This is a genomic window from Alistipes intestinihominis, from assembly GCF_040095975.1.
GTDB classification, from domain to species: Bacteria; Bacteroidota; Bacteroidia; order Bacteroidales; family Rikenellaceae; genus Alistipes; species Alistipes senegalensis.
Genome location: NZ_JBBMFL010000002.1, coordinates 1 through 115343, shown reverse-complemented (window position 1 = coordinate 115343; position 115343 = coordinate 1). Strand labels below are relative to the sequence as shown.

The following is a 115343-nucleotide window of genomic DNA, read 5'->3' as shown; positions in this document are numbered from 1 at the left end:
AGTACGCCGATGCCTGGGCCGAGCGTTTTCCCGAAGCCTACGTCAAGTTCAAACAGCTCGACTACCAGAACGTTCCCTCGCTCGAATTCCGCTTCTACGGCAGCGACATCGACTCGTTGCGCCTCTCGGCCGACCGGCTGATGGCCCGCATGCGGCAGATGCCCGAGCTGGTGTGGGTGCACTCCGACTACGAAGATCCGCGTGCGGTCGTCGATGTGAGGCTCGATCCCGTCACGGCGCCCCAGCTGGGCATCACGCGGACGCTCGCGGCCGTCAATCTGGCGCTGGCCGCCGGGGACGTGCCCGTGGGGTCGGTCTGGGAGGGTGACTACAAACTGCCCGTCGTGTTGAAAAACGACGCGCGGCAGGGCGAACGGTCGCTGGCCGACATCGGTGACACCTACCTCTCCTCGTCGGTGCCGGGGGTGAGCGTCCCCCTGCGGCAGGTCGCCGACGTGGAGCCCGTGTGGAGCCAGTCGAAGATCGTACACCGCAACGGCATGCGCTGCATCACCGTCTCGGCCGACCTGAAACGCGGTGTCAACGCGATGCGGATGACCTCGCGGATCAATGAAGTGCTGAAAAACGAGATCGCACTCCCGGCGGGCGTGGAGACCGAGTTGGGCGGCGCCCGCGAGTTTGACGCCGAGACCATTCCGCCCATCGCGTCGGGACTGAGCATCTCGCTGGTCATCATCTTCTTCTTCATCCTCGTGAACTTCCGCAAGTTCGGCATCACGCTGGTCATCATGGCCGCCATGTCGCTGTGCCTGTTCGGGGCCATGATCGGACTGTGGATCGCCGACTTCACCATCGGGCTCACCTCGGTGCTGGGATTCATCACCCTGCTGGGCATGATCGTCCGCAACGTGATCCTGATGTACCAGCATGCCGAGGACAAGCGCAAGGTGTGCCGCTGGTCGGCGAAGCTGGCCGCCTACGACGCCGGCAAGCGCCGCATGGTCCCCATCTTCCTTACGACGGCCACCACGGCCGTGGGCGTCGTGCCGATGATGTTGGGCGGCAGTACGTTCTGGGCCCCCGTGGGCCTCACGATCTTCGCCGGGGGCATCGGTTCGCTGATCCTCGTGGTGACGATCCTTCCGGTTCTCTATTCGAAAATCTACAAGTGATGAAAAAGGCATTCATATATCTGCTCTTTGCGGCCTCCGCTCTTCCGGCGGGAGCCCAGACCCTTACGCTCGACGAATGCCGCGCCGCGGCCGCCGAGCACAACCGGACTTTGCAGAACAGCCGTTACGACCTCGAAGCGGCCCTCCAGACCCGCCGCGAGGCGTTCACCGGCTACTTCCCGCAGGTGTCCGCCACGGGCGGCGTTTTCCAGGCCCAGCACGGGCTGGTGCAGGCCGACTTCGGCATGACCGTCCCGCAGCTGGGGACGATGAACCTGCCGCTGTCGATGGTCAAGCGGGGGCTCGTGGGCGGCATCACCGCCGTGCAGCCCCTCTTCGCGGGGTTGCAGATCGTCAACGGCAACAAGCTCGCCCGGCTGGGCGAGGAGGTCGGGCAGTTGCAGCTGCGGAAGACCGAAGCCGAGGTCCGCGAACAGACCGACACCTACTATTGGCAGATCGTCTCGCTGCGCGACAACCTCTCGACCATCGGGGCCGTGGAACGGCAGCTGGAAGAGATTCACCGGCAGGTCGAACTTTCGGTCAAGGCGGGTCTCGTGACCACGAACGACCTGCTGCGCGTGGAGCTGCGTCAGCAGGAGATCGCCTCGAACCGGCTGAAAGTCGAGAACGGATTGAAGGTGTCGAAAATGTTGCTGGCCCAGCATATCGGCGTGGATTGGCACGGGTTCGACGTTGGGGATGCGGACTTCGGGGAGCCCGAGGCACCAGGGGCTTTCTATGTTTCGGTCGAGGAGGCGCTCGACCGCCGGGCCGAATACCAGCTGGCCGAAAAGAACGTCGAGGCGCAGAAATACCAGAAGCGCATGGAGCGCGGCAAACGCCTGCCTACGGTGGGCGTGGGGGCCGGGTATCTCTATTATAACGTCACGGACAAGGACGTGGACGACGGGCTGGTTTTCGCGCAGGTTTCGGTGCCGATTTCCGACTGGTGGGGCGGCGCCCATGCGCTGAAAAAGGCCCGCATCCGCGAACGGCAGGCCGAGAACGACCGGCAGCAGGCCCGCGAGATGCTCGCCGTGGAGATCGAACGGACCTGGAGCGAGGTGGTGGAAGCCTATGCGCAGATCGAGCTTACGCGGCGTTCCGTGGCTTCGGCCGCCGAGAACCTGCGGCAGAACCGGAATTTCTATCAGGCCGGAACGGCCCCGCTGACCGACCTGCTCGATGCCGAGACGCTCTACACCCGGAGCCGCAACGATTTCACTTCGGCCTGCGCCGCTTACCGCACTTCGCTGGCCCGATACATGCGTGTGACGGGCCGCTGAAAAAAGCCCTGCCGAACGCGGCAGGGCTTTTTCGTGTCGGTCACTCCACGAACCGCCGGGTCACGCGCCAGCGCTGCATGAGCCATACCGTGAGCCAGCTCGCGGCGAAGGCTCCGCAGGCGATCAGCGGGATGCGCACCAGCGCCGGAAGTCCCGGAATCCGCTGCACGAGGTCGTAGCCGGCCTGCACGAAGATGAAGTGGCAGAGGTAGATGCCGAACGTGGCGCCCGCCAGCCGCGAAAGCCATGCGCGGGGCCTTGTGGCGGCTTTCTGCACGAGGATAAAGACCGGGGCGGTCATCAGAAAGACGTTGATGCCGGCGAAATACCAGACGATCTCCAGATAGGCGTAGTTGCCCGGGAACGCTCGCTGCATCATCACGTAGCCCGCTCCCGTGACGAGGTAGCCGACGAGGAACGCCGGGATGCAGATGCCCAGCGTCTTGCGCCAGCTCCATGCGGGCGGGAATTTCACGAGGTAGAAAGCCAGCACGAGGTAGCCCGCGAAGCCCGAGACGTAGTAGAAGGTTCCGAATTCGTTCCAGTCGCAGACGCCGTAGAGGCCCATGTTGCCGTAATTGCCGGCGTAGCCCAGCGCCGGGGCGAGCATCTTCACGTAGGGCAGCAGCAGCGTCGCACCCCAGATGCCGAGCACGATCCGCAGGTCGCGCCGCGAGGCCCGTTCGAGCCATGCGCTCAGGATCGGCAGGATGAAATAGAGCCCGAGGAGCATGTAGAGATACCAGAGCGGGGTGGTGTCGTAAGTGAAGTTGAAGACGAAAGTCCACATCTTGCGGAGCGTGGCTTCGCCGGTGAACAGCGCGGGGTCGATCGACGGGCTGGCCGTGCCGACGCAGCGCATGTAGAGGAAATAGAGCACGGGCAGCGCCAGCGACCAGAAGACGAGCGCCGCGAGGATGCGGCCGATACGCTTGCGGTAGAAGGTTCCGGCGTCGGTCCGCACGGGCAGCAGCAGCACGCCCGACATCATCACGAAGAGCGGCACGCAGGCCCGCACGAAACTGCCGGCCAGCGCCCCTTGCAGGAAGGTCGCGCGGTCGCTGTCGAACACGGCGACGAAGGGGTCGCAACTGTGGGAGAAGACCACCAGAAAGCAGGCGATCACGCGCAGGAGGTCTATCCAGCCGATGCGTTCGCGTGCCGGGGCGCCGGGGTCGGGGAGTCGGTTCTTCATCGTCGGGCGCCTAAAAGGTGTTGCGGCGGATCATCTGGAAATCGCACTTGACCTTGGAGAGCGATTTTTCGAGGATCATCCGGGCCACCAGCACGCCCATCTGCCGGAAATCGGTCGAAATGGTCGTCAGTCCGTTGAGGATGATCTCGTTGATCGGCGACTCGTTGTAGGAGATGATGCTGATGTCGCGGCCCACGCGGTAGTTTCGCTCGCGGGCCCGGCGCACCAGTTCGATCAGCCCCAGGTCATACTGGCTGTTGAGAATCAGGTAGACTTCCTTTTCGCGGATGATCTCGGGGGTGATCTCCGTGTGGAACTCCACGGCGATCCCGTTGTCGCGGCAGAACCGCTCCACGGCTTTGCCCACCGAGGCGTAATAGAGGCTCGACGGAAGCGTCACGACGTTGAACCGGGAGCAGGTTTTGAGTTTCTTGAGCCCGTATCCCAGCCCTTCGTAGGCGTCGTTGGCGAAATCCTGATAGACGGCGCCGTAGTTGCCCGGCAGCTCCTTCATCCAGTGATCGACCAGAATGAGTTTTCGGTTGGGGATGCGCGTGAGTATCTTCAGCACCCGTTTCTGCGAGGCGGCGTCGAGCGGGAAGTGGGGCGTGATGACATAGTAGTCGAACAGGTCGAGATTCTCCTCGACGTAGTATTCCAGCAGATCGACGTTCTGGTTGTGGAGCCGGATGGTGATCTCGGCCGCGTCGCCGATCTCCCCGGCGAACGAGTTGAAAAGCACCTGCTTGTAGTTGCTCAGCTTGTCGAACAGCACGAGGACGCTCATTTTTTCCGAGACCCCTGCGGCCGAAACATAGAATCCCTTGCCCTGTCTGGCGTCGATGAATCCCTTGTTCCGAAGGATGGAGTAGGCTTTTTTGACGGTCTCCTTCGAGATGTCGAGCATGGCCGAGAGCTCGTTCATCGACGGCAGCAGGCATCCTTCGGCATACTCGCCGCTGCGCACCAGTGCCTCCACCTGCCCCACGATCTGTTTGTAAACCGGGACTTGGCTTTCATGATCTATTTTAATCGTTTCCGGCATGTTCTGTCATTAAAAAATGAAATAATAGTTGGTTTGTTCGTTTTTTTGCGTATATTTGCACCACACTACACAACACCAATCAAAGCAAGTACCACACCTCACAACTTTTATGTTGTCGTGTTACAAATATATGAAAAAAAACGCTAACCACTTTTTTTAATGAAAAAAACTTTCTTTCTCGGCCTTTCCGGTCTTTTGCTCGTCTCTGCCGCCCCGGCACAGCATTGGTCGCTGACCTGGAAAAAGATGCAGGCGGTTTCTCCCGGACTCGAACAGATCGGTTCGCTGTCGGCCGCTTCGTCGCGCGAGCTGGCCAACCCGCGCTGGTCGGTGGGATGCGAGTGCCTCGACCGCGAATATGCCGATTTTTCGGCTTACAAGCCGTATGTGGGCGAACTGGGCGTGGGCGCCGCGCGCATCCAGAGCGGCTGGGCCCGCTGTGAGCAGAAAAAGGGGAAATACGAATTCGGGTGGCTCGACGAGGCGGTTGACGGACTCTGCGAACAGGGCATCCGTCCGTGGATGTGCCTCGCCTACGGAAATCCGGTGTACGGGGCCCAGAAGAGCCTGGGATCGCGCATATTCACCGACGAGGAGACGCTGCGGGCCTGGGAACGCTATGTGACGGCCGTGGCGCGCCGTTACAAGGGCCGCGTCAGCGAGTGGGAGGTGTGGAACGAGCCGAACCTTCGGGGCGCCGACCAGTCCGCGGCCTATGCCGAACTGCTGATCCGCACGGCCGAAGCCGTCCGCAAGGTCGATCCCGAGGCGGTCATCATCGGCTTCGGCCTTTCGCGCATGCCGCTCGGATTCACGGGCCGGGTGCTGGACATCGTCCGCGAGCGCGGCAAACTGGACCTCATCGACTATGTGAGCTTCCATCCCTATTACGAAAATCCCGACGACGCCACGCCCGGCATCGAGGCGCTGGCCGAATTGGTCGCCTCCTACGATCCGCGCATCCGACTCTTCTCGGGCGAGAGCGGCTGCCCGGCAGTCCTCGAATGGGCCCACGCGCTGCGCTACCACGAGTGGAGCGAGTACAGCCAGGCCAAATGGGTCGCGCGGCGTCTGGCCAACGATTTCGCGCTGGGCATCCGGTCGTCGATCTTCGCCATCGCAGACAATCAGTATCCCAATATGTTGCAGTCGTTCGGGCTGCTGCGCACGAACCTGCTGAAACAGGTGGTCTACAAACGGCCGTCGTATCATGCCATGCAGCACATGGTCAACCTGCTGCACAGCGGGGTGAAGCCGGCGGGAAGGCTGGCATTCACGGCCAATACGGCCCGTGAGATCGCCCTCGTGGGACTGTCGGATGCCGACGGCAAGCCGATCGGCGCGATGTACTGGTACTCCGACCGCATTCCGGACGACGAACTGGCCTGGGACCGCGTCGAGATGAGCGTCGAGGGGCTTTCGCTGGAAGACCCCGTGCTCGTGGACGCCGTCACGGGCCGTGTCTACGACCTGCCGCTGCCCCACGGCAGCCGCGACGGAGGCCGCATGAAACTGACCGGATGCCCGGTGTGGGACGCCCCGATGCTGCTGATCGAGCGCAGCGCCGTGCCGTTCCGCGGCGAAGCCGTCGAACGCAAGGCCGCCGGAACCCGTCAGGATATGCTTTATTGACCCAGCTTTTTCGTTAAGCCGAGCGCAGAGCCGCATTCGACCGGGCGCTGCCGAGGCGAAAGTGCATAAATGAACCTATAACCAATGACAACCGCAACCGTCGGGAAGAAAAACCCGAAGTACAAATGGGAGGTGCTGGCCCTGCTGTGGGTCGCCTATCTCCTGAACCAGGCCGACCGTCAGGTCTTCAACGTGGTGCTTCCGCTCATCCGCGAGGACCTGGGCCTGAGCGATGTGGCCATCGGCTCCATCGCCACGGTCTTCAACCTTTTCTACGCCGTGCTGGTGCCCATCGGGGGACTGGTGGGCGACCGTTTCAGCCGGAAATGGATCGTCACGGGAAGTATCCTGTTCTGGAGCGTGGCCACGATGTTCACGGGCCTCTGCAACGGGTTCGTGATGCTCGTGCTGATGCGCAGCGTCGCCACGGGCGGCGGCGAGGCATTCTTCGGACCGGCCAACTATTCGCTGCTGGCGCAGTACCACGACAAGACCCGGGCCTTCGCCATGTCGATCCACCAGACCGCCTACTACATCGGCATCATCATCAGCGGCTACGCTGCGGGCTATGTCGGGCAGCTGTGGGGCTGGCGCAGCGCCTTCTACGTCTTCGGCGCCGTCGGCGTCGTGCACGGCGTCATCATGGCCGTGCGGCTGAAGGACAAGAAGGAGCCGGCCGCCGTCGCCGCCGCGTCGGCCGCGGAGCCCAAGCCCCGGTTGACGGAGGGCTTCCGCATGGTTTTCACCACGCCGACGGCCCTGATCCTCACCGTCTGCTTCTCCGGGCTGATCTTCGTGCTGACGGGCTATCTCACGTGGATGCCGACCTACCTCTACGAGAATTTCGGCATGGACCTCGCGGGCGCCGGCTTCCACTCGATGTTCTACACCCACCTGTTCGCCTTCGTCGGCGTGCTGCTGGCCGGACGCCTTTCGGACAAGCTCGGAAGCCTGCATCCCGCATGGCGTATGGCCATGCAGGGCTTCGGACTGCTGGCCGCCGTGCCGTTCATCGTCCTGATGGGCAACTCGGTCACGCTGTGGGCCATCTACGTCGGGTTCGCCGGCTTCGGATTCGCCCGCGCGTTCTTCGACGCCAACACCTATACGGTGCTCTACGACGTTATCCCGCCCCGGTATCACTCCTCGGCCTCGGGCGTGATGATCATGACCGGATTCGCCATCGGCGCGTTGGCTCCGCTGGTGCTGGGCATGGTGAAGCAGGCCGCGGGGCTGTCGTTCGGCATCTCGATGCTGGCCGTCGTGTGGCTCGTGTGCGGCGCGGTGATGCTCCTGGGAGCCAAATATTTCTATATGAAGGACTATAACAAGATCAGACATGAATAGTAACCTGAAAACCAGAAAAGCGAAAGCAGGTCTGCTGCTGATCGCGTCGCCCCGTTTCAAGACGCTGGGCGAAGGGCTCCGGCGGGGCACGTATGCCGAACGCAAGGACGCCGATGTGAAAAAGATACTTGCGACGATGGAATTCCTCGACGTTGTGTTCCCCGGGATCGTCTACGACAAGGAGGAGGCCGTGGAGGCTATGGACCGCTTCTACATGGAGAAGGTCGATTTCGTCATCGCCGAGTTCCTTTCGTGGTCCGAGGACTTCGCGTGGATACGCTTCCTGCGCGACATGCCCGAGGTGCCGATCCTCTTCGTCAACGTCGCCAAGGACCACGTTTCGTTCCGGGACACGCTGGACGAGGACGACTTCATCGACTACCTCTGCGCCGGAACGCTCGTCGGATCGCTCGAAGCCTCCGGGTCGGTGCCCCGCACGGGACGCCGGCACGTGAAGGTCGTGATGGGTTCGCGCGAGGAGGTCACCGGGCAGATCCGCCTCTTCGCTTCGGCGGCCCGCGCCCGCGCCATCCTCCGCCAGTCGAACCTGGGGCTGCTGGCCAACTACAACGAGGCCATGTGGTCCACCTACATCGACCCGTACGACTTGTTCACCAAGCTGGGCCCCGAAATCCGCTTCCTGCCCTATTCGACCTACGGCGAGATGATCGACGCCGTGAGCGACGAGGAGTTGCAGGCGTACTGCGGCGAACTGACCTCGCGCTACAAGATGATGGACGACGTGGCGCGCGACAAGTTCGAAGCCTCGGTGCGCGCCTCGATCGGCTTGCAGAAGATGGCCGAGCGGTCGGACATCGACGTGATGGTCTTCAACGACATCGACCGGGCCATGTTCGAGCTGGTGGGCCTGCGCGCCGGGTTCTACCATCCGTGGTTCAACGACAACTGTTCGGTGCTGGTTCCCGAGGCCGACATCGGCGCGGGTCTCATCACCTACCTGCTGAAGCTGATCTCGGGCAAAAACGTCAACTTCCTCGAACCCTTCCACATCGAGTCCGACTACGGCACCTTCGCCGGCGGCCATGCCGGTCCCAACGACCACAACGACCCCGCCTGGCAGCAGAATGTGGTCATCGCCCGCGACGTGCGCTTCGCCAAGACCTCCTACAAGTACGCCGGGGCTCCGTTCGCCTGGTACCGCATCTCGCCGGGGCGCAAGACAATGGCGCAGCTGGTGGAGTGCGACGGACGCTACAAGCTGGTCGCCACGCTGGTCGATTCGCTCGAAGGCGATCACATCCTGGCCACCTATTCGCACAGCATCTTCCGCCCGGTGGTTCCCGTCGAGCGGCTCTTCGAGGAGATCCTGAAAATCGGCACCACGCAGCATTTCGCCATCGTTGACGGCGACTACCTGCGCGAGCTGGGCATGTTGGCCGAGATCATGGACTTCGAATATCACGAAATTATGAATTAACCCTATAAAACCGTATTTCTATGAGTTTCATGTACAACCCCTTTCCGTATGACGACCCCCGCGCCGTCAACCGTCCGGCACTCCCGAAGAAGACCGTCGGGGCGGTCGTCGCCGGAACCTCCAAGGCTGCCGCCGCCCTGGCCGGGGAGATCGCTTCCCGCCTGAAAGCCGCGCCCGGCAAAAACGTCGTCGTCGGGTTCGACGGCTACGCCACGGCCGACTGGACGCGGATGGTCAACCTGCTCTCGCAGCAGCTGCTGGGCAAAGGGATCGGAGTGGACGTAGCGGCGTTTACCGAGGTGCTCAAATCCGAGCGGGAGATCGCCGACATGATCAACCCCAATCTGGAATGGGACACTTCGAAGGACCCGTCGCTGCTGTTCGGTCGCCTGATCGAGCGCGGTTACGAGGATCTGTTCGACGCGTCGAAATTCGCGGCGTTCAGGCAGCGCCTCGAAGCGCTCCGGGCCCCTGCCGCCGAAGGGCGCGTGCTGATCGTCTACGGCAGCGGATGCCTGGTCGAGGAGGTGCGCGGACTCTATGACATCAAATGTTATTTCGACGTGACGCCCAAGGAGGCGATCCTCCGCATCCGCCGCGGCCAGTTCGCCAACCTCGGCGACCGGGTGGCCGCTCCGGTCAACCGGGTGATCCGCCGCTGCTACTACGTCGATTTCGAGATGGGCGTGCGTCACCGCGGCAAGCTGCTGCGCGGCGAGCTGCTCGATTTCTACATGGCTTCGGACAGCCCCGACCATATCCACATGATCCCGATGGAGGCGTTGTCCGACATCTTCCGGGCGCTGGCTGGCTATCCGTTCCGCTGCAAGCCGGTCTATTTGGAGGGCGTGTGGGGCGGCACCTACGTCAAGAAGCTCCGCAACCTGCCCGACTCGATGCGCAACTGCGCGTGGGTCTTCGACCTGATCCCGATGGAGGTGTCGATCGTCGTCGAGGCCGGGGACGAAAAGATCGACTTCCCCTATTTCTCGTTCGTGCAGAAGGAGGGCGAGGCCATCATGGGCCGTCCGTGCGTCGAGAAGTTCGGCGGTTACTTCCCCATCCGTTTCAACTACGACGACACGTTCCACAGCAACGGAAACATGTCGATCCAGGTGCATTCGGGGGCCGAATACAATCAGAAGAATTTCGGCGAACTGGGCCGTCAGGACGAGAGCTACTACGTGGTGGTGGCCGGACAGGACGCCAAGACCTTCGTGGGCTTCCGCGACGATGCCGACACCGAGCAGTTCATCCGCGACATCAAGCTGGCCGACACCGAATACAAGCCCGTGGACTACCTGAAATACGTCAGCTACGAGGATTCGAAACCCGGCTTGCAGGTGATGCTTCCCGCCGGGACGATCCACTCGTCGGGCCGCAACCAGGTGGTGCTCGAAATCGGCAGTCTCACGATCGGCTCCTACACCTACAAGCTCTACGACTACCTGCGCGCCGACCTCGACGGCAAGCCGCGCCCCATCCACACGTGGCACGGCGAACGGACGCTGGCCTATGAGCGCACGACCAGCTGGGTGCGCAATAACATCGTCCAGCAGCCCCGCACGGTGCGCGAGGGCGACGGCTGGGCCGAGAAGATCGTCGGCGAGCACGATTTGCTCTACTTCACGCTGCGCCGCCTCGAATTCGAGAAACGCATCGAGGACGACACCTGCGGCAAGTTCCACGTGCTGACGCTCGTGGACGGCGAACGCATCCGCATCCGTTCCGTCGCACAGCCCGAACGCTATTTCGATGCCGAGTATATGGATATGGTCGTGGTTCCCGCGGACATGGGCCGTTACGTGATCGAGAACCTCCGCACGGAACCCATCTGCGTCCACAAAACGATGCTGAAAGATGGGTTCGACAAGGAATAGCTGCCGTCTGCTGCTCGATGTCGGGGGAACGTTCCTCAAATCGGCCGTGGCGGACGCCGCCGGGCAGCTTCTGTCCGGGTCGGAGTTCAGTTGTCCGATTCGTTCGGAGGGTTCCCGCGAGGAGATCGAAGGCTCCCTGGCCGCTGCGGTGGCCCGGGGCGCGGCCTTCGCCGCGGAGCGGGGCATGGAGCTCGCCGGCATCGGCATCGCCATTCCCGGACCGTTCGACTATGCGGCCGGCGTCTCCCGCATGACGCACAAGTTCCACAGCATCTGCGGTGTCGATCTGCGCGGCGTGCTGCACGCGATGCCCGGCGTTCCCGCTGATGCGGAGATCCGTTTCATGCAGGACGTGAACGCCGCGCTGGCCGGGGAGATCGCCCGGGGCAACGCCGCCGGATACGGCGCTTCGGCGCTCGTGTCGCTCGGCACGGGGCTGGGCTTCGCCCTGAGCCGTGACGGACGGGTGCTGTGCAACCCGGCGGGCGGTCCGAAGGTGGTGATCTTCAACCTTCCCTACCGCGACGGCATTTTGGAGGACTACGCTTCGAAACGGGGATTCCTGCGCATCTACGGCGAGCTTGCGGGCCATACGGACCCGGCGCTGACGGTGGCCGATCTGGGCCGCATGGCCGGAGAGGGGGATGCCCGGGCCCGCGAGACCTTCGCAACGGTCGGGGGCATCCTTGCCGCGGCGCTCCGCGACCTGCTCGTCGAACACGGCGTCGAATGTCTCCTGCTGGGCGGTCAGATTTCGCGTTCGTTCGCCCATATGGAGGCGGCCCTGCGCGACGGACTGCACGATGTCGCGGGGCTGACCCGCATCGCACCCGCGGAGCATATCGGCGAAGCGGCCTTCTACGGACTGCTGGCCCAGGCGGACGGCGTTTGCTGACATGCGGGCGTTGTGGAAAACCGTTCATTCGTGCGATTGTTCCCGAACCGGCGGGCATGTCGAAGTATCTAATTACTTTCATTTTTTTATCTTTGCAGGAGAGGCGGCTGCCTCTCCTGTTTTCGAATCGCAGAGACCATGACTGAGAAACACCGCAGATTCCTGCGCGCCGTGCGCGCTTTCATCCCCCGCGAGCGGGTTTACACCGACTACCTGCGCCGGTTGGCGTGGGGCACCGACGCGGGATTTTACCGGCTCGTCCCGCAGATCGTCGTGCGTGCCGCCCACGAGGAGGAGATCGTCCGCATCATGCGGGCGGCCGCCCGGCTGGGCGTGCCCCTGACTTTCCGGGCCGCGGGCACGAGCCTTTCGGGGCAGGCCGTCAGCGATTCGGTGCTCGTGGTGGCGGGCAAACATTGGGAGCGTTGCGAGGTGCTCGACGGCGGCCGTGCCGTGCGGCTCCAGCCCGGTGTCGTGGGTGCGCGGATCAACGAGGTGCTGAAACCTTTCGGATACCGCTTTCCGCCCGACCCGGCTTCGATCCGAAGCGCTATGGCGGGCGGCATCGTGATGAACAACGCCTCGGGCATGAACTGCGGCACGCATGCCAACAGCGACCGGATGCTGCTTTCGGCGCGGCTGGTGCTGGCTGACGGCACGCTGCTCGACACGGGCGACGAGGCGAGCCGCCGGGACTTTTCCCGGAGTCACGGGGAGTTTCTGCGCGCCGTCGAAGCGCTGCGCGACCGGGTTCGCGGCGACGAGGCCCTGACCCGGCGCATCCTGCACAAATACTCGATCAAGAACGTCATGGGGCTGAACCTGCTGCCGCTGGTGCGCTTCGACGATCCGTTCGAGATCATCGCCCACCTCATGGTCGGCTCCGAAGGGACGCTGGCGTTCCTGGCCGGGGTCACGATGCGCACCGAGCGCGAATACGAACACAAGGCCAGCGCGATGGTCTATTTCAGCGACATCGGCGAGGCGAGCCGCGCCGTCGTGGAGATGCGCAAGTTGCAGGACGCCGCCGGGGAGCGCATCGTGCACAGCGCCGAGATGCTCGACAGCAAGTCGCTGGCGTCGGTCGGCGATGCCACGGGCGAGGGCCTTACGGCCGTGCTGACCGAGACCAAGGCCCACACGCCGGAGGAGCTGGCCGCCAATGTCGCCCGCATCGGGGGACTGCTGGAGCGGTTCGCGCTCTACGTTCCCGCACGGTTTACGGACGATCCGGCCGAGCAGGCGAAATATTGGGCCGTCCGTTCGGGCATCTTCCCGGCGGTGGGCGGCAGCCGTCCCGCCGGGACCACCTGCCTGATCGAGGACGTTGCCTTCCACATCGAAGACCTGCCCCGCGCCACGGCCGAATTGCAGGCGCTGATCGCCCGCCACGGCTACGACGACGCCTGCATCTACGGGCATGCCCTCGAAGGCAACTACCATTTCATCATCAACCAGTCGTTTTCGACCCCGGCCGAGGTGGCGCGCTACGAGGCGCTGATGAACGACGTTGCGGAACTCGTCGTCGGCAGGTACGACGGCTCGCTCAAAGCCGAGCACGGCACGGGGCGCAACATGGCGCCCTTCCTCCGCCGCGAGTGGGGCGACGACGCCTTGGCCGTGATGCGGGCCGTCAAGGAGTTGTTCGACCCTGCGGGACTGTTGAACCCCGGGGTGATCTTCAACGACGATCCCCGCTGCTACCTCTCCCATTTCAAGCCCCTGCCGCTGACCGATCCCCTGATCGACCGCTGTATCGAATGCGGGTTCTGCGAGGTGAACTGCCTGACATGCGGGCTGACCCTCTCGTCGCGCCAGCGCATCGTCGTGCGCCGCGAGATCGCCCGGCTGAAAGCCTCCGGCGAGAATCCGCGCCTCGTACGGGAGCTCGAACGCGGCTACCGTTACCCCGGGGAGCAGACCTGCGCTGGGGACGGGCTCTGCTCGACGAGCTGTCCCGTAGGAATCAATACGGGGGAACTGACCCACGCCCTGCGCGCCCTGAGGGTGCCGCCCGGGAGTGCGGGACATGCCGCCGGGGAGTTTGTGGCCCGCCGTTTCGCCGGGCTGAAAAACACCCTGCGCCCCGTGCTGACGCTGGCCGACACGGCGCACCGGGTTCTCGGCACCCGGACGATGACCGCTGCCGCGAAGGGGCTGCATGCGCTGGGGCTTCCCCAATGGCTGCCCTCGATGCCGCGGGCCTACCGTCTACCCGAAACGCTGCGCACGGCGTCCGCGCCGGAACCGGACAAGGTGGTCTATTTCCCGAGCTGCATCAATCAGACGATGGGTCTCGCCCGTGAAACCCCGGTTGCGGAACCGCTGGCCGAAAAGATGGTCGCGCTGCTCCGCAAGGCGGGTTACGAGGTAGTCTTTCCCGAGAACATGGAACGTCTCTGCTGCGGCACGATCTGGGAGAGCAAAGGCATGGCCGACATCGCCGACCGCAAGACCGCCGAGCTGGAAGAGGCGTTGTGGCGCGCCAGCGGGGAGGGACGCTGGCCGGTGCTGTGCGACCAGAGCCCCTGCCTGCACCGCATGCGCGAGAAGATCGGCCGCATGAAACTCTACGAACCGGCGGAATTCATCTGGACCTTCCTGCGCGACCAGCTGGAGTTCCGGCCCCAGCCGGGACCCGTCGCCGTGCACGTCACCTGCTCGATGCGCCGCATGGGGCTGGCCGGAGTGATCGTCGCGCTGGCGCGGCTGTGCGCCGACGAGGTGGTGGTGCCCGAGGAGGTCGGATGCTGCGGATTCGCCGGCGACCGCGGATTTACGCATCCCGAGGTCAACGCCTGGGCCCTGCGCAAACTGCGTCCCGTCATCGAACGCTCGGGCGCGAAGGCGGGCTACTCGAACAGCCGCACGTGCGAGATCGGGCTTTCGGCCCGTTCGGGCGTGCCCTACGTCTCGATCGTCTATCTGGTCGATGCCTGCACGACACCCAAAGAAAACCCCGGAGCCTGAGCCCCGGGGGGTTTCTCATACCAGCAGTTCGTAGTCGATGTGCCATACGCCCGTCTCCCCGGGAAAGACCCGGAACGGGGTGTAGGGTTCGAGGCAGGCCGCCGTGGGGCAGGCCCAGAAGACCATGTGCGACAGCTTTCCGCTGCCCGAAACCCGGATGCCCGCACCCGTGCGGAGGTTGCGGAGACTGAATCCGTACTCCCGGGCCTCGGGGTCATGACCGTGGAGGTCGCCCATGAAGACCGATTCGCCGGGGTTCAGCGGACGGCTGAAAGCGATGCCGTCGGGCGTCAGCGCCACGCTGTCGTAAGCCTCGCGCCACGTTCCCCCGGGGCGGAACGGGAAATGGATCGAGGTGTCGGGGCCCGTGGCCATGCGGTCCGGCGTGAAGAAGTTGTGGTTGTAGACATGGCCCGTGAGCGGCGCGGGACCGAGGTTTTTGAGCGTGTACTCGATCCGCAGGCCCGGGGCGTCGGTCAGCCGCAGCGTCTTGCGGTAGTCGTAGCCGTATTCGTCGCTCAGCAGCCGGTGGCGGAACTCCACGCGGTCGCGCTCGGCGGTCGTCTCCCAAATGCCGGGATCGACGATCTCGTAGAGCCGGAAGCGGTCGTAGGGCTGGTCGGAGAATTTGCGCAGCGTGCCGACCCCGATTTTGAGGAACTCCTGCCCGGGACGCGCCTGTTCGTAACCGATCTGGGTGAATTCGTCCGCGGGGCCCGTCAGTCCGTCGTGCCGCAGGGGATCGTGCCGGGGCTGCCATTCCGAGACGTAGCGGTGTCCCCGGCTGCGCAGGTCGCGCACGACGCCGCTCCAGTCGAAGCGCGTGCCCCGGTAGTAGCCGCATTCGGCGTCGGGGAGGCACACCACGGCCGAGACGTGGCGGTTGGCGATGCGCAGGGCGGGAGCCTCCGACACCCGGGTGCCGGAAGCTCTCGTCGTTGCATTCGGTTGCAGCTCGCGCATGGTTATTTCGTCTTTTCGTAAACCAGCACGGCGAGGTCGTATTGCCCCAGCGTCACTTCGCGGCCGTCGGCCGAAACCCGTGCGCCGCCCAGCGTCGAAGCCTCCGTGAAACGGTAGCCCGGAACCTCGATCACGCCCTTCACGGCGGCCCCCTCCTGCGTGCGGGTGGCCACTACGGCCATGCCGTCGCCGTTGGTGTAGGCGCGCGCCTCGATGCCGGGGTTCGACAGCGTGAAGCCCTCCGTGTCGCGGTAGGTGCCGACCAGCAGCAGGTCTTCGTACTTGCCCTTGATGGCGTTGACCTGGGCCAGATAAGCCTGATAATGCGGTGTCTTGTCGATCAGGTCGCGGCAGCGGTAGATCTCGATGTCGTTGCGCAGCCCCTTCAGCAGCGTGTTGTTCACACGGCGTTCGATGTCCGTGTCGTCGCGGATCTCGCGGTCGGAGATGATGATCTCGGGGAACGTGTAGCGGAACCAGTCGATGAAGCTGTACTTGCCGGCGGTGACCTGATAGATGTGGATGTAGTCACAGTACTGCGCCGTGACATCGGTCAGCCACTCTGTGCCGAGCGCGAACTCGGGGTCGAAGCTGACGTTGCGGTCGCGGACCATTTTCAGCACCTCGGCCTTGTCGGCGATCACCCGCATGTTGGGCACCGGGAACTCCCGGCTCAGGTCCCAGTTGGTGGCGCGTTCGCCGTATCCGAGCTGGTCGTAGAAGACGCTGTTGGCACCGTACTCGCGGGCGCGGTCGGCCCATTCGAGCAGCATCTTGCGCCAGATCGGCGCGCGGGTGTCGGCCACGACGAACGTGCGGGCGTTGTAGTCGGCCAGGAACGTGCCCTGACCCGTGAAGCGGTACTGTTCGAAGAGCTCGGCGCCCGTGTTGTCGCGGTAGCAGATCTCCTTGCCCCGGCCGCTCTTGTAGAACTCGCTCTCGCGGTCGATCAGTTTGCCGTTGAAATAGAGCAGCACCTTGCCGCCGTCCTTCTTGTAGTCGGCGATGGCCTTTTTCCAGCCTGCGTCGCCGCCCTGCGCGGGATCGGCGTTGTAGTGGGGATTGCCGTGGTCCATGCCCGTCTCCCACCATCCGAAGGTGAAGACGGCGTCGGCCCCGACGCTCTCGCCGACATCCTTGATGCGGCCCGGCAGGTCGGTGTACTTGAACAGCAGTTCGCCGTACTGGTGGCGGAAGATGATCCGCTGCCAGCTGCGCATCTTCTTGACCCACATCGGCGCGTCGCGGTGGTCCCACCACGTGTCGGCCCAGCGGCGGTAGTGCTTCGAGGTCTCGTGCCACGAACCTGTGTAGGGGGCTATGACGTTGGCGTCGCACGTCCACGTTTCGCCGGCGAAGCAGTGCGGGAACTTGTAGAATCCCGATTCCAGCCGCGTGAATTCGCCTTCGGCGTCGGGGTAGAGGCGCAGTCCGTGCCCCGTGTCCTGGAACGTCGTGTCGTGGCTGCCGAAATAGATTCCCTCGCTGTCGCCCACGTAGGCGAAGCAGTTCGAGGCCATGCAGCCGCCCGTGCCGCCCGTGACGGTGCGCATGGGGTATTTGGCGTCCATCTGGCGGAACTTCTGCGCCGGGGTCTTGTAGGGCGAAGCGTTGCTGTGGCGGAAAATCATGCCTTTGGGATCGTCGTACAGCTGGCCTCCGGTGTGGGTGAGCAGCAGCTTGTGGTCTTCGGGAAGCGGCATGCCGCCCACCAGCGGGTAGTGCAGTTCGCGGACGATCGTGTGGGGCTGGCCGTTCTCGATCTTCGACGCGAAACGCACCTCGTCGCCTTCGAGCGTGATGTCGAGCGTGAGGCGCATGTCGAGCTTCACGGCTTCGCGGGTGGTGAAGTCGGTGGCGTTCAGGCGGTCGTAGGTCAGTGTCAGCGTGTCGCCCCGGCGCGAGATGCGGGGCGTCTGCTCCCCGGGCAGCACCTCGATTTCCTTGGCCTTCTGCGTGTCGTAGTAGAGGCGCCAGAGATAGTCGCCGCCGGCGTAGTCCCGGCCGGTTTCGAGGTTCCTGATGCTGGTCAGGCGGCCCCGGTCGTCGATCGAGACTTGCAGTTTGTCGTTTCGGAGCGTGTGCTCTTTCGGAGCTGCCCCGGCGGCCGGGAACAGCAGGATGCCCGTGCATGCGAGCAGCAATTTCACCATTTTGTTCATGTGTCTCTTCGCGTTGTCGCCGCACCGGCGCCGGACGCCCCGCGAAGGGCGCCCGGCGGGTCCGGCTTTGTGAGTTAGTAACCCGGGTTGTTTTCCTTGATGTTCTTCATGACCTGCATCGTGGTGGTCGGGAGAGGCCACAGATAGCTCTTCGGAGCCACGAACTTGCATTCGGCGAGAATCTGTGCGTAGGCGTTGCTGTTGAAGAAGTCGGCGGCGCCTTTGGCCACGGGGGCCATGAAATCGACGCATCCGTCCTCGTCCACCTGAGGCACGGCCCCGTGGAACCACATGTTGTTGTCGATGTAGGCGCGCTGGAGCTTTTGGTCTTTCTTCGGCAGTCCGATCCAGGGGCGGTTGAGCACCTTCTCGGCGATGCGCCAGCGCCAGATGTCGTACAGGCGCAGGTTTTCGAAAGCGAACTCCATGCGGCGCTCGGTGCGCAGGATCGTGCGGAGCTTGTCCTGCGACCGCTCGGTGATGGCCGGATAGTCGGAGGTGGCCGTGACGGACGCCTTGTAGGCGCGGGCGCGGACCTGGTTCATGGCGTCGAGCACCGTATCGTCGATCTCGTTCAGCTCGATCTTCGCCTCGGCGTACATCAGCAGGACATCGGCGTAGCGCAGGATGAGCTTGTCGTTCTCGGGCTCGAACGGAGCCAGCCAGTCCTCATCGACGTGCTTTTTCAGCACCAGACCGTTGTAGGAGGCGTATTGGTTCGAGGTGCCCTGAATCTTGTAGGAGCGCGAGTCGTTGTTGACCACTTCCGCCCCTTCGCGCGAGCTGTACACCTTGTCCCGGTCGAAATGCGGGTCGAAGATCACGCCCAGATGCTGCGTGCCGTGCTCCACGATGGTATAGGTGCAGCGCGGGTCGCGGTGCTCGAACGGTTTGTGGGGGTCGTAGACCGTCGATTCGTCGATGGGCTTGCCCTGATCGTCGAGGAACGCGCAGAGGAGGTACCACGAAGGCAGGCAGGTCGTGCAGGTCGGGGCTCCCGACAGACGGGGCAGTTTGGCCGTGCAGGCCTGACCGCCGAGATACTGGTATTTCGAGTCGTTCGACAGCGCTTTTGAGCGGGGAATGTTGAAGATGCCCTCGGGCGAGTGTTTCGTGGCGTTGCGGAACAGCTGTCCGAAATCCGAATGGAGGGTGTAGGCATTCAGCTGCATGCAGTTCCAGGCGGCGTCGCGGGCCTCCTTGAAGAGCTTCTCGGCCTCGGCCGGATCGTCGTCGCCGAAACCGCCCCGTTCGGTCGAGTCCCATTTGCGGATCGACGCGAAGTGGAGGGCGAAGCGGGCCTTCATGCCGTAGGCCGCGCCGCGCGTGGCGCGCTCGATCTCGCCTCCGTAGGATACGGGCAGGATCGGCGCTACGTCGTCGAACTCTTTGAGAATGTCGGGAAGAACGGTCCACATATCGCTGCGGGTCAGTTCATAGGCGCTTTCGCGGCCCTGCTCGGAGTCCATGTCCATATCTTCCGGAACGACGACGGGATCGCCGAAGTGGATCATGATGCGGGCGTAGAAGCAGGCGCGGTAGAAGCGGGCGTTGGCCATGATGCGGTCGTAGCGGGCCTGTTCGATCCGGCCTTCGTGCTTGCGGAGCTCGGTGATGATCTTGTTGCAGCGGTTGATGCCCGTGTAGGTGATGTCCCACATGCGGACCGAGAGCGGAAAGTCGGAGTTCACGCCGTCGATCAGGAAACGGCCCGGGGAGTTGCGGTTCTGCCCGTCGTCGGTCAGCATGTCCAGCTCGGTCTGGTTGCCGGAGGTCCATTCGTTGCGTTCCATGGGCCAGTAGGTGTGGTGGAGCAGGGCGTTGAGGTTCAGTTCGAACTGCTCGGCCGTCTGGAACCACGAGCCGCTGGCCGCCTTGTCCCTGGGCGAAAGGTCCAGGTCGCTGCACGAAACTGCCAGGCTGCCGGCCAGGGCGAATAATGCGATTTTAATGGTTTTCATATGCTTTTCTCTCTTTGATGCGACGTTAGAATTTGAGCTGTGCGGAGAAGAGTACCGATTTGGTGATGGGATAGCCGGTGGTGCCGACCTCGGGGTCCCAGCCCTCGGGGAAGTGGCTGTGGGTGAAGAAGTCGGTGAGCGTCACGGCGAAGCGCAGGCTCTTGACGTGGATTTTGCTCATCCACTTCTGGGGCAGGGTGTAGCCCAGCGAGATGTTTTTCACGCGGAAGTAGGAGCCGTCGAAGAGCCAGTAGTCGGAGATCGCATAGTTGTTGTTCGCGCTGGCCCACGAATAACGCGGGTATTTGGCGCGCTTGTTCTGTTCGATGGTGTTTTTACGGCTCCACGAATTCCCCCCCCCCGATGTAGGTGGCGAAGTTATACCACTGACCGCGGAGCGGCTGCACCATCTCGTCCGTCAGATAGGAGTTGCGCTGGCCGACGCCCTGGAACGTCAGGTTGAAGTCGATGCCGCGCCAGGCCAGATCGACCGAACCGCCGTAGTTGAAGTGCGGGAGCGAGGAGCCTAACACCCGGCGGTCGTAGTCCGTCGAGATGAGCGGATTGTTCGGGTCGCCGTCGCCGAAGTTCCGGTAGCGGATGTCGCCCGGGGAGACGTAGGAACCCATGGTCGCCGAATTCGCAACCTCTTCGGGGGTCTGGTAGAGGCCCTCGCTGACGTAGCCGTACCACGATTGGTATTCCTCGCCCTCGCGGATGATCTTGCCGTTCGAGATGACCTCCTTGTTGCCGATGTAACCCATCTTCGAAACGTCGTCCGAAAGGTTGAACGTGAGTCCGTAGCTGAAATCGCCGATGTTGTCGCGCCAGCCGAGGGTGATCTCCCAGCCTTTGGTGTTCATGTCGCCGATGTTGTCGTAGGGGTCCGAGAGTCCCATGATCGGGGCGATGGGGACTTGCAGGAGCATGTCGCGCGTCTTTTTGTAATACCAGTCGCCGGTCACCGACAGGCGGTTGCGGAACAGCGAGAGATCGACGCCCACGTCGAAGGTCGAGGTGGTCTCCCAGGTGATGTCCGTGACGATGGCGGCGGCCTGCGCATAGCCCGACAGGCCCGTCAGGGTCGAACCTACGTAGCCCATCGTGTGATTGTTGGCCAGCACGGCCTGATAGGGGTAGTAGCCCTTGATGCGCTCGTTGCCCAGCTCGCCGTAGGAGAGGCGCAGCTTGCCGTGGTCGAGGACCTTGCGGGCGCCCTCCATGAATTTCTCCTCGGTGAAGACCCAGCCCGCCGAGGCCGAGAGGAACGTGCCCCAGCGGCAGTCGGGCGCGAAGCGCGAGGAGCCGTCGCGGCGGATATTGCCCTGAACGTAGTATTTCGACTTGTAGTTGTACATCAGGCGGCCGAAATAGGAGCGGCGGGCCAGTTCGTTGATGTTCTTCGAGTTGGCCGTGACGCCGTCGGAGTTGCCGGCGTTCAGGTCGGGGATCAGCGAGTGGGCGTACGACGTGTTCTTGGCCACGATCGTACCCTCCTGATACCAGTAGTTCTCGTAACCGATCATGGCGCTGAAGTTGTGGTCCTCGCCGAAGGTGTGCCGGTAGTTGGCATAGACCTGCGTGGTGTGGGCGAAGGTGTCGCCGCGGTCCTCTTCGAGTTCCGTGGTCAGGGCGCTGCTGATGTATTTCGAACTGGTGAGGCTCTCCTCCTGATAGCTGAAATAGGAGGTCTGGCGCTGGAAGTCCTTGATCTTGGTGTAGGAGAACTGGGGCGAGAAGATGCCCGTGACGGTCAGTCCCTTGACGGGGGTGATGTCCAACTGGAACTTGGCGTTGGCCAGGTACTTGTCGGTCTCCTTCTCGCCGCCCGACATCAGGGCTGCATAGGGATTCACGCCGTCCTTGCCCGGGGCGTAGCGCCCGTCGCTCCACTTGGCCTGGTAGATGGGCGGGATGTAGCGCATGGTGCCTGAGGGCGATGAATGGGGGTTGAGCTGGTCGGTGTAGCGCAGCGAGATGTCGGCCGAAGCCTTCATCCATTTGAATACCTGTATGTCGTTGTTCAGGCGGGCCGTGTAACGCTTCCACGAGAGGTTCTTGCGGAACAGGCCGTCGACGTCGTCGAAGCCCAGGCTCAGCACCGAGCTGCGCTTGTCGCCGCCCGACTGGATCGTGAGGCTGTGCGAATGGCGCACGCCCACGTCTTTGAGTATCAGATCCATCCAGTCTACGTTCGGATAGAGGTCCGGATTCTCCCGGTTGAGCAGCGTGTAGTTCTCGACGTATTCGCGGGAGTAGTCCTGGTACCAGCCGCCCGAGGGCAGGTCGTTGTAACGCAGTTCGTTGACCGCCGCCATGTAGTCGGAGGCGTTCATGTACTTCGGCTCTTGGGACTGGAAGTCGAGTCCGAGCGTATAGTTATAGGTAACGCTCGCGCCCGACTTGCCGGCACGCTTGGTGGTGATCAGGATGACGCCCGCCGCTGCCTGCGATCCGTAGATCGAAGCCGATGCGGCGTCTTTCAGGACGGTGATGTTCTCGATGTCGTTGGGGTTTACGTCGTCGATCGAGCCGGCCACACCGTCGATCAGCACGTAGGGGTCGGACGCGCCGTCGGTCATCGAGGTGATGCCGCGGATGCGGATCGTGGCCGAGCCGCCCGGCGCCGAGTTGGTGCGGGTGACCGTCACGCCCGGCATGGCGCCCTGAAGGGCCTGCGAGATGGTCGGGGTCTGACGGTTGAGGATCGCTTCGCCTCCGATCGAGGAGAGCGACCCCGTCAGGTCCTTTTTCCGCATGGTGCCGTAGCCCACGACAACCACTTCGTCCATCGAGGTGCTCTCCTCCTGGAGCACGATGTCGAACGACGTGCGGCTGCCGATGGGCAGAGTCTGGGACTTGTAGCCCAGGTAGGAGACGAGGAGCGACGCATCCGCGGCGGGCTTTTTGGCCAGCCGCAGGGAGAAGTTGCCCTGAGCGTCGGTCGTTACGCCCTGCTGGGTTCCCGAGAGAATGATGGTAGCGCCGGGAACCGGCTCCCCTTTCTCGGTCTTTACGCTTCCCTGAATGGTGAAGTTCTGGGCCGAAGCGTACGATGGCGAAAATAGAATCGCTGCCAGAAGCGCACAGAAAGCCGCGATCATCCGAAAATCGCACTTTCTTTGAAATTCATCGTAACTTTTTTTCATCTTTTTAGAATTAGTAGTATATTTGCGCTGTACACCACACCACACAACAGATAAGACGGACGGATTTAGTGTGGTTTAGTGTGGTACAAAAATAAACGTAATATTTGATATTCCAAAGAAAAGACGATCTTTTTTGAATTTTTTCGCGGAATGTCACCAAAATGTAACGAGGACCGCCGGGCAGGAGAGGCTTATGCACTTCGTCCGGATTGTTGAAACCTTAAACGAACCTTTACTTACACTTATGAAAAAGTACTTGTTATGGATATGCACGGCGGCGGCTCTGCTGGCTGCCGGGGCTTCCTGTTCCGACGACCCGGAAGTCGATAGCGTCGGCCGGGTAGGCATTCAGCAGGAGAGCCTGACCGCCGACGGAGCGGGCGAGGATCTGACCCTCAACGTGACCAGCAACGCCTATTGGCGCATCAATTTCACCGATCCCGAGACCGGCGAGTCGGTTCGCTGGGTCACGGCCAGCGAGACCAGCGGCATGGGCAACACCGCGGTGACGCTCAAAGTCGCCCGCAACCGTTCGACCAGCGCGCGCAGCACCTATGTCAATGTAATCACCGAATCGGAGTCCTCCGCGGTTTCGGTCTTGCTGTCGCAGAGCGCCGGCACGATCGGCGGCGGCGACGGGTACGATTTCCCGATCTCCCAGACGTTCGCCATCGATGCCGCCCTCGCGCTGGACAATGCCTTTATCGAAGGGGCTGTCTGCTACTTCGACGACGGCATGATCCTGCGCCGGACGGGTTCTCCGACCGTGATGGAGTTCAGCACCAAGACCCACACCAATCCCACGACGAACTGGTATTTCCAGCGGGGCGTCGTCATCGGGGAGTGGGAGACCGGCGATGCCCTCCAGCTCGAAATTCCGGTGAAGGAGGAGCTCTCGGGCGACCTGCGCTACTCCTACGGCAGCCGCCGCGACGGCACCCAGAGTGCCGGGCATGCCTGGGTCTTCGAGTGGAGCGCCGACGGTGAGAGCTGGACGAAGTTCGACGGCACTTGCTCCGGCGGAGTTTCGGACGCCGTCTGGAAGACGATCGACTTCACCATTCCGGCCGACAAGAAGATTCCGGCCGGCGGCAAACTCTGGATTCGCCACCGCTGCACCGACGGCTCCAAGGCGAGCACCTCGGCCTCGAACCAGACCGTTGCTTATCAGAGTGCGTTCTGCATCACGAAGGCCCAGGCCGAGCCTACGACGGTTCCGGCGATGGACAACGACAAAGTGGTCTTCTCGACCGGTTTCGACGACGTGATCGACGCCAAAGCCGCCTATATCGACATCCCGCTCGACTTCATGTCGTCGTGGAACGACGGAGCCTATGCGCTGCCGCGCGAACAGTCCGGCATCGTGAATGTGGTCTCCTGCTGGAGCCGTCCGGGCTTCCTGCAAGTGGGCCGCGGCGACGAGGCTCTCATCACCCGCTACACGCAGGGGGCCTACACGATCAAACTGGCGTCGCGTTTTGAGGCGATGCGCATTTCGAAGTGCGATCTCAAACTCACCTTCCTCGCTTCGGCGATGATCGACGCCTACGGCAAGCCGACCGATCCGGGCGTGGTCGTGAAGGCTGACGCCGAGAGCGGTGCGACGGTCGAAGGCGGCACGCTCGAAGGGGTGGCCGACAACGAGTTCAAGCCCTTTACGGTCTATGTGCGCAACGCGAAGCCCGAAACGGAGATCACCATCACGTCGGCCGACATGGCCTCCAGCACGGACGACGTGCGCTTCTTCCTCGACGACATCGTGCTCGAAGTCGAGGGCGAGCCGCAGCGTCCGAGCGCCGACGATCCCGTGAAGTCCGATATTTCGGCCGTCCGCGCCATGAAGGGCTCCGAAGCGGTGACGATCAGCGACAACTATTATATACAGGGCCGCGTGGTGGCCGTGGACAACGTTCCGGCCGGCTGCTTCGCCGTGCAGGATGCCGACGCCGGCATCTTCGTCGAACTGGCGGATCACGGCCTCGCCGTGGGCGATCAGGTCGAGGTGGTCGTGAAGGATGCCCGGCTCGCTGCCGATGCCGACGGGCTGCTGGTGGTGACGCCGACGGCCGCCGACAAGGTGACCAAAACCGCGGCCGCTTCCGAAGTGCCCGCCGCACGGGCCGTCTCGGTGGCCGAACTGACGGCCGGGACCTACGAGGCGATGCTCGTCACGCTGCCCGAATCGCAGGTGATCGACGCCGATCTGTCGAAGACCCTGAGCGGGAACGTCACGCTCGAACTGGAAGACAAGAGCGCCTATACGATGAAGACCTATGCTTCGGCGTCGTTCGCCTCGACGGCGGTTCCGCAGAAGCGCGGCGTGGTGAAGGGACTCGCCGGGGCATCGTTCCTGCTGCCGACCTCCGCGGCCGATCTTGCGGCCATGACCGGAACCCGTTTCGGCGAAGCCGTCTACGCCATTACGCCGATCTGCGGTATGCTCAAAATGTTGCTGGGCGGGACGCCGTCGGTTTACAATGTCACATATGACGCTGCGGGCAAGACGCTGAACTATGACAACGGTTGTTCGATCTACAAGGTCGGGAATGAAGATCTGACCACTGCTGAACTGACCTGTAAGGATACTCCCTACGACGGTCGCTTCCAGACTACCGGCTGGGGCGGTGATAACTGGCAGGACAATGGTCTGGTGTTCAAGATCAAGGCAACGTCGCGTATCGTGGGCAACCTGCGCTTCGGTTTCGGTATGTTCTCGAATAAGAGCGTAAAAGGATATGTGCCCGCGAAGTACAAAATCAAGTGGAGTAATAACAATACCGATTGGTACGACGGAGTGCGTGTATTGGTTGGCCCCTATACGGGCGATGGCGCCGAGGTCTTCACCATCCCGACGACAGCCAACAGCGGCGGTTACAAGATGGCCTATTTCAATGTGCCGGAAAGCAAGGCTGTGGCAGAAGGAGACTTTATCTATGTCAAGATCGTGCAGGCGGACAATACGACTGCCCTTTATCCGGAAACCGGAATCAAGACCGATGCGCCGCTTCTGCTCCAGCATGCTTTCTATCTTGCCACCCATGAGAAACGCGCTTATCACACTTCTACGCTGCCGTCGGGTGAGAACGTGCTGCTGACCGAAGGTTTTGACGATGCGTTCCTGGGACATGATTATTTCATTCCGACCTGGCAGATGAGTGCCGACAAAAATGCGCCTAATGCGTATGCTGTTCCGGAGGGTTGGGCTGCTGCGTCTGCTTTCGAACTGCCGGGGTATATTCGTCTCGGGTCGAGTGCCACCAGTGCGGGAAGTATCACTACTCCGGCTCTGGAAGCATTGGGTGAAACGCCTGCCGATATTACGGTCTCTTTCAAGGCCGCATATCATATGGGCGGCAGCAAGTCTTACCTGCCCGATACGAATACGCTGACCGTAACGGCCGAGGGTGCGGGCATTGCCGCTGAACCCGTTCACGAACTGGCTTCGTTGCCGGCGGAATGTAAACCCGCTACCGAAGCGGAGGCCAAAGCGATGGAGGATGCCTATTATAAATGGTATCCTGTGACGGTGAAGGTTACGGGGGCTACGAAAGAGACCCGGATTACGATCGGAGGTACCGGCCGCCGTTACATCGACGACATCGTGATTACGAAGGACTAACCTGAATAACTATAAAAAAAGCTATGAAAACACTGAAGTATCTGCTTTGTGGAATTACAATGTGCGCCCTGGCGTGCTCGTCGAGTAAGGATGACGGACCCGGACCCGACAAAGGCGAATCGAACACGCTGAAAATAATGTCGTTCAATGTCCGCTACAACAGCGCCAACGATGAGGGCGACACGAACTGGGAGGTACGCAAGGCGGCCGTCGTGAAGATGATCAACACGGTTCAGCCCGATGTGGTCGGCTTGCAGGAGCCGCGCACGGAACAGCGGACCTATCTGAAAAACAACCTGCCGAACTACGGCTATCTGGAGGTTCCCGGAACAGGGGCCGGAACGGGCGGAAACACCTGCCTGATCTATCGTCAGGACCGCTTCACGAAGGTTAACGACGGCTATTTCTTCCTCAGCCCGACCCCCGACGAGCCCTCCCGCTGCTGGGACGTGGGCGATTCGCAGTGGCGGACTTCGGTTTGGGTTCACCTGAAAGAGAAGGAGACCGGCAAGGAGTTTTTCTTCCTCTCGACGCACATGCCCGTGCGCACCAATTCCAGCTATCCCAACGAGCCCTATATTCAGGCGCGCATCAACAGCGCCAACCTCAATGTCGAGCGGATGAAGAAAATCGCGGGCGAGTCGGCGATGTGCTTTATCGTGGGCGACATGAACTGTTCGGAGAAGGCCGCCGACGGTTCGGCCAACGCCGACGGCGTGCGTGCGCTGAAACCCTACCGGGACTGGATGAAATCGGGCCGCGACATCGCTCCTACGGGGGATGCTTACAGTTTCAACAACTTCGGCAAGGGAACGGCCGCGCCGAGCCGCAATCTCGACCATATCTTCTACCGTAACGTGACGATGGCCATGTCGTTCCGCACGCTGACCGACAATTACGGGGTGAAGTATGTTTCCGACCATTATCCGATCCTGCTGACGGTGCTGTTCTGACCCGAAGCTCGCTTTTCAGACGAAAACCGCCCCGGCTCTCAGGAGCCGGGGCGGTTCCGTGTTTTCGGAACGCGGTCAGTTGACGATGACCGTCGGGAAGTATTCCCGCAGCAGGGCCGCCGCGCGGTCGAGCTCTTCGGGGGTGTTCTCCCGCACGTGGCGGAGCTTGTATTCCAGCCCCATCGCCTCGTATTTGTGGACCCCGAGGGTGTGGTAGGGGAGCAGTTCGACCCGCTCCACGGATTTGTAACCTCCGAGACGCTCCCCCAGCGTGCGGATGTCGGCTTCGGCGTCGCTGTAACCCGGAACGAGCACATAGCGCAGCCAGAACGGTTTTCCGTGGGCTTCGAGCCATGCGGCCGTCCGCAATGTCTGCGTGTTCTCGCGTCCGGTGAGGGCGCGGTGGCGTTCGGGATCGGCCTGTTTCACATCCAGCAGCACCAGATCGACCAGCCCCAGCAGCTTTTCGACGGCCGGGTTCCACACCCCGCCGTTCGAGTCGATGCAGACATGGATGCCGGCCTCTTTCAGCGCGCGGACCAGCGGAACGAGTTCCGCGGCCTGGAACGTGGGTTCGCCGCCCGAGAAGGTCACGCCGCCGCGTTTGCCGTAGAACGGTTTCTGATCGACGGCCATGCGCAGAATCTCCGCAGGGTCGGTCGGTTTGCCCTCCCCGGCTTCGATCGTGTCGGGATTGGCGCAGTAGAGACAGCGGAAATTGCAGCCTTGCAGGAAAACGACGAGCCGGAGTCCCGGCCCGTCGAAAGTTCCCATCGATTCGTAAGAATGTACACGAAGCATGATTGTTCCTTGTTTTTGAATGAGGGGTTCGGGCGCAGACAGGGTTCCGGTATGCGAATCCGGCCTCCGCCCCTGAAAGCGGCTTCTTAAGCCGCTACATCCGTTCGTGGAAACTGCGGCTGATGACCTCCAGCTGGTGTTCGCGGCTCAGCTTCGTGAAGTTCACGGCATAGCCCGAAACGCGGATCGTCAGCTGCGGATACTTCTCGGGGTGCTTCATGGCGTCTTCCAGCATCTCGCGGTTCAGCACGTTGACGTTCAGGTGGTGGGCACCCTTCGTGAAGTAGCCGTCGAGCATCGTCACGAGGTTGTCGATGCGCTCCTCGGCCGTCGGGCCCAGCGATTTGGGGACGATCGAGAAGGTGTTCGAAATACCGTCCTGCGAGTCGCGGTAGCGCATCTTGGCCACCGAGGCGAGCGATGCGATGGCGCCGCTCTTGTCGCGGCCGTGCATCGGGTTGGCTCCCGGGGCGAAGGCCACGCCCTTGAGGCGTCCGTCGGGCGTCGCGCCGGTCTTCTTGCCGTACATCACGTTCGAGGTGATCGTGAGCAGCGACAGCGTCGGGCGGGCGTTCTTGTAGACGGGCAGTTTTTTGAGCTCCTCGCTGAAGTAGTAGACGAGGTCCACGCCCAGGTGATCGACACGGTCGTCGTTGTTGCCGTAGCAGGGGAATTCGCCTTCGATGTCGAAGCCTTCGGTGAGCCCCTCGGCGTTGCGGCGGGCCGTCACCTTGGCATATTTGATGGCCGAGAGCGAGTCGAGGGCGATCGAAAGACCCGCCACGCCATAGGCGAGGTTGATGCGGGGATCGGTATCGACGAACGCCATCTGGGCCTTCTCGTAGTAGTATTTGTCGTGCATGTAGTGGATGATGTTCATCGCCTCGTTGTAGACGCGGGCGATCTCCTTGAGCACCATCTTGTAGTTGCGCATCACCTCCTCGAAGCGCAGCGGACCCTCCGACAGGGCCGGGATGCCCTTGACCATCAGCGTGCCGGTGTTCTCGCAGCGGCCGCCGTTGATGGCCAGCAGCAGGGCTTTGGCCAGGTTGGTGCGGGCGCCGAAGAACTGGATCTGGCGGCCGATGTCCTGGAACGAGACGCAGCAGGCGATGCCGTAGTCGTCCGAGTGGCGGACCTCACGCATCAGGTCGTCGTTCTCGTATTGGATCGAGCTGGTGTCGGCCGAGACCTTGGCGCAGAAATCCTTGAATCCTTGGGGCAGTTCGGGGCTCCAGAGGATCGTGAGGTTGGGCTCGGGCGAAGGGCCGAGGTTGTAGAGCGTCTGCAAGAAACGGAACGAGGTCTTCGTGACCTTCGTGCGGCCGTCGTTGAAGCGTCCGCCAATGGCCTCGGTCACCCACGTCGGGTCGCCGGCGAAGATGTCGTTGTAGGACTGCATGCGCAGGTGGCGCACCATGCGCAGCTTGATGACGAACTGGTCGATCAGCTCCTGGGCGAACGACTCGTCGATCGTGCCGTGCGCCAGGTCGTATTCGATGAAGATGTCGAGGAACGACGAGACGTTGCCCAGCGACATGGCGGCTCCGTCCTGCTCCTTGACGGCGGCCAGATAGGCCATGTAGACCCACTGCACGGCCTCCTGCGCCGAGTGCGCCGGACGGCTGAGGTCCAGTCCGTAGTATTCGCCCATCGTGCGGATGTCCTTCAAGGCCTTGATCTGCTCGGCGACCTCTTCGCGCAGGCGGATGCGGGCGTCGGTCATCGGGCCGGTGAGGTTACGCAGGTCCTGCTGCTTGGCCTCGATCAGACGGTCGGTGCCGTAGAGGGCCAGACGGCGGTAGTCGCCGATGATGCGGCCGCGGGCGTAGTTGTCGGGCAGTCCCGTCAGGAAGCCCAGCGAGCGGAACGAGCGGATCTCTTCGGTGTAGACATCGAATACGCCGTCGTTGTGGGTTTTGCGGTAGTGGGTGAAGATGTCCCGGACCTTCTCATCGACCTCCACGCCGTTCTCCTTGCAGGCGCGCGACACGACGTTGATGCCGCCGAAGGGCTTGATGGCGCGTTTGAGAAGTTCGTCGGTTTGCAGGCCCACGATCAGCTCGTTTTCGCGGTCGATGTAGCCGGCCTTGTGCGAGGTGATGGTCGAGACGGTCTTGTTGTCCAGCGAACGGACACCGTTATGCTGACGTTCCTCTTCGAGAGCTTTGAGACAGAGATTCCAGATGTGTTTCGTACGCTCGGTCGGTCCCTGGAGGAACGAGGCGTCGCCCAGGTAGGGCGTGATGTTCGTCTGCACGAAGCTCGTCACGTTGATTTCCTTGCTCCAAAGCCCGTCGATAAAGGTTTTGTTCAGTTCCATAGTTGCGTTATTGTTCGATTTGAGATTGAAATTGTCGCTTTTCGGCTGCAAAGATATGTTATTTTTTTCACAAGAACGAAAGAGTGCTTACATTTTCTTAAAATTTTTGAAAAAATACCTACGATCAGGTATCCCGTGCGTCCGGATTCGGATGCGATCGTTATTTCGGACGTTCCGGCTCCGCTTTTGTCCCGGCTAAGAGCCGGGTTTTAGGGGGCGATGGCAGGTCGGAGAGCTTCGGAAGCGGATATTGCGCTTTTACGGCTTTCTTGTTCGGCAAAATTGCGTATCTTTACCGCATAAAATCCCGACGACGATGGAAGAATTGACTTTGACGACCCCCGCCCTGCTGTTTTCGGCCGTATCGCTGATCCTGCTGGCCTACACCAACCGCTTTCTCTCCTATGCGCAGCTGGTGCGCACGCTCAAAGAGCAGCATTTGCAGCACCCTTCGAAAGTCACGCGTGCGCAGATCGACAACCTCCGCCGGCGGCTCCACCTCACGCGCTCGATGCAGGCGCTGGGCGTTTCGAGCCTGTTCCTCTGCGTGGTGACGATGTTTCTGATCTATGTGGGGATGTTGCTTCTTTCGGCCTATGTCTTCGGGGCGGCGCTGCTGTTGCTGATCGCTTCGCTGGGCGTGTCGCTCTGGGAGATTCAGATCTCCGTCCGGGCACTCGATATTCACCTGAAAGATATGGAGTCCGTTTAAGAAGCGGGATTCAGGATAATTGTCCGGCCGTGTTTAAGTCTCCCTTTTCAAAGGGAGATTTAGAGGGATTGTCGATATTTTGCCAGCGGCATCTTCGTTTATCGGGAATACCCCCGATAAACGAAGATGCCGCGACATCGCGTCACTGCATCTCCCACTAACCTACTTATGTAACCTAAAACCAACTTGTGAATCCGGTTCTCCGGTTTTCACATTGCAAAGATACGGGGCCGTCGTTTCAGCGGAATGACGGCCCCGTTACATTCGTGTTACTTCTGCTGTTCCAGGAAATAATGTTGTGATTTCAGCAGGTTTCGCGACTGGAGTATCATCGTCTTGGTCTCGTTGAGGATCGTCAGGTAGAGCACGCTGGCGCGGGTGCTGCCCGAAGGGTTGCTGTGGATGCGCCGCAGCTGGCTCTTGATCGCCTCGACGATCGTGTCGAAGAGCTGGTCGCGCATTTCGAGCACCTTGTCGAGGTCCGAGAACTCCTTCGTCGAGAGCATGTCGTTGATTTTGTCGAAGATGGCCTCCACCTGGTCGTTCACGCGCATCAGATCGACGATCTGCTCCTTCGACAGCCCCTCGTGGTTGTTGTCGATGTGTTCGAACGCGGGCCGCGTGATGTGGATCAGCGCCTTGGTCACCTCCGAGAGATAGTCCGTGACCTGCACGTAGAAGTGCCCCGTATCGATGTCGCAGCGTTGCAGGCGGCGCAGCGTGGGCATGATGTCGTATTTGCGGGCGCGGGCCTCTTCGAAGAGTTTGTTCGAGTCGCGGACCATCTCTTTCAGCACCTTGCGGTTCTCCTTGAAGACGGCGACCAGCGTGCGGTTGTAGATGCGCGTGACCTCCTGCATCGTCGTGCAGACCTCGCCGATGCAGGCGCACAGCACCTCGTCGGGCGTCTCGGCCGTGTCGAGTGGCAGCAGTTCTTTTTCGGCCTCCTCTTTCAGCGCGGGGCTCTTGCGGTGGCTGCGGACGAGCAGCCAGAAGCAGAGCAGCGTGAGCGCCGCCACGGCGATCCAGCCGCCCCACAGCAGCAGGGCCGTCACGGCCAGCGCGATGAGGAATCCCCCGAGCGCCGTGATGAACCACCCCGAGATCACGGCCATCACGCCCGTGATGCGGTAGACGGCGCTTTCGCGTCCCCACGAACGGTCGGCGAGCGACGATCCCATCGCCACCATGAAGACCACGTAGGTCGTCGATAAGGGCAGTTTGTAGGAGGTGGCGATGGCGATCAGGATCGACGCGGCGGTGAGGTTCACCACGGCGCGGATCATGTCGTAGGGGGCCGACGAACGCTCCTCGGCGGGCAGCGGCTCGAAACGGCGGTCGATGGCTTTCTGCATCCGCGCCGGAATCAGACCTGTCCACATCGTGTTCAGTACCAGCGTGGCGCGCACGAGGCTGCGGGAGATGAGGGTCGAGCCGAAGCGTTCGTCGCCCTCGTGCTGCGAGGCGAGCGAGAGTTCGGTTTCGGTGACGTGCTGCGACTTCTTCGAGAAGAAGAGCGTCAGCACCATGATGATTCCCGAGGCGCCCAGCAGCAGGAAGTTTGCGCGGGCGGGACCTTCGAGCGCCCCCATCATCATCGTCTCGCTGCCCGCCTCTCCGGCGATCCGCCAGGCGTCGTAGCCGGCCAGCGGCACGCCGATGAAGTTCACCAGGTCGTTGCCCGCGAAGGCCAGCGCCAGCGAGAAGGTGCCCGAGAGGATGGTGATGCGCATGATATTGAGGCGCATGCGCTGGAAGATATAGAGGACGAGCGCTGCCGCGGCCCAGAAGGCCAGCAGCGTCAGCACGACGTGTTCGCCGACGTAGTCCGAGACGGCGGAGGGGATCAGCCCCGAGCTTTTCAGCCCCTTGAACAGCGCGAAATAGAGGATGCCGGCGAGCGAGATGCCGCACCACACGGCGCCCCAGCGCCTGAACGCGGGGGCGTAGCGGAACGAGAAGATCAGCCGCGAGATGTACATGAAGAGGGTTCCCGCGGCGAAGGCCAGGGCCACCGACAGGAGGATCGCCGCGATGATGACCATCGCCTTGCCCGTGTTGATGAACTGCGAGAGGTCGTGCAGCGAGGTTCCGGGGTCGCCGGCGATGCGGAACAGCGCGGCGGCCACGGCGGCGCCCAGCAGTCCGAAGACCATCGACACGGTGGTCGAGGTGGGCAGTCCCAGCGTGTTGTAGAGGTCCAGCAGCAGCACGTTGCCCAGCATCATGCCCAGAAAGAGCATCATAATCTCCCGGAAGGAGAACTGCCCGGGGTAGAAGACGCCGCTGCGGGCGACCTCCATCATGCCGCTCGATGTGAGCGTGCCGACGAGGATTCCGGCGGCCGCGACCCAGAGGATCACGCGGCGCGGGGCGACTTTCGACCCCAGGGCCGAATTGAGAAAATTGACGGCGTCGTTGGCGACGCCCACGACGATGCCCATCACGGCCAGCAGGGCCAGGACGACGACGATTGCGGTGAAAAGAGGGGACATGTGATTTATCCGATTTGGTTCCTTATCGTCGCAAAGGTCCGAAACGGATATTACAAAGGTGTTACGGGGGTGTTGCAGGTTTGTGAAATGAAACGGGTCAGCCCTGTTTTTTCAGCGTGAAGACGAATTCCAGTCCGCCGCGGTCGCGGTTGCGGGCCGTGATGGTGCCGCCGTGGATCGCAACGGCGTTCTTGACGATCGCCAGCCCCAGTCCCGTGCCGCCGAGTTTGCGCGAACGCCCCTTGTCGATGCGGTAGAAGCGTTCGAAGATGTGCGGCAGGTGCTCTTTGCCGATGCCGATGCCGTTGTCCGCGAAGAGGATCGTGCACTCCTCGGGGGTGTCGTCCACGAGGCGGATGAAGATGTCGCGGCCTCCGGAGTAGGCGGCGGCGTTGTCCGCGAGGTTGCGGAACACCGACGCCAGCAGCGAGGGGCTGCCCACGACCTCGACCCGCCGGGGGAAATCGACGTTCACCCGCAGCCGTTGTTCGGCGGGCTTCAGCTCCATGTCGGCGGCCGTTTCGGCGATCAGGTCGTTGAGCACCACGGGCTCCTTGCGGATCAGCTGGCTCGCTTCGTCCATGCGTGTTATGGTCGAGATGTCGGCCAGCAGGCTGCGCAGGCGTCCGGTCTGCGCGGCGCTCTTTTCCAGAAAGTCCGTGCGCTTTCCGGCGTCGAGGTCCGGGTTGGCCAGCAGGGTTTCCAGATACCCCTGGATCGCCGCCACGGGGGTTTTCAGTTCGTGGTTGATGTTGTTCGTCAGCTGTTTCTTGATGCGGATCTTCTCCTGCTCCTCGTGCAGCGCGAGGGCGTGCTCGCGGTCGCGGTCGGCGGTGGTCTTCTGCAACCGTGCGTAGAGGCGGATGATGTGCTGCGAAATGTCGCCCAGTTCGTCGTGGGGGAAATCCGTGCGTTCGTCGATCCGCTCGCCCCGCTCGGCGCGTTCGGCGAATTCGTTGAGCCGCGTGATGTTCTGCCCCAGGCGGCGCGTGGCGAAGTACCCCGCGACGCTCATCAGCAGCGTGACGCCCAGCATGAACCAGAGAAATTCGCGGTCGGCGGCCAGCACCTCGCTCAGCGGCACGGAGTAGGGCACGGCCGTGCGGACGATGCAGCTGTCGCCGAGCATCGCCGAGTAGAAATAATTGCGGTGGGTGCTCTCGGAGTGGCGGCGGATGGTGTAACCCGTTCCGCGGGCCGCGGCTTCGGCCACTTCGGGCCGGTCGAGGTGGTTGGCGGCGGGGAGCGTGTCGAGCGAGTTGTCGAACAGAACGCGGCCGTCGAGGCCGACGATCGTCACGCGCAGGTCGCCGAAGGCGTTTCCCTGACGGGCGACGAAAGTTTCGGGAGATGTTCCCCCGTCCACGGCGTCGAGCATCCGCAGGTTGAGGAGTTGCAGCCGCGCGTTGAGCTGCTCGGCCTTGAAATGCTTCTCGCGGCCGTACTGGAAGAGGACGAAGCACGCCACCAGCGTCCACGAAAAGAGCAGCAGCAGCAGAAACAGCCTCCGGTGGTAGGAGAGCCTACTCTTCAAATCCGTAACCATAGCCCAGCCGTGTTACGATGTGTCCGCCGTAGGGGCCTATCTTGCGGCGCAGGCGGGTGATGTTGACATCGACGGTGCGGTCCAGCACGATCACTTCGTCGCTCCAGATGCGGCGCAGAATCTCCTCGCGCGAGAAGATCACGCCCCGGTGGGCGAGCAGCAGGGCCAGTATCTCGAACTCCTTCTTGGTGAGCGCCAGCTCTTTGCCGTCCAGCGTGCAGACCTTGCGCCGGAGGTCCATGCCGAGCCCTTCGAAGGCGACCGTCTCCTGCTCCGCCGGAGCTTCGGCCGTGCGCCGCAGGACGCTCCGCACGCGGGCCAGCACCTCGCGCACCGAGAACGGCTTGGCGATGTAGTCGTCGGCCCCGAGGTTCAGTCCGGCGACCGTGTCGTCTTCGGAGTCCTTCGCCGTGCAGAAGATCACCGGGACCTTCGCCGTCGCGGGGTCGTCTTTCAGCAGCCGGGCCATCCGGAAGCCGCTCATTTCGCCCATCATGACATCGAGCAGGATCAGCGAATAACGCTCGGGGTGCATTCCGAGGGCCTGCTCGGCGCTGTACGCCACATCGACCTCGTAACCCTCGACTTCGAGGTTGAATTGCAGGATCTCGCACAGCGACTCTTCGTCATCGACCACCAGGATTTTGTGTTTTGCCATACATACGAGGTTTGAATCCGCCTCAAAATTACGCAACATTCACCGTTGTTACACGCCCTGCGGGGATATTTAACCGAAATGTAATAACGCTCCCTCCTGCGGCCCGCCGCGGAACGGGCCCTTACGCCCGTCCCAGCACCTCCATCTGCTGACGGATCGACTCTTCGTGGATGGCTTGCAGGACGGTGCGCATGAATTCGCGGTCCATGCCCATCTGCTCGGCCTGCCCGGCGCGGCGCGCCAGCAGTTCGTCGTAACGCTGGGCTTGCAGAACGGGCATGTTGTGCTCCTTCTTGTACTGCCCGATGTCGCGCGAGACGCGCATGCGGCGGGTCAGCAGTTCCAGCAGTTCGTCGTCGAGCTTGTCGATCTGCGAGCGCAGTTCGGTGAGGCTCTCGGTGGTGATCGTCTGGTCGCGGATCACGAGGTTGCGGATGATGTAGGCCAGCGCGTCGGGCGTCACCTGCTGGGCCTTGTCGCTCCATGCGCAGTCGGGCTTGCAGTGCGATTCGACGATCAGTCCGCCGAACCCGAGGTCCATGGCCTGCTGCGAGAGCGGGGCGATCAGTTCGCGCTTGCCGCCGATGTGGCTGGGGTCGCAGAAGATCGGCAGCGCCGGGATGCGGCGGTGCAGCTCGATGGGCACGGCCCACAGCGGATGGTTGCGGTAGAGGTTCTTGTCGATCGACGAGAAGCCGCGGTGGATGGCCCCGATGCGGCGGATGCCGGCGTTGTAGATGCGTTCGATGGCGCCGATCCACAGTTCGAGGTCGGGGCTCACGGGATTCTTCACCAGCACCGGCACGTCCACGCCGCGCAGGGCGTCGGCGATCTCCTGCATGGCGAAGGGGTTGGCCGCCGTGCGGGCGCCGATCCAGAGCAGGTCGATGCCGCCCTTCAGCGCTATGGCGACGTGCTCGCGGGTGGCCACCTCGGTGGCGGTGTACATCCCCGTCTCCCGTTTCACGCGCTGGAGCCAGGCGATGCCGGCCTCGCCGACGCCTTCGAAGCCTCCCGGTTTGGTGCGGGGTTTCCACAGTCCGGCGCGGTAGATGCGGAATCCCTCTGCGGCCAGCGAGCGGGCGGTCTCCATGACCTGTTCTTCGGTTTCGGCGCTGCAAGGGCCTGCGATGACCAAAGGTCGCCGGGGATCGACCCCGGGAAGCGTGATGGGTTGAATGTCGTTCATAGTGAGCTGATTTTATTGTTTTCGATTCGTATTAGATTGCGGGGTTGGGGCATTCGGCGTATTCGCCCAGAATGCGGAAGTCGCTGGTGAGGGGCCGGGCGGCGTCGATGGCCTGCCGATAGCGCACCGGGTCGTCGAACGTGACATCGACGTAGAAGCGGTACTCCCATTCGCGGCCGATGATCGGCAGCGACTGTATCTTGGTGAGGTTGATGTCGTAGAACGAGAGGACGGTGAGCACTTTCGAGAGGCTTCCCCGGGTGTGCGAAAGGGTGAAGAGCAGCGAGGCTTTGTTCGTGTTCGCGGGGTCGGCGAAGGCTGCGGCGCGGCTCTCGTCGGCCAGGAGCAGGAAGCGCGTGAAGTTGTGTTTGTTGGTCTCGATGCCGCGGCTGAGGATTTCGAGCCCGTAGAGTTCCGCCGCATCGGCGCCGCAGATAGCGGCCGTTCCCGCGAGCCGCTCCCGGGCGATCTCCCGGGCGCTGCCGGCCGTGTCGTCGCGTTCGACGATCTTCATCGCGGGGTGCGCCTTGAGAAAGTCGCCGCACTGCATCAGCGCGATCGGGTGGGAGTGGACCTCGCCGATCTCGCCGAGCGTCTGTCCGGGCAGCGCGGCCAGCACGTGCGAGATGCGGAGTTTCTGCTCGCCGATGATCCGTGCGCGGCTCTGCTGCAACAATTCGTGGTTGGGGAGCAGGCTGCCCGCGATGGTGTTCTCGATGGCCGCGATGCCCAGCAGCGAGGGGTTCGCCGCCATCCGGGCGAACAGTTCGTCGAAGCTCAGGCAGGGGAGGATGCCGATCTGCCGGTCGTTGAAGTAGCTGCGCGCTGCCGTTTCGTGATAGCATCCTGCGATGCCCTGTATTGCGATCTGTTCCATAGTTCGTTCGAAAAAGAAAATCCCGCTCGGCCGAGCGGGATTTTCGTATCATCATTAATCTATATCTCTAATTTCATACAGTTAATTGCACGCGATCCCGCTTTTTCCCTTGCCGTAAAAGAAAAAGTAATAAAAATAATATGCGAAACCGTATGCTCTCATGGTCGAGATGGACTTTATCATCGGCAAATGTAGCGAAATAATCCGGAAAACCAAACTCCGGAGCCGTTTTTTTGCGAAAATCAGCGTTTGCGGCGCCGGAACCGCTTGCGCAGTTCCTTGCGGCGTCCGAAGGCGAGGCGGAAGAAGGTGCCTTGCAGCAGCGTGTCGTCGATGTTCCAGCCGCGGGCTTCGGCGTAGCGGTCGAGGATGAAGAGGAACGCCACGGCGGGGCAGGAGAGCCTCCGCAGGTTGACCATGCAGGCGCGGGGCCGCAGCGGCCGGTCGGCGAACCGCATGCGGTTGATGTCGATCAGCTGGAAGCGGATGGCGCCCGTCGCCGTGTCGCGGCGCCAGAGGACGTTGCCGTGGTTGAAGTCCCGGTGCTCGATTCCCTGTTCGTGGAGCTGTCCGGCGAAGCGGGCGAAGGCTTCCAGCACGGGGACGGTTCCGGCCGAGGGGAAGTGTCCGGTGGTCTGCGACAGGGGCGTGTAGTCCGAACAGCGCGAGATGTAGTAGCTGTCGCTCAGCAGCCCGTGGCGGCGGTATTCGCTCCACGCGATCGGTTCGGGCGAGTCGATGCCCAGCGCCCGCAGCCGCACGGCGTGTTCGTAGGAGCGGCGGGCTTTGCTCCGGCGGAAGAAGGTGTAGACGAAAGCCTGGAACAGGTTCGGACGGCGGAAACGTTTGACCGCGACCCGATACCCCCCCCCAACGTCGAAGGCTTTGATCGTGTTGCGTCCGGTATGGAGTACCTCGCCGCCGTTTTCGAACAGTTCGGGGAGGTGTTCCGCGAAGCTCCGCAGGCGATCCGAAGCGGGATTGACGTGAATGCGCATGGTGGAAAAATTTTATGCTGCAAAGTTACGTTCCCGCGGCCTATGGCGTTAGTCCTATTTGATTGCGAAGTTGTCCTGAAACGGAAAAGAGCCCCTCCCCGCAAAAGAGAAAAGCGGCAGTTCATCGGAACTGCCGCTTTCGTTGCCTGAGCTGACACCGGGACTTGAACCCGGGACCTCTTCCTTACCAAGGAAGTGCTCTACCACTGAGCTATGTCAGCAACATTCCTCTTTCGAGTGGTGCAAAAGTACATAAGAAAAATGAAAAGACCAAAAAAATGTACACATTTCACAATTATTTTCTATCTTTACTTCCGAATTATAATAAAATACAAATGAAACGTATCCTGATAGTAGGCGCCGGAGGCCAGATAGGTTCCGAGCTGACAGTTTTTCTGCGCGGGATCTACGGCGGTGCGAACGTCGTGGCAACCGATATGCGCGAATGTCGTACTTTGGCCGAGGACGGGCCCTTCGAGGTGCTGAACGCCCTCGATGCGACGGCTATGGCTTCGGTCGTGGCCCGCTACCGCATCGATACGATCTTCAACCTCGTGGCGCTGCTGTCGGCCGTCGGCGAACGCAATCCCCAGATGGCCTGGAACGTCAACATGGGTGCGCTCAACAACTCGCTCGAAGTGGCCCGCCAGCACCATTGCGCGCTGTTCACCCCCTCGTCGATCGGCGCTTTCGGACCTTCGTCGCCCAAGGACGGAACCCCGCAGGATACGATCATGCAGCCCACGACCATCTACGGTATCTGCAAGGTCACGGGCGAGCTGCTCGGAAACTACTACCACCACAAATACGGCGTCGATACCCGTTCGGTGCGCTTTCCGGGCATTATTTCGAGCGTCACGCTGCCCGGCGGCGGCACGACGGACTATGCCGTGGAGATCTACTACGAGGCGATCCGCTCGGGGAAATTCACCTGCCCGGTGCCGTCGGACGTTTACATGGACATGATCTACATGCCCGACGCCCTGCGCGCCTGCGTCGAGCTGATGGAGGCCGATCCCGCGAAACTCCGCCACCGCAACAGCTTCAACCTCGCTTCGATGAGCTTCACGCCCGAGATCATCTGCGCCGAGATCAAAAAGCGGCTGCCCGCGTTCACGATGGACTACAACGTCGATCCCGTGAAGAAGGAGATCGCCGAGAGCTGGCCCAATTCGCTGGACGACACCTGTGCCCGCGAGGAGTGGGGCTGGAAACCCGAATGGGACCTTTCGCGCATGACCGACGACATGCTGGCGCACATCCGCACGAAACTTGCTGCGGAGTAAGCCATGAAACGCATTGTCCGAAGTTTACTCGTCCTTTTGCTGCTGTCGGCGGCCGTCGTCACGGGCGGCAGCCTCTATCTGCTCTCCTATTCGCTGACGCCTGACGCGACGATGGAGGCGAAAAATGCCTCCTCTTATAAATATATGTATGCCGAATACCCCTTCCTGCAACCGTGGATCGACAGCCTCGAACGCACCGGGGCGCTGCGCGATACGGTGATCCTCGGCGCAGAGGGCGAGCGGCTGCACGCGATCTATGCGGCGGCTCCCGAACCGACGGACCGGACGGCGGTGATCGTCCACGGCTACACGGACAACGCCGTGCGGATGCTGATGATCGGCTATCTCTACAACCACGATCTGGGGTGCAACATCCTGCTGCCGGACCTTTATTACCACGGGCAGAGCGAAGGACGGGCCATTCAGATGGGGTGGAAGGACCGTCTCGACGTGCTGCGGTGGATGGAGGTTGCCAACGACATCTTCGGCGGGGATACGCGGATGGTGGTTCACGGCATCTCGATGGGCGCCGCGACGACGATGATGGTTTCGGGCGAGGAACAACGCCCCTATGTGAAGTGTTTCGTCGAGGACTGCGGCTACACGAGCGTCCGGGACCAGTTCGCCAAGGAGCTCGAAGATCAGTTCGGGCTGCCGGCCTTCCCGCTGCTCGACGTGGCGAGCTGGCTGTGCCGGTTGAAATACGGATGGGATTTCCGCGAGGCTTCGGCCCTGAAGCAGGTGGCGAAATGCCGGCTGCCGATGCTGTTCATCCACGGCGACGCCGACGGCTACGTCCCTACGCGGATGGTTTATCCGCTTTACGAGGCCAAGCCGGGCGAAAAGGAGTTGTGGGTGGTGCCGGGCGCCGCGCACGCCGTCTCCTACCGGGACAACCGGGCTGAGTACACGCGCCGCGTCAGGGAGTTCGTGGAACCCCGCCTGAGAGGCGGGATTTAGGGGGCGGCGGTAAGTCCGGGCGTTTTTCATCCGGTTCTGCGCATCCGCTTTCGATAATATAAGGGAAACGGAATATGGAAAATGACTATAATTTGCGGCAGGCGCAGGCTTTTTACCGGATTTTGGAGGATGCCGTCGGGAGCCTTCCTGCCGACGTGCGCGGGAGACTTTACCGCCCGGCCGCCGAGAATTGCGTGAAAGGCGCCGTCCTGACGGAACTCCGCAGGCAGTTCGAGGAGTGCGGCTGCGACCTCGACCGGCAGTATGCGAAGTACGGCCGCTCGGAGTACTTTTTCGCCGATGTCATCGAGCCGGGGCGGGTCTATGAGATCGGGTATCCCCGCTGTCTCTGTCCGCAGGTCGAAGCCGGGTTCGTCGAGGCCCCGACCCACTGCGAGTGCTCCCGCCAGAGCATCCTTTGCGTCTACCGGGAGCTGATCCCCGGCAAGAGCGTCCGGGTGGAGACGCTCCGGACCGTCCTCGCGGGGGATTCGGAGTGCCGCTTCCGGGTGACGGTCGAATGACCCCGGTTTAAGAAACCGGTTTTAGGGCGGCCGCGGCTCAGGGCCTTTCAGAGCGCCTTTTGCGCGGGAAACCGTTTTCCGCCGACATAAAAAACAAGCCGGGCAAACGCCCGGCTTGTTTTCGTATGGCGGAGATCTCCGCTTATTCGGCTTTGCCGTCCGAACCGAGAACCTCCTTGATCTTGTGGATGTAGAGCTTCTTCATGTTGTCGCGGGCCGGACCCAGGTACTTGCGGGGGTCGAACTCGGCGGGCTTGGTGGCGAAGACCTCGCGGATGGCAGCGGTCATGGCCAGACGCGAGTCGGAGTCGATGTTGATCTTGCAGACGGCGCTCTTGGCGGCCTTGCGGAGCTCCTCCTCGGGGATGCCTACGGCAGCTTTCAGCGCACCGCCGTACTTGTTGATCGTCTCGACCTCCTCCTGGGGTACCGACGACGAGCCGTGCAGCACGATGGGGAAGCCCGGAAGCTCCTTCTCGATGGCGGCCAGCACGTCGAATGCCAGAGGGGGCGGAACCAGACGGCCCGTCTTGGGGTCTACGGTGCACTGCTCGGGGGTGAACTTGTAGGCTCCGTGCGAGGTGCCGATCGAGATGGCCAGCGAATCCACGCCCGTCTTGGTCACGAAATCCACGACCTCTTCGGGTTTGGTGTAGTGGCTGACTTCGGAGGCTACCTCGTCCTCGACGCCGGCCAGCACGCCCAGCTCGCCTTCGACCGTTACGTCGTACTTGTGGGCATACTCCACGACCTGCTTCGTCAGGGCGACGTTCTCGTCGTAGGGGAGCGCCGAACCGTCGATCATCACCGACGAGAAGCCCATGTCCACGCAGCTCTTGCACAGTTCGAACGAATCGCCGTGGTCGAGGTGCAGCACGATCTGGGGTTTGGCCCAGCCCAGCTCCTTGGCGTACTCTACGGCTCCTTCGGCCATGTAGCGCAGCAGCGTCTGGTTGGCGTAGTTGCGCGCGCCTTTCGACACCTGGAGGATGACGGGCGATTTGGTCTCGGCAGAGGCCATGATGATAGCCTGGAGCTGCTCCATGTTGTTGAAGTTGAATGCCGGAACGGCGTAACCTCCTTTGATGGCCTTGGCGAACATGTCGCGCGTGTTCACAAGACCGAGATCTTTGTACGATACCATAATATTAGATGTTTAGTGAATTTTGCTCTCAAAAAACCGTACAAATTTACTAAAAAATCTAAATAATAGCCTCTTTTTGTGAAAAAAATAACAGCCGGCGGGAAATAGTTGCGCAATCCGGATTGTTTTTTGTATTTTTGCATGAATTATCCACCGCAAGCAAACAACAAACAAATACGATCATGGCAGAATTCATCTATCAGGAGCCGTTTCCGATTCAGGACGACAAAACCAAGTACCGTCTTTTGACGAAGGAGTATGTGAAAGTCGTGGAGTGCGACGGCCGCAAGATCCTCAAAGTAGATCCCAAGGGGCTCGAACTGCTTTCGAAAGAGGCTTACGCCGACGTGTCGTTCTACCTGCGCGCCGCACACCTCCAGAAGCTGCGCAACATCCTCGAAGACCCCGAAGCCACCGACAACGACAAGTTCGTGGCCTACACGATGCTGCTGAACCAGGTCGTCGCGGCCGAGGGCGAGCTTCCGACCTGCCAGGATACCGGCACGGCCATCTGCATCGGCCACAAGGGCGAGGACGTTTGGACGGGCGCCGACGACGCTGAGTGCATCGCCCGGGGCGTTTACGAAACCTACAAGGACCGCAACCTGCGCTATTCGCAGGTCGTGCCCTTCACGATGACCGACGAGAAGAACTCCGGCACGAACCTCCCGGCGCAGATCGACATCTACGGCGGCAAGCCCGGCATGGAGTACGAATTCCTCTTCATCACCAAGGGCGGCGGCTCGGCCAACAAGACCTTCCTCTACCAGCAGACCAAGGCGCTGCTCAACGAGGAGTCGCTCACGAAATTCATCCAGCAGCATATCTACGACCTCGGCACGTCGGCTTGCCCGCCCTACCACCTCGCCATCTGCATCGGCGGCACGTCGGCCGAGATGTGCCTCTCGACAGTGAAGAAGGCTTCGGCCGGCTATCTCGACGAACTGCCCACCTCGGGCAACGAGGGCGGCCGCTGCTTCCGCGACCTCGAGTGGGAGGAGAAGGTGCTGAAAATCTGCCGGGAGAGCGGCGTCGGCGCCCAGTTCGGCGGCAAATACCTCGTGCACGACGTGCGCGTGATCCGCGCCCCGCGCCATGCGGCTTCGTGCCCCGTGGCCATCGGCGTCAGCTGCTCGGCCGACCGGAACGTCAAGGCCAAGATCACGCCCGAGGGCATCTTCCTCGAAGAGCTGGAGAAGAACCCCGCGCGCTTCCTGCCGAAGGAGGCTCCCGCCATGTCGCCGGCCGTGGACATCGACCTCGACGAGGGCATGGACAAGGTGCGCGAGATCCTCACCAAATACCCGATCAAGACGCGCCTGAACCTCCGGGGCACGCTGATCGTCGCCCGCGACATCGCGCACGCCCGCATCAAGCGGATGCTCGACGAGGGCAAGCCGATGCCCGAGTACTTCAAGAAACACCCGGTCTACTACGCCGGTCCGGCCAAGACGCCGCAGGGCATGGCTTCGGGTTCGTTCGGCCCCACGACGGCCGGGCGCATGGACCCTTATGTGGACCTGTTCCAGGAGCACGGCGGTTCGCTGGTGATGGTGGCCAAGGGCAACCGTTCGCAGCAGGTGACCGACGCCTGCAAGGCCCACGGAGGCTTCTACCTGGGTTCGATCGGCGGGCCCGCCGCGATCCTTGCGAAGAACTCCATCAAGTCGGTCGAGGTCGTCGATTTCCCCGAGCTGGGCATGGAGGCCGTGCGCAAGATCTACGTCGAGAACTTCCCCGCGTTCATCATCGTCGATGACAAGGGGAACGACTTCTTCGCCGATTTCAAGCACTGAAATCCGTCCCCGGAGATACTAAGGGGCAAAACTTTACGTTGTAAAACCGTACGAACGATTTTATGGCAAGTTCGATGAGAGGTTTTTTTGCAAAAATATTCCTGACGGCACTTCCCGTGCTGGCGATCTTCTCGGCATACGCTGCCGAGAAGGTCACTTTTGAGGCCAATTCGCCGTTGACGGTCGCCGTCGGCGAGGCGTTCCGTGTGGAATTCGCGCTGAACGCCAAACCCGACGAAGACAGTTTCAAGGCGCCTTCGTTCGAGGGGTTCGACGTGCTGGCCGGACCCGCCGTTTCGCAGGGTTCGTCGGTCCAGATCATCAACGGTTCGATGACCAAGAGCGTCAGCTACACCTACACCTTCGTGCTGCTGCCGCAGGCTGCGGGCAACGTGACCGTCGGCGCCGCGGAGGTCAAGGTCGATGGCACGACCTACCGGACCCGGCCGCTGCCCGTCGAGATCGTCAACGAGGGCGAAGGCTCCGGGGCGCGGCAGCAGAGCGGGTCGCACCGCCCGGACGACGCGCAGACCGATGCCCAGAGCCAGATCGGCAAGGACGACATCCTGCTGCGGGCCGTCGTGTCGCGCACGTCGGTCTACAAGAACGAGCCGCTGCACGTGGCTTTCAAGCTCTACACCCGCGTTCCATACGTGAACATCGTGCCCGAATCGGCCCCGTCGTTCAACGGCTTCTGGTCGCAGGACCTTACCGACCCCAGTGCGGGCCGCGTGGGGCGCGAGACCTACAACGGCAAGGTCTACGAGACGCGCGTGCTGTACGACTACCTGCTCTATCCGCAGCAGGTGGGGGCGCTGGCCATCGAACCCGTGGAGATGACCGTCGTGGCGCAGGTCGTGGTGCAGAGCCGCAACGCCGATCCCTTCTTCGGAAGCGGCCGCGAGGTATACAACGTGCCCCGCAAGGTGCAGAGCCAGCGGGCGGCGGTTACGGTCAAACCGCTTCCGACGGGCGCTCCGGCCAGCTTCAGCGGCGCCGTGGGCAACTTCACGATGGACGCCCAGTTCCCCTCGGAACGTATCGCGGCCAACTCGGGCGCGACCGTCACGGTGAAGATCTCCGGTACGGGCAACCTCACCTTCGTCCAGGCTCCGAAACTGCCGCTGCCGACTTCGTTCGAGCAGTATAACGTCAAGACCACCGAGTCGATCAACACCTCGTCGTCGGGCATCTCCGGCTACCGCCAGTTCGAATATCCCTTCATCGCGCGGGCCGAAGGCACCTACGACCTCGAACCCGTCGAGTTCACCTTCTTCGACCCCCAGCGGATGCAGTACGTGACGCTGAAATCGAAGCCGATGACGCTCGAGATCACCCCCGACGCCCGTGGCGGCGGAGGCGATGCGGTGGTGATGCAGGGCCGCGGCATGTCGAAGGAGGAGGTGAAGATGCTGGGGCAGGACATCCGCTACATCAAGCTGAAAGGGGCGCAGCTGCGTTCGGAGCGCGAGCCGTTCATTTTCAGCGCGGCATACTGGATTCTCCTGGGGGGCATCCTCGTGGTGTTCGCCATGATCTACGTCGCTCTGCGGAGGCAGATCCGCGAGTCGCAGAACGTCGCCCTCGTGCGCGGCAAGCGAGCCAACAAGGTCGCCGTGCAGCGTTTCCGCGCTGCACGGCGCTACATGGAGGAGCAGAACCGCCACGCCTTCTACGAAGAGATGCTGCGGGCGTTGTGGGGCTACATGAGCGACAAGTTCAACATCCCCGTCGCCAACCTCACGAAGGAGAACGTCCGCGAGGAGCTGCACAAACGGGGCGTTTCGTCCGAGGATTCGCAGCGGTTCACGGCCATCATCACCCAGTGCGACGAGGCGCAGTATTCGCCCGTGGAGTCGGCCCGCATGGGCGACGTTTATTCCGAGGGCGTGAACCTGATTTCGCGCATCGAGTCGGTGATAAAACGATAGTTGTTATGAAGCGATTGACCCTATTTCTGATCCTGTCATTCGGCGTTCCGTGCGCATGGGCGCAGGAGGCCGCCGACACCGCGGCGTACGCTGCGGCCGTCGGAGAGGAGCCCGCCGCGGAGGCGGCTTCGCCCGAACAGCTGTGGGACCGGGCCAATACGGCCTATGTCAACGGGGATTACCACGCTGCGGCGGAGATTTACGAAGGGATTCTCGCGCAGGGACTCTCCTCCGTGAAACTCTACTACAACCTGGCCAACGCCTACTTCAAGGAGGGGCAGCTGGGCAAATCCATCCTCTTCTACCGCCGGGCCCTGCGGCTGGCTCCGGGCAGCGACGACATCCGCTACAACCTGAGCGTCGCCGAGGCCCGCACGAAAGACAATATCGAGCAGATTCCCGAGTTTTTCCTCACGGAGTGGATGCGCGGTGTGCGCCACACGATGAGCTGTACGGCGTGGAGCATCCTGTCGCTCGCGGCGTTGGTTTGCGCGCTGGCGCTGTTTCTGGCCTACCTGCTGGCACAGCGTTTGCCGCTGCGCAAGACGGGGTTCTATGGAACGCTCGTCGCCGCGGCGGCGTTCATGTTCACGAACTGGTTCGCCGTGGGCGAGCGGCGCGAGATGCTGGACGACACGCAGGCCGTGGTGATGTCGCTCTCGACGGCCGTGAAGAGTTCGCCCGACAAGTCGGCCACGGACCTCTTCGTGCTGCACGAGGGAACGCTCGTCGAGATCACCGACCGTCTGGACAACTGGTGCGAGATCACCATTGCCGACGGCAAGAAAGGGTGGCTCGAATGTAAAACGATCGAAACGATTTAGATGTCGAAACTTTTACAGGATGTCGTCGGCGAGCTTTCGAAGCTCCCGGGCGTGGGACGCCGCACGGCGCTGCGCCTGGCCATCCACATCCTGCGCATGGAGCGGGATTCGGTGGCCGAGATGACCGCCAGCATCGACCGCTTCCGCAACGAGGTGAAGTACTGCTCGCTGTGCAACAACCTCTCCGACGAGGAGGTCTGCCCGATCTGCGCCGACCGGGAGCGGGACCATGCGACGATCTGCGTCGTGGAGCAGGTCGCCGACGTGCTTTCGATCGAGAACACGCGCCAGTACCGGGGCATGTATCACGTGCTGGGCGGGGTGATCTCGCCGATGCAGGGCATTTCGCCCTCGGATCTGAAGATCGACCTGCTGTGCGAACGCATCGCCCGCGGCGGGGTGAAGGAGGTGATCCTCGCCATCTCGACCTCGGTCGAGGGCGAAACGACGCTTTTCTACCTGATGAACCGCCTGAGGCAGTTCCCCGGACTGAAAATCACCTCCATCGCCCGGGGCATCGGCTTCGGCGACGAGCTGGAATACGTCGATGAACTGACGATCACCCACGCCCTGCTCAACCGCCGGGAGATAGACCCCGCCTAACGAGCGGGTTGCGGCTGGAGCCGAAATGCGGCCGCCGGCCGCGGCAACGAAGGTACCAAAACACAATATAACTATGGATTTTGTAACGAACGAAAAACTCACCATCGTGGGTGCGGCCGGCATGATCGGCTCGAACATGGCTCAGACGGCACTGATGATGCGCCTGACGCCCAACATTTGCCTGTACGATCCTTACGGACCGGCGCTTGAGGGCGTGGCCGAAGAACTTTTCCACTGCGCTTTCGAGGGTGCGAACATCACCTGGACGACCGACATCAAGGAGGCCCTGACCGGTGCGTCCTATGTCGTATCGTCGGGCGGCGCAGCCCGCAAGGCGGGCATGACGCGCGAGGACCTGCTGAAAGGCAACGCCGAGATCGCCGCCCAGTTCGGCAAAGACCTCAAAGCCTATTGCCCCGATGTGAAGCATGTCGTGGTGGTCTTCAATCCGGCCGACATCACGGGCCTCATCGCGCTGATCTACGCGGGGCTGAAACCCTCGCAGGTTTCGACCCTCGCGGCACTGGATTCGACGCGCCTGCGCTCGGAGCTGGCCAAATATTTCAAGATTTCGCCCGACGAAATCCGCAACTGCCGCACCTACGGCGGCCACGGCGAGCAGATGGCGGTCTTCGCCTCGACGACGCTCGTCGCCGGACGCCCCCTTTCGGAGCTGATCGGCAAGGAGATGCCCGAGGGCGACTGGGCCGACTTGCAGCAGCGGGTGATCCAGGGCGGCAAGCACATCATCGACCTGCGGGGCCGTTCGTCGTTCCAGAGCCCGGCCTACCTCTCGATCTGCATGATCGCGGCAGCCATGGGCGGCAAGCCGTTCGAATACCCCGCCGGCGTGTTCGTGCACAACGACGAGTTCAAGCATATCCTGATGGCGATGGAGACCACCATCACGAAAGAGGGCGTCGCCTATAAGAACGTGCAGGGCACGGCCGCGGAGCACAAGAAGCTCACGGAGAGCTACGAGCACCTGTGCAAACTGCGCGACGAGGTGATCTCGATGGGCATCCTGCCTCCCGTGGAGGAGTGGGGACGCCTGAATCCGCACTTGAAATAGACCGTTTCCGCTGAAACTGAACATCCCGGTCCTCTGTCGAAGAGAACCGGGATGTTTTTGCGGGACGGTTCCGTCAGGGCATCGCCTGGAAGACGGCGCGCAGTTCGCCGTCGCTCAGCAGCAGCAGCATCGGACCGTCCATGTCGTAGTGGGTCGTCGCTTCGAGCGCCTGGGCGAAGGCGTGTTCCCGCTCCATGCCGGGGCAGGCCATCATCGTCGAGGCGATAGGCCCCATTTTCAGGGTGCGTTTGTCGTCGGTCTTGTAGACCCCCGACAGACGGTTGCAGGCTCCGACGGCCGACAGGCGGTTGCTTTCGGCCAGCAGCGTGAGGGTGAACGTGCCCTTCTCGGGACGGACGGTCTCCCCGCCGAGCTGGATCAGCTGCCATTCGGTTCCCACCAGCGGGCGGCGGGCTTTTTTCTGGTAGGCGCGGCAGTTGCAGCATCCGGCGATAAGTGCCCCGGCGACAGCGACAACCGCGATTCTGAGCAAAATCTTCATCTGATTTTCGTTTGTTCGTTGCTGCAAATATAGGGAATTAATTGTACCTTTGGTGTCGCAAACGACATTATTGCCTATGAAAACCATCATCGCATCGCCCCGTGCGCCCAAAGCCGTGGGGCCCTATTCGCAGGCCGTGGAGGCCGGCGGCGCGCTCTATGTCTCGGGACAGCTCCCGATCGACGCCGCGGCGGGCCGGATGGCCGAGGGGATCGAAGCCCAGACGCGCCAGTCGCTCACGAATCTCGGTCACATCCTCCGCGAAGCCGGATACGATTATTCCGACGTGGTGAAAACCACCGTTCTGTTGCAGTCTATCGGCGATTTCGCCGCCATGAACGCCGTCTATGCCGAGTTCTTCACGGCGGAGATGCCCGCGCGCATGTGCTACGAGGTCGCGGCGCTGCCGATGGGGGCGCTGGTCGAAATAGACGCCGTGGCGGTGAAATAACTTCCGCGGACAATCCGCAAGGTGCGTCCCGGATGTCTGGGACGCTCCTTTTCGTTTTTTGTAGATAATTTGTGGATAAAATAGCTCCCCGCCGTTGGTTTTTTATCGGGAAAAGCCGCAATTTTGTAAACCCGGGATCTCCCTTCCCGGCGGAATGCAGAAATCTGAGAAAATAGATAAGTATAAAGTAGTTATGTCAAAAGCCACCAAAGCTGAAGCGCCGCAGAAAGTCAATTACAACGATGCGGTTGCCGAGTCGAAAGTCTATTTCGACGGAGACGATCTTGCCGCCACGGTGTGGGTGAGCAAGTACGCCCTCAAAGACTCTTTCGGAAACATTTACGAGAAGTCGCCGCGCGAGATGCACGAACGCATCGCCGGCGAGATCGCCCGGATCGAACGCAAATACCCCAATCCCCTTTCGGAGGGGGAGGCGTTCGAGCTGCTCGACCATTTCCGTTACGTCATTCCGCAGGGCGGACCGATGACCGGCATCGGCAATAATTTCCAGGTGGCGTCGCTGTCGAACTGCTTCGTGATCGGCCACAAGCATCCCGCCGACTCCTACGGCGGCATCTTCCGCATGGACGAAGAGCAGGTGCAGCTGATGAAGCGGCGCGGCGGCGTGGGGCACGACCTCTCGCACATCCGTCCCACGGGCAGCCCGGTGCTCAACTCGGCGCTGACCTCGACGGGTATCGTGCCCTTCATGGAGCGCTATTCGAACTCCACGCGCGAGGTGGCGCAGGACGGTCGGCGCGGCGCGCTGATGCTGTCGCTGTCGATCAAGCACCCTGACGCCGAGCGGTTCATCGACGCCAAGGTCGATACGGGCAAGGTGACGGGCGCCAACGTCTCGATCAAGATCGACGACGAGTTCATGCGTGCGGCGCTCGCCGGCAAGAAATACCACCAGCAGTTCCCGATCAAGTCGGACGCCCCCAAGTACGAACAGGACATCGACGCCAAGAAACTCTGGGAGAAGATCATCCACAATGCGTGGAAATCGGCCGAGCCGGGCGTGCTGTTCTGGGATACGATCATCCGCGAGAGCATCCCCGACTGCTATGCCGACGAAGGCTTCACGACGGTCTCGACCAACCCCTGCGGCGAGATTCCGCTCTGCCCCTACGACTCGTGCCGCCTGCTGGCCATGAATCTGCTGAGCTACGTGGAGAATCCCTTCAAGGCCGACGCGAAGTTCGATTTCGACAAGTTCCGCGACCATGTCGGCAAGGCGATGCACATGATGGACGACATCATCGACCTCGAATTGGAGAAGGTCGAGCTGATCATCAAGAAGATCGAGGACGACCCCGAAGACCTGGACGTGCGCCGCGTGGAACTGGAGCTGTGGAAGAAGATCCGCGAAATGGCGCAGAAGGGCCGCCGCACGGGGCTCGGCATTACGGCCGAGGGCGACATGCTCGCCGCCCTGGGGCTGCGCTACGGTACGCAGGAGGCGATGGATTTCGCCGTCGAGGTGCAGAAGACCCTCGCGCTGGCCGCTTACGGCGCGTCGGTGAAGCTGGCCGCCGAGCGCGGAGCCTTCCCGATCTACGATGCCGCCAAGGAGGCGAACAACCCGATGATCGCCCGCATCCGCGAGGCCGATCCGGCGCTCTACGAGGAGATGACGAAGGTCGGCCGCCGCAATATCGCCATGCTGACCATCGCTCCGACGGGCACCACGTCGCTCATGTCGCAGACCACGTCGGGCATCGAACCGGTGTTCCGCACGGTTTACAAGCGCCGCCGCAAGATCAACCCCTCGGACCACGACACGCATGTCGATTACGAGGACGAAACGGGCGAAAAGTTCCAGGAGTACAACGTCTACCACCACAATTTCGTGAAGTGGCTGGAGGCGAACGGATACGACACGTCGAAACTCTCGACGATCTCCGACGCCGAACTGGACCAGTGGGTCGCCGCGTCGCCCTACCACGGCGCCACGGCCAACGACATCGACTGGGTGGCCAAGGTGAAGATGCAGGGTGCTATCCAGAAGTGGGTCGATCACTCGATCTCGGTGACGGTGAACCTGCCGAACAACGTTTCGGAGGCGCTGGTGGCCGACGTTTACCGTACGGCGTGGGAGTGCGGCTGCAAGGGCGTCACGGTCTACCGCGACGGCTGCCGCGACGGCGTGCTGCTGGAGAAGAACTCCAAGAAAAAGAAGCGCTGCGAGGGGCATCCCGGCGAGGTGCAGAAGCGTCCGAAGTCCATTCCCGCCGACATCGTGCGCTTCAAGAACGGCACCGAAGACTGGATCGCCTTCGTGGGCTTGCAGGACGGACGCCCCTACGAGGTCTTCACCGGCAAGATCGAGGAGGATGCCATGTATATCCCGCCGAAGATCAAGAAGGGATTCATTATCAAAGTGCGCGAGGAGGACGGCACGAAACGCTACGACTTCCAATACACCGACCGTTACGGCTATACGAACACCATCGGCGGCATCTCGCGCCTGTTCAACGAGGAGTTCTGGAACTATGCGAAACTGATCTCGGGCGTACTGCGCCACGGCATGCCGATCGAGAAGACCGTGTCGCTGATCGAGTCCCTGCACCTGGACAGCGAGTCGATCAACACCTGGAAGACGGGCGTATGCCGCGCGCTGAAACAGTACATCGTCGATGGCACGAAGTCCAAGGGCAAGTGCCCGAGCTGCGGTCAGGAGAACATGGCCTATCAGAACGGATGCCTGACTTGTATGTCGTGCGGCTATTCCAAGTGCGGATGATCCTCCGCCGAATGGTCTGACCGGATATTCAGAAAAGGCCGGAAGGGTTCTCTCTTCCGGCCTTTTCTGATCGAAAACGCTCTTTGGCTGAACTTTTGAGGCGGAAGAGAATGGTTTTTGAGAGAAATGCTGTATTTTAGCGCAGTGACAATAACTTTTTAATTTAATTAGTTATGAAGAAAATTTATCTTACCTTCCTGATCGCGGCCTTCGCCTCGGCCGCATGGGCACAAGACACCCCCAAGAAGCCGAGTTTCGCGGGCTTCGTTTCCAACGGATTCTGGGACAACTGGGAAATTTCGGTCGGTGCGGGAGCCGGTACGGCGTTCAGCAACGGCAGCAACCTCAAGTCCTTCGGCGACCGCATCGGGTTCGAAGGCAATTTCTCGCTGACGAAATGGGTGCATCCCGTCGTCGGTCTCCGGGCGCAGCTGCAAGGCGGATGGTTCAATAACTACGATCCCGAAAAGGGCAAGATGGACTGGCCGTACATGTTCGTCCACACGGATGTGATGCTCAACGTCTCGAACTGGATCGGCGGTTACCGGGAGGATCGCGCGTGGTACGCCGTGCCGTTCGTCGGCTTCGGTTACATGGCCTCGAACTTCACGGACAAGAGCCAGCGCGACTTCGGCGCCTCCACCAATCAGGAGCTCGCCTTTACCTACGGTCTGCTCAGCAAGTTCCGCCTTTCGCCGGCCTTCGATTTCAACATCGAGCTCAAGGGTCTGCTCGCCAAGTCGGAGCTGTGCCCCGCCCAGATGAACGGACAGTATCTGCTCGGGTTCTCGGCTACGGCCGGTCTGACCTACCGCTTCAACAAGCGCAACTGGCAGCGCGGCGTGCCGGGCTATACGGCCGCCGACATCCAGGCTTTCCAGGATGCCGTGGCTGCGAGCATGGCCGCAGCGGCCGCCCTCGAAGCGCAGAACGCCCAGCTCGCTCAGCAGCTTGAGGACGCCGAGGCCAAGGCCGCCGCTGCGGATGCCGCCGCCAAAGCCGCAGCGGCCAAGGCTGCCGCCGACGCCGCAGCTGCTGCCCGGAACGCCAATACGCTGAGCCCCTATTCGATCGTGTTCTACGATTACGGCATGTCGAAGCTCACGTCCAAGGACAAGACCCGCCTCGAACTGATGGCCGACGTTATCAAGGACGGCCCGAAGGACCGCGTTTATACCATCGTGGGCCACGCCGACCAGCAGACGGGTACGGCAGCCGGCAACCGCCGCGTCGCCGACAACCGGGCCAAGAACGTCTACGATTATCTCGTGAAGTGCGGCGTGAACCCCAAGCAGCTGACTTACGAAGGCAAGGGCAACGAGCCGGACATCTACAAGAGCAACCAGAAAGCCAACCGCGCCGTGATCGTGAAGTAGGTCCGGACAGGTCTCATACGAAAAATGCCCCTCCGTGGTGAGGGGCATTTTTTTATCGGATAATCACGGCGTTGACCAGCCGGACTCCCGAACGGCGGTTGATCTCCTCCCGGAGCGCCTCGCGCTGGTAGAAGAGCTCCGAACGCAGCACGCTCGACTGGATGCGCACGTAGAGGATGCGGTTTTCGAGCCGCAGTTCGGTGGTGATCTCCGCGGCGCGGTCGCCGACGATCTCGCGCCACGTGTCGGGCAGTTTGCCTTCGGCGACCTTCGCGGCGACATAGGGGCGTTTGAAGAACTCCTCCAGCAGGTCGCCCATCAGCATCGTTTTGGTCCGTCTCATGATTCCGGGGTGTTGGATTCCGCGGCCGTCCGTTCCTGCGTCACGGTGCCGTCGGCCACCGAGAAGAGGGCGTAGTCGCCGCCGGCCTTGTCGAGGATCGTTTTCAGACGCGTGGGATTGCAGTCGGTGATGAGTATCTGCCCGAAGGCGTCGTCGGAGACCAGCCGGATCAGCTGCTCGACGCGCCCGGCGTCCAGCTTGTCGAAGAGGTCGTCCAGCAGCAGGATCGGCCGTTCGCCCTTGGCCTCGGCGACGATGGTGTACTGCGCCAGTTTGAGGGCGATGAGGAACGATTTCTGCTGTCCCTGCGAACCGTATTTGCGCAGGGGGTAGCCGCCGATCCGGAGCACCAAGTCGTCGCGGTGGATGCCGGCGGTGGTGAATTCGTTGACGAGGTCTTTCTGCCGGGCGGCCAGCAGCACCTCTTCGAAAGGGCGGTCGTTCAGCTCCGATTTGTAATGGAGCTCGACTTGCTCGCGGTCGCCCGAAAGAATGCGGTAATACTCCGCCGCGACGGGTTGCAGCCGCTCGGCGAACTCCTGCCGGCGGGCGTGGATGGCCTTGCCGTGCTCGCACAGCTGCATGTCGTAAATCTGAAGCATCGTCTCGTCGGGCCGCATCTTCAGCAGGCGGTTGCGCTCGGCCAGCACGGCGTTGTAGCGCATCACCGAGTTGAGGTAGGGGCGGTCCAGCTGCGAAATGAAGGCGTTGAGGTATCGGCGCCGTTCGTCCGCGGCGTCCGAGATCAGCGCGCTGTCCGCCGGCGACACGATCACCGCGGGAATCAGCCCCACGTGGTCCGACAGCCGGTCGTACTCCTTGCCGTTGCGTTTGAGGACCTTGCCGCCCTTGCGCGAGAAGGAGCACACCACGCCCTCGCTCTTGCCCGCGTCGGTGGCGTACTGCCCCTCCACGAGGAAGAAGTCGGCTCCGTGGCGGATGCTCTGCGCGTCGGTCATCTGCAACGACGATTTGCACATCGACAGGTAGTAGACCGCATCCACGACGTTGGTCTTGCCCGCGCCGTTGTCGCCCACCAGACAGTTGATGCCGGGGCAGAGCGTAAGCTCCTCCTGAGCCATGTTTTTGAAATTCAGCAGCGCTATTTTTTTCAGATGCATAGGACAAAAGTACAAAAAATCCCGACACGACATTGCACATTGTGAATAGTTTTGTATCTTTGCCATCTACTATACGCATTATAAACTAATAACACGAATAAGCAATATGGCAAAGCAGAACGTCGCCGAACAGGAAACCCTCGGCGAAGCAATGAACAAAACGGAGCTCTTTTTCGAGCAGAACGGCCGGACGATAGGGTATGTTTTCCTCGGCCTGCTCGTCCTCGCCGCGCTCGTTTTCGGCTATCGTGCGCTGATCGTTCAGCCGCGTGCCGAGAAAGCCGCCGAGATGATCTCCGAGGCACAGGTCCGTTTCGAGGGGGAGAACCCGGATTTCGAACTGGCGCTGCTGGGCGACGCCAACGGCGCGGGCTTCCTCGACGTGGTCGAGAAATACGGCTCCACGCCTTCGGGCAACCTCGCCAAGCACTACGCGGGCATCTGCTACCTGCGCACGGGCGATTTGGAGAACGCCGCGAAATACCTCGCCAAATTCTCCCATGTGAAAGGCATCCCCGGAGCGCTCATCAATGCGCAGAACTACGGTCTGCAAGGCGACATCGCCGTTGAACAGCAGGACTATGCCAAGGCCGTGAAGTTCTACGAGAAAGCCGTGAAGGCCGCCGACAACAACCTGACGGCCCCGATGTACCTGCGCAAAGCGGGTCTTGCCGAGCAGGCTATGGGCAATTCGCAGAAGGCTGCGGCCTATTTCAAACGGATTCTGAACACCTATCCCGCCTCGATGGAGGCCCGGGAGGCTGAGAAACTGCTCGGCAGCGTAAAATAAAAGCGGAGGAAGACGATGGCGACCAAGAATCACAACCTTTCCAAATTCGACTCACCCCTGCCTTCGGCCGCGGACATGCGGTTCGGCATTGTCGTGGCCGAGTGGAACCGCGAGGTCACCGAAGCGCTGCTGGAGGGAGCCGTGCGCACGCTGCGTGCCGCAGGGTGCCCCGACATGAACATCCAGATCAAATATGTCCCCGGCACCTTCGAACTGTCGCTCGGCGCCCAGTTCTTCGCGGAATACACCGATGTCGATGCCGTTATCGCGCTGGGATGCGTTATCCAGGGCGACACGCGCCATTTCGACTTCATCTGCCAGGGCGTGACGCAGGGCATCACGCAGCTGCAAATCCAATGGAACATGCCCATTGCTTTCGGCGTGCTGACGGTCAACGACATGCAACAGGCTCTCGACCGTTGCGGCGGCCGTCACGGCAACAAGGGCGACGAGGCGGCTGCCACGGCTATCAATATGGTCAAATTGCAGATCGACATGGAGGCGGCCTCTCCGGATCACGAACCGGACCGGCGCAACATCAACTGAAAAAAAAGAGAGTCCTTCGCGGCTCTCTCTTTTTTTAGAACAGTCCCAGATTGTCGAGGAAGATCAGCAGCAGCACCGCCGGGCAGATGTAGCGCAGCAGGAAGATGAATACGCCGTAGATGCGGAATTTCAGCTCTCCGTCGTTCGAAATCTGCCCTTTGAGCACCTTTTGGTCGAGCCGCCAGCCGACGAAGATGCAGGTGAAGAATCCGCCTGCGGGAAGCAGGATGTTGGCCGTGAGGAAGTCGAGCGAATCGAAGACGCTGAGCCCGAAGATCCGCCAGCCGTCCAGCAAGCCCAGCGACAGCGACGCCACGGCGGCCAGCGCCATGCAGGACCCGGTCGTGGCCCATGCCGCGGCGCGGCGGCTCATGTGCCACTCTTCGTGCATGTAGGCCGTGATCACCTCGTGCAGCGAGATGGTCGAGGTGAGGGCCGCGACGACCAGCAGCAGGAAGAACACCGATGACCAAACCATGCTCAGCGGCATCGAGTTGAAGATGCCCGGCAGGGTGATGAACACGAGCGACGGCCCCGACGAGGGCTCGATGCCCACGCTGAAGACCGCCGGAAAGATCACCACGCCGGCCAATATGGCTACCAGCGTGTCGAGGATCGTGACGTTGAGCGCCGTGTGGCGCAGGTTGGTGTCGGGTTTGAAATAGGAGGCGTAGGTGACCATCGTGCCGATGCCGATCGAGAGCGAGAAGAACGCCTGCCCCAGCGCCACGAGCACCGTCGAAGGAGTCACCTTCGAGAAGTCGGGCCGGAAGAGGAACCGGACGCCTTCGCCGCCGCCCGGCATCAGCAGCGAGTGGATCGACAGCGCGATCAGGATCACGAACAGCAGCGGCATCAGCACCTTGGCCGAGCGTTCGATGCCCTTCTGCACGCCCATCGTGATAACGAAATGCGTCGCCAGCACGAACAGCGAGGTGTAGACCACGGGCCGCCACGGGTTGCGGATAAAGGTCTCGAAAACGGTTTTGTACTCCTCGGCGGAGCTGTATTCCGCCAGACTGCCCGTCAGCGAATGCACCATGTATTCGGCGGTCCATCCCGACACCACGAAATAGAAGCCCAGGATCAGGAACGCCGCCACGACGCCGTTGTAGCCCAGGAAGCTCCATTTGGGATCGAGGGCCCGGTAGGCGCCCACGGCGTTGCGGTGCGAGGCGCGTCCGACCGAGAATTCGGCCACCATGATCGGCAGCCCCAGCAGCAGCACGCAGCCGATGTAAATCAGCAGAAAGGCTCCGCCGCCGTTGTCGCCGGCCACGTAGGGAAACCGCCAGATGTTTCCCAGCCCCACGGAACTACCTGCCGCGACGAGCACGGCGCTCAGTTTGCCACCCAGCGTGGCACGACCCTGTGAATGGTGCATGGCTAATCCTGTTTATATAAAGGTATGCGCGCACGCGGAGGCGTGCGCGCATACCCGTTATTTCTCCAATACGACGCTGACCCGTTCGAGCTTGCCGCCCAGCGGCGGGGCCAGTTTCGAGACCGTGCATTTTACGTGCCGGACCTGCCCGAAAGCGGCGTAGACCGCTTCGATGATGTTCATCGCCACACGTTCGATCGTGCGCTGCGTGATGCGCATTTGCAGGCTCACGACCTCGTAGACCGTGAGGTAGTTGACCGCCTTTTCGACATTGTCTTCCGCGGCCACGTCGCCCAGTTCGGCCGTGATCTCCAGATCGACCGTAAAGCGGTTGCCGACCTTGCGCTCCAGTTCGTAGCAGCCGTGCAGTGCCCGGAACTCCATGCGTCGGAGGACGATACGATATTCCATGCTATTCGGCGATCACGAGGTAGTAATTCTTCTTGCCGCGCTGTACGAGCAGGTATTTGCCCGCGATCAGATCTGCGTCGGTCACCGGGCGCATCGCGTCGGCGACCTTCTCCTTGTTGAGCGACACGCCGCCGCCCTGCACCATCTTGCGGCACTCGCCCTTCGAGGGGAAGATGGCGCATTTCTCGGCGCAGAGCTCCACGAACGGGATGCCGGCCGCGAGTTCCGTGCGGGCCGCGCGGAATTGCGGAACCCCTTCGAAGACCTGCAACAGGGTCTCTTCGTTCAGTTTGCGCAGGGCCTCCGACGTGGCGCCTCCGAAGAGGATCGCCGAAGCCTCCACGGCTTTCTCGTACTCCTCGCGCGAGTGGATCATGCAGGTGATCTCCTCGGCCAGCCGCTTCTGGAGCACCCGCAGATGGGGTGCGGCGTCGTGCTCGGCGATGAGGCCCTCGATGGTTTCGCGGTCGAGCAGCGTGAAGATTTTAATGTAGCGCTTGGCGTCCTCGTCGCTGACGTTGAGCCAGAACTGGTAGAACTTGTAGGGCGAGGTGTAGCGCGGGTCGAGCCATACGTTGCCGCTCTCGGTCTTGCCGAATTTCGTGCCGTCGGCCTTGGTGATCAGCGGGCAGGTGATGGCGAAAGCCTCGGCTTCGGGGCCCAGCTTGCGGCGGATCAGCTCCGTGCCGGTGGTGATGTTGCCCCACTGGTCGGCGCCTCCCAGCTGGATCTTGCAGTTTTTCGTCTGGTAGAGGTGCAGGAAGTCGTAGCCCTGGACCAGCTGGTAGGTGAATTCGGTGAACGACATGCCGTCGCCCTCGCCGTTGAAACGCTTCTTGACCGAATCCTTGGCCATCATGTAGTTGACGGTGATGCACTTGCCGATGTCGCGGATGAAATCGAGGAACGTGAATTCCTTCATCCAGTCGTAGTTGTTGACCATCTGTGCGGCGTTCGGGGCGTCCGACTCGAAGTCGAGCAGTTTGGCCAGCTGGCGCTTGATGGCCTCCTGATTGTGGCGGAGGGTCTTTTCGTCGAGCAGGTTGCGTTCCTGCGACTTGCCCGAAGGGTCGCCGATCATGCCCGTGGCGCCGCCGATGAGCGCCAGCGGACGGTGGCCGCACATCTGGAAATGTTTGAGGATCATCACACCCACGAGGTGTCCGATATGCAGCGAGTCGGCCGTGGGGTCGATGCCCAGATAGGCCGTCGTCATCTCTTTTTCGAGTTGTTCCTTTGCGCCGGGCATGATCGTGTGGACCATGCCGCGCCATTCGAGTTCTTCGATGAAATTCTTTGTTGCCATTATTGCATTACTTAATTTTCGTTTTGTATGGATGGAGGCGTAATCGGGTTTCTGTCCTGATAACTTTCCACCATCTATAAATCCCGCTTTTTAAGCGGGCGGGTTATTCCACTTCGAGGTCCAGCGCTTTGCGGAGCTCCGCGATGAGCGGGTTTTTCTCCGTCATGTGTTTCACTCTGTCCTCCAGTTTGATCGGGCGCGCGGCCCTGATCTCCTCGTTGACGATCACCTCCAGTTCGATGGCTCCCGAGATGCCCGCCAGCTCGGCGATGCGCATCAGCATCCCGGTCTTGTTGCGGAGGATCTCCTCGCGCAGCTCCGTCGTCGGGACGCTGACCGAAATGGTGTTGCCCCGGACGGTCATCAGCTCGAAGGCGGGGACGAACCGCGGACGCTTCGTCCTGAGCAGGTTCAGAATCCCTTCCCGGGCCCGCACCAACTTCTGTTCGCAGGCCGGATCGACCTCCACGGCTGCGGGTTCGGCCTGCGTTTCGGCCTTGGCCTCCTCCGTGTCCGGAGTGTTGCCTCCCGAGGCGAGCAGCTCCGAGAGCGACGTTCCCGAGATCATCGGCCTCCGGATCGGCTTCGCAGGCTGCGGGGTTGCCGCCCCTGCCTGTGCCGCGGAGGGCTGCGGAACCTCCGGGGCGGGTTGCGCTGCCGCTGCGCTCTTCGGCTCGGGTTGGACCGCGGGCCGGGGTTCGGGCTGCGTTTCCGGTTGCTGCCGGGCCGCAGACACCGCAGCTGCCGTCGGGGTTTCCGGGGCCGGTCGGGGCTGCGCCGGGGCCGCCGGAGTTGCCGGAGCGGGTGTCGGGACTTGCGCTGTTGCCGCCGGATCGACCGGGGCCGATGCCGGGACCTGCGCGCGGGCGGTCAGTTCGGGAAGCGGATACTCCCCGGGGGATGTCAGTGTGTCATTTTTTTTTTGGCCGAGTCCTGCGATTTTCATCAGGCCCAGCTCTACGAGCAACCGCTGGTTCGACGATTGCCGTATCTTCCCGTCGAGCTCCGTCAGCACGGAGATGGCTCCGAACAGAAACTCGACATTGCAGGCGCCCGCCTGCGTCCGGTATCGTTCCAGCAGGGTGCCGGTCATCTCGATCAGCCGCAGGGTGTCGGGCTGTTTGGCCATCAGAAGGTCCCGCATGTGGCGGTTCAGACCCGCCATGAAGGTCTGGCCCGAGAAACCTTTCGACAGCACCGTGTCGAAGGTCACCAGCGCATCGACGTAGTTGCCCGCCAACAGCATCTCCGTCACGCCGAAATAGGTGTCGTAGTCCAGCACGTTCAGCGTCTGGGCCACGTTGCGGTAGTCCAGCGCCGTGCCGCAGAACGACACGGCCTTGTCGAACATCGACAGCGCGTCGCGCATGCCGCCGTCGGCCTTCTGGGCGATGAGGTTCAGCGACTCTTCGTCGGCCGTGACGCCCTCCTGCGAGGCGATGTAGCGGAGATATTCGACCGAATCTTCGACACGGATGCGGTTGAAATCGTAGATCTGGCACCGCGAGAGGATCGTGGGGATGATCTTGTGCTTTTCGGTGGTCGCCAGGATGAAGATGGCGTGCGCGGGCGGCTCTTCGAGGGTCTTGAGGAAGGCGTTGAAGGCCGCGGCCGAGAGCATGTGGACCTCGTCGATGATGAACACCGAGTAGCGTCCCACCTGCGGGATGATGCGCACCTGTTCGATCAGCGTGCGGATGTCCTCCACGGAGTTGTTCGATGCGGCGTCGAGTTCGTGGATGTTGAGCGAGCGGCCCTCGTTGAACGAGCGGCACGATTCGCATTCGTTGCACGCCTCGGCGCCGTTGGGCGCGAGGCAGTTGATGGCTTTGGCGAAGATGCGGGCGCAGGTGGTCTTGCCTACGCCGCGGGGGCCGCAGAAGAGGTAGGCGTGGGCCAGCTGGCCGCGCTCGATGGCGTTTTGGAGCGTCGAGGTGATATGTTTCTGTCCGACGACCGATCGGAAGGTCGCGGGGCGGTATTTGCGTGCGCTGACGATGAAATCACTCATAATAGTGCAAAGATACGAATAAGCCGAGAGAAAAAAGCAAGCTCGCTTGCATTTTTTCCGAGGCGGAGTATCTAAGGCAATGTCAAAGATACGAAAAAAATACGCTGAATTTTGCATATTCCGGCCGAATAATCTACATTTGAATGCACCTTTATATTTTTCGTCATGAAACGCATATTGCTCTTTTTGGCGGTCGTGTTGTTCCAGAGCTGCGACTACGCTATTTTCTATGAATACAAAGTGACGAATGATACGGATCAGGTCTTGGACATGGTGCTTTCCGGCAACAGCCCGGATGATCGTAGAGCCATTCATATTCAGCCTCATTCCTCGATGCGGGTTTACATTGATTGTGCGTCGCATGGTGGCAAATTCGATATTCCCGGCGATCTCATTCGAGAAGACTCTCTGCTGCCGAGTTGCCGTGTATATGAATTTTCGGCCGCCGGCAGGCCGATCCCGGAACATTTCCGGCAGAGGCGGTATTGGAACTTCGAAGCCTCGATACGGTTGGGGGTATATACCTTGACTGTCGTTCCGGCGATGATGGATGGTGCAGGGGCTGAAGATACGGACTTGTAACGAACCCATCTCTGTTTTTTAGGAGCACATCTGTTGTTTTTTCTATTTCGGCCTGTCATAAAGTCGGGCTGAAGTACGGATTGTCGTATCGGAAATGACAATTTGTGACAAAAGATGACAATGTGTCGTAAATTCCGGGTTGGCAGGGGTTTTGATGAAATTAAAAATGAAAAATTCAGAATTAAAAATTTAGAAGACAAAATACCATGAACATTAACACATTAACCATCAAGGCGCAGGAGGCGCTGCAAGCGGCGCTCGACCTTGCGCGGGAGCGGGGACAGCAGGCTGTCGAACCGCTCCATCTGCTGAGTGTCCTCGTCCGTGAGGACGATTCGCTGGCGGCGTTCCTGCTGGGGCGCGTCGGTGTGAACGTGCGTTCGCTGCGCGACGAGACGGAGCGTGCCGTGGGTGCGCTGCCGCGGGTCGAGGGCGGCGGCGAGCAGTTCTTCGCCCAGGAGACTTCGAAAGCGATCCAGCGTGCCGTGGACTTCACGAAGAATTTCGGCGACAAGTACGCTTCGGTCGAACACCTGCTGCTGGCGCTCGTGGCCGAGCGCGGCGCGGCCGCCGACATCCTCAAACGCAACGGCGCCACGGAAAAGGAATTGATCGAGGCTGTCCGGACCTTCCGCAAGGGGGCGACGGTCGATTCGCAGACCGCCGAACAGCAGTTCGACGCGCTGGGCAAGTACGCCATCAACCTGAACGAGCAGGCGCGTTCGGGCAAGCTCGACCCGGTGATCGGCCGTGACGAGGAGATTCGCCGCGTGCTGCAAATCCTTTCGCGGCGCACGAAGAACAACCCGATCCTCGTCGGCGAAGCCGGTGTCGGCAAGACCGCCATCGCCGAGGGCATCGCCCGCCGGATCATCGACGGCGACGTTCCCGAGAACCTGAAATCGAAGTCGATCTACTCGCTCGACATGGGAGCCCTGATCGCGGGCGCCAAGTATCAGGGCGAGTTCGAAGAGCGTCTGAAAGCCGTCGTGCAAGAGGTCACCGCCAGCGAGGGCGAGATTCTGCTCTTCATCGACGAGATTCACACGCTGGTCGGCGCCGGCAAGTCGTCGGGGGCGATGGATGCCGCGAACATCCTCAAACCGGCCCTCGCCCGGGGCGAACTGCGGACCATCGGCGCCACGACGCTCGACGAGTTTCAGAAATATTTCGAGCAGGACAAGGCCCTCGAACGGCGTTTCCAGAAAGTGATGGTCGATGAACCTACGCAGGAGGACGCCATTTCGATCCTCCGCGGCCTGAAGGAGCGTTACGAGAACCACCACCAGGTGCGGATCAAGGACGAGGCCATCGTGGCCGCCGTCGAACTCTCGACGCGCTACATCACGTCGCGGTTCCTGCCCGACAAGGCCATCGACCTGGTGGACGAGGCCGCCTCGCGGCTGCGTCTGGAGATGAACTCCGTGCCCGAGGAGATCGACACCCTCGACCGGAAGGTCCGCCAGCTGGAGATCGAGCGCGAGGCCATCCGCCGCGAGAAGGACAAGGAGCGCGTGGAGCACCTCACCAAGGAGATCGAGGAGCTGAAGGCCAAAGAGGCCGGGATGCGCGCCAAGTGGCAGGGCCAGCGCGACCTGCTGAAGAAGATCCAGGCCAACAAGGACCGGATCGAGTCGCTGAAGATCGAGGCCCAGCAGGCCGAGCGTCAGGGCGACTACGGCAAGGTGGCCGAAATCCGCTACGGCAAGATTCAGGAGGCCGAAAAGGAGATCGCCGCTTTTCAGGAGGAGTACAAGCTCGCTTCGGCCAACGGCTCGATGATCAAGGAGGAGGTCGATGCGCAGGATGTCGCCGAGGTGGTGTCGCGCTGGACGGGGATTCCCGTGACGCGGATGCTGGCCTCGGAGCGCGAAAAGCTGCTGCACATGGAGGACGAGCTTCACAAGCGCGTCATCGGGCAGGAGCAGGCCATCGCGGCCATCTCCGACGCCGTGCGCCGTTCGCGCGCCGGGCTGAACGATCCCCGCAAGCCGATCGGTTCGTTCATCTTCCTCGGCACCACGGGTGTCGGCAAGACCGAGCTGGCGAAGGCCCTCGCGGAGTTCCTCTTCAACGACGACCAGATGATGACGCGGATCGACATGAGCGAATACCAAGAGCGGCACGCCGTGTCGCGGCTCGTCGGAGCGCCTCCGGGATACGTCGGATACGACGAGGGCGGCCAGCTGACCGAGGCCGTGCGCCGCAAGCCCTATTCGGTGGTGCTGCTGGACGAGATCGAAAAGGCGCATCCGGATGTCTTCAACATCCTGCTGCAAGTCCTCGACGACGGCCGTCTGACCGACAACAAGGGCCGCACGGTGGATTTCCGCAATACGATCATCATCATGACCTCCAACATGGGGTCGCAGGTGATTCAGGAGAACTTCTCGGGGAATTTCGGCGGCGAAAAGGTCCCTGCGGAGGTCGTCGAACGGACCCGCCGCGAGGTGATCGACCTGTTGAAACAGCAGCTCAAACCGGAGTTCCTGAACCGTATCGACGAGATCGTGATGTTCGAGCCGCTGACGCACAAGGACATTGAACGCATCGTCGATATACAGCTGGGCATCGTCAGCAAGATGCTCGCCGAGAACGGCATCCGGCTGGAGTACACCGACCGGGCGCGCGAATGGATCGCCGCCGCGGGTTACGATCCGCTGTACGGAGCGCGGCCCGTGAAGCGCACCATCCAGCGCTACGTGGTCAACGACCTCTCGAAGCGGATTCTCGCCGGGGATGTCGATCGCTCGAAGCCGATTTCGATCGACGCAGGCAAGGACGGGCTTACGTTCGCCAACTGATACGGAAAAACGCCGGGGAATACCCCCGGCGTTTTTCTATTGCGGTTTTCGCGCCGGGAACCGGATATTTTTCGTATCTTTGGCTTCGTCCATGCAAGTCCGCATCATAGATACCGTTGCCCGGGATTCGTTCCACGAGGTGTTCAACGCTGCTCTGCTGGTTATGTGCCTGCGGCTGTTCGGCCGTGCGGAGTACCATTGCCACCCCTCGCAGCGCAGGTGTCTCGAACGGCTGCTCGAACGTCACGGATACGCCGCAGACGTGTCGCGCGTCGCATTCCGCCGTGTCCGGGTCGTGCGGCGCGAGGGTCCGGCAGGCTGGGTGTGCCGCTATGCGGCCGCCGCCCTGCGGAACGGCTGGCGGCTCGTGCGCTCCCGGCCCGGCGAACTCGTGGTTTTCAACTACAACAACCCGCTGGCGCTCCCTCTGCTCGATCTGCTGAACGGCTTTCTGCACCGTCGCGTGCTGATCGTCTGCCACGGCGAACTGGAGCTGCTCGCCGGGCGCAGCCCGTGGTGGCGGGCATCGGGCTGGTTCGCGCGGATTCTCCGCCGGGCGTTCGGCCGGACGCGCCTCGACCGGAACCTGCGCTTCTGCGTGCTGGGAAAATCCATCCTGCGCAACCTGCGCCCGTATCTTTCCGAGGCGAATGCGCCGCTCTTTTTTGCGATCGACCATCCCGGATTCTTCGAGGGCGAGCCCGCGAAGCCCCTGCCGCACGACACCCTGCGCGTGGGCACGGTGGGCCAGCTGACCCCGGCCAAGGGTTTGGACCGCATACTCCGGCTCTCCCGGCAGATTCCCGTGCCGCTGACCGTCGTGGGACGCACCTACGGGTTCTGCGACCATGCCCGCTGGCCCGAAGTGCGCTTCGTGGCCGGACCGGAAAACGGCTTCATCCCGCGCGAACGCTTCGAGCGGGAGACCGCCGCACTCGACTACATCCTTTTCGCCTACGATCCCGGCAGCTACCGGCTGACGGCGAGCGGCGCCATTCTCGATGCGCTCAACCTCGGGCGTCCCGTCATCACGCTGCGCAACGACTGCTTCGACGACGTGCTGCGGCTGCCGGTGGGATACGTCGTCGCCGACATGGAGGAGATGGCCGCCCTCATCCGCCGTCTGGCCGCCGAATACCCCGCAGGCACCGACCCGCAGTTCGCGCGGAACATTGCCCTGCTGCGCCGTGAATTTGCGGTGGAGACAGTCGCCGAACGACTGCGGGAAGCCCTCGAATCCTTTGTTCCCGAACTGAAAAATCCGCAACGATGACCCTTTTTGTCCGGGCGGACCGCCTGCTCCGCAACCTCTACGAAACCGCATTCTACTTTGCCGTGATGGCCGTGAAGGAGAATTTCCGCAACTACGTGGGCTGCGCCGGTACGGTCGGCGCGCCGAAGCCGTCGATGCTGATCCTCGGCAACGGCCCTTCGCTGGCCGAAGACCTGCCGCGGCTGATCGAACGGCGGGAGCACGAGACGAAAGATGTGATGGCGGTGAACTTTTTTGCGCTGGACGAGCGTTTCGAAACGGTGCGGCCCGCCTATTACGTGCTTTCCGACCCGATGTTCTTCCGCGACAGCGCCTGCCGCGACCGGGTGGCGGAGCTCTACCGCGTGCTCGACGAAAAGGTGACGTGGCCGATGAATCTCTACGTGCAGTACTACAATCCCGAACGGTTCGACTACCGCGCCGCGCTGCCCAACCCCAATATCCGCATCGTGCGCTTCCATACGCAGCTCTACCGCGGGTTCCGCGGCGTGGAGTTTTGGTTGTTCCGCCGCGGCCTCGGGAGCGCCAACTTCGGGACCGTGGTGCAGGTGTGCGAATACGTCGCCCTGCTCCTGGGGTATAAGACGCTGGAACTGTACGGGGTGGATCACACGCTGCTGGACGGCCTGTGCGTGGATGAGGAGAATCGCCTCTGCCGCGCCGACGGGCACTATTACGACGCTGTCCCGGCCACTCCGAAGCCGATTTTCCAGAAGGTTCCGCACCGTCCCTACACCATGTCGGTCTATCTGGCGGAGGTCGCCGAACTCTTCCGCGGCCACGAGGTGCTGCGCGACTACGCCGCCTCGCTCGGAGCGCGGATCATAAACCGCACGCGCGGTTCGATGATCGACGCCTACGAACGGGGAGCGGAATAGCCTCTATGGTTGCAGGTTGCGGCTGGCCGCGATGATCTCGGCCATCGTGAAGTCCTCGGGGTAGTCGATGTCCAGCCCCTCGATATGGTCTACGACGGCCATGTAGGGCCGGTCCCCGATGCGCCGCCCGCGGCCGCACCACAACTCCCGCGAAAAGATGAAGAAAGCGCTGGTCTCGACGTAGACCGGCTCGATGGTCTGTGTGCGGGGGATGTCGTCGAGGCTGTAATTGAGCGGTTTGCCCCCGAACCACGCGAAAGTCTGGATCTTTTCGGCGCTGAACGCCGAGTCGTATTCGCCCGAACGGACCTTTTCGAGCGCCCCGGCGACGGTCGCGGCGCGGATGAAGGGCGACGTGGCGTGGGCGAGGATGTAGAGGTCGGCATCGACCGACGCCGTGAAACTGTCGTAAATCTCCCTGCCGAGCGTGGTGTCCCGGTCGAGCGACGGGTCGCGGCGCAGGAACCGCACCCCTTCGGGCAGCAGCGGGCGGATGCTTTCGTCGCTGCAAAAGACATAGACTTCGTCGATGCCCTCCACCGTGGTCAGGGTTTTCAGGATATGGCACATCAGCGGCGAACCGCTCAGCGAACGAAGGTTCTTGCCCGCGACGCGCTGGCTGTTGAGCCGGATGGGAACGAATGCGACGGTTTTCATAGAGTCTGATAATTTGTAAAGGGGTTCGTAGCGACACTTTGCCGCTTGCGGCATTCAACTCCCCGCCCCGGGCGGGGAGTCAGGGGTGGGTCGGATTTGCAAACACGGCGGAACGCCGTGGGAACGGCATTCGGAACTGCGATACATTCCTGATATTTCAACCGGTATTTCATTGTACCAGCAGGTTGCAGCCGCGGATGTCGGAGTGGTCGATGCGGCCCTCGACCAGAAACGATCCGTCCGCTTCGACGCGCCCCACATCCTGTGTCTGGATAAAGGCGCAGGACCACCGGTTAGCAAGGTCTGCGATGTTCAGCCCGCCGCGCGAGCCGGGCGGCAGCAGGTCGAACGGGTCGTTGACGTCGCGGGCCGTGACGCGCATCCACGCCGGGCAGCGGAACCGGTTGCCGCCCTGCGAATAGGCTTGCGAGGTGAGTTCGGCCATGCCGTACTCCGAGTGGATTTCGCGCACCCCGAAGGCATCGCAGAGTATTCTGTGGAACTCCTCTTTCGGAATCTCCTCGCGGTAGCCCTTCATGCCGCCGGTCTCCATCACCACCGTGTCGCGGAGCTTCGGGGCATGGCGTTCCGCGAGGTCCCACAGCGCATAGCTCACGCCCAGCAGGATTTTCGGTTTCGGGTCCGCCTCCATCGCGGCCAGCAGGGCTTCATAGTCGTCGAGGTAGAAGCCGCCGGAGCCGCAGTCGGCGATCAGCCGGTCGGCCATGTAGACCAGCGACGAGCCCTTGCGCCGCAGGTAGTTGGGCAGCAGGGCATAGAGGCTCCAATGCGCGGGGTCGCCGTAAAAGGTGCGGAACGAGGCGCGGAACGCCTGTTCGTAAAGCGCCAGCGACTGCATCGGGTGGCGCGAGGGTGTCATGCCCGTGGTCGCCGACGAGGTGAAGACCGCCTCGGGGGGCGTCTCGCCGCAGTAGATGTCGTGCGTCTTGAACAGTTCGATGGGCAGGTGCGGAATCTCCTCCGGCGTGCGCACCTCTTCGGGGCGGATGCCCGCGAGTGCGAGATACTCCCGGTAGGGGGCGCATGCGACGGCCTGACGGCGGAATGTCTCCAGGGCCGCCCGGGCGAAAGCCGCGTCGTCCGCGATGCCGAATATGTCGTTTGGGGCGATCATTTTCACAAAGATACGAATAAGCGAGGGCAAAAGCAAGTTTACTTGCATTTTGCCGAGCGAGAGTATCTTCGGCATAGCCAAAGTACGAATAAGCCGAGAGAAAAAAGCAAGCTCGCTTGCATTTTTTCCGAGGCGGAGTATCTGAAAGACTCTGCGATGGAATAAGAACGAATGGTTCCAAAGCCGGATTGCAGACGGCCCGGCAAAAGGTCCCGACACCCTGAAAGCGCCGTTACGGCGCCGAAGCCGAAGATCGGGAAAAGAACGGACGGTGCCGAAACCGGATTGCCCGCGGCCTTGTAAACGATGAGGTAAATCGGCTGTCGGGGATGTTCCGGAAGCCGGGATCGCCGTTTCATAAAAACGAAAACAACAACCTGCGACCCGGATGAATCCGTTTCGCCGTCGTTGTTTTCGCGTATATGCCTGCGGGTCCTTTTCCCGCCCCGGCGTCACTTTTTCGTTTTCGGCGCGAGCATCATGTTCATCTTCTTGCCGTCGAGCCGGGGCATCGCCTCCACTTTGGCGAACTCTTCGAGGTCGGTGGCGAAGCGGAGCAGCAGGATTTCGCCCTGCTCTTTGAAGACGATCGAACGGCCGCGGAAGAAGACGTAAGCCTTGACCTTGGCCCCCTCCTTGAGGAAGTTCTGCGCGTGTTTGAGCTTGAAATTGTAGTCGTGGTCGTCGGTCTGGGGGCCGAAGCGGATCTCCTTCACGACGACTTTCGTCTGGTTGGCCTTCAATTCCTTGGCCTTCTTCTTCTGCTGGTAAAGGAATTTCTGGTAATCGGCGATGCGGCATACGGGCGGCTCGGCCTTGGGCGAGATCTCGATCAGGTCGAGTTCCATCTCGTCCGCCAGGCGCAGTGCGTCGCGGATCGGCATCACCTGCGGCTGGGGGACGTTGTCGCCCACCACGCGCACCTCGGGAGCCGTGATCTGCTCGTTGATGCGGTGGGGGTTCTCCTTCTCGGGCGGTCTGCGTCCGAATCGGGGGTTGCCTGCTGCCGGTTTCGGTCTGTTATTCCCGGGGGTAAACGGCCTCGGCGGGAATGGTTTCGGTGCTGCGATAGTTGTACGTATTAGTTAAGTGAATAATAGTGTTGTCTTATTTCTTTTCCAGTTTGTTGGCCTCGACCTCCTCCTTGACCAGTCCGGCGATCAGGTCGCGGAACGCCTCCATCGGCATCTGGCCCTTGTCGCCCTCGCCCTGTGCGCGGACCGACACGAGACCTTCGGCCTCCTCCTTCTCGCCGACGATCAGCAGGTAGGGGATGCGTTTGAGCTCGTTGTCGCGGATCTTGCGGCCGATCTTCTCGTTGCGGTCGTCGATCTCGGCGCGGATGTCGCTGCCGTTGAGGAACTCGGCGACTTTCTGGGCGTAGTCGTTGAACTTCTCCGAGATGGGAAGCACCACGACCTGCTGGGGCGAGAGCCACAGCGGGAATTTGCCGCCCGTGTGCTCCAGCAGCACGGCCACGAAACGCTCCATCGAGCCGAACGGCGCGCGGTGGATCATGATCGGGCGGTGGAGCCGGTCGTCGGCGCCCTTGTACGTGAGGTCGAAACGCTCCGGCAGGTTGTAGTCCACCTGGATCGTGCCCAGCTGCCACTTGCGGCCGATGGCGTCCTTGACCATGAAGTCGAGCTTCGGGCCGTAGAACGCGGCTTCGCCCAGCTCGACCACCGTGGTGAGACCCTTCTCCTTGGCGGCCTGCATGATGGCCGACTCGGCCTTCTCCCAGTTCTCGTCGGAACCGATGTATTTCTCCTTGTTGTTCGGGTCGCGCAGCGAAATCTGTGCCGTGTAGTTGTCGAACTTCAGCGTCTTGAAGATATAGAGCACGATGTCGATCACGCGTTCGAACTCTTCGAGAAGCTGATCCGGCCGTACGAACAAGTGCGCGTCGTCCTGCGTGAATCCGCGCACGCGCGTCAGTCCGTGGAGCTCGCCCGACTGCTCGTAGCGGTAGACCGTGCCGAACTCGGCCAGACGCACAGGCAGTTCCTTGTACGAACGGGGCTTCGAACGGTAGATCTCGCAGTGGTGCGGGCAGTTCATCGGTTTGAGCAGGTACTCCTCGCCCTCGATCGGGGTGTGGATCGGCTGGAACGAATCCTTGCCGTACTTGGCGTAGTGGCCCGAGGTGACGTAAAGCTCCTTGTTGCCGATATGCGGGGTGATCACCTGCTGGTAACCGTATTCTTTCTGCACGTTGCGCAAAAACTGCTCCAGACGGTCGCGCAGGGCGGCGCCTTTGGGCAGCCACAGCGGCAGGCCCTGGCCCACGCGCTGCGAGAAAGTGAACAGTTCGAGGTCCTTGCCCAGCTTGCGGTGGTCGCGCTTCTTGGCCTCCTCCATCATCGCCAGATACTCGTCGAGCATCGACTTCTTGGGGAACGAGATGCCGTAGATGCGGGTCAGCATCTTGTTCTTCTCGTTGCCGCGCCAGTAGGCTCCGGCCACGGAGGTGAGTTTCAGGGCCTTGATATATCCCGTGTTGGGAATGTGCGGTCCGCGGCAGAGGTCCGTGAACGCGCCGTTGGTATAGAACGAGATGGTGCCGTCTTCGAGGTCGGAGATCAGTTCGACCTTGTACTGGTCGCCCTTTTCGGTGAAAGCCGCCAGCGCTTCGGCCTTGGGAACCTCGCGGCGGATCAGCGCCTCCTTGTTGCGGGCCAGCTCCGCCATCTTGTTCTCGATGGCCGGGAGATCGGACTCGGTGATGGGCACCGGGGAATCCACGTCATAGTAGAACCCGTTTTCGATGGCCGGGCCGATGCCGAACTTGATGCCCGGGTAGAGCGCTTCGAGGGCCTCGGCCAGCAGGTGCGACGAGGTGTGCCAGAAGGCGTGCTTGCCCTCTTCGTCGTCCCATTTGTAGAATTTGACCGAAGCGTCGGCCTCGATCGGGCGCGTCATGTCCACCGTCGCGCCGTTTACCGAGGCCGCGAGCGAGTCGGCAGCTAAACGAGGGCTGATGCTCTCTGCGATCTGGTAAGCAGTAGTCCCTTCGGCGTATTCTTTGACGGAGCCGTCGGGAAAAGTGATTTTGATCATTTGTTTGTATGAATTAAGTTTTCGGGTCCTTCGGCGCTTCCACAATTACGAGACGGAATACGCCTCCGGGTTGCCCGGTGTTTTCGTTCAGTTTTCCTTTTCGGTCTGCGGCAGATCCTTGACCGAAACGTCGCGGCCGCCTCTTTCGCGCTCGGCGCGCTGCAACGGATTCGCCGTCCATGCGGCCCATGCGCGGCGGTGCTCCACGATGTCGATGGCCGCGTAGATCGCGTTGCGCATCGACTGCGGGTCGGCTTTGTCCTTTCCGGCGATGTCGAACGCCGTGCCGTGGTCGGGCGAGGTCCGCACGGCCGAAAGCCCCGCCGTGAAGTTCACCCCGTCGGGCGAGAGCGTCTTGAACGGCGCGAGCCCCTGATCGTGGTACATGGCCAGAATGCCGTCGTATTTGGCGTATCCGCCGCCGGCGAAGAGCCCGTCGGCCGCAAAGGGCCCGAAGGCCAGCACGCCTTCGCCGAACGCCTCGACGATGGCCGGTTTGATGATCTCCTGCTCCTCGCGGCCCAGCAGTCCGCCGTCGCCGGCGTGGGGGTTGAGGGCCATCACGGCGATGCGCGGCTCGACGATGCCGAAGTCCTCGACGAGCGAGCGGCGCAGCGTGTGCAGCTCTTTGACGATGCGTTCTTTGGTGATGCTGCGGGCGATCTCCGAAACGGGGATGTGTTTGGTGACCAGCCCCACGCGCAGCACGTCGCTGCACATGATCATCATCGCTTCACCGCCGAGTTCGGCGGCCAGATATTCGGTGTGCCCCGTGTAGCGGAAGTCGTCGGCCTGCACGGTCTCCTTGTCGAAGGGGGCCGTGACGATGGCGTCGAGATGCCCCTCCTTCAGGTCGCGCATGGCGGCCGACAGCGCCTCCACGGCGGCGCGGCCCGCATCGGCGGCCGCTTTGCCCGGCACGATCTCGGCCCCCTCGCCGCAGGCCGCGAGATTGACCTTTCCGCGGCGCGCCTCGGCGGCCGAAGCCACGGGGTTGAAAGAGATGGGTTCGATCTCCGCGATGGTATTTCGGTAATAGGCGGCGGCTTTGGGCGAACCGTAGACGACGGGGGTGAAGAGCTCCGTCATGCGCGGGTCGGCGAGCGCCTTGAGGATGACCTCCCAGCCGATGCCGTTCGTGTCGCCCTGCGTGATGCCTATTCTGAGTTTGTGTTCCGGCATAATCAATTTTGTTTCAACTTACAAAGTTATAAAATATTCAGAATACGCAATGCTCCGAAGCCGATTAAAATGATTTTTCAGGCCGCTTTGCGCCCGCATGTGCTATTTTTCGGCGCCTTTGCGGCGGGAGGCGGGGGATTCCGGGATATCCGGACCGGGGCGTCCGGAGTTCGCGCGGGTGCCGGGACGCGGGATGATCCGGGCCTACCGTTTTGCCTCGGAGTGCGTCCGCCGCCGGAACTCCGAGCAGACGATCCCTGTCGCCATAGCGACGTTCAGCGATTCCGAACCCCGGCGGTCGGCCGGCCAGGGCGGGATGAAAAGTTTCCGGGTGACGGTGCGCGCCACCGCTTCCGTGACGCCGCGGCCCTCGTTGCCCATCACCACGATGCCCTCCGGCGTGAGTTCCGAGCCGTAGATATTCTCTCCCTCCAGAAAGGTCCCGTAGACGGGAATTCCCTGCGCGGCGGCAGCGGAGAGGCATGCGGCGAGCTCCGTGTAGTGGACCCTGACGCGGAGGATGGCCCCCATCGTGGCCTGCACGACCTTGGGGTTGAAGCAGTCGGCCGAACCCGGGGAGCAGACGATGTCCGTGATGCCGAACCAGTCGGCCAGCCGGATGATCGTCCCCAGGTTGCCGGGGTTCTGCACGTCGTCCAGTGCCAGCGTCAGCCGCCCTTTCAGCGACCCCGTGTCCAGTCCGTAACGCGGTATCTCGACCAGCGCCAGCGAGTTGCCGGCGGTTTTCAGCAGCGAGAGGCGCTCCATGTCGCGCGGGGCGACGGTCTCGACCTCCGGGCCGTCGAAAACTCCCTCCAGGGCGAATATCTTGCGCACCCGCAGGTGCGAGGCGCGCAGTTCGCCGATGAGCTTCTCCCCTTCGGCGACGAACAGTCCGTGTTCGGTGCGGCCGCGTTTGTCGGCCAGCGCGCGGACGAGTTGTATTTCGGCTTTGGTCATCGTTCCTTTTCGATGCTGTAAGTGGTTCCTTCGGTGGCGGGGTAGCTCTCGGGGAAGAGCGCGCGGGCCTCTTCGACCAGCTGCGATTCGTCCTTGTAACGCGACGAATAGTGGCCGATCACGAGCCGCCGTGCGCCCGCTTTCAGGGCCGCTTTCGCGGCGTCCGCGGTGGTCGAATGCCCCCGGTCTTTGGCCGACCGCTGCTCCGCGGCGGCGTAGGTCGCCTCGTGGTACATCAGATCGACCCCCTTGCAGAGCCCTGCGGCCTTGGCCGAGTAGTTCGTGTCCGAAAGGTAGGCATACGAACGCGGCGCATAGGGACGGTAGGTCAGGCCGGCGTTGGGGATCGTCTCGCCGGAGTCCAGTACGACATCCTCGCCCCGCTTGGCGGCGGTGATCTGCGCGATCGAGAGACCGTATTTGGCGATCTTGAACTTCTCGACGTTCAGCGGCGGCTCCTTCTCCCGGAAGAGGAATCCGGCGCACGGCACGCGGTGGCGCAGCGGGATGCTCCACACCTCCAGCGTGCGGTTTTCCATCAGCAATGCGTGTTTGGTGGTGTCTACTTCGGTCCACGCCACGTCGTAGGGCAGTTCGCTGTCGAAATAGCGGAGGTGGCAGGCCAGAATCTCCCCGAACGGCGCCGGGGCGAAGACCCGCAGCGGGGTCTTGCGGCCGTAGAGCGCCAGCGTCGAGATGAGCGGGAACAATCCGAAAACATGGTCGCCGTGGAGATGCGAGATGAACACGGCGCGGATTTTCAGCGGATTGATGCCGTAGCGGACCAGCTGCTGCTGCACGCCCTCGCCCGCATCCACGAGATAATATTGTTCGTGGACGTTGACCGCCTGGGCCGACGGATGCCGGTTTGCGGTGGGTTTGGCCGAAGACGACCCTAATATGGTGACGCTGAAGCTCACTTCAGCAGGAACCGTTCGCAGTCGAGCGCCGCGATGCACCCCGACGCTGCTGCCGTGATGGCCTGACGGTAGTGGGGATCGCGGACATCGCCGGCGGCGAAAACCCCCTCGACGCTGGTTTTCGACGTGCCCGGCTCGACCTTGACATACCCTTCGGCGTCGAGCGCCAGTTGTTCGCTGAAAAGCTCCGTATTGGGGTGGTGGCCGATGGCCAGGAAGAATCCCGAGATGTCGATCTTCCTCTCCGTGCCGTCGTTCCTGCGCAGCAGGGCTCCCGTGACGCCCGATTCGTCGCCCAGCACCTCGGCGGTGTTGTGCTCGAACAGCACCTCGATGTTGGGGGTGTCGAACACCCGCTGCTGCATCGCCTTCGAGGCGCGCAGGTGGGGTTTGCGGACGATCATGTAGACCTTGCGGCAGAGCGACGCCAGATACGACGCCTCCTCGCAGGCCGTGTCGCCGCCGCCGACCACCGCCACGTCCTTCTTGCGGTAGAAGAACCCGTCGCAGGTGGCGCAGGCGCTGACGCCCTGGCCGCGGAACTTGGTTTCGGAGGGAAGCCCGAGGTATTTGGCCGAGGCTCCCGTGGCGATGATGAGCGTCTCGGCCTTGATCTCCCGGGTGCCGTCCACGACGACGTGGAACGGGCGCGACGCGAGGTCCACGCGCGTGATGGTTCCCGTGCGGATGTCGGCGCCGAAACGCTCGGCCTGCCTGCGCATCCGGTCCATCAGGTCGGGGCCCGTGATGCCGTCGGGATGCCCCGGGAAATTCTCGACATCGGTCGTCGTCGTGAGCTGCCCGCCCGGCTCGATGCCTTCGTAAAGCACCGGAGTGAGGTTGGCGCGCGAGGTATAGATGGCGGCGGTGTACCCTGCGGGGCCGCTGCCGATGATCAGTACTTTTACTGCTTCTTCCATGATCGTTGTTATTTTTTGTAAGTTTTTTATGCTGTTGGTTGTCCTTGTCGCGGCCCGCGGCCGCGTTTGCAAATTGGACCCACCCCGGCTAAGAGCCGAGTTTTAGGGGCGATGCCCGGTTTTTGCGGCCCGAAAGCAATTCTCCGCTGCCATCTTTTCTGAAGCGGCTTCTATAAGCCGCCCTTGGCGGGGGCTTGTCGCATTGCGACCGGAATGTCAACCGGAATATGCCTGGGATGCGGACGTTGCGTTTTCTTCACGATTCGTACCGAATTCCGTCAGTTGCTGTCCCAGGTAGTCGAATTCCGCCCAGCGGCCGTTCCGGCGCACCCGGGCGATGCTTTCGGCCGGGATGTAGTCCACGATTTCGTATTCGGGCGGGATGACGTAGTTTCCGTTCCGGTCGATGAGTCCCATGCCGCCGGGCGTCTCGACCTCGGCGCGCCCTTCGCGGAAGTCGCCCGCCCAGACGAAGTGCGACGCGATGACGGGGTTGTTGTCCGTGTCCACGAATCCGAATCCCTCGTCGTCCTCGACGCAGACGAGCCCTTCGAACACGTGGCTGGTCCAGCGGTGTCCGGTCAGGCGGCGCAGCGGAGCGTAGTCGGCTTCGATGTCCGAGACCTGCATCGGGCCGCCCGCTTCGCGCACCCGCCGCCGCAGGGCCTCGAACGCTTCGGCGTCGCCGTCGGAGGTGCCGAAACGGGCGTCGTGGTAGCGCAGGGGGATGAACCGGCCGCCGCTCCAGCGCAGGTTGTCCGGCCGGAGGTTGTTGTGCGAGAAGCCCAGTTCGCGCAGGGCGGATTGGAGTGCGTCGAGTCCTGCGAGCAGCCGCTCGGCGGGTTCCGTCAGCAGCGCTTCGGCGAAACTGCGGCCTGCGGGCAGGTGCTGGAGCACCAGATCGCAGGTTTGCGGATGCTCCTCGGCGTCCACCCAAAGGAGCTCGCCCCGGAGGATGCGGTATTCGGCCAGCCACTCCGTGTTGAGGCGTCCCGCCTGCGATGCGGTCCGTTCGACGGCGGCCAGCGCCGCGGGGGACAACGGCAGCGAGAGCAGCCATTGCCGGCCGCGCCAGACGATTTCGGCTTCGGCGAAGCGTGTCGTGCGCATCAGCTGCGGAATGCCGCCCGCTTCCGTCGCGGGACGGGCGTCGGCGAGCGTCGTGAACGAGATGTCGGGCGTTTGGAGCGCCTGTATGAAGGTGTGCAGGGTCGGTGTCATGGTTATTCGGTCTTTACGCTGATGGACCCGATGTTGAGCATCGTGATGAGCTGTTCGGCCGAGGCGTTGTAGCTCATGCCCCGGAACGGCGGCGTGGCGCCGGGGCCTTTGGCTTCGCGGATCGCCTCGTCGAACACCTCGGGCATGAGGCTCGAACACTCGTAGAGCACCGCCGCATAGCGGTTGGGATAGTCGGCCTCCTCCGTCGAGGGGAAGAATACCGTCCGCGGGGTGTCGCCCGCGGCGATGTGGATGTTCACGAGCAGCACGTTGCCGTCGGCCGTGCGCAGCGACTTGATCTGCTCGGCCACGGCGCAGAGCTCCTCGTCGTCGCAGTCGGTGGCCTCGCCGTCGGTGATGTTGAAGACGATGGGCGGAAAACTCTCCGCATGGACCGGATCGGCGCACCATTTCGCGGCGATGTCGCGCACGCGGCGCAGCGCTTCGCACATCGGGGTCTGTCCGACGGCTTCGGGCTCCACCCACGCCGGAGTCGAGATTTCGCGCAGGGCGTTGCTGCCGTCGGGAAAGCGGTACTCCACGATCTCGGTTTTCAGCGGCGGCTCTCCGGCGGCCAGTTCCGTCACGGAGATCGCCTCACGGCTGCCCGGCAGCAGGGAGTAGACCTCGTCGTCGCCCGAATAGCCCAGTACGGCGATGTCGTAGTAGTCGCGGACGCCGTCGCTGCGGCGCGCCCGTTCGATCAGCTCGAACAGCATGCCGTTGGTGATCGAGGCCACGGCGTCGGCCTTGGTCATCAGCCGTCCGCGGAAGCGGATCTTCTCGGCCATCGACCCCGAGCCGTCGATGACGAAGATGAAGGCCGTGCGGTGGGTGCGTGTGATGCTCTGTGTGTACATATTCGAATTATTTCAGTCCGCGGACCGTGTAGTAGTCTTCGCGTCGGTCGTCGTCGTTGTCGCAGTCGAGGCCGTAGCTCACGGCCATGTCGAGCGAGCAGTCGCGGTCGCGGTCGGCGTCGGTGGTGCGGCGCATCGCTTCGTGGGCGTTGCGGCCTGCGGTGACGGCGTCGTCCAGCTCCCCGGCCGTCGGCATGTGGCCCAGCATCGAGGCGTAGACCTGTACGGCCCAGCTGTGGGCGTAGTCGTCGTAGTGGACGGCGAAGACCCGGAAGCGGTTGTCCACGGCGGCCGTCGTCGTGAGTTCGCCGCGGTCCACGGCGTCGAGGATCGACGCGACCTCGCGGTGCGTGATGTACTGTCCGGCCAGGTCGAGCCAGCGGCCGCCGCCGTTGCGGTGCGGGTCGAGGCTTCCCTTGCCGAGCATCGCCCCCAACGCCGCCACGATGGCTTTGTTGTAGAGTTTCAGTCCGCGGCGCAGCGCCGTGGCGCGGATGATGGCTTTGTTGTAGGTGTAGACCGGGGCGTCGGGGTCGCGCTCTTCGAGTCCGTGGAGAATGTTCACGGCCTCGATCATGGCGCCCGCGACGTAGGGGTTGTACTCCTCGAAGTTGATAACGTCGCGGCAGACCGAACGCCGGTCGCGGGCCGGCCATTTCTCGATGTCGCGCACGGCGCCGAAACTGGTGAGGTTGGCGCCCGGCATCAGGTGGGAGTGCCCCTCCTTCTCGATCAGGTACGAGTAGGGGAACGCCGAGGTGTCGTGGTGGTAGGAGTGGTGTCCCATGACCATCGTGAAGGCCCCTTCGAGGGCCGGTGACATGATGTAGGCGCTCGAGGCGAACTTGCAGCCCCTCAGATGCACCGCCTGATGCACGGCGCCGCTCTTGAAAAGGTGGTTGCTCTGGTTCGAGCCGCTGCCGGCGTTGAAGAACGAGAACATGCCGGCGATGAGCAGCGACGATTTGTGGTGCGAGACGGTGTAGGGGCCTGCGAAGATCGAGGCGGCCTCGCCGTTCTCGCAGTGCGAATTGGCGAAGAAGAGCGATTCGGCGGCCGTGAAGCCCTTGTCCAGCCGGCAGCTTTCGCCGACGAAACAGCGCTCGACGATCGAGCCGTTGTCGATGACGGCCCCTTCGGCCGCGATCGTGTCGTAGGCTTTGACATCGACGCCGATGCGGACGCCGTCGCAGAGGGTGGCGTTTTCGAGGATCGACGCGCCGTCGATCTCCACGTCGTTGCCGATGCGGACCTCGCGGATGAAGCGCGCGCCGACGATGCGGCACCCGCGACCCACCTCGCCCATCTCCGACGAACGCGCCTCCGCGTACTCCCCGACCATCCTTTCGAGCGCCGCGATGGTCTGCGGACGGTGGCGGTAGACGGCCATCACGTAGGCGACCTGCGCCGACATCGTGTCGAATATCTTCACCGTGCGGCCGCCGCATTCGTTCATCGTGGCGACGCCCGTGCCGTTTCCGAACGCCGAGCGGCGGCGGCATTCGAGCGCCGTGACGCCCTCGACGAGCGACTCCTCGCCGATGCGGTAGCCGGCGACCCGCGAACGGACGATCCGGGCTCCCCGGGCGATTTCGACGCGACCCTCCAGATGGCTTTGGCGAAGCTGGCCGGGTTCGAAGTCCGGAGCGACCGTCACTTTCGTCCAATCTTCGGCCGAATTGCCGAGCGTTTCGAGTGCGGCGATCTCCGCGGGGGTCAAATTTCGGAATGAAGTCATTGTTTCGTGGGTTTTGAATGCAAATATAGCAATTTGCGGCTAAACGGCAAATTCGTTTTCCGGCACGGGAAACTCCCTTCCCGCGCGGTCGATTTCGATCCGGCGGCCGCTGCGCACGACCTGCGCCCGGCCGTTGCGGAAGGGTTTCACGGCCTCGCAGCCGGGAAAGCTCAGCCGGGTGCGGCCCGCCGTGTCGATGTAGTGCCACGTCGAACCCAGCAGCACGGCGGCCAGCCCCTCGGTGAAGTCGAAGCCGCTGTCGTAAAGCGGCGGAACGACCGTCCGCTGCGGCGTTCGGTAACCCCAGCGACCGTTCTTGACGAACAGTTCCGGGGTCTCGTCGTCGGAGGAGGGGTTTTCTATGCTGGCCTGCCGGACTGCTTCGCCGAGCAGCTCCGCGAGTCCGAAAAGTTGCAGGGTCGGGGAGCAGAGCAACTGCGCCACACGGTATTGCACGGCTTTGCCGCGGCGTTCGAACAGGCCGAGGACTTCGCGGTAGGCCGGGTCGCCGGGAATCTTTCCGGGCGAGAACAACAGTCCGTCGGCGGTGCCGTAACGCTCCCAGAGCGTCGGTTCCTCGGCCAGCGCGTGCAGGGCCGTGGAGATCAGGGCCGCGGGGTAGTCGTCGAGCCGTTCGTTGAAATCCGCCGCCGTGCGGGCCGGATGCTGGTAGGCCGCCGTGTCCAGTTCGGGGCTCGTCTCTCCGGCGAAGGCGGGCAGGAATGCGGCGTCGAAGTCGATCGGATGCAGCTGCCGGTCCCGGCCGACGATGATGTTCGCGGGCTTCAGGTCGCCGTGGGCGCGGTCGTCGGCGACCATGCCGGCGGCCAGGGCGTCGAAAGATTCCGCAAGGCTCCGGAGCTTCGCCGTATCGCGCGCGAGGGCGGCTTCGGCGACCGCTTCGTGGAGGGTCGCGCCGTCGATCCAGTCGCCCAGAATCGCATCGACCCAGACGCCCGTTTCCGACGAAGTGTAGAGGTAGAGCTCCTTTTCGAGCACTCCGTCGCCGTAGATCTCCCGCAGGTGGCGCATCCTGCGCAGGTAGCAGCGCAGCGACCGGATGCGTCCGTCGCGGCGGATGCGGAAGACGACGGCCGAATTGCCGATGCTGTAAAGGGGGCGTCCCTGCCTGTCCCGGCACAACTCCACCTCACCCAGCGTGCGTGTCAGGCCGTGGGAATCGGTGAGTGTGAGCAGGTATTGGCGAAGGGTGAACACGTCGTGCGGTGGGTTTTAAGCGTCGTCCGGTCTGTCGGAGACGGCGCAAGATGCGAAAAAGTCCGATGACGAAGCCGGACCCGAGGGCCCGGCTTCGTCATCGGGAGTGCTTGTTGGATTGGGAGCAGACACCTGATTCGAAAACGTTCGGCGCTTCGGCCGCACCCTAAGACAGGCGTTATGCCTGCGCCCGAAAGCGCAACATCTGCCCGAAAGCGTCCCGGCTTGCGGCCGCACTCTAAGACAGGCGTCTTACGCCTGCGCCTGGCTTGGGTGCACGGAGCCGGACCGATAGCGTCCGGACCTCCGGTTGCCTCTGAAACAGGCGTCTACGCCTGTCAATGGCAATTGCAGTGTCCGTGTCCGCTGTGGTCGCCGCAGCCTTCGCCGCAGCCGTCCCCGCACTCTCCGCACGAACAGCCGCCCTGCAAATCCTCGGGCGTCACGTCGCGCACCGAAACCACGTCTACCTCGAAGTTGAGCGTTTTGCCCGCCATCGGGTGGTTGAAGTCCATCTTCACCGTCGTGTCGCCGACCTCCTTGACGATGCCCATCATGCGGTTGCCCTGGGCGTCGCTCATCGGGACCTGGCTGCCGACGAAGAGGATGTCTTCGGCCAGCTTGCCGTCCACCATGAATATATCTTTCGGCAGATCGACGATGGCTTCGGCGATGATCTCGCCGTAGCCGTCCTTGGGTTCGAGGGTGAACGCGACCGATTCGCCGATCTCCTTGCCCAGAATCGCCTCCTCGAATTTGGGAAGCAGCATGCCCGTTCCGAAGATGAATTCGAGCGGCTGGCCCGGGCGCGACTGGTCTGCGATCTGTCCGTCAACGGTGAGCTTGTAGTCTACGCCGACCATTTTGTTTTGTTCTACTTTCATACGATTGTTATAAAGTTTAGTTGTTTTTATCCTCGTTTTTCAGGGACATTGCCCGGCATTCACGGCTCAAAAGCGATTTTCCGCCGCCATCTTTCTAAAGGCGGCTTTTTAAGCCGCTCAAAGGTACGCACTTCGGAGCGAGTTGCCAAATAATCGCATGAAATAATTGTGCCGCAACAACCGAAAACGGCGGCGATGTCTCTACCGCCGCCGTTTCGTCTCTCCGGAAAACGCTACTCGCAGTTGCGGCAGCAGAGGTTGCGGTCGCCGTAGCCGTTGTCGATCTTCGACACGTAGGGGAAGAATTTCGACTCGCCGATCCACCGGAGCGGGAACGCCGCCTGCTCGCGCGTGTAGGGGTGCGACCACTCCCCGGCCAGTTCGCGGGCCGTGTGGGGTGCGTTGGCCACCACGTTGTCCGCCTCGCCGGCCGCCGCCTCGCATTCGCGCTTGATCTGCACCAGCGCTTCGATGAAGCGGTCCATCTCCTCCTTGGGCTCCGACTCCGTGGGCTCGACCATCAGCGTCTCGTGCACGGGGAACGAGAGCGTCGGGGCGTGGAACCCGTAGTCCATCAGCCGGTGGGCGATGTCGCCGCAGTCGATGTTGTAGTCCTTCTTGAAATTCGTCAGGTCGAGGATCATCTCGTGGCCCACGCGGCCCGTCTCGCCCGAATAGTAGGTGCGGAACTCCGAAGCCAGCGCCGCCGACATGTAGTTGGCGTTGACGATGGCCATTTCGGTGGCTTTGCGCAGTCCGTCGGCCCCCAGCATCTTGATATAGCCGTAGGTGATCGGCAGGAGCAGCGCCGAACCCCACGGGGCCGAAGCGACCGCCGTGATGCCCTCGTCGCCGCCCGTGGCTACGACCGAATGCGAGGGCAGGAAGGCTTTGAGGTGCTCGGCGACGCAGATCGGGCCGACGCCCGGACCGCCGCCGCCGTGGGGCATGGCGAAGGTCTTGTGGAGGTTGAGGTGGCAGACATCGGCGCCGATGTAGCCGGGATTCGTCAGTCCCACCTGCGCGTTCATGTTGGCGCCGTCCATGTAGACCTGCCCGCCGGCGTCGTGAACGGCGTCCACGATCTCGCGGATGCGGCTCTCGAAGACGCCGTGCGTCGAGGGGTAGGTTACCATCAGTCCGCACAGCTCCGAGGAGTGCTCTTTGGCCTTGGCTTCGAGGTCGGCCACGTCGATGTTGCCGTTGGCGTCGCACGCCACCGTCACGATCTTCATCCCCGCCATCGCGGCCGACGCCGGGTTGGTGCCGTGGGCCGACGCCGGGATCAGCACCACGTTGCGGTAGCCCTGACCGCGGCTCTGATGGTAGGCGCGGATCACCATCAGCCCCGAGTATTCGCCCGCGGCGCCCGAGTTGGGTTGCAGCGAGCAGGCCGCGAAGCCGGTGATCGTCGCCAGGTCCTTTTCCAGCTCCGCGATGAGCTGCCGATAGCCCTCGGTCTGGTCCGCCGGGGCGAAGGGGTGCATGTTCTGGAAGCCCGCGAGCGAGAGCGGCTGCATGAGCGCCGCGGCGTTGAGCTTCATGGTGCAGGAACCCAGCGAGATCATCGAGTTGGCCAGCGAAATGTCCCTCAGTTCCAGCTTTTTGATATAGCGCATCAGGGCGCTTTCCGAACGGTAGGCGTTGAAGACCGGCTCCCGGAGGTAGCCCGACTCGCGCCGCAGGCCGGCCGGGATGCAGCTCTCGGCGACGGCCTTCACCGCCTTGGCCTTCTTGCCCTTGGCCGCGGCGAAGATTCCCGCGACGGCCTCGATCTCCGCCGGGGTGGTCACCTCGTCGAACGACATCCGCACCGATCCTTCGGAGGGGTAGTAGAAGTTGATGCCCTGTTCGAGCGCCAGCGACTGCACGACGGCGGCCTCGGCCTCGACCTCCAGCGTGTCGAAGAACTCCTTCGATGCGAGTTTGTAATCCATCGCTTCCAGCGCGCGGGCGACCGTCGCGGCGGCGAAATGGGCCGTCTCGGCGGCGCGCTTCAGCCCCTCGGGACCGTTGTAGACGCAGTAGAAGCCCGTCATCGAGGCCATCAGCGCCGAGGCGGTGCAGATGTTCGACGTGGCGCGCTCGCGCTTGATGTGCTGTTCGCGCATCTGGAGCGCCATGCGCAGGGCCTTGTTGCCCATCCGATCGACCGAGACGCCGATGATGCGGCCCGGCATGTTGCGCTTGAACGCCTCGCGCGTGGTCATGTAAGCCGCGGCGGGGCCTCCGAAGCCCATCGGCGTGCCGAGGCGCTGCGTCGAACCCACGGCGATGTCGGCGCCCCACTCCCCGGGGGCTTTCAGCAGGGCCAGCGACAGCGGGTCGGCGACGGCCGTGACGAGCGCGCCCCGGGCGTGCGCCGAGGCGGTGAACTCCGCATAGTCGCGCACCGATCCGTCGGCGGCAGGGTACTGCACGATGGCGCCGAACTCGCGGCCCGTGAATTCGTATTCGTCGTATTCATCGACGATCAGTTCGATTCCGAACGGTTCGCTGCGCGTCAGCAGCACGTCGAGCGTCTGCGGGAAGACGTTGCGATCGACGAAGAGCTGGTTGCGGCCCTCCTTGACGGCTTCGCGCGAACGCAGCGAAAACATCATCGCCATCGCTTCGGCGGCAGCGGTGCCCTCGTCGAGCAGCGAGCAGTTGCCGATCTCCATGCCCGTGAGCGAGATCATGGCGGTCTGGAAATTCAGCAGCGCTTCGAGGCGTCCCTGCGAAATCTCGGCCTGATAGGGGGTGTAGGAGGTGTACCACGCGGGGTTCTCGAAGACGTTGCGCGCAACGGCGGCCGGCACGGCCGAAGGGTAATAGCCCATGCCGATGAACGAGCGCAGGGGGCGGTTGCGGTCGGCCAGTTCGCGGATGTGGGCGGCGAATTCGTATTCGCTCATCCCCTCGGCGGGCAGCGCCAGCGGTTTTTTGAGACGGATGGACTGCGGAATGACCTGTGCGATGAGCTCGTCGGTCGATTTCACGCCGATCACGTCGAGCATGGCTTTGAGGTCTTTTTCGTTGTTGACGCCGATATGGCGTTCGGAAAACTTGTCGAACATACGAATATGGAGGAATTAAGTTACGATATTTTAGCTTTCGGGGACTTTATCTGTACAAATGTAAGACAAACGGAGCGGACATGCAAAAAAATCCGCCGAAACTTTTTTCGGCGGAAAAAGATGCGGGGCTTCGCGTCGGCGGGTCAACAGCGGAAACTGTTGCACCGGAGCGGCCCGGGAATCAATACGACTTGATCCATAGCGCATTTTTTACATACGGTTTTGAACGCACGTCGTATTCCGTACAGTTATGGGTTTCCCAGGAGGTTGCCTCCATGTTGCAGAACCACACGATGCCGTTTCTGCGTCCGCTGAGCCAGTAACTTCCTTCGATGCAATCGCCGTGCGCCTGTTTCAGCGTAAGATTCAGGGTCTTGCGCAGACGATATATCTCTTTCATTTCGTCCATCGAGGGAAGTTTCCCTTCTATGTTCGCGGAAGACCACGACATGAAGCGGCCTTGTTTTAACCGGATATACTGGCCGTGCGTACCGTTCGCGGTGAAAACGACGCCTTTTACGCCGTCTTTTTCATAAAGTTCGCCGGGTTTGTAATATCCCGCTTCCCGGCGTTCCCGGTCCGCTCTGCGCTGCGCTTCTGCCTGCTGCTGCCGTTCGGCGGCCAGACGCTCTGCCTCTTTGCGCCGTTTCTCCGCAGCAATTCGTTCCGCTTCGGCACGTTTCTGTTCGGCGATGCGCTGCTCTTCGGCGCGCCGTTCCTCGGCAATGCGCCGTTCTTCGGCTGCGATGCGCTCTTGTTCCAGCCGCACCTGCTCTTTGCGGTAATTATGATACTTGATGCCGGCGCCGGCCAGAATCAGAACGGCCAAGGCTGCAATGAGATACGGCCGGTTTTTCTTCCACAGGGCGGCCCGCCGTTCCGCCGCCTCCTTCTCCTCCTGCTTGCGCCGGAGACGGAGCTTCTCCTCCTCTTTCGCCTGCTCTTCACGCCATACGCGCCGCCGTTCGGCCTGCTCCAGCGTGCAGGCGTAGATCAGCTCCTCGGCGTAGAGCTGCGGACTGGCGAGCACCTCGTGCAGTTTGTCGTTGTCCATCGCCCGGACCTGCGCCGTGAACTCCGCGCTCCGGCTACGGATCTCCAGCTCCCGGCGGCACTCTTCGACCAGCGAGGCCCGGTACATCGCGGCGCCGGAGACGATTTCGTGCAGTTTTTCGTCGTCGTACTGCCGCACCTCGGGCATCGGGGGAAGCGTTTCGCCGGGGTCCTCCGTGAAATGACGCTCCGCCGAATGCGTCTCCGGCTCTCCGGTTTCGCCCTTGTAGCGCCGGACGGTGTCGCCGGCCTTGATGCGCGCGATCTCGTCGGCCACGGCCTTCGGAACGCAAATCCTGTCAACGGGCATGAAGATCGCGGGCAGAGCCTTGAACCAGACGATGCCGCACGGAATGCCGATGATGCTCAGAAACTCCCCGATCATGGCGAACAGCGCTCCTGCGGCGGCGATCAGTCCGAAGGGGAAATAGAGAATCGTGATGACGGTCGAAAAGGCCGCAGCGGCCGTGCTGCGCTCTTCGGGCCGCACCAGGTCGAGTTCCTTGCGGGTGACCAGCGCCGACGAAAAGGGCGTGAGCAGAAACCGTGCGATCTGGAAAAATCCGAGCCCCACGGGATAGAGCACCACCGTGCAGCACAGAATCGCACCGAACAACGCGTAAAAAAACGCGAACAGGAATCCGAAGAATGGAAAATGCCAGAGAATGTTCAAACAACCGTTCATATTCATTTGATTTAAGGGTTAGTCTTTCATGGGCGTACGAAAAAAAGGCGTGAGCGAATTTCCCGAATCCACTCACGAGGTATTAGGCGACCCACCAAGTAGAATTACGGACAAATGCTCACGCTGAAAAACAGCGAGAGCACCAACTTTAATCTCTTACTTGGTTACGAAAGTGCCTAATTTTCGTGAGTAAGAAAAAAGCCGATGCGCTTTTTTATCGTTCGTATGTCGGCGGCCCTCGCAGACCGCACGTCGCAAAGATAGGAAAATCAATCAGAATTCGTGCAGCGATCCGGATAAAAAAAATCGGGCCCCGGCGAACAATCGTGCCGGGGCCCGTTCCGTGCGGGGGTCAGTACTGAAAACTGCTGCCTCCGATGAACTCGCGCAGGATCGACGTGGGCGGGATCTCGTCGGGCGGGATGGGGATGAAATTGTCGAGGAATTTGAGCATCCGCTGCGCCTCGTCGTACTCGGGGACCGTGTCGGGGACTTCGCGCAGGATCTTTTCGGCGAAGGGCCGCAGCACCGAAATCTCGTAGAAGAGCGACGAATTGAGCATCACGTCGGCGTTTTCCTGATAGGGGAAGATGTGTTTCTCCTCGCCGCGGCGCACCGAAGCCCAGCGCGAAAGCGTCGAGAGGGCGTCGGCGCCCCGCTGGCGGTAGTCGCGCGTCAGGCGGCGCAACAGGCGGTTGTCGGTCGTGGCGATGCGCGAAAGGTTGTCCATCGCCACCGACGTGAAGCACGAGATGTAGATGCGGAATTTCTGCGAGTCGGGGATCGAGGGCGTCAGCCGCGGATTCAGTCCGTGGATGCCCTCGATGATGAGGATCGAACGCTCGTCGAACGTCAGCGGGTTGTCGTGCTGCATGCGGCGTCCTGTGATGAAGTCGTAACGCGGAATATCGACGCTCTCGCCCCGGATCAGCCGTCGCAGGTGGTCGTTGAACAGTTCGAGGTCGATGGCTTCGAGCGCCTCGTAGTCGTAGTCGCCGTTCTCGTCGAGCGGGGTCTTCTCACGATCGACGAAGTAGTCGTCGAGCGAGATCATCACCGGGCGCAGCCCCAGCACGCCGAGCTGGATGCCCAGCCGCTTGGCCGAGGTGGTCTTGCCGCTCGACGAGGGGCCCGAGATGAGCACCATGCGGATGCCGCGGCTGACGACGGCGTCGTAGATGGTGTCGGCGACCCAGGCGAATTTGCGTTCGTGGAACGCCTCGGCGAGTTTGATCATGCCCCCGGCGTCGCCCGCGAGGGTGCGGGCGTTGACCGCGCCGATCGTCGGCACGCCCATCAGCGCCACCCACGACTGGTACTCCTGGAAGATGCCGAACATCTTCTCCTGCTGGACGTTCCTGTGGAGCGTATCGGGGGCCGTGCGCAGCGGCAGGGCGAGGTAGAAGCCGTTGTAGTAGGGCTGGATGTCGAAGAGCGTGACGTAGCCCGTCGAGGGGGCCAGCGAGCCATAGAAGTAGCCCACCGTGTCGCCGAGCGTGTAGAGCTGGCTGTAAAGCCGCGGGCGGGTGTCCAGCAGGGCCACCTTGTCGGTGAATCCCTCCTCGGCATAGCGCGCCCGGACCTCGGTCGTGAGCATCCGCTCGCGGGTGATGGGCAGGTTGCGCACGGAGAGTTCGCACATGCGGCCCTGCAACCGTGCGGCGTCGTCGGCCGTGAATTCGTCGATGCCGTCGATCTCGCAGTAGAAGCCGCTGTGTCCCAGCGAGTGCCGGATGTGGAGCGTCTGCCCGGGGTAGAGGTCCCGGACCGCCTTTTGCAGCAGGAACCACGCCGTGCGCTGGTAGACCCGGATGCCGGCGAACGAGGTGACATCGACGAAACGGATCGTGACGGGGGCATATATCTTGTAACTGAGTTCTTTGAGGCGGTTGTTGACGAAGGCCGCGAGGAACGGATAGCGTCCGGGCGTCAGGCGTTTGGCGACCTCCGAGAGCGGGGTGCCCATCGGTACGTCGATCTCGGTGCCGAGGTTTTCGCAGATGACTTTGATGATGTCGGTCATAGAATAGTTTTTACGGAATAACGTATGTAAAGATAGGAATTATTTGTACTTTTGACAAATATTCGTCCAAATGAAAAACAGTGTCAACCATATGAAAAAAATGTTTCGGACGCTTCTGATCGCCGCTGCGGCGGTCGCTGCGGCCTGCGCTCCCCGCGAGCGGACCCTCGTGCTGCTTTCGACAAACGACATGCACGCCAAGATTCAGAATTTCCCGCGGCTGGCGGCGGCCGTCGGGGCTTGCCGCGATACGGCGCAGCTGGTGGTGCTGGTCGATGCCGGCGACCGCTGGACCGGCAACGCCTATGTGGACATGGCGGCCGCCCCCGGAATGCCGATGATCGCCCTGATGAACCGCCTGGGCTACGACGTGGCGACGCTCGGAAACCACGAGTTCGACCACGGGCAGGCGTTTCTGGGCCGCATGATCGACAGCATGGATTTCGAGGTCGTCTGCGCCAACGTGGTGAGCGACACGTGCACCTTCCCGCAGCTGCCGCCCTACGTCGTGATCGAGGAGGGCGGCCTCCGCATCGGGTTCGTCGGCGTGGTGACCAACTACGAGGGCCCCGGGCATCCCGCGGGCAATGCCGCGTGTTTCAAGGGGCTGGAGTTCCCCGATCCGCAGTTGATGGCGGCGAAGTATGCCGCCGAACTGCGTCCGAAGGTGGACGTGCTGGTGCTGGTCTCGCACATGGGCGACGACCGTGACCGGGAGCTGCTCGAAACGGAGACGCTGTACGACGTGGTGGTCAGCGGGCACACCCATGTGGAGGTTGATTCGCTGGTGAACGGCACGATGCTGACGCAGACCGGCAAGTATCTGAAAAATATCGGCGTTACGGAGATCAGACTCCGGGGCCGGAAGATCGAAAGCATCGAATCCCGGCTGGTGCCGCTGGAGGGCTATGCCCCCGATCCCGTCTATCAGGCCGAGGTGGACCGTTACTACGCTGATCCCGGGCTGAACAAACCCGTGGGAGCATTCGCCGCGACGGCCGACAAGTGGGGCCTCGCCAACTGGATGGCCGAATCGGTGGCCGACGAGACCGATGCCGACATCGGATTCTACCACATCGGCGGCGTGCGTCTCGATTCGATTCCGGCGGGCGATGTCGGTGCTGCGAGAATCTATGATCTGGAGCCCTTCGGCACGGAGATCGCCCTGATGCGGATGACCCCGGCCGACATGCGCCGGATGATCGTTTCGAAGTACAACGACGAGGAGAACCGCAAGGAGGCCCACCGCATCGACCTGATCTCGACGACCCCCTATGTCATCGTGACCGACGCGCAGGACAACGCCCTCGACGTGCGTTTCCCGAAGCTGCGCGAGGGCAGGACCTACGAAGTCGCCGTCAGCGATTACGTGTTCAAGAACTACAAGGACCTGAACTATTCCGACGGGAAGATCTCCGGCATAGCGGTCGCCGGCGTGCTGCTCGAAGAGCTCGGCGACGACACGCCGCTGACCCCCGACAACAAGCCGCGGCAGGAGGTCCGCCGGAAATAAACGGCTGATTTTTTGCAGATTCACTGAAAAGCACTACCTTTGTAGTCCCCGCGCGTGCGTACATGATGCGTAAGCGAGGGCTATAACTTTCAATATTAACCAATTAACGAGCGATTGTATCGCAATCATTTCCGCAAATGGAAGAAGTAAAGAACGTAGTCGCAAACGAGAATTTCGACTGGAATGCGTTTGAAAACGACCTGGGCGTTTACGACCAGGACAAAACCCAGATCACCGAAGCGTATGACAAGACGCTGTCGAACGTCAACGTCGGCGAAGTGGTCGAAGGTACCGTAACCGCCATCACCAAGCGCGAGGTTCTGGTGAATATCGGCTACAAGAGCGAGGGTGTCATCTCCATCTCGGAGTTCCGCTACAACCCCGATCTGAAAGTGGGCGACAAGATCGAAGTCTATGTCGAGTCGGCCGAGGACAAGAACGGGCAGCTGGCCCTTTCGCACAAGAAGGCCCGTCAGCTCAAGAGCTGGGATCGTGTCAACGAGGCTCTGGAGAAGGACGAGATCATCAAGGGTTACATCAAGTGCCGCACGAAGGGCGGTATGATCGTCGATGTGTTCGGCATCGAGGCGTTCCTGCCCGGCTCGCAGATCGACGTGAAGCCCATCCGCGACTATGACGTATACGTTGACAAGACCATGGAGTTCAAGGTCGTGAAGATCAACCAGGAGTTCCGCAACGTGGTCGTTTCGCACAAGGCCCTCATCGAGGCCGAGCTCGAAGCTCAGAAGCAGGTCATCATGTCCAAGCTGGAGAAGGGCCAGATCCTCGAGGGAACCGTCAAGAACATCACCTCCTACGGCGTATTCGTCGATCTGGGCGGCGTGGACGGTCTGATCCACATCACCGACCTCTCGTGGGGCCGTGTGAACCACCCCGAGGAGATCGTGGCGCTCGATCAGAAGATCAACGTCGTGATCCTCGACTTCGACGAGGCCAAGAAGCGCATCGCCCTGGGTCTGAAGCAGCTCACCCCGCATCCGTGGGAGGCGCTCGACCAGAACCTCAAGGTCGGCGACAAGGTCAAGGGCCGCGTGGTCGTCATGGCCGATTACGGTGCCTTCGTGGAGATCGCTCCCGGCGTGGAGGGACTGATCCACGTGTCGGAGATGTCGTGGAGCCAGCACTTGCGTTCGGCTCAGGAGTTCATGAAGGTCGGCGACGAGGTCGAGGCCGTCATCCTGACCCTCGACCGCGAGGAGCGCAAGATGTCGCTCGGCATCAAGCAGCTCACGCCCGATCCCTGGGAGAACATCGAGACCAAGTATCCCGTAGGTACGAAGACCACCGCCAAGGTGCGTAACTTCACGAACTTCGGCGTATTCGTCGAGATCGAGGAGGGCATCGACGGCCTGATCCACATTTCGGACCTCAGCTGGACCAAGAAGGTGAAGCATCCCGGCGAGTTCACGTCGGTAGGCGCCGATATCGAGGTCGTGGTGCTGGAGATCGACAAAGAGAACCGCCGTCTGTCGCTGGGCCACAAGCAGCTCGAGGAGAATCCCTGGAACGAGTTCGAGAATCAGTACTCCGTAGACAGTGTTCACGAGGGTACGGTGACCGAGCTGACGGACAAGGGCGCCGTGGTCGCTCTGGGCGAGAACATCGAGGGCTTCTGCCCCGCACGCCAGCTGGTGAAAGAGGACGGCACGACTCCGAAGGTGGGCGACAAGCTCGACTTCAAGGTGATCGAGTTCTCGAAGGCCACCAAGCGCATCACCCTCTCGCACCTGCGTACCTACGACGAAGCTCGTAAGGAGGCGTTCGCTGCCGAGAAGGCCGAGAAGCGCGCCGCTGCCGACGCTACGAAATCGACCGTGAAGAAGATCAACGCTTCGGTCGAGAAGACGACGCTCGGCGACATCGCCGGACTGGCCGCTCTGAAGAGCGCTATGGAGGCTGCCGAGGCCAAGTCGGCCAAGAAAGCCGCTGCCAAGAAAGAGGACGAGGAGTAATCCCCGCATCCGGGGCGGGGAGGGCGCAACTTCCCGTATCCCGATAACCGGACACCCGCACGAATTTCGTGCGGGTGTTTTTTTGGCCGTCAGGCAATAAGTCGGTATATTTGAGGGTTCTTAGAATAAAGGTTCGAATGCGATGAAGAGATTCGTTTTGTTTTTGTGGATCGCCATTGCCGCTGTTCCGGGCGGCTCGTGGGGCGTCGTGCGTGCGGCCGGGGCCGATGTGGTGCAGCGGGGACCCGAACGGCGTCACCGCGGATATGTGAAAGACGACTGGTCGGTCTGGTATCGGGGCCGCAAGGTCGAAGGCGCCGTGGCTTCGTCGTTCTCCGACCTCGGCGGGGGCTACGGCAAGGATGCCTGGACGGTCTTTTACGGCGGCCGGAAGATGGAGGGGGCTGCCGCATCGTCGTTCGCCGTGCTCGGCGGCGGGTACGGCAAAGACTCCTGGTCGGTTTGGTTCCGGGGCTGCAAGATCGAGGGGTTGTCGGCCTCGTCGTTCTCCGCTCTGGGCGACGGCTACGGCAAGGACCCCTGGAAGGTGGTTTTCGAAGGCCGCACGGTGAAGGACGCCGCAGCCTCGTCGTTCGAAAGTCTCGGCAGAGGCTATGCGAAGGATGCGTGGAGGGTCTATTACCGGGGCGAGGCGATTCCGGGAGTGTCGCCGGGATCGTTCAGGATGCCGCGGCGGTAGGATTTTCCGGCTGTTTTCCGATCGAAGGCTTTCCCCGCGGGGATGGCCTTTTTTTCATCCGGGCATTGTTTTTGTCTTTTCCGGGTAAAATTATCGGACGGATGAACAGACTGAAACCCCATCTGGCCCTGTTGCTGTGCAACGTGCTCTGGGCTATGGACTACCCGTTTTATAACTATGTGTTGCCGCGCTACATTCACCCTATGGCGCTGGTCTCGGCATCGCTCGTGGCGACGGCTCTGCTGTCGCTCGTGCCCCTGCTGTGGCAGAAGGCCGAGAAGGTCGGCTGGGCCGACGGCCGCAAGCTGATCGGCGCCGGACTGCTGATCGGCGTGTTGCGCAAGGTCTTCATCATGTACGGACTGTCGATGACCTCGCCGATCGACGGTTCGATCATCGACACCATCGTGCCGCTGCTGGTGCTGGCGCTCTCGGTGGCGCTGGGGATGGACCGCTTCACGAAACTCAAAGTCGCGGGGCTGGTGCTCGGAATGGCGGGGGCCGTGGCGGTGGTATTGTCGGGGGCCGCGTCGGCGCATGCGCACTCGCATCTGTGGGGCAACGTGATGATCTTCCTCTGCGCCTGCGTCACCTCGCTGTACATGGTGTGGTTCAAACGCCTGATCGCCAAATACCGCATCACGACCGTGCTGCGCTGGGTCTATTGCGCCGCGGCCGTCATGGCGCTGCCCATCGGCATCGGGCCCATTGTCCACACCGATTTCGCAGCCATCGCCCGTCATGCCCTCTTCCCGGCGCTGTTCGTGCTGATCGTGCCGACCTACCTGCCCAACCTGATGCTCAACTATGCGCTCAAAACCGTGCCGGCCACCGTGTCGAGCATCTACACCTATCTTCAACCCGTGCTGGCGATCGCCATTTCGATCGGGATGGGGCTCGACAAACTGCATGCGGACACGGTGATCTTCGCGCTGGTGATCTTCGCGGGCGTGGGGCTGGTGCTCCGCTCCTACACCGTGAAGCCGAAGCATCCCGCGGACTTAAAAAGCCCGTCTTGAAGGCTGCGGTAGCTGTTCTCGGGGCATAATCCCTGCCCCCCCCCTCCCGCTAATCAAAAAAAGAGCTTTCCGAAACCGGAAAGCTCTTTTCGTATGCGGCGCGTATCGCGTTACTCGGCAGCGGTGACCGAGAACTTGATCGTGGCCTTGACCTCCTTGTGCAGACGGGCCGTAGCCTCGAACTCGCCGACGGTCTTGATGGCATCGACGCTGATCTGTTTGCGGTCTACGGTGATGCCCTTGGCGGCGAGCGCCTCGGCGAGGTCCGTAGCGGTGACCGTACCGAAGAGTTTGCCCTCCTCGGCCTTCACGGCCAGCGACAGCGGCAGGTTGGCGATGGTCTCGGCCAGGGCCTGAGCGTCGGCCAGGATCTTGGCGTCCTTGTGGGCACGCTGTTTCAGGTTCTCGGCGAGGACCTTCTTGGCGGAAGCCGTGGCGGCTTTGGCGTAGCCCTGGGGAATCAGGTAGTTGTTCGCATAACCGGGCTTCACGTTCACGATGTCGTTGGCGTAGCCCAGGTTCTCCATATCTTTGATCAGAATAACTTCCATGTCTTGTCCTCCTTTTAATTATTTCATGCAATCGGTTACGAAGGGCAGGATGGCGAGGTGGCGCGCACGCTTCACGGCCTGTGCGACCTTCTTCTGGAACTTCTGCGAAGTGCCCGTCAGACGGCGGGGAAGGATCTTGCCCTGCTCGTTGAGGAATTTCTTCAGGAACTCTCCGTCCTTATAGTCCACGTATTTGATGCCGAGTTTCTTGAAACGGCAGTATTTCTTCTTCTTAACGTCTACCGATACCGGGTTCAGGTAGCGGATTTCCGACTGTGCCTTGTTGTCCTGTGCCATGGTTTACTCCTCCTGCTTGTTAGAAAGTTTCGCACGACGCTTCTCCGAATATTCTACGGCGTATTTGTCCTGCTTGAAAGTTAAGAAACGGATCACGCGCTCGTCGCGGCGGTACTGCGTTTCGAGCGTGTTGATGAGCGAGCCTTCGCCCGTGAACTCTACCAGGAAGTAGAAACCGGTGGTCTTTTTCTGAATAGGATAGGCGAGCTTGCGAAGGCCCCACGACTCCTTGTTCACGATCTGACCGCCGTTTTCGGTGATGACACCCTGGAATTTGTCAGCGACCTCCTGTACCTGAGCATCGGACAGAACCGGCGTGACAATGAAAACGGTTTCGTAATTGTTCATAATCGTTTAATTGGTTAATTAATCCCTTTTCGGGACCGCAAAGATACGGATTAAAATTAAAAATGAAAAATTAAGAATTAAAAATTTATCAGTATTTGGATTATCTCCGCTTTTTCCTATCTTTGTGGAACATACTGACAAACACGGAAAGTGTAAGTTTATTCCCGATAAGCGAACGTAGGAAATTCTCTTTGGCGAGGAATAGGCAGACTTCTTGCCGCTTACGCAGGCTCCCCGCAGGGTAGAACTGCGGGGGGCCTGCTCTCGACTGCGCTTCGGGCGGACTTCCGCAATTTGTTTCCTGAAAATGGTGCCGGATTATGGGATTTTGCGTATCTTATCAGCGAATTCAATCCTAATGCTAACCCGATGATAAGACATTGCTTTTTCTTGATTTTCGCCGTGCTTCCGTTTTGCGGCTTGCAGGCGCAGGATACGGCCATAAGCCCCCGTTATCCGGGGGCCGGGTGTTTCGAGGGCGAGGTGGCTGTCGGGGCGACCTTTGGCTATGCCTCGCTCGGAAGCTTTGACAACGATGCGGCGGGCTTTTGCCTGGTCGCTGAAAGTCGTTACAATTTCCGGAGAACTCCCTTCGATGTGGGTTTGCGGCTCGGCGGGTCGTATTACTCGCGGCTGGCTGCGGGCGTCTGCTCGCAGGACCCTTTTATGATGTTCAGCCTGATGGCCGTTGCGGATTACAACCTGCATCTGACGCCGAAAGCGGCGTTGTTCGCGGGAGCAGGGATCGGTGGGGCGTATGTCCTCCGAACGGCCGAAGGGGCTGTCTCCGATACTCCGTCCAGCGATTGTGCGGCATTTTGCGTGATGCCGCGCGTTGGCTGCGAATGCTGGAACCGGCTGCGTGTCACGCTGGGTTACACCTGTACGGAGCGGGCCAACCGCCATCTGTCGCTCACGTTCGGAATAGCCATCGGCGGCGGGCGGCGGTAAGACGCTTATTCTTCCGGGAACCCTTGTGCCTTCAGCTTTATGTCCTGCCCGTCGGGGGTGACGAGGTAACAGCCCGTGGAGGCGGGGGTGATGTGGCCGATGACGTCCACAAGGCCCAACCGCATGATCTGCTCCTGCATCGAAAGAGGCACCGTGAAGAGCAGTTCGTAGTCTTCGCCGCCGTTCAGCGCCGCAACGACCGGGTCGGTGTGCATCTCCTCGGCGAGGGCCGTGGTCTGACGCGCGATCGGGATGCGCTCGAGGTAGATGCGCGCCCCGCAGGCGGACGATTTGCAGATCTGCATCAGGTCGCTCGCAAGTCCGTCCGAGAGGTCGATCATCGCCGTCGGGACGATCTTCTCCGCTGCCAGCGCCTCCACGATGTCGGTGCGGGGACGCGGTTTCAGGTATTTTTCGAGCAGGTATTCGTAGCCTTTGAACTGCGGTTCGGGGTTCTCCACGTCGGCGAGCACCCGCTTTTCGCGTTCGAGCAGTTGCAGGCCCATGTAGGCGGCCCCGAGGTTGCCGGTGATGCAGATCAGGTCGTTCTGCTGCGCACCGCTGCGGTAGACGACCTTCTCCTTTTTGGCGTAGCCAAGCGTGGTGACGGTGATGACCAGCCCCGTCATCGAGGCGCGCGTGTCGCCGCCCACGAGGTCGATCTCCTGCTCCTTGCAGGCGAAGGCGATGCCTTCGTAGAGGTCCTGAAGAGCTTCGACGGGCAGTTTCGACGAGACGCCGAGCGACACGGTGATCTGCGCCGGGAGGGCGTTCATGGCCAGGATGTCGCTCACGCCGGCCGTCACGGCCTTGTAACCCAGGTGTTTGAGCGGAAAATAGGTGAGGTCGAAGTCGACGCCTTCGTAGAAGGAGTCGGTCGTGCAGAGCACCGCTTCGCCGCGTCCCGGGGCGATCACCGCGGCGTCGTCCCCCGCGCCCTTGAGCGTCGAGGCGTTCTTCGGGGTGAATCCGCTGGTCAGCAGGTCGATGAGTCCGAATTGTCCGAGCGAGGCGATCTCGGTGCGCTTTTTCTGGTCCATAGTTACTGAAATTTTTTACAAAATTAAGGAAATCGTGTTATTTCCCCAAAAAATAATGTATTTTTGCCGGGTCCAATCATCACAAAAAGGGTTAGTTATGATAAATATCGTCTTATTCGGCGCTCCGGGATGCGGCAAGGGCACCCAGGCCCAGCGCCTGAAAGAGCACTACGGAATCGACCATGTTTCGACCGGCGAGGTGATCCGCGACGAGATCCGGCGCGGCACGGAGCTCGGACGCAGCATGGAACAGTACATCAGCGAAGGCAAGCTGGCTCCCGACGAGATCGTCATCGGCATGATCGGGAATTACGTCGCCGAGCACAAGGATGCCCGCGGGTGTATTTTCGACGGGTTCCCCCGTACGACGGTCCAGGCCGAGGCGTTCGACAAAATCCTGGCCGAACACGGTTTGAAGGTGGATATTATGGTGGACATCCATGTCCCGGAGGAGGAACTGGTGCGCCGTATTCTGCTGCGCGGCAAGGATTCGGGCCGTGCCGACGACGCTTCGGAGGAGGTGATCCGCGGACGGCTGGACGTTTACCGCATGCAGACGGCCGTGGTGGCGGAGTACTACGCCGCGCAGGGCAAGTACGCCTCGGTGAACGGCACCGGAACGATGGATGAGGTGTTCGGCCGCATCGCCGACGTGATCGGCGGACTGGAATAACCGGCGCTTTATATATAGGTGGCGCCGGATTTATCGGCGGCGCGCAGAAAAAACGACGATTTTATTTGGTTTTTCGGGCAAAGTCCCTATATTTGCAACCAAGAAGTCAGACGATGAACAATTTTTCGATCAATAACGCATGGTGGTGGCGCTCGCAATTTTCCGTTGTGAGTGACTCGCCGCATGCAGTTGTTGAACGATAGATCAACGATAATCCAGAAAAGGGCCTGTTGTACTCACGACAGGCCCTTTTTTTCGTGTGCGATAATTCCAAAAAAATTGATGAATATGAACTATCAGGTCGATGAGAAAGGTTATTACGGACGCTTCGGGGGCGCATACATCCCCGAAATCCTGCACAAATGCGTCGAAGACTTGCGGCGGAACTACCTGCGGGTGCTCGAAAGCGAGTCGTTCCGCGAGGAGTACCGCACGTTGCTGTGCGACTACGTGGGACGGCCTTCGCCGCTCTATTTCGCGCGCCGGCTGAGCGAACGCTACGGCTGCCGCATCTACCTCAAGCGCGAGGATCTCAACCACACCGGCGCCCACAAGATCAACAACACCATCGGACAGATTCTGATCGCCCGGCGGATGGGCAAGACGCGCATCATCGCCGAGACGGGGGCCGGGCAGCACGGTGTGGCCACGGCCACGGTCTGCGCGCTGATGAACATGCCCTGCGTGGTCTACATGGGGCGGACCGATGTCGAGCGTCAGCAGGCCAACGTCCGGAAGATGGAGATGCTGGGCGCGACGGTCGTGCCCGTGACCTCGGGCAACATGACGCTGAAGGACGCCACCAACGAGGCCATCCGCGACTGGTGCTGCCACCCCGCGGATACGTTCTACATCATCGGTTCGACGGTGGGGCCGCACCCTTATCCCGACATGGTGGCGCGTTTGCAGTCGGTCATCAGCGAGGAGATCCGCGTGCAGCTGCGGGAGAAGGAGGGGCGCGACTATCCCGACTACCTGATGGCCTGCGTCGGCGGCGGCAGCAACGCCGCGGGGACCGTCTATCACTACCTGGGCGACGAGCGCGTGAAGATCGTGCTGGCCGAGGCCGGGGGCGAGGGACTCCTTTCGGGACGCAGCGCGGCGACGATCCAGCTGGGGCGCGAGGGCATCATCCACGGCGCCCGCACGCTGGTCATGCAGACCGAGGACGGGCAGATCGAGGAGCCCTATTCGATCTCGGCGGGCCTCGATTATCCCGGCATCGGCCCGCTGCACGCCAACCTCGCGCAGACGGGGCGTGCGAAGGTCGTCGCCGTCGATGACGACGAGGCGCTGCGCGGGGCTTTCGAGCTGACGCGCCTCGAAGGGATCATCCCCGCCCTCGAAAGCGCTCATGCCCTCGGTGCGCTGCCCCGGATGGAGTTCCGCCCCTCGGACGTGGTGGTGCTGACCGTCTCGGGCCGCGGCGACAAGGATATGGAGACCTATCTTGCGAATATGGACCGTCCGGAGATCTCCGGCAATTTGTAAAATCCGAAAAACACCCGATACCATGTACCGATTTACCACGGCAACCAAAAAACTCCTCGGAGACCTGCATACGCCGGTCAGCCTCTACCTCAAACTCCGGGATGTCTATCCGCAGTCGGCGCTGCTCGAAAGTTCCGACTATCACGGCGGTGAGAACAGCCTTTCGTTCATCGCCTTCCGCCCCGTCGCCCGCATCGGCGTGAACAACGGCGAGGCGCTTCTGGAATACCCCGACGGCCGGAGCGTTGCGAAGCCCCTCGGCGAAACCTGTGCGGCGGCGGACGCGCTGAAAGAATTTCTGAACGAATTCCGCGTTGACGGCGACGGAAGCGAGCTTTGCGGCCTCTTCGGCTATACGGCGTTCGACGCGGTGCGCTATTTCGAGAACATCCCCGTCCGGGAGTTCCACCACCGCGATTCCGATGCCCCCGACATCTGCTACATCCTCTACAAGTTCCTGCTGGTCTTCGACCACTTCAAGAACGAACTGTCGATCGTCGAGCTGTGCGCCGACGGCGAGCGGGACCACATCCGCGAGGTCGAGACGCTGATCGAGGACCGCAATTTCGCTTCGTACAACTTCCGCACGGTCGGCGAGCGCCGTTCGAACCTCACCGACGAGACCTACCGGGAGATGGTTCGCCAGGGCGTGCGCCACTGCCTGCGCGGCGACGTGTTCCAGATCGTGTTGAGCCGCCGCTTCGAACAGCCGTTTCAGGGCGACGATTTCAAGGTCTACCGTGCGCTGCGGAGCATCAATCCCTCGCCTTACCTCTTCTATTTCGATTTCGGGGGCTTCCGCATCTTCGGCTCCTCGCCCGAGACGCACTGCAAGGTCGAGAACGGCCGCGCCACGATCGACCCCATCGCGGGCACGGCTTTCCGCTCCGGAAACTCGGCGCTGGACCGCGAGCGGACCGAACGGCTTCTGGCCGACCCCAAGGAGAACGCCGAGCACGTCATGCTGGTCGATCTGGCGCGCAACGACCTGAGCCGCAACGTCCACGGCGTGAAGGTGGACTTTTACCGCGACGTGCAGTATTACAGCCATGTCATCCACCTCGTCTCGCGCGTCAGCGGGGAGATCGACGCCGACAGCGATTCGGTCCGGACCTTCATCGACACCTTCCCGGCCGGAACGCTGAGCGGCGCCCCCAAGGTGCGGGCCATGCAGCTCATTTCGGAGATCGAGCCCGACAACCGCGGCGTCTACGGCGGGTGCATCGGCTTCATCGGGCTCGACGGCGATCTCAACCAGGCCATCGCCATCCGCACGTTCGTCAGCCGCAACAACACCCTTTACTATCAGGCCGGGGCGGGCATCGTCGCGAAGAGCGACCCCGAACGCGAATTGCAGGAGGTGTCGAACAAGCTCGGCGCGCTGGACAAGGCCATCCGCGAGGCCGGGAAACTGATCAATTAACCGCAAAAAAACGAAGCCATGAAATGTCTGCTTTTCGATAATTACGATTCGTTCACCTACAACCTGCGGCACATGCTGCTCGAACTGGGGCTCGAAGTCGATGTGCGCCGCAACGACCGCATCGCGCTGGACGAGGTCGCCGCCTACGACCGCATCGTGCTCTCGCCCGGTCCGGGCATTCCCTCCGAAGCGGGGCTGCTGCTGCCGCTGATCCGGCGTTACGCCGCCTCCAAACCCATTTTGGGCATCTGTCTCGGCGAACAGGCCATCGGCGAGGCGTTCGGCGCCAGGCTGGAGAACCTTGCCGAAGTCCATCACGGCGTCTGCTCGGACATCCGCGTCGTGGCCGACGATCCGCTCTTCGACGGGCTGGGGACGGGGTTTCGCGCCGGACGCTACCATTCGTGGGTGGTTTCGGCCGAGGGGCTTCCCGACTGTCTGGAAGTCACGGCCACCGACCGCAGCGGCCTGATCATGGGCCTGCGCCACAAGACCTGCAACCTGCGGGGCATCCAGTTCCACCCCGAATCGGTCCTCACGCCGCAGGGCAAGACGATCCTTGCGAACTGGATCACGAAATGCAACCGTTAAACGAATTCGAACCATGAAAGATTTACTATACCGCCTTTTCGAACATCAGTACATGGATCGTTCGGAGGCACAGCAGGTTCTGGCGGGCATCGCCGCCGGGAAATACAACCCCGAGCAGGTCTCGGCGCTGATCACCGTCTTCCTCATGCGCAGCATCTCGGTCGAGGAGCTGGCCGGGTTCCGCGACGCGCTGCTCGAAATGCGCCGTCCGGCGGACCTCTCGGACTACGGGCCCATCGACATCGTGGGCACGGGCGGCGACGGCAAGAACACCTTCAACATCAGCACCGCGGCGTCGTTCGTGGTGGCGGGGGCGGGTTACAACGTCGTTAAGCACGGTAACTACGGTGCCACCTCGGTGAGCGGCGCGAGCAACGTCATCGAACGCCACGGCGTGCGGTTCACCGATGATCCCGACCGCCTGCGGGCCTCGCTCGACGCCTGCCGCATCGCCTACCTCCATGCCCCGCTGTTCAACCCCGCGATGAAGGCCGTGGCCCCGATCCGCCGGAACCTCGCCGTGCGCACGTTCTTCAACCTGCTGGGGCCGCTGGTCAATCCCGCGCTGCCGAAATATCAGCTTCTGGGGGTCTACAACCTCTCGCTTTTCCGCCTCTACAACTACGCCTATCAGTCGGGCGGCACGCGCTTCGGCGTGGTTTACAGCATGGACGGCTACGACGAAATTTCGCTCACCTCGGAATTCAAGGTCGCCACGCCCGAGAAGGAGCAGGTCTTCACCCCCGAGCAGATCGGCTTCGGCCGCTGCCGTCCCGAGGAGCTCTCGGGCGGCGACACCCCCGAGGAGGCCGCGCGCATCTTCGACTCCGTGCTGGACAACACCGCGACAGCCGCCCGGCGCGACTGCGTGCTGGCCAACGCCGCCTTCGCCATCCGGGTGATCTGTCCCGAAAAGGAGGTAGCCGAGTGCCTCGACGAGGCGCGCGAATCGCTCCTCGGTGGAAAAGCCGCGGCGGCGTTCCGGAAATTCGTGGAGATAAACAGCTGAGCGATATGGACATTCTGGAAACCATCACAGCCAATACGCGCCGCGAGGTCGCCTGGCAGAAACAGGTGCTTCCCGTCGATGCGCTGCTTCGGCTCGGTTCGCCGTGGCTCGCCGAGGCGCCGTGCTCCATGCGCCGCGCGCTGGCGGAGTCGGAAACGGGTATCATCGCCGAGTTCAAACGCCGCTCCCCGTCGAAAGGGTGGCTGCACGAGGATGCGAAGGTCGAAGCCGTCGTTCCGGCTTACGAGACCGGAGGCGCCTCGGCCTGCTCGGTGCTGACCGACGGCGAATTCTTTGGCGGAACGCTGGAGGACCTGAAGCAGGCCCGCCGGCTGGTCCGTCTGCCCCTGTTGCGCAAGGATTTCGTCGTCGATGAATACCAACTTTATCAGGCCCGCGCGGCGGGAGCCGCCGCCGTACTGCTGATCGCCGCGGTACTGTCGCCCGACGAGTGCCGCCGTTTCGCCCGCACGGCGCATGAACTGGAGCTCGAGGTGCTGCTCGAAGTGCACACGCCCTCGGAACTCTCTCGTCTGAACGGATATGTCGATATGCTCGGGGTCAACAACCGCGATCTCGGGACTTTCCATACCGATGTCGAAAATTCGTTCCGGATGGCCGATCTGCTCCGGCGCGAGGTCGGCGGCGGGTCGGGACCGCTGCCGGTCTCCGAAAGCGGCATCTCCGATCCGGAGACCGTCGTGCGGCTGCGTGAGGCGGGTTTCCGGGGATTTCTGATGGGCGAAGCCTTTATGAAGAGCGGCGATCCGGGGCGCGCGCTGGCGGAGTTCATCGCCCGGCTTAAAGAGGCGCGGCCATGATCGTCAAGGTGTGCGGGCTGCGCGATCCCGACAACATCCGCGCCGTCGAACGGCTGCCGGTGGACCTCTGCGGCTTCATTTTCTATCCCCGCTCCCCGCGCTGCGTGCCCGACGACGAGTTCCATGCCGCGGCCGTGCGCAGCTGCCGCAGGCCCGCGGTCGGGGTCTTCGTCGATGCTTCGCCTGCCGAGATGCTCCGCACGGCCGAACGCTTCGGCCTCGGGTGGCTCCAGCTCCACGGCGACGAATCTCCCGGTGTGTGCGGGGAGCTTCGGCAGCAGGGTTGCCGGATCATCAAAGCGATCCGCGTCGCGTCGGCAGCCGACCTCGCGGCGGCCCGGGCTTATGAAACGTGTGCCGACTACCTGCTGTTCGATACCCGCTGCGACGGCTACGGCGGTTCGGGACGACGCTTCGACTGGTCGGTGCTCGACGCCTATGCGGGCCGCGTTCCGTTTCTGCTCAGCGGCGGAATCGACGCGGAGTGCGCCGAAGCGGTCCGGGGATTCGTCCATCCCCGTTTCGCGGGCGTGGATCTCAACAGCGGATTCGAAACGGCCCCGGCGGTGAAGGACGCCGGAAAACTCGGAAAATTCATTTCAAAAATCCAATTACCATGAACAGAATCAATCAGTTATTCGCCTCCGGCAGGCAGGATATACTCTCCATCTACTTTTGCGCCGGGTATCCCGATCCGGAGAACACCGCCGAGGTGATCCGTGCGCTCGAAAACAACGGCGTGGGGATGGTCGAGATCGGCATTCCGTTCAGCGATCCGATGGCCGACGGCCCGGTCATCCAGCACGCGGCCCAGCAGGCCCTGCGGGGAGGGATGTCGCTGCGGAAACTCTTCGCCCAACTGGCGGATATTCGCCCCGGCGTGCAGATTCCGCTGCTGCTGATGGGCTATCTCAACCCCGTTATGCAATACGGATTCGAGAACTTCTGCCGCTCCTGCCGCGACTGCGGCATCGACGGCTGCATCATCCCCGACCTGCCGTTCGACGACTACCTCGCCGACTTCAAGCCCGTCGCCGACCGTTACGGTGTGAAGGTCGTCATGCTCATCACGCCCGAAACCTCCGAGGAGCGCATCCGGCAGATCGACGACCACACCGACGGATTCATCTACATGGTCTCGTCGGCCTCGACGACCGGGGCGCAAAGTGCGTTCGACGAGCGGAAGCAGGCTTATTTCCGCCGCATAGACGCGCTCGGGCTGCGCAATCCGCGCATGGTGGGGTTCGGCATCAGCAACCGTGCGACTTTCCGCGCTGCGGCGGACAACGCTGCGGGCTGTATCGTCGGCAGCCGTTTCGTCACCCTGCAAGGCGAGACCCCGGGGCCGGAGGAGGCCGTCAGGCAGTTGCTGGAGGAGCTGAAACGCTGACCCGCAACGAAATGAAGGCCGGACTCTCGAGAGTCCGGCCTTCGTTTTATTGTCCGCGCGGCGGCTGATTAAAGCGCGTTCACGTGCAGCTGCATCGCGCTTTTCAGGTTCGCAGCCTTGTTCTTGTGCACGATGTTGTGCTTGGCCAGCTTGTCGAGCATGGCGGTTACCTTCGGAAGCAGAGCCTCGGCGGCGCTCTTCTCGGTAGTTGCGCGCAGGGCCTTCACAGCGTTGCGGGCCGTCTTGTGGAACAGCCGGTTGTGAGCACGCTTCGCGGCGGTCTGGCGAATACGCTTTTTCGATGACTTATGGTTTGCCATAATCCGTTAGTTTTTATTTTTTACTTTTTTAAGTTCTGCTTGTCCGCGAGCCGTGGCCGCGTTCGGATGGGCCCGAAGCCCGCTCCTGAAAAGTAATTTACCGTCCGTCATCCCGGCGTCGAGCCCCGGATGCCGCATTTTCGTAGCCCATAGGAGAGTCGAACTCCTCTTTCAAGAATGAAAATCTTGCGTCCTAACCGATAGACGAATGGGCCTTACCGCTATCGCACCCTCCTTTTACAGGGGAACTTTAGCGGTGCAAAGGTAAGCAAAAAAGTGACTTGTACAAAAAATATGTCGAAAAATTGCGGTTTTTTTCTCCCGGGGCCTCCGGATGCCGCGTGCGGGGGCTTCCGGCAGGGGTCAGCGCGCGCGGATCGTCCGCGTTTCGGGGTCGAACGAGGCGTTCTCGCCCGAGAAGAGCCGCTCGATCAGTCCGCTGCGGGACATGGCGTCGGCCGGCAGGTGGTGGAGCGACGGCGTGTCGATCAGCGCCACCGAGTCGCAGAGCGAAAGGGCGATGTCGAGGTCGTGGGTCGAGAAGAGGATGCACTTCCGCTCCTCGCGGGCCAGCCGTCGGAGCAGCGTCGCCAGCGTGTAGCGGTTCGGCAGGTCGAGGAAGGCGGTCGGCTCGTCCAGCAGGATGACGGGGGTGTCCTGCGCCAGCACGCGGGCGATCATCACCCGCTGGCATTCGCCGTCGGACATGCGGTCCATCGTCTTGCGGGCGAAACCCGACATGCCCACCAGCTCCAGCGAGCGTTCGACGACGGCGCGGTCGGCCTCCTGCATGCGCCCGATCCAGTTGGTGTAGGGGGCGCGCCCCAGCGCCACGACATCCTCGCAGGCGAGGTTGGCGATGCGGACCCGGTCGGTAGTGACGAATCCGACGGTGGTAGCCCGCTCGTGGGGCGTGAGCGCGCTCAGCGGGCGGCCGCAGAGTTCGATCTTTCCCGCGGAGACGGAACCCAGTCCGGCCAGGACCCGCAGCAGGGTGCTTTTGCCCGTGCCGTTGCGGCCGATCAGGGCGGTCAGCTCCCCCTGTCCGAACGAGGCCGAAACATCCTCCAGCAGCGTGCGGCTGCCGTAGGAGAGGGCGATATGGTCGAGGCGGATGCTCATGGTCAGAAGATATTGCGGTTGCGGACGACGACGTAGATGACGACCGGGATGCCCATCAGGGCCGTGATGGTGTTGATGGGCAGGGCGAGGAGCTTGGCGACGAGGTCGCAGACGAGCAGCAGGGCGGCGCCGGCGAGCATCGAGGCCGGCATGAGGATGCGGTGGTCGGCCGAGGCGAAGAACATGCGGGCGAGGTGCGGCACGGCCAGTCCGATGAATCCCACGGGACCGCAGAAGGCGGTGACGGTGCCGGCGAGCAGGACCGTCGAGAGGAAGATCAGCGTGCGCGTGCGCTGGATGTTGAGCCCCATCGTGCGGGCGTAGTTCTCGCCCAGCAGAAGCAGGTTGAGCGGCTTGATGACGGCGACGGCCAGGACCAGTCCCGCCGTGACGACCGGGAGCAGCAGGGCCAGCCGGCTGCCCGTGACGTCGCCCAGCGATCCCATGGTCCAGATGACGAACGATTTGAGGGCCGCCTCGCTCGACAGGTATTGCAGGATCTCGACCACCGAGCCGATGCCCGAGCCGAGCATCATGCCGAGGATCAGGATGACCATGATGTCCTTGATGCGGCGGCTGACGGCCATGACGATGCTCAGCACGAGGGCTGCGCCCAGCCATGCGGCGCCGGCGATACCCAGCGACTGGACGAACGAGTGTCCGGCGACGCCCAGCAAGGGGGCGCCGAGCAGGAACAACGCCACACCGAGCCCTGCGCCCGAACTGACGCCCAATACGTAGGGGCCTGCCAGCGGATTGCGGAAGAGGGTCTGCATCTGGAGGCCGCTGGCGGCGAGCGCCGCTCCGGCGAAAAGTGCCGTGACGGCTTTCAACAGGCGGATTTTCAGGATGATGTCTCTCACCGTAGGGTCGCATGCCCCTCCCGTGAGGGCTGCCCAGATGTCGCGCAGGGGCACCGCGACCGAACCGACGGCGAGGTCGGCGACGAAGAGTGCAGCGGTGAGCAGCGTGAGCAGCGTGAAGAGAAGGGCGGTGCGCTTCATCGGCTATTCGAGGCGTTTGTAATAGAAAGTCGGCTCGCTGCCGCCGGAGAGGATCGTGCGCAGGTCGCGCAACACGACATCGGGGCGCACGACGGCCGATTCCCAGAAGTCGGAACCCCCGGCCGGAGTCTGGCGGGCGTTGTTGTTGTAGACCCGGCGGTTGCGGACGACGGGGATGTCGGCGAACTTGGGGTTTTGAGCGGTCAACTCGGCGAGGGTGTTGCAGGCGCCGACGTTGATCCAGATGTCCGAGGCATTGGCCAGCAGGTAAGCCTCTTCCAGATCGACCGCCACCGACGCGTCCGACGTGTTCCCGGTATAGACGTATTCCCCGCCGGCGTCCTCGATAAGGCGGATCATGTAGCTGTGCGACGACGGCATGAACCACGTGTCGCGGTAGGGGGTGTTCAGCATCACCTTCGGACGTTTGCCGCCCGGTGCGGGCTGCGACCGCAGGGCTTCGTAATCCCGGGCGATCCGCCGTAGCGTGTCGGCGCCGGCTTGGCGCAGGTCGCAGAGTTCCGCGGCGACGACGAGCCATTCGGCTTTGCCCAGCGGCGACTCCTCGACGTAATCGCCGATGTATATATAGGGTATGTTCAGTTCGCGGAGTTTGCCCGTGATGACGGTGTTCTCGCCCGTCACGCCGTAGAGCAGGATGATGTCGGGACGCATGGCCGCGAGCAGTTCGAAATCGAGGTTCGTGTCGTAGCCCACGTCGCGGACCTCGCCGCAGAGGCGGTGCTCCCGGACGTAGGGATTCGAGATGTAGTCGATGCCCGAAACGCCCGCGACGCGCCGGACCTGTCCGACGGCGTCGAACATCGCCACATGGCTCGACGACATGCAGACTACGCGCCGCACGGGGGCTTTGACGATCTGTCCTTCGAAATCGGAAGGGGCTTCGGCATCGTCGCGCAGCACCAGCAGGTATTGTTCGGCGGTTGCGGCGCCCTGCCACGGTTTGCGGATCGTGATGAGTGTCGAGGCGTCTTTTTCCGTGCCGCGGATGTCGAATCCCGAAGCATGGGCCGGGATGTAAACCTCGGCCGTAAAGTCGCTTAGGGTGTGCTTCGCAGGACCGGAACAGCCGATCGCAAAGGCCGCGGCGAGCAGCAGCAGGAGATGTGGAAATGGTTTCATTTCCGCAAAAGTAGAAAAAAATCTTGCAGAAATGTGTTTGTTTTTGAAAAAAAGACTATATTTGCAGTCCCAAAGCGAGAGGTTTCGGCCTTTTTGCGGGCGGAATCGGGGCGTAGCTCAGTCCGGTTAGAGTACACGTCTGGGGGGCGTGTGGTCGCTGGTTCGAATCCAGTCACCCCGACTGATGGAAAATCCTTGATATTCAATCGAATATCGAGGATTTTTCTTTTGTGGTATATAGTCCGAAAAGTGGCGGTGGTACACAAGTGGTACATAAATGGTCGCTATCCGAAAATTTCAATCTCAGTCGTTAAGTATTTGGTTGTTGGATGGTTGCTGTATTTGGGCCTATACAGTCGTTCCAAACAGGCGGATAATGAATTTTATCGGGTTCGTGGTTATATGAGCTGTAATCGCGTCGCAGTATCTTCTGTCGGGACGAAATAAAACGACCTGCCAATATGTTTTGGCCGGCCTTGCAAATCTACTCTGCCGATGTCCCGATTAGCAACAGAATCGAATAGTCGGGTTCCGCCAGTTTTGCATCCATACCGCAACCCAGACGATATTTACCTGCGGGGCAAATTCATGGATGACGGTTAAGAGGCTGCATAGGTTGTCGAAACTTATTTCCGATGCGGGATGATAGCTTACTTTTATAATCACGTCGAGGTCGGCTTCGATGTGCAGGGCTTCCAATTCGGTGCGGAGTCGTTCCGCCAAGACGGGCATTGCACCCTCGACCGTAATTAGGGCGCAAGATGCCGCGCTATTCAAAATGCGGTCGAAATCGTTCCGGACGATTTGCACCATGTCGTCTTCCGATGCGCTGAATTGGGTGTCGAGGTAGAGCCTGATTTCTTCTTTATTTTTCATGTTATCTTGTTTTTGGGTAATACATTCCGGCTGTGAATACGCAGGCCGTTTCAGCCGATATGTACTGGAAGATCGTCGTTGCGGCTTGCTTATTTAAGCCCTATACACTGGCTTGAAATAGGTGGTTAATGAATTTTATCGAGTTCCCGACTACATGAGCCGTAATCGCGCCACAGTATCTTCTGTCGGGATTTAACAAAGCGACCTGCCGGGTTGCGGCAGGTCGGGACAACTAAGAATAGTCGGGATAAAGACTCGGAAAGGATGTGGATAACAACTTACAGCTATGGGCTTTATCAGCGACCGAAATTGTATACGAGATTATTCTATTTTCCGATATAGGGTTTTGAATTCATACCTTATTTTATAAGTTTCGTTCAGATCGAATAATGCTCGTTTCAAAATTTTACCTAAAATGGTTTTTTGAGTATTCCTATTGGGATAATGTGTTGTGATCGCGTTCAATGGTTCGGTGTTTTCCCAATCGACTTGATTTTCGCCGACTAAATTTTGTGCAGTAAACCATGTGTCTGCGGAGTAATTCTTTTCCTGTAAACGCCTGATTAGGTAGTCTGCAATTTCTTGGCGATTTTCAAGATTTGTTTGCCAAAGACAGCTATGTAATTCTTGACATTGCCCATTATCACCAAAATAGATTAGTGCCATAGCTTAAAATTCGATTTCTTCGATAATTTCGAATAATTCTTTCCAAGTTTTCGTGTCGTATGTAGTTTTGCAATCAATCGGCACTCCAAGATAGCTGTACTTATCAGTACAATCCATACCACGAAATGTGGTGGATAGAATAACCGGAGGAGCAATTGCTTTGCAATATACTTTAGTGAAGAGCAAAGGTTTCGCATAAAAACGATTGAAGCCATTTGCAAAAGCGAGTTCACCTATTTCTTTTACTCCATTTCCAATGGTCAAATACCCATTAAAACCAGTACAATAACAAAAAGCCTCCTTTTCTATATTAGTTACTTGATCGGGAATAATAAGGTTGCCAGAAAAACCAAGGCACCGATAAAAACAGCCACTTGAGATAGTCGTTATTCCCGTTCCTAATGTTAATGAAGTGAATCTGCTACATCCGTAAAAAGCTTCACTTCCAATAAATGTAACATTATCGGGGATAATCAGATTCCCAATTAGTTTTGAACAGCTATAAAAGGCTTTAGTGCCTATACTTTGTAATCCGTTAGGTAATATTAAGTCGCCAGCCAATGACGTGCAGCTTTCAAAGGCTGAATTGCCAATCGAAATAACGCTTGATGGTATATTGATAGATGTAATACTACTGTTCGAGAAAGCATTGTCCGGTATGGCTTCCAGATTCAGCGGTAGAATGACCGTTTTGACCGTACTTTCTTTGAAACAACTGGCCGGAATCGTCGTATTGTCGATTTGTGCCAGATCGACGGACTCTAATGCGGGCATGGTGCGCATGAAATCGTAATCGAACGTGTTGAGTTTGCCCGTCAGTTTCAATCCGATCAATTTTTCTTTTTCATCGGCGGAAATGTAGTTTTCCAATGTTCCTGCCGTTTCGACATGAACCGTTTTATATCCTGAGGCCTTTTGCGCGAACAGAATGCTTTGTGCTACTAATCCACTATCGTCTTTCAGGCTGACGGTCGAATAACGATAGGTCGTGTTCGGATTGGCTTGGGCGGTAAAGGTAAGCGTTTCCGTATGCGTCGCTGCACGTGTCTCGGCAACAGAAAGCCAAACACGATCGGCCTCCGGAATTTCCACCGTATAGGTTACATTGGTTTCCACTTTGACCTGCACGGTTTCACCTTCTGCGGCAATCTCCACGGTATCTGTCGAAACGATAATGACGCTCTCTACAAAATTGATAATGCGCATGATGGTATTCGTTCCTTTGGAGACAAATATCAAGATGCGGCTTGCTTCGAGGTCGGCCGACGGTGTTGTAACGATGATTTTCCCGGATCGGTAATCTGTCGGTGAAACAGACGCTTTATAGAGGTCTTGCGCTACCACCTCGATTCGTGTCGTTTCATCCGCTCCGATAATCGTATATTCGATTTCATAGTTTTTTCCCGGCAGGACATTGATGGATTCCGTATTGCTGAATGTGATATCCAATTTTTCGGATGGCGTTGCTTTCGGAATCGTAATCGTGCTGTCGTCATTCAAGGTGAATATAACGCTGTCATTGGTTTCTTCGACATCCTTGAAGATGCCTCCGGCTTGTCCCGGCTCGCCCTGTTCTCCTTTATCGCCCGTTGCCTTGCCGAGTTGTGTCCACGATGCACCGTCATAGGAGATATACCAGTATCCGTCCTCAATTTTCAATTGAGGCGTTATGCCGTCTTTTCCATCCTCACCGGGCTTGCCATCCTGTCCATCGTTGCCATCCTGTCCCGGCTTACCATCTTCTCCATCCTGACCGTCGCGGCCTTCTGCTTTTATCTTGTTGCCGGAATCATCCGTCAGCCAGTCGCCGTTAAGCGTCCAGTAATAGATTCCGTCGGCATCCTGCTTTACTCCGATAACCGGGGTAGAGCCGTCTTTCCCGTCTTCGCCGGGTTTGCCGTCCTGACCGTTGTAAATCGTAATCGGTGCGCTTTGGGTAAAGGAAATGGTGTAACCGATTGTTTTCCCATCCTTGGTAATGGGGACGACGCTGGTAATGTAGTCTTTGTTTTGAAGGGCATTGACAAGGGTTTGCAGGGATGAAATGTTGGTGTTCATCTGCTTGCATAATTCTTCGAGTTTTGCGACCCTGTTTTCGAGGTCGTCCACACGTCCGGTCAATGCCGAATCGTCGTAATCGCTATTACAACTCCATAGAGTGGAAACAGCGAATAATAAATAAAGAATCCGTTTCATTTTTAATAGTTTATTAGGTGCAAATAGTCGTTATTCGGCATCTCCTTTTACGGTTTTGTTGAAACAGTCCTGATGTCCGCAATATTTGCATTGGCGGGTAACCTGAATGCGGTTATAGTGGACGAGATATGATTGAGTTCCGTTTTTAACTCGCTCGGTTTTAACTCGGCCGAGGTATGCTTCATCAATTACCCGCATCGCCCAGAATCTTCCGCAGTTCCCGCAGCGGCGTGAAAACAGCCAGCGTAAAATTAGAAATACAAATAATCCAATGATGACTAAAAGCCATAGTATTGGATTCCCTTTTTCTGATTTTGTATCAGGATATGGAGCTTCAGGCGCGGGTACAATTGGAGATACGGCTTGTTTGGATGATTGTATGATTTTCGGAGATGTAGAATGCGTTTGATCTTTGATCGGAGTAGGTTGCGGTTTCGTTTCTTTTTGCTTTGAAATAATGACTGGCTCACGAGGAGTCTCGATTTCTTCGTGAATAATTTCCGGGGCAGGATTAGTTGGGGGTACAGAAACCGAGGGTTGCGGGGTTTTCTGCTCTTTTTTTCTTTGCTGGCGCTCTTCTCTGCGTTCTTCTCGCTTTTGCCTCCGTTCTTCCCGGCGTTGTTCTCGCAGGGCTTTCTTGTCGGTCTCCTGTGTTTGCGGTGCGGCGTACATACCGGGTGCGGCCAATATGAAGAACATAAGCCCGCAAGTGATTAGTTTTTTCATAGCAACAAGTTTTTGTTGCCATCCTGTTCCGATATGGCTGATTTACATGAAAAAAAGTGTGGAACAGTCGTCTTATTGAGTAGGGAGGCTCTGGTAAGCCTTAGACACCAATAAAACAATGCCCCACACCTGTAATAGTAGGCGATGATGACCGCATACCATACAAGCAATGAGCGCGCTGTTTTATCCCTGTGTCTGTTGTGTGAAATTTACCAGATTTCCCTACACGGAATAAAAGCGAACACTTTTACTATATGTACGCCACTCTCGTGACCCTACAAAGGTAAAAAAATGTTTTGCTTAGTGCAACACTCAGTCGGGGCATTGTCGTACAAATTTGAGCGAAATATTCTGAAAAATCAATATTGACCTTATGCTATGTTTAAGGTAAACTCCACATATTGACCTTTACGAAAAAGGGATCGACTATCAGTCGATCCCCGTAAACGTATTCTGAGACGGTTATTTGAATGTAATATTGTATTCCCGACAATAGTGGAAGAACGTGCTGATGTTTATAAAGTCATGGTTGGCTATGCACCAGTCGAATAACCGGTCGCATTCGGTCGGGTAGTAATCGGAGTGCCATTGGCTCACCAAGTGGAATAGCCGTCGCCCTTCTTCCGGTCCGAACTCGTTGGCAAGTGCCTGCCCGATAGCCCTCCATACTTTATAGCCGCATGTGATGTCTATTTGTCGGTCTGATATTATCTTTATACACGCATATGCTCTCATTTTGGTATCTACATCCATGGAGGCCGACCTGTCATTTTTACAGGGTACTCCGTAGTCTTTGTTTATGAGGTTCAGATACGGTATGGCATTCGGATTAAAGAACGGTTCGGGATCATAGCTTGCGACACGCAGACGGGTGACATCGCAGCAAGTTGAATCTGCGTACAAATGGATTTTTGTCCGGATTTCGTTTATGAGTGCAAAATACTGTGCTCGATGCCTTTCTGGATATGCGATCCGGAAAACAAGACATAGTCCGTTACCTCCGACGGATAGCCCCGCGTAGCACAGGCTACTGAACTTTTCAGCTAATAACTCTTTAGCGCGTGGCCATCTTCCCTTAACCCCGGGATTATCCTTGCCGTCAATGTCTACGCAGATGTAATGGCTATGCCGATGCACGAGCCTTTTTCGGGCTCGTGTATCGAATATTCCGGAAACGGTCACACAAGGGAGGCGGAACTTCTTTATCTCTTTGCGGACCGCCGGATCCTGCGTTTCCCGATAAATATGCACGATGTCTTGGTAATCCGAGCTTAATAAAAATTCCCAGAGAGATATTTCCTCGATTGGAACGACCGAGGTCATGTTCTCGAAAAGAGATACTTTAGGCGATGGGATCCCCGCTGGAATCCGAACGACGGTGTTTGTCATAAATTTTGAGCATGAGTTATTGGAATTACTTTTGTTCGTATTTAAGATTTGTTGTGATAAATTTTTGCTATCTTTCATATAATAAACATTTTACATTTTGAGTTCCTGTACACTTTCTGTCTGCTTATTGTTCGGTTGTCAGACATTTCGATTCGGCACTTGAATGGCGCGTGTCATCGTTTGATTTTACTATCTGTCTTTCCTGCGAACCGATCCCCGATCGCTTTATCGTATTTCTTGGAGCTGGCATCGATCAGTCGTTTCCACCCCACGAAAGATTGCATGATTCGGGTCGGAGTTCCTTTTGGGGGCATTTCACCGTATAGCGCATAACGCGTTAAAACTTTATAAGCTTTATGCTGAAGACGTTCAGGCATAAGTTCGATAGCTTCGTAAAATGAGATGAGGAATACAAAGCCCTCTCTCGGTTTCCTCTTTCGCGGCTTCGCAGCCTCCTCTTCCTGAATTGCGCTCAATTCTTCTTCCGTTACATTGTTCAATGCCGCCAACGGGTCTAAATTTTGGTTTGGTTCCATAATTTTGATTGTTTAATGTTTAATATGGTTCACTACTGTCCCGTAAAAGTTGATAAATAGTTCTTTGAAATTATTGAAATATAGTCAATTACGTGGTTTCTTGAGA

General features: G+C 61.1%; 94 protein-coding genes and 3 tRNA genes (1 of these 97 running past the window's edge). 42 read left to right on the top strand and 55 right to left on the bottom strand.

The window, feature by feature from the left end; genetic code table 11:
* Positions 1 to 1133, top strand: partial view of an efflux RND transporter permease subunit gene (locus tag WMO46_RS02115; protein WP_349093681.1) — the 3' end only. 1918 nt of this gene lie to the left of the window's left edge; only the last 1133 of its 3051 coding nucleotides appear in the window; its start codon lies off the left edge, out of view; it ends in the stop codon at positions 1131 to 1133.
* The gene (locus WMO46_RS02110; protein ID WP_276715102.1) at positions 1133 to 2422 is read left to right on the top strand and encodes a TolC family protein; all 1290 of its coding nucleotides are present in this window, start codon (positions 1133 to 1135) and stop codon (positions 2420 to 2422) included. Before WMO46_RS02115 ends, WMO46_RS02110 begins: the two co-directional genes overlap by 1 nt.
* A gap of 40 nt (positions 2423 to 2462) precedes the next feature.
* On the opposite strand, the gene WMO46_RS02105 is transcribed toward WMO46_RS02110, so the two are convergent.
* A complete protein-coding gene (locus WMO46_RS02105) occupies positions 2463 to 3617 on the bottom strand; it encodes an acyltransferase (RefSeq protein WP_349093680.1) in 1155 nt (384 codons plus the stop codon).
* A 10-nt stretch (positions 3618 to 3627) separates the two neighbouring features.
* A complete protein-coding gene (locus WMO46_RS02100) occupies positions 3628 to 4662 on the bottom strand; it encodes a GntR family transcriptional regulator (RefSeq protein ID WP_019151601.1) in 1035 nt (344 codons plus the stop codon).
* 159 nt (positions 4663 to 4821) lie between these two features.
* On the opposite strand from WMO46_RS02100, the gene WMO46_RS02095 reads away from it, so the two are divergent.
* The 6 genes from WMO46_RS02095 (at position 4822) to WMO46_RS02070 (ending at position 14824) form a co-directional block, all read left to right on the top strand.
* A complete protein-coding gene (locus WMO46_RS02095; RefSeq protein WP_349093679.1) occupies positions 4822 to 6294 on the top strand; it encodes a GH39 family glycosyl hydrolase in 1473 nt (490 codons plus the stop codon).
* A gap of 84 nt (positions 6295 to 6378) precedes the next feature.
* Positions 6379 to 7641 carry an MFS transporter gene (locus WMO46_RS02090; RefSeq protein WP_349093678.1) on the top strand — a complete coding sequence of 421 codons (1263 nt, stop codon included), beginning with the start codon at positions 6379 to 6381 and terminating at the stop codon, positions 7639 to 7641.
* Positions 7634 to 9079 carry a hypothetical protein gene (locus WMO46_RS02085; RefSeq protein WP_129651447.1) on the top strand — a complete coding sequence of 482 codons (1446 nt, stop codon included), beginning with the start codon at positions 7634 to 7636 and terminating at the stop codon, positions 9077 to 9079. Before WMO46_RS02090 ends, WMO46_RS02085 begins: the two co-directional genes overlap by 8 nt.
* 20 nt (positions 9080 to 9099) lie before the next feature.
* Complete coding sequence (locus WMO46_RS02080; RefSeq protein WP_019151597.1) at positions 9100 to 10959, top strand: class I mannose-6-phosphate isomerase; 1860 nt, start codon at positions 9100 to 9102, stop codon at positions 10957 to 10959.
* Positions 10940 to 11854: an ROK family protein gene (locus WMO46_RS02075; RefSeq protein WP_349093677.1), complete on the top strand. Its 915-nt coding sequence runs from the start codon at positions 10940 to 10942 to the stop codon at positions 11852 to 11854. The genes WMO46_RS02080 and WMO46_RS02075 overlap by 20 nt, the downstream gene beginning before the upstream one ends.
* A 138-nt stretch (positions 11855 to 11992) precedes the next feature.
* Entirely contained in the window at positions 11993 to 14824 is a 2832-nt protein-coding gene (locus tag WMO46_RS02070) for an FAD-binding and (Fe-S)-binding domain-containing protein (protein WP_349093676.1), read from the top strand.
* A 15-nt stretch (positions 14825 to 14839) separates the two neighbouring features.
* Here the strand turns inward: WMO46_RS02070 and WMO46_RS02065 are convergent, their stop codons facing one another.
* The 5 genes from WMO46_RS02065 to WMO46_RS02045 form a co-directional block, all read right to left on the bottom strand.
* The gene (locus WMO46_RS02065; RefSeq protein WP_349093675.1) at positions 14840 to 15787 is read right to left on the bottom strand and encodes an aldose epimerase family protein; all 948 of its coding nucleotides are present in this window, start codon (positions 15785 to 15787) and stop codon (positions 14840 to 14842) included.
* Between the two features lie 2 nt (positions 15788 to 15789).
* Complete coding sequence (locus WMO46_RS02060; protein ID WP_129651451.1) at positions 15790 to 17949, bottom strand: DUF6259 domain-containing protein; 2160 nt, start codon at positions 17947 to 17949, stop codon at positions 15790 to 15792.
* A gap of 74 nt (positions 17950 to 18023) precedes the next feature.
* Positions 18024 to 19910: a RagB/SusD family nutrient uptake outer membrane protein gene (locus WMO46_RS02055; RefSeq protein WP_278819131.1), complete on the bottom strand. Its 1887-nt coding sequence runs from the start codon at positions 19908 to 19910 to the stop codon at positions 18024 to 18026.
* Positions 19911 to 19935: 25 nt separating this feature from the next.
* Entirely contained in the window at positions 19936 to 20133 is a 198-nt protein-coding gene (locus WMO46_RS02050; protein WP_276715116.1) for a hypothetical protein, read from the bottom strand.
* A 112-nt stretch (positions 20134 to 20245) separates the two neighbouring features.
* A complete protein-coding gene (locus WMO46_RS02045; protein ID WP_349093674.1) occupies positions 20246 to 23059 on the bottom strand; it encodes a SusC/RagA family TonB-linked outer membrane protein in 2814 nt (937 codons plus the stop codon).
* A gap of 244 nt (positions 23060 to 23303) precedes the next feature.
* Between WMO46_RS02045 and WMO46_RS02040 the strand changes: the two genes are divergently transcribed.
* Both WMO46_RS02040 and WMO46_RS02035 read left to right on the top strand, forming a co-directional pair.
* Complete coding sequence (locus tag WMO46_RS02040; protein WP_349093673.1) at positions 23304 to 26678, top strand: DUF5689 domain-containing protein; 3375 nt, start codon at positions 23304 to 23306, stop codon at positions 26676 to 26678.
* A 23-nt stretch (positions 26679 to 26701) separates the two neighbouring features.
* Positions 26702 to 27631 carry an endonuclease/exonuclease/phosphatase family protein gene (locus tag WMO46_RS02035; RefSeq protein WP_044118773.1) on the top strand — a complete coding sequence of 310 codons (930 nt, stop codon included), beginning with the start codon at positions 26702 to 26704 and terminating at the stop codon, positions 27629 to 27631.
* A gap of 75 nt (positions 27632 to 27706) precedes the next feature.
* Here WMO46_RS02035 and pflA read toward each other — a convergent pair whose 3' ends face one another.
* Positions 27707 to 28432 (bottom strand): pyruvate formate-lyase-activating protein, encoded by a 726-nt coding sequence (gene pflA / locus WMO46_RS02030; protein WP_302588742.1) that lies wholly within the window; start codon positions 28430 to 28432, stop codon positions 27707 to 27709.
* Positions 28433 to 28526: 94 nt separating this feature from the next.
* On the bottom strand, positions 28527 to 30755 hold the full coding sequence (gene pflB, locus WMO46_RS02025) for a formate C-acetyltransferase (protein ID WP_349093672.1): 2229 nt from the start codon (positions 30753 to 30755) through the stop codon (positions 28527 to 28529).
* Between the two features lie 316 nt (positions 30756 to 31071).
* On the opposite strand from pflB, the gene WMO46_RS02020 reads away from it, so the two are divergent.
* Entirely contained in the window at positions 31072 to 31467 is a 396-nt protein-coding gene (locus WMO46_RS02020) for a DUF2721 domain-containing protein (protein WP_019151586.1), read from the top strand.
* A 269-nt stretch (positions 31468 to 31736) separates the two neighbouring features.
* Here WMO46_RS02020 and WMO46_RS02015 read toward each other — a convergent pair whose 3' ends face one another.
* The 7 genes from WMO46_RS02015 to WMO46_RS01985 all read right to left on the bottom strand — a co-directional run bounded on the left by WMO46_RS02015 (position 31737) and on the right by WMO46_RS01985 (position 39451).
* Positions 31737 to 33962 carry an inorganic phosphate transporter gene (locus WMO46_RS02015; protein ID WP_019151585.1) on the bottom strand — a complete coding sequence of 742 codons (2226 nt, stop codon included), beginning with the start codon at positions 33960 to 33962 and terminating at the stop codon, positions 31737 to 31739.
* Between the two features lie 97 nt (positions 33963 to 34059).
* The gene (locus WMO46_RS02010; RefSeq protein ID WP_349093671.1) at positions 34060 to 35508 is read right to left on the bottom strand and encodes a sensor histidine kinase; all 1449 of its coding nucleotides are present in this window, start codon (positions 35506 to 35508) and stop codon (positions 34060 to 34062) included.
* Positions 35486 to 36166, bottom strand: coding sequence for a response regulator transcription factor (locus WMO46_RS02005; RefSeq protein ID WP_196017829.1), 681 nt, complete (start codon positions 36164 to 36166; stop codon positions 35486 to 35488). The genes WMO46_RS02010 and WMO46_RS02005 overlap by 23 nt, the downstream gene beginning before the upstream one ends.
* Before the next feature lie 121 nt (positions 36167 to 36287).
* On the bottom strand, positions 36288 to 37355 hold the full coding sequence (locus tag WMO46_RS02000) for a bifunctional 3-deoxy-7-phosphoheptulonate synthase/chorismate mutase type II (protein ID WP_019151582.1): 1068 nt from the start codon (positions 37353 to 37355) through the stop codon (positions 36288 to 36290).
* Between the two features lie 31 nt (positions 37356 to 37386).
* The gene (locus WMO46_RS01995) at positions 37387 to 38232 is read right to left on the bottom strand and encodes a prephenate dehydratase (protein ID WP_195497864.1); all 846 of its coding nucleotides are present in this window, start codon (positions 38230 to 38232) and stop codon (positions 37387 to 37389) included.
* Between the two features lie 242 nt (positions 38233 to 38474).
* Positions 38475 to 39230: a lipopolysaccharide kinase InaA family protein gene (locus WMO46_RS01990; protein ID WP_019151579.1), complete on the bottom strand. Its 756-nt coding sequence runs from the start codon at positions 39228 to 39230 to the stop codon at positions 38475 to 38477.
* Positions 39231 to 39379: 149 nt separating this feature from the next.
* Positions 39380 to 39451 (bottom strand) — tRNA-Thr (locus WMO46_RS01985).
* Positions 39452 to 39565: 114 nt separating this feature from the next.
* Here WMO46_RS01985 and WMO46_RS01980 point away from each other — a divergent pair.
* The 3 genes from WMO46_RS01980 (at position 39566) to WMO46_RS01970 (ending at position 42000) form a co-directional block, all read left to right on the top strand.
* Positions 39566 to 40516: an NAD-dependent epimerase/dehydratase family protein gene (locus tag WMO46_RS01980; protein ID WP_019151578.1), complete on the top strand. Its 951-nt coding sequence runs from the start codon at positions 39566 to 39568 to the stop codon at positions 40514 to 40516.
* Between the two features lie 3 nt (positions 40517 to 40519).
* A complete protein-coding gene (locus WMO46_RS01975; RefSeq protein ID WP_129651460.1) occupies positions 40520 to 41476 on the top strand; it encodes an alpha/beta hydrolase in 957 nt (318 codons plus the stop codon).
* Positions 41477 to 41550: 74 nt separating this feature from the next.
* A complete protein-coding gene (locus tag WMO46_RS01970) occupies positions 41551 to 42000 on the top strand; it encodes a hypothetical protein (RefSeq protein WP_302588750.1) in 450 nt (149 codons plus the stop codon).
* A gap of 142 nt (positions 42001 to 42142) precedes the next feature.
* Here WMO46_RS01970 and WMO46_RS01965 read toward each other — a convergent pair whose 3' ends face one another.
* Complete coding sequence (locus WMO46_RS01965; protein ID WP_129651462.1) at positions 42143 to 43144, bottom strand: class II fructose-bisphosphate aldolase; 1002 nt, start codon at positions 43142 to 43144, stop codon at positions 42143 to 42145.
* A gap of 182 nt (positions 43145 to 43326) precedes the next feature.
* Between WMO46_RS01965 and WMO46_RS01960 the strand changes: the two genes are divergently transcribed.
* The 5 genes from WMO46_RS01960 to WMO46_RS01940 all read left to right on the top strand — a co-directional run bounded on the left by WMO46_RS01960 (position 43327) and on the right by WMO46_RS01940 (position 49370).
* A complete protein-coding gene (locus WMO46_RS01960) occupies positions 43327 to 44940 on the top strand; it encodes a fumarate hydratase (protein WP_129651463.1) in 1614 nt (537 codons plus the stop codon).
* A 62-nt stretch (positions 44941 to 45002) separates the two neighbouring features.
* Positions 45003 to 46871: a BatD family protein gene (locus tag WMO46_RS01955; protein WP_410520074.1), complete on the top strand. Its 1869-nt coding sequence runs from the start codon at positions 45003 to 45005 to the stop codon at positions 46869 to 46871.
* A 5-nt stretch (positions 46872 to 46876) separates the two neighbouring features.
* Complete coding sequence (locus tag WMO46_RS01950) at positions 46877 to 47695, top strand: tetratricopeptide repeat protein (RefSeq protein WP_349093670.1); 819 nt, start codon at positions 46877 to 46879, stop codon at positions 47693 to 47695.
* Positions 47696 to 48298, top strand: coding sequence for a recombination mediator RecR (gene recR / locus WMO46_RS01945; RefSeq protein WP_129651465.1), 603 nt, complete (start codon positions 47696 to 47698; stop codon positions 48296 to 48298).
* A 73-nt stretch (positions 48299 to 48371) separates the two neighbouring features.
* Positions 48372 to 49370, top strand: a complete 999-nt coding sequence (locus tag WMO46_RS01940; protein ID WP_019151570.1) for a malate dehydrogenase — start codon at positions 48372 to 48374, stop codon at positions 49368 to 49370.
* Between the two features lie 73 nt (positions 49371 to 49443).
* On the opposite strand, the gene WMO46_RS01935 is transcribed toward WMO46_RS01940, so the two are convergent.
* Positions 49444 to 49872 carry an META domain-containing protein gene (locus WMO46_RS01935; RefSeq protein ID WP_278963951.1) on the bottom strand — a complete coding sequence of 143 codons (429 nt, stop codon included), beginning with the start codon at positions 49870 to 49872 and terminating at the stop codon, positions 49444 to 49446.
* Between the two features lie 76 nt (positions 49873 to 49948).
* On the opposite strand from WMO46_RS01935, the gene WMO46_RS01930 reads away from it, so the two are divergent.
* From WMO46_RS01930 to WMO46_RS01920, 3 genes are all read left to right on the top strand, one after another.
* A complete protein-coding gene (locus WMO46_RS01930; protein WP_019151568.1) occupies positions 49949 to 50323 on the top strand; it encodes a RidA family protein in 375 nt (124 codons plus the stop codon).
* A gap of 193 nt (positions 50324 to 50516) precedes the next feature.
* The gene (locus WMO46_RS01925) at positions 50517 to 53069 is read left to right on the top strand and encodes an adenosylcobalamin-dependent ribonucleoside-diphosphate reductase (protein WP_019151567.1); all 2553 of its coding nucleotides are present in this window, start codon (positions 50517 to 50519) and stop codon (positions 53067 to 53069) included.
* Between the two features lie 173 nt (positions 53070 to 53242).
* Positions 53243 to 54445, top strand: a complete 1203-nt coding sequence (locus WMO46_RS01920) for an OmpA family protein (protein ID WP_019151566.1) — start codon at positions 53243 to 53245, stop codon at positions 54443 to 54445.
* Between the two features lie 52 nt (positions 54446 to 54497).
* On the opposite strand, the gene WMO46_RS01915 is transcribed toward WMO46_RS01920, so the two are convergent.
* Positions 54498 to 54770, bottom strand: a complete 273-nt coding sequence (locus WMO46_RS01915) for a DUF721 domain-containing protein (RefSeq protein WP_019151565.1) — start codon at positions 54768 to 54770, stop codon at positions 54498 to 54500.
* Between the two features lie 14 nt (positions 54771 to 54784).
* The gene (gene recF, locus WMO46_RS01910) at positions 54785 to 55909 is read right to left on the bottom strand and encodes a DNA replication/repair protein RecF (RefSeq protein ID WP_129651469.1); all 1125 of its coding nucleotides are present in this window, start codon (positions 55907 to 55909) and stop codon (positions 54785 to 54787) included.
* A 106-nt stretch (positions 55910 to 56015) separates the two neighbouring features.
* Between recF and WMO46_RS01905 the strand changes: the two genes are divergently transcribed.
* Together WMO46_RS01905 and ribH are read left to right on the top strand one after the other, a co-directional pair.
* The gene (locus WMO46_RS01905; protein WP_349093669.1) at positions 56016 to 56699 is read left to right on the top strand and encodes a tetratricopeptide repeat protein; all 684 of its coding nucleotides are present in this window, start codon (positions 56016 to 56018) and stop codon (positions 56697 to 56699) included.
* A 15-nt stretch (positions 56700 to 56714) separates the two neighbouring features.
* Complete coding sequence (gene ribH, locus WMO46_RS01900) at positions 56715 to 57245, top strand: 6,7-dimethyl-8-ribityllumazine synthase (protein ID WP_019151562.1); 531 nt, start codon at positions 56715 to 56717, stop codon at positions 57243 to 57245.
* Between the two features lie 34 nt (positions 57246 to 57279).
* Here the strand turns inward: ribH and WMO46_RS01895 are convergent, their stop codons facing one another.
* The 4 genes from WMO46_RS01895 to WMO46_RS01880 form a co-directional block, all read right to left on the bottom strand.
* Complete coding sequence (locus tag WMO46_RS01895) at positions 57280 to 58629, bottom strand: sodium-dependent transporter (protein ID WP_195497809.1); 1350 nt, start codon at positions 58627 to 58629, stop codon at positions 57280 to 57282.
* Positions 58630 to 58686: 57 nt separating this feature from the next.
* Positions 58687 to 59040: a dihydroneopterin aldolase gene (gene folB, locus WMO46_RS01890; protein ID WP_026076696.1), complete on the bottom strand. Its 354-nt coding sequence runs from the start codon at positions 59038 to 59040 to the stop codon at positions 58687 to 58689.
* 1 nt (position 59041) lies between these two features.
* The gene (gene tyrS / locus WMO46_RS01885) at positions 59042 to 60346 is read right to left on the bottom strand and encodes a tyrosine--tRNA ligase (protein ID WP_349093668.1); all 1305 of its coding nucleotides are present in this window, start codon (positions 60344 to 60346) and stop codon (positions 59042 to 59044) included.
* A 103-nt stretch (positions 60347 to 60449) separates the two neighbouring features.
* Entirely contained in the window at positions 60450 to 62357 is a 1908-nt protein-coding gene (locus tag WMO46_RS01880) for a DNA polymerase III subunit gamma/tau (protein ID WP_349093667.1), read from the bottom strand.
* 165 nt (positions 62358 to 62522) lie between these two features.
* On the opposite strand from WMO46_RS01880, the gene WMO46_RS01875 reads away from it, so the two are divergent.
* The 4 genes from WMO46_RS01875 to WMO46_RS01860 all read left to right on the top strand — a co-directional run bounded on the left by WMO46_RS01875 (position 62523) and on the right by WMO46_RS01860 (position 67894).
* On the top strand, positions 62523 to 62939 hold the full coding sequence (locus tag WMO46_RS01875) for a hypothetical protein (RefSeq protein ID WP_019151556.1): 417 nt from the start codon (positions 62523 to 62525) through the stop codon (positions 62937 to 62939).
* Positions 62940 to 63145: 206 nt separating this feature from the next.
* Positions 63146 to 65743 (top strand): ATP-dependent chaperone ClpB, encoded by a 2598-nt coding sequence (gene clpB, locus WMO46_RS01870; RefSeq protein WP_129651472.1) that lies wholly within the window; start codon positions 63146 to 63148, stop codon positions 65741 to 65743.
* 91 nt (positions 65744 to 65834) lie between these two features.
* Positions 65835 to 67016 (top strand): glycosyltransferase family protein, encoded by a 1182-nt coding sequence (locus WMO46_RS01865; RefSeq protein WP_349093666.1) that lies wholly within the window; start codon positions 65835 to 65837, stop codon positions 67014 to 67016.
* Positions 67013 to 67894 carry a hypothetical protein gene (locus WMO46_RS01860; RefSeq protein WP_349093665.1) on the top strand — a complete coding sequence of 294 codons (882 nt, stop codon included), beginning with the start codon at positions 67013 to 67015 and terminating at the stop codon, positions 67892 to 67894. The genes WMO46_RS01865 and WMO46_RS01860 overlap by 4 nt, the downstream gene beginning before the upstream one ends.
* 3 nt (positions 67895 to 67897) lie before the next feature.
* On the opposite strand, the gene WMO46_RS01855 is transcribed toward WMO46_RS01860, so the two are convergent.
* From WMO46_RS01855 to WMO46_RS01780, 16 genes are all read right to left on the bottom strand, one after another.
* The gene (locus WMO46_RS01855; protein WP_276760722.1) at positions 67898 to 68551 is read right to left on the bottom strand and encodes an acylneuraminate cytidylyltransferase family protein; all 654 of its coding nucleotides are present in this window, start codon (positions 68549 to 68551) and stop codon (positions 67898 to 67900) included.
* A gap of 169 nt (positions 68552 to 68720) precedes the next feature.
* Complete coding sequence (locus WMO46_RS01850; RefSeq protein WP_349093664.1) at positions 68721 to 69686, bottom strand: LuxE/PaaK family acyltransferase; 966 nt, start codon at positions 69684 to 69686, stop codon at positions 68721 to 68723.
* A gap of 452 nt (positions 69687 to 70138) precedes the next feature.
* On the bottom strand, positions 70139 to 70636 hold the full coding sequence (gene infC / locus WMO46_RS01845) for a translation initiation factor IF-3 (RefSeq protein WP_044118771.1): 498 nt from the start codon (positions 70634 to 70636) through the stop codon (positions 70139 to 70141).
* Between the two features lie 157 nt (positions 70637 to 70793).
* Positions 70794 to 72746 carry a threonine--tRNA ligase gene (gene thrS, locus WMO46_RS01840; protein WP_019151548.1) on the bottom strand — a complete coding sequence of 651 codons (1953 nt, stop codon included), beginning with the start codon at positions 72744 to 72746 and terminating at the stop codon, positions 70794 to 70796.
* 87 nt (positions 72747 to 72833) lie between these two features.
* Positions 72834 to 73928 (bottom strand): 4-hydroxythreonine-4-phosphate dehydrogenase PdxA, encoded by a 1095-nt coding sequence (gene pdxA, locus WMO46_RS01835; protein WP_349093663.1) that lies wholly within the window; start codon positions 73926 to 73928, stop codon positions 72834 to 72836.
* Between the two features lie 204 nt (positions 73929 to 74132).
* Complete coding sequence (locus WMO46_RS01830) at positions 74133 to 74888, bottom strand: RNA methyltransferase (protein WP_129651478.1); 756 nt, start codon at positions 74886 to 74888, stop codon at positions 74133 to 74135.
* Positions 74885 to 75808, bottom strand: coding sequence for a ribonuclease Z (locus WMO46_RS01825; RefSeq protein WP_349093662.1), 924 nt, complete (start codon positions 75806 to 75808; stop codon positions 74885 to 74887). The genes WMO46_RS01830 and WMO46_RS01825 overlap by 4 nt, the downstream gene beginning before the upstream one ends.
* Positions 75805 to 76728 carry a thioredoxin-disulfide reductase gene (trxB, locus tag WMO46_RS01820; protein WP_349093661.1) on the bottom strand — a complete coding sequence of 308 codons (924 nt, stop codon included), beginning with the start codon at positions 76726 to 76728 and terminating at the stop codon, positions 75805 to 75807. Before trxB ends, WMO46_RS01825 begins: the two co-directional genes overlap by 4 nt.
* A 216-nt stretch (positions 76729 to 76944) precedes the next feature.
* Positions 76945 to 77949, bottom strand: coding sequence for a WG repeat-containing protein (locus tag WMO46_RS01815; protein ID WP_044118770.1), 1005 nt, complete (start codon positions 77947 to 77949; stop codon positions 76945 to 76947).
* Positions 77950 to 77951: 2 nt separating this feature from the next.
* Positions 77952 to 78809, bottom strand: coding sequence for a vWA domain-containing protein (locus WMO46_RS01810; protein WP_349093660.1), 858 nt, complete (start codon positions 78807 to 78809; stop codon positions 77952 to 77954).
* A gap of 7 nt (positions 78810 to 78816) precedes the next feature.
* Positions 78817 to 80547 carry a DUF4954 family protein gene (locus tag WMO46_RS01805; RefSeq protein WP_278964622.1) on the bottom strand — a complete coding sequence of 577 codons (1731 nt, stop codon included), beginning with the start codon at positions 80545 to 80547 and terminating at the stop codon, positions 78817 to 78819.
* A 39-nt stretch (positions 80548 to 80586) separates the two neighbouring features.
* Positions 80587 to 81765, bottom strand: a complete 1179-nt coding sequence (locus tag WMO46_RS01800; RefSeq protein ID WP_349093659.1) for a WG repeat-containing protein — start codon at positions 81763 to 81765, stop codon at positions 80587 to 80589.
* A gap of 338 nt (positions 81766 to 82103) precedes the next feature.
* Complete coding sequence (locus WMO46_RS01795) at positions 82104 to 82649, bottom strand: FKBP-type peptidyl-prolyl cis-trans isomerase (protein ID WP_129651484.1); 546 nt, start codon at positions 82647 to 82649, stop codon at positions 82104 to 82106.
* Positions 82650 to 82882: 233 nt separating this feature from the next.
* Complete coding sequence (gcvP, locus tag WMO46_RS01790) at positions 82883 to 85708, bottom strand: aminomethyl-transferring glycine dehydrogenase (protein WP_349093658.1); 2826 nt, start codon at positions 85706 to 85708, stop codon at positions 82883 to 82885.
* A 181-nt stretch (positions 85709 to 85889) separates the two neighbouring features.
* The gene (locus WMO46_RS01785; RefSeq protein ID WP_349093657.1) at positions 85890 to 87446 is read right to left on the bottom strand and encodes a YccF domain-containing protein; all 1557 of its coding nucleotides are present in this window, start codon (positions 87444 to 87446) and stop codon (positions 85890 to 85892) included.
* A gap of 352 nt (positions 87447 to 87798) precedes the next feature.
* A complete protein-coding gene (locus WMO46_RS01780) occupies positions 87799 to 89469 on the bottom strand; it encodes a nucleoside kinase (protein ID WP_349093656.1) in 1671 nt (556 codons plus the stop codon).
* 70 nt (positions 89470 to 89539) lie between these two features.
* Between WMO46_RS01780 and WMO46_RS01775 the strand changes: the two genes are divergently transcribed.
* The 4 genes from WMO46_RS01775 to WMO46_RS01760 all read left to right on the top strand — a co-directional run bounded on the left by WMO46_RS01775 (position 89540) and on the right by WMO46_RS01760 (position 94674).
* A complete protein-coding gene (locus tag WMO46_RS01775) occupies positions 89540 to 90982 on the top strand; it encodes a bifunctional metallophosphatase/5'-nucleotidase (protein WP_410520073.1) in 1443 nt (480 codons plus the stop codon).
* 137 nt (positions 90983 to 91119) lie between these two features.
* The gene (gene rpsA / locus WMO46_RS01770) at positions 91120 to 92955 is read left to right on the top strand and encodes a 30S ribosomal protein S1 (RefSeq protein WP_129651488.1); all 1836 of its coding nucleotides are present in this window, start codon (positions 91120 to 91122) and stop codon (positions 92953 to 92955) included.
* A gap of 142 nt (positions 92956 to 93097) precedes the next feature.
* Complete coding sequence (locus tag WMO46_RS01765; protein WP_229091941.1) at positions 93098 to 93655, top strand: DKNYY domain-containing protein; 558 nt, start codon at positions 93098 to 93100, stop codon at positions 93653 to 93655.
* Positions 93656 to 93756: 101 nt separating this feature from the next.
* Positions 93757 to 94674, top strand: a complete 918-nt coding sequence (locus tag WMO46_RS01760; protein WP_129651489.1) for a DMT family transporter — start codon at positions 93757 to 93759, stop codon at positions 94672 to 94674.
* Between the two features lie 110 nt (positions 94675 to 94784).
* Here WMO46_RS01760 and rplI read toward each other — a convergent pair whose 3' ends face one another.
* The 3 genes from rplI to rpsF are packed head-to-tail and all read right to left on the bottom strand — an operon-like array spanning position 94785 to position 95870.
* Positions 94785 to 95225 (bottom strand): 50S ribosomal protein L9, encoded by a 441-nt coding sequence (gene rplI, locus WMO46_RS01755; RefSeq protein WP_019151532.1) that lies wholly within the window; start codon positions 95223 to 95225, stop codon positions 94785 to 94787.
* A gap of 18 nt (positions 95226 to 95243) precedes the next feature.
* Positions 95244 to 95522, bottom strand: a complete 279-nt coding sequence (gene rpsR / locus WMO46_RS01750; RefSeq protein WP_010265192.1) for a 30S ribosomal protein S18 — start codon at positions 95520 to 95522, stop codon at positions 95244 to 95246.
* A gap of 3 nt (positions 95523 to 95525) precedes the next feature.
* A complete protein-coding gene (gene rpsF / locus WMO46_RS01745; protein WP_064974706.1) occupies positions 95526 to 95870 on the bottom strand; it encodes a 30S ribosomal protein S6 in 345 nt (114 codons plus the stop codon).
* 369 nt (positions 95871 to 96239) lie between these two features.
* On the opposite strand from rpsF, the gene WMO46_RS01740 reads away from it, so the two are divergent.
* A complete protein-coding gene (locus WMO46_RS01740; RefSeq protein WP_349093654.1) occupies positions 96240 to 96821 on the top strand; it encodes a hypothetical protein in 582 nt (193 codons plus the stop codon).
* Positions 96822 to 96826: 5 nt separating this feature from the next.
* Here the strand turns inward: WMO46_RS01740 and thiL are convergent, their stop codons facing one another.
* Entirely contained in the window at positions 96827 to 97861 is a 1035-nt protein-coding gene (thiL, locus tag WMO46_RS01735) for a thiamine-phosphate kinase (RefSeq protein WP_349093653.1), read from the bottom strand.
* A 97-nt stretch (positions 97862 to 97958) separates the two neighbouring features.
* On the opposite strand from thiL, the gene WMO46_RS01730 reads away from it, so the two are divergent.
* From WMO46_RS01730 to trpA, 8 genes are all read left to right on the top strand, one after another.
* On the top strand, positions 97959 to 98534 hold the full coding sequence (locus WMO46_RS01730) for an adenylate kinase (protein ID WP_278818619.1): 576 nt from the start codon (positions 97959 to 97961) through the stop codon (positions 98532 to 98534).
* A 288-nt stretch (positions 98535 to 98822) separates the two neighbouring features.
* Entirely contained in the window at positions 98823 to 100025 is a 1203-nt protein-coding gene (gene trpB, locus WMO46_RS01725) for a tryptophan synthase subunit beta (RefSeq protein ID WP_349093652.1), read from the top strand.
* Between the two features lie 22 nt (positions 100026 to 100047).
* Positions 100048 to 101448 carry an anthranilate synthase component I family protein gene (locus WMO46_RS01720; protein WP_349093651.1) on the top strand — a complete coding sequence of 467 codons (1401 nt, stop codon included), beginning with the start codon at positions 100048 to 100050 and terminating at the stop codon, positions 101446 to 101448.
* 18 nt (positions 101449 to 101466) lie between these two features.
* Complete coding sequence (locus tag WMO46_RS01715) at positions 101467 to 102039, top strand: anthranilate synthase component II (RefSeq protein ID WP_019151526.1); 573 nt, start codon at positions 101467 to 101469, stop codon at positions 102037 to 102039.
* Positions 102040 to 102052: 13 nt separating this feature from the next.
* A complete protein-coding gene (gene trpD / locus WMO46_RS01710; RefSeq protein WP_129651494.1) occupies positions 102053 to 103048 on the top strand; it encodes an anthranilate phosphoribosyltransferase in 996 nt (331 codons plus the stop codon).
* A 5-nt stretch (positions 103049 to 103053) separates the two neighbouring features.
* Positions 103054 to 103869, top strand: coding sequence for an indole-3-glycerol phosphate synthase TrpC (gene trpC / locus WMO46_RS01705; RefSeq protein WP_349093650.1), 816 nt, complete (start codon positions 103054 to 103056; stop codon positions 103867 to 103869).
* Positions 103866 to 104489 (top strand): phosphoribosylanthranilate isomerase, encoded by a 624-nt coding sequence (locus WMO46_RS01700; RefSeq protein WP_349093649.1) that lies wholly within the window; start codon positions 103866 to 103868, stop codon positions 104487 to 104489. Before trpC ends, WMO46_RS01700 begins: the two co-directional genes overlap by 4 nt.
* Positions 104486 to 105259, top strand: a complete 774-nt coding sequence (trpA, locus tag WMO46_RS01695) for a tryptophan synthase subunit alpha (protein WP_349093648.1) — start codon at positions 104486 to 104488, stop codon at positions 105257 to 105259. Before WMO46_RS01700 ends, trpA begins: the two co-directional genes overlap by 4 nt.
* Before the next feature lie 68 nt (positions 105260 to 105327).
* On the opposite strand, the gene rpsT is transcribed toward trpA, so the two are convergent.
* The 5 genes from rpsT to WMO46_RS01670 all read right to left on the bottom strand — a co-directional run bounded on the left by rpsT (position 105328) and on the right by WMO46_RS01670 (position 108848).
* A complete protein-coding gene (rpsT, locus tag WMO46_RS01690) occupies positions 105328 to 105579 on the bottom strand; it encodes a 30S ribosomal protein S20 (RefSeq protein ID WP_019151521.1) in 252 nt (83 codons plus the stop codon).
* A gap of 143 nt (positions 105580 to 105722) precedes the next feature.
* Positions 105723 to 105794: transfer RNA gene (locus WMO46_RS01685), tRNA-Glu, on the bottom strand.
* Between the two features lie 148 nt (positions 105795 to 105942).
* Positions 105943 to 106701 (bottom strand): ABC transporter ATP-binding protein, encoded by a 759-nt coding sequence (locus tag WMO46_RS01680; RefSeq protein WP_349093647.1) that lies wholly within the window; start codon positions 106699 to 106701, stop codon positions 105943 to 105945.
* A 2-nt stretch (positions 106702 to 106703) separates the two neighbouring features.
* The gene (locus WMO46_RS01675) at positions 106704 to 107705 is read right to left on the bottom strand and encodes an iron ABC transporter permease (RefSeq protein ID WP_349093646.1); all 1002 of its coding nucleotides are present in this window, start codon (positions 107703 to 107705) and stop codon (positions 106704 to 106706) included.
* A 3-nt stretch (positions 107706 to 107708) separates the two neighbouring features.
* Positions 107709 to 108848 carry an ABC transporter substrate-binding protein gene (locus WMO46_RS01670; protein WP_349093645.1) on the bottom strand — a complete coding sequence of 380 codons (1140 nt, stop codon included), beginning with the start codon at positions 108846 to 108848 and terminating at the stop codon, positions 107709 to 107711.
* A 106-nt stretch (positions 108849 to 108954) separates the two neighbouring features.
* Between WMO46_RS01670 and WMO46_RS01665 the strand changes: the two genes are divergently transcribed.
* Positions 108955 to 109029 (top strand) — tRNA-Pro (locus WMO46_RS01665).
* A 323-nt stretch (positions 109030 to 109352) separates the two neighbouring features.
* Here the strand turns inward: WMO46_RS01665 and WMO46_RS01660 are convergent.
* From WMO46_RS01660 to WMO46_RS01635, 6 genes are all read right to left on the bottom strand, one after another.
* Entirely contained in the window at positions 109353 to 109724 is a 372-nt protein-coding gene (locus WMO46_RS01660; protein ID WP_242493160.1) for a hypothetical protein, read from the bottom strand.
* A 321-nt stretch (positions 109725 to 110045) separates the two neighbouring features.
* Positions 110046 to 110390, bottom strand: coding sequence for a hypothetical protein (locus WMO46_RS01655; RefSeq protein WP_129651500.1), 345 nt, complete (start codon positions 110388 to 110390; stop codon positions 110046 to 110048).
* A 3-nt stretch (positions 110391 to 110393) separates the two neighbouring features.
* Positions 110394 to 112586 (bottom strand): leucine-rich repeat protein, encoded by a 2193-nt coding sequence (locus WMO46_RS01650; protein ID WP_349093644.1) that lies wholly within the window; start codon positions 112584 to 112586, stop codon positions 110394 to 110396.
* A 30-nt stretch (positions 112587 to 112616) separates the two neighbouring features.
* The gene (locus WMO46_RS01645) at positions 112617 to 113312 is read right to left on the bottom strand and encodes a hypothetical protein (protein ID WP_349093643.1); all 696 of its coding nucleotides are present in this window, start codon (positions 113310 to 113312) and stop codon (positions 112617 to 112619) included.
* 462 nt (positions 113313 to 113774) lie between these two features.
* Entirely contained in the window at positions 113775 to 114779 is a 1005-nt protein-coding gene (locus WMO46_RS01640) for a BT4734/BF3469 family protein (RefSeq protein ID WP_289088225.1), read from the bottom strand.
* A gap of 95 nt (positions 114780 to 114874) precedes the next feature.
* Entirely contained in the window at positions 114875 to 115237 is a 363-nt protein-coding gene (locus WMO46_RS01635) for a DUF6291 domain-containing protein (RefSeq protein WP_129651504.1), read from the bottom strand.
* Positions 115238 to 115343 lie beyond the last annotated feature (106 nt).

Bases quoted from the DNA above. Each gene is read 5' to 3' on its own strand.
- WMO46_RS01915 (WP_019151565.1), bottom strand. From the start codon at position 54,770: ATGCTGATGGGCGACCTGCTGGAGGAGTTCTTCAAACGCCCCTATGTC.
- WMO46_RS01720 (WP_349093651.1), top strand. From the start codon at position 100,048: ATGTACCGATTTACCACGGCAACCAAAAAACTCCTCGGAGACCTGCAT.
- WMO46_RS02010 (WP_349093671.1), bottom strand. From the start codon at position 35,508: ATGGTTACGGATTTGAAGAGTAGGCTCTCCTACCACCGGAGGCTGTTT.
- WMO46_RS02090 (WP_349093678.1), top strand. From the start codon at position 6,379: ATGACAACCGCAACCGTCGGGAAGAAAAACCCGAAGTACAAATGGGAG.
- WMO46_RS01650 (WP_349093644.1), bottom strand. From the start codon at position 112,586: ATGAAACGGATTCTTTATTTATTATTCGCTGTTTCCACTCTATGGAGT.
- WMO46_RS01635 (WP_129651504.1), bottom strand. From the start codon at position 115,237: ATGGAACCAAACCAAAATTTAGACCCGTTGGCGGCATTGAACAATGTA.
- WMO46_RS01855 (WP_276760722.1), bottom strand. From the start codon at position 68,551: ATGAAAACCGTCGCATTCGTTCCCATCCGGCTCAACAGCCAGCGCGTC.
- pflA (WP_302588742.1), bottom strand. From the start codon at position 28,432: ATGCTTCGTGTACATTCTTACGAATCGATGGGAACTTTCGACGGGCCG.
- WMO46_RS01765 (WP_229091941.1), top strand. From the start codon at position 93,098: ATGAAGAGATTCGTTTTGTTTTTGTGGATCGCCATTGCCGCTGTTCCG.
- WMO46_RS01680 (WP_349093647.1), bottom strand. From the start codon at position 106,701: ATGAGCATCCGCCTCGACCATATCGCCCTCTCCTACGGCAGCCGCACG.
- WMO46_RS01775 (WP_410520073.1), top strand. From the start codon at position 89,540: ATGAAAAACAGTGTCAACCATATGAAAAAAATGTTTCGGACGCTTCTG.
- WMO46_RS02035 (WP_044118773.1), top strand. From the start codon at position 26,702: ATGAAAACACTGAAGTATCTGCTTTGTGGAATTACAATGTGCGCCCTG.
- pdxA (WP_349093663.1), bottom strand. From the start codon at position 73,928: ATGCCGGAACACAAACTCAGAATAGGCATCACGCAGGGCGACACGAAC.
- rpsF (WP_064974706.1), bottom strand. From the start codon at position 95,870: ATGAACAATTACGAAACCGTTTTCATTGTCACGCCGGTTCTGTCCGAT.
- WMO46_RS02070 (WP_349093676.1), top strand. From the start codon at position 11,993: ATGACTGAGAAACACCGCAGATTCCTGCGCGCCGTGCGCGCTTTCATC.
- WMO46_RS01760 (WP_129651489.1), top strand. From the start codon at position 93,757: ATGAACAGACTGAAACCCCATCTGGCCCTGTTGCTGTGCAACGTGCTC.
- WMO46_RS01860 (WP_349093665.1), top strand. From the start codon at position 67,013: ATGACCCTTTTTGTCCGGGCGGACCGCCTGCTCCGCAACCTCTACGAA.
- WMO46_RS01660 (WP_242493160.1), bottom strand. From the start codon at position 109,724: ATGAAAAATAAAGAAGAAATCAGGCTCTACCTCGACACCCAATTCAGC.
- WMO46_RS01785 (WP_349093657.1), bottom strand. From the start codon at position 87,446: ATGAACGGTTGTTTGAACATTCTCTGGCATTTTCCATTCTTCGGATTC.
- tyrS (WP_349093668.1), bottom strand. From the start codon at position 60,346: ATGGCAACAAAGAATTTCATCGAAGAACTCGAATGGCGCGGCATGGTC.
- recF (WP_129651469.1), bottom strand. From the start codon at position 55,909: ATGCATCTGAAAAAAATAGCGCTGCTGAATTTCAAAAACATGGCTCAG.
- WMO46_RS02110 (WP_276715102.1), top strand. From the start codon at position 1,133: ATGAAAAAGGCATTCATATATCTGCTCTTTGCGGCCTCCGCTCTTCCG.
- WMO46_RS01905 (WP_349093669.1), top strand. From the start codon at position 56,016: ATGGCAAAGCAGAACGTCGCCGAACAGGAAACCCTCGGCGAAGCAATG.
- thrS (WP_019151548.1), bottom strand. From the start codon at position 72,746: ATGATCAAAATCACTTTTCCCGACGGCTCCGTCAAAGAATACGCCGAA.
- WMO46_RS01990 (WP_019151579.1), bottom strand. From the start codon at position 39,230: ATGCGCATTCACGTCAATCCCGCTTCGGATCGCCTGCGGAGCTTCGCG.
- WMO46_RS02045 (WP_349093674.1), bottom strand. From the start codon at position 23,059: ATGAAAAAAAGTTACGATGAATTTCAAAGAAAGTGCGATTTTCGGATG.
- gcvP (WP_349093658.1), bottom strand. From the start codon at position 85,708: ATGTTCGACAAGTTTTCCGAACGCCATATCGGCGTCAACAACGAAAAA.
- WMO46_RS02020 (WP_019151586.1), top strand. From the start codon at position 31,072: ATGGAAGAATTGACTTTGACGACCCCCGCCCTGCTGTTTTCGGCCGTA.
- WMO46_RS01970 (WP_302588750.1), top strand. From the start codon at position 41,551: ATGGAAAATGACTATAATTTGCGGCAGGCGCAGGCTTTTTACCGGATT.
- trpC (WP_349093650.1), top strand. From the start codon at position 103,054: ATGGACATTCTGGAAACCATCACAGCCAATACGCGCCGCGAGGTCGCC.
- WMO46_RS01995 (WP_195497864.1), bottom strand. From the start codon at position 38,232: ATGGAACAGATCGCAATACAGGGCATCGCAGGATGCTATCACGAAACG.
- thiL (WP_349093653.1), bottom strand. From the start codon at position 97,861: ATGGACCAGAAAAAGCGCACCGAGATCGCCTCGCTCGGACAATTCGGA.
- WMO46_RS02060 (WP_129651451.1), bottom strand. From the start codon at position 17,949: ATGAACAAAATGGTGAAATTGCTGCTCGCATGCACGGGCATCCTGCTG.
- folB (WP_026076696.1), bottom strand. From the start codon at position 59,040: ATGGAATATCGTATCGTCCTCCGACGCATGGAGTTCCGGGCACTGCAC.
- WMO46_RS01975 (WP_129651460.1), top strand. From the start codon at position 40,520: ATGAAACGCATTGTCCGAAGTTTACTCGTCCTTTTGCTGCTGTCGGCG.
- WMO46_RS02000 (WP_019151582.1), bottom strand. From the start codon at position 37,355: ATGAACGACATTCAACCCATCACGCTTCCCGGGGTCGATCCCCGGCGA.
- WMO46_RS02075 (WP_349093677.1), top strand. From the start codon at position 10,940: ATGGGTTCGACAAGGAATAGCTGCCGTCTGCTGCTCGATGTCGGGGGA.
- WMO46_RS02015 (WP_019151585.1), bottom strand. From the start codon at position 33,962: ATGTCCCCTCTTTTCACCGCAATCGTCGTCGTCCTGGCCCTGCTGGCC.
- WMO46_RS02055 (WP_278819131.1), bottom strand. From the start codon at position 19,910: ATGAAAACCATTAAAATCGCATTATTCGCCCTGGCCGGCAGCCTGGCA.
- WMO46_RS01675 (WP_349093646.1), bottom strand. From the start codon at position 107,705: ATGAAGCGCACCGCCCTTCTCTTCACGCTGCTCACGCTGCTCACCGCT.
- WMO46_RS01655 (WP_129651500.1), bottom strand. From the start codon at position 110,390: ATGGCACTAATCTATTTTGGTGATAATGGGCAATGTCAAGAATTACAT.
- WMO46_RS01700 (WP_349093649.1), top strand. From the start codon at position 103,866: ATGATCGTCAAGGTGTGCGGGCTGCGCGATCCCGACAACATCCGCGCC.
- WMO46_RS01805 (WP_278964622.1), bottom strand. From the start codon at position 80,547: ATGACTTCATTCCGAAATTTGACCCCCGCGGAGATCGCCGCACTCGAA.
- trpA (WP_349093648.1), top strand. From the start codon at position 104,486: ATGAACAGAATCAATCAGTTATTCGCCTCCGGCAGGCAGGATATACTC.
- trpB (WP_349093652.1), top strand. From the start codon at position 98,823: ATGAACTATCAGGTCGATGAGAAAGGTTATTACGGACGCTTCGGGGGC.
- WMO46_RS01865 (WP_349093666.1), top strand. From the start codon at position 65,835: ATGCAAGTCCGCATCATAGATACCGTTGCCCGGGATTCGTTCCACGAG.
- WMO46_RS02085 (WP_129651447.1), top strand. From the start codon at position 7,634: ATGAATAGTAACCTGAAAACCAGAAAAGCGAAAGCAGGTCTGCTGCTG.
- WMO46_RS01815 (WP_044118770.1), bottom strand. From the start codon at position 77,949: ATGACACCGACCCTGCACACCTTCATACAGGCGCTCCAAACGCCCGAC.
- WMO46_RS01780 (WP_349093656.1), bottom strand. From the start codon at position 89,469: ATGACCGACATCATCAAAGTCATCTGCGAAAACCTCGGCACCGAGATC.
- WMO46_RS01810 (WP_349093660.1), bottom strand. From the start codon at position 78,809: ATGTACACACAGAGCATCACACGCACCCACCGCACGGCCTTCATCTTC.
- WMO46_RS02080 (WP_019151597.1), top strand. From the start codon at position 9,100: ATGAGTTTCATGTACAACCCCTTTCCGTATGACGACCCCCGCGCCGTC.
- clpB (WP_129651472.1), top strand. From the start codon at position 63,146: ATGAACATTAACACATTAACCATCAAGGCGCAGGAGGCGCTGCAAGCG.
- WMO46_RS01730 (WP_278818619.1), top strand. From the start codon at position 97,959: ATGATAAATATCGTCTTATTCGGCGCTCCGGGATGCGGCAAGGGCACC.
- WMO46_RS01850 (WP_349093664.1), bottom strand. From the start codon at position 69,686: ATGATCGCCCCAAACGACATATTCGGCATCGCGGACGACGCGGCTTTC.
- rplI (WP_019151532.1), bottom strand. From the start codon at position 95,225: ATGGAAGTTATTCTGATCAAAGATATGGAGAACCTGGGCTACGCCAAC.
- WMO46_RS01880 (WP_349093667.1), bottom strand. From the start codon at position 62,357: ATGAGTGATTTCATCGTCAGCGCACGCAAATACCGCCCCGCGACCTTC.
- rpsA (WP_129651488.1), top strand. From the start codon at position 91,120: ATGGAAGAAGTAAAGAACGTAGTCGCAAACGAGAATTTCGACTGGAAT.
- WMO46_RS01955 (WP_410520074.1), top strand. From the start codon at position 45,003: ATGGCAAGTTCGATGAGAGGTTTTTTTGCAAAAATATTCCTGACGGCA.
- rpsT (WP_019151521.1), bottom strand. From the start codon at position 105,579: ATGGCAAACCATAAGTCATCGAAAAAGCGTATTCGCCAGACCGCCGCG.
- WMO46_RS02100 (WP_019151601.1), bottom strand. From the start codon at position 4,662: ATGCCGGAAACGATTAAAATAGATCATGAAAGCCAAGTCCCGGTTTAC.
- WMO46_RS02005 (WP_196017829.1), bottom strand. From the start codon at position 36,166: ATGGCAAAACACAAAATCCTGGTGGTCGATGACGAAGAGTCGCTGTGC.
- WMO46_RS01670 (WP_349093645.1), bottom strand. From the start codon at position 108,848: ATGAAACCATTTCCACATCTCCTGCTGCTGCTCGCCGCGGCCTTTGCG.
- recR (WP_129651465.1), top strand. From the start codon at position 47,696: ATGTCGAAACTTTTACAGGATGTCGTCGGCGAGCTTTCGAAGCTCCCG.
- WMO46_RS01935 (WP_278963951.1), bottom strand. From the start codon at position 49,872: ATGAAGATTTTGCTCAGAATCGCGGTTGTCGCTGTCGCCGGGGCACTT.
- WMO46_RS01795 (WP_129651484.1), bottom strand. From the start codon at position 82,649: ATGAAAGTAGAACAAAACAAAATGGTCGGCGTAGACTACAAGCTCACC.
- WMO46_RS01960 (WP_129651463.1), top strand. From the start codon at position 43,327: ATGGCAGAATTCATCTATCAGGAGCCGTTTCCGATTCAGGACGACAAA.
- WMO46_RS01940 (WP_019151570.1), top strand. From the start codon at position 48,372: ATGGATTTTGTAACGAACGAAAAACTCACCATCGTGGGTGCGGCCGGC.
- WMO46_RS01715 (WP_019151526.1), top strand. From the start codon at position 101,467: ATGAAATGTCTGCTTTTCGATAATTACGATTCGTTCACCTACAACCTG.
- WMO46_RS01640 (WP_289088225.1), bottom strand. From the start codon at position 114,779: ATGAAAGATAGCAAAAATTTATCACAACAAATCTTAAATACGAACAAA.
- WMO46_RS02065 (WP_349093675.1), bottom strand. From the start codon at position 15,787: ATGCGCGAGCTGCAACCGAATGCAACGACGAGAGCTTCCGGCACCCGG.
- WMO46_RS01920 (WP_019151566.1), top strand. From the start codon at position 53,243: ATGAAGAAAATTTATCTTACCTTCCTGATCGCGGCCTTCGCCTCGGCC.
- WMO46_RS01950 (WP_349093670.1), top strand. From the start codon at position 46,877: ATGAAGCGATTGACCCTATTTCTGATCCTGTCATTCGGCGTTCCGTGC.
- trpD (WP_129651494.1), top strand. From the start codon at position 102,053: ATGAAAGATTTACTATACCGCCTTTTCGAACATCAGTACATGGATCGT.
- WMO46_RS01830 (WP_129651478.1), bottom strand. From the start codon at position 74,888: ATGACCAAAGCCGAAATACAACTCGTCCGCGCGCTGGCCGACAAACGC.
- WMO46_RS02105 (WP_349093680.1), bottom strand. From the start codon at position 3,617: ATGAAGAACCGACTCCCCGACCCCGGCGCCCCGGCACGCGAACGCATC.
- WMO46_RS01895 (WP_195497809.1), bottom strand. From the start codon at position 58,629: ATGCACCATTCACAGGGTCGTGCCACGCTGGGTGGCAAACTGAGCGCC.
- WMO46_RS01980 (WP_019151578.1), top strand. From the start codon at position 39,566: ATGAAACGTATCCTGATAGTAGGCGCCGGAGGCCAGATAGGTTCCGAG.
- rpsR (WP_010265192.1), bottom strand. From the start codon at position 95,522: ATGGCACAGGACAACAAGGCACAGTCGGAAATCCGCTACCTGAACCCG.
- WMO46_RS02095 (WP_349093679.1), top strand. From the start codon at position 4,822: ATGAAAAAAACTTTCTTTCTCGGCCTTTCCGGTCTTTTGCTCGTCTCT.
- WMO46_RS01930 (WP_019151568.1), top strand. From the start codon at position 49,949: ATGAAAACCATCATCGCATCGCCCCGTGCGCCCAAAGCCGTGGGGCCC.
- ribH (WP_019151562.1), top strand. From the start codon at position 56,715: ATGGCGACCAAGAATCACAACCTTTCCAAATTCGACTCACCCCTGCCT.
- WMO46_RS01645 (WP_349093643.1), bottom strand. From the start codon at position 113,312: ATGAAAAAACTAATCACTTGCGGGCTTATGTTCTTCATATTGGCCGCA.
- WMO46_RS01965 (WP_129651462.1), bottom strand. From the start codon at position 43,144: ATGGTATCGTACAAAGATCTCGGTCTTGTGAACACGCGCGACATGTTC.
- WMO46_RS02040 (WP_349093673.1), top strand. From the start codon at position 23,304: ATGAAAAAGTACTTGTTATGGATATGCACGGCGGCGGCTCTGCTGGCT.
- WMO46_RS01875 (WP_019151556.1), top strand. From the start codon at position 62,523: ATGAAACGCATATTGCTCTTTTTGGCGGTCGTGTTGTTCCAGAGCTGC.
- pflB (WP_349093672.1), bottom strand. From the start codon at position 30,755: ATGGAACTGAACAAAACCTTTATCGACGGGCTTTGGAGCAAGGAAATC.
- WMO46_RS01740 (WP_349093654.1), top strand. From the start codon at position 96,240: ATGATAAGACATTGCTTTTTCTTGATTTTCGCCGTGCTTCCGTTTTGC.
- trxB (WP_349093661.1), bottom strand. From the start codon at position 76,728: ATGGAAGAAGCAGTAAAAGTACTGATCATCGGCAGCGGCCCCGCAGGG.
- WMO46_RS01925 (WP_019151567.1), top strand. From the start codon at position 50,517: ATGTCAAAAGCCACCAAAGCTGAAGCGCCGCAGAAAGTCAATTACAAC.